Origin of the sequence: Vibrio sp. B1FLJ16 (assembly GCF_905175385.1) — a bacterium.
Classification (GTDB): Bacteria; Pseudomonadota; Gammaproteobacteria; order Enterobacterales; family Vibrionaceae; genus Vibrio.
This window is the reverse complement of sequence record NZ_HG992749.1, coordinates 519,045-634,387: the sequence shown is the minus strand read 5'-3', so window position 1 is coordinate 634,387 and position 115,343 is coordinate 519,045. Positions and strand designations below refer to the sequence as shown.

Genomic DNA, 115,343 nt, shown 5'->3' with positions numbered 1-115,343 from the left:
ACTTGGCGGCATCTTTGGTGCCTGCACGTTGTGCGTCATCAAAGTACGCTGGAACGGTAATTACAACACCTGCTAGGTCGCCGCCCAATGTTTCTTCAGCGCGTTTCCCAAGCACCTTCAGTATCTCTGCTGATACTTCAATTGGGTTTTTGTCGCCTTGAGCAGTTTGTAGAACCGGTAAGCCGTTATCGCTCTCTTTAAACTGGTAAGGTAATGATGGATAGCGAGACTGAATGTCTTTCAGTGAGCGGCCGATCAAACGTTTTACTGAGATTATCGTATTTTCTGGTTCGAACTCGGCTTTCGCTTTTGCGTCATCACCGACAATGATTGATTCTGCCGAATAGTTAACCACTGAAGGCAGAATGCTGCAGCCCTGCTCATCCAGTAATGTAGTTGCATCGCCACTGCGTACGGAAGCAACCAATGAGTTGGTCGTACCTAAGTCGATACCCGCTGCCAACTTATGCTCATGAGGTGCCGAGCTTTGACCCGGTTCTGCGATTTGAAGTAATGCCATGATTGGTCCTTGTAACGCTGACTAGCCGAGGAGCTTGTCTTCAGCCAGCTCAATTTCGTGCTTTAGCTTGGCAATAAATTTCAGCTTACGAACTCGGTCTGCGGCTTCTGCCCAAAGACCGTCATCAAGCTCTTGCTCGACGTTTGCCAAATGCTGCTTGTACATTTTGCTGACCTTAGAGTCGAAGTCAAAAAGCGCTGATTCAGGATCAGAGCTGCCAGCAATTTCTTCCAGTTCTTCACGTAGTTCCATCTGTTCCATCAGGAACATCGGATCTTGCATAGTTTGTTGTTCGCCACGAATTTCCGTTCCCTGCTCTGCCAAGATGTACTCCGCGCGAGAGATCGGATTTTTCAGAACCTGATAAGCATCGTTAATCTGCGCTGCTTTTTGTACTGCCATCAAGCGGTCGCGTTCAGACGCCGTCGCAAAGTTATCTGGGTGGAAACGTTTTTGTAGTTCTCGGAACTGAGAAGAAAGAAGGCTACCATCCAGCTGAAACTGACTTGGTAGCCCAAATAATTCAAAGTGATTCATTAAGTTCGGGTCCTAGTAAAGCCTTCCGGACTCGGTTGCCCAGAAGGACAATCAATTAGACGTTGAAGCTTTCACCACAACCACATTCACTTTTTGCGTTCGGGTTGTTGAACTCAAAACCTTCATTCAACCCTTCCTTCACGTAATCCAATTCGGTACCGTCTAAGTACACCAAGCTTTTTTTATCGATGATAATTTTTACCCCTGAAAGGTCAAAAACTTCATCTTCAGCTTCGTTTAGCTCGTCAACAAACTCAAGTACATACGCCATGCCGGAACAGCCAGTCGTCTTCACTCCAAGACGTAAACCGATACCTTTGCCTCGGTTATCCAGGAATGCTTTTACGCGACTTGCCGCTGTTTCTGTCATTGTGATGGCCATACTGCACCTTAGTCTGTCTAAATTACGATTGGAATGGGAGCGTTAACGGCTCCCATTATATTACGGAATAATTATTCTTGGTGTTTTTTCTTGTAGTCTGCAACCGCTGCTTTGATTGCATCTTCAGCAAGAATTGAACAGTGAACTTTCACAGGTGGAAGTTCTAGCTCTTCTGCAATTTCAGAGTTCTTAATTGCAGCCGCTTCATCAATTGATTTGCCTTTTACCCACTCAGTTACCAGTGAGCTTGATGCGATTGCACTACCACAACCATACGTTTTGAACTTCGCATCTTCGATGATACCTTCCGGTGTCACTTTAATTTGCAGTTTCATAACGTCGCCACAAGCTGGTGCGCCAACCATGCCGCTACCTACTGATGGATCTTCTTTGTCAAATGAACCTACGTTACGTGGGTTCTCGTAGTGATCAATTACTTTTTCGCTGTATGCCATGATAAATTACCTCGAATCCTCTATTCTATCCCTGAGATTAATGATGAGCCCATTCAACTGTGCTCAAATCAACCCCTTCCTTGTACATATCCCATAGAGGAGACATGTCGCGTAGCTTAGTCACTGCAACGCGGATTTGTTCAATTGCGTAATCAATTTCTTCTTCTGTCGTGAAACGACCGAATGAGAAACGAACTGAGCTGTGAGCCAATTCATCGTCCATGCCAAGGGCACGTAAAACGTAAGATGGCTCTAGACTCGCAGAAGTACATGCACTACCAGATGATACCGCCAGGTCTTTAAGCGACATCAGCAGTGATTCACCTTCTACGAAAGCAAAACTGATGTTTAGGTTTTGTGGTACACGCTGCTCCAGATCACCGTTTACCGTTACCGCTTCAAGGTCTTTCACACCGTTAAGTAGACGGTTACGAAGCGCTAGTGCGTGATCGTAATCTTTCTGCATCTCTTCTTTTGCGATGCGGAAAGCTTCACCCATACCAACGATTTGGTGAGTTGCCAGCGTACCAGAGCGGAAACCACGCTCATGGCCGCCACCGTGCATCTGTGCTTCAAGGCGGATACGAGGCTTACGACGTACGTAAAGTGCACCGATACCTTTAGGACCGTAAATCTTGTGGGCTGATAGAGAAATCAAATCAACTTTCATTTCCTGAACGTCGATTGGCAACTTACCAGCAGACTGAGCTGCATCTACGTGGAATACGATTTTACGCTCACGACATAGCTCACCAATTGTTGTGATGTCTTGAATAACGCCAATCTCGTTGTTCACGTGCATGATAGAAACAAGCACTGTGTCATCACGCATTGCAGCTTTAAGTTTCTCTAGATCGATTAAGCCATTTGACTCGGGCTCTAGGTAAGTAACTTCAAAACCTTCGCGCTCTAACTGACGGCATGGGTCAAGAACCGCTTTATGTTCTGTTTTACACGTGATGATGTGTTTACCCTTTTTAGAGTAAAAGTGAGCTGCACCTTTGATTGCAAGGTTGTCAGACTCTGTCGCACCTGATGTAAATACGATCTCGCGTGGATCTGCATTTAGAAGGTCAGCAATTTGCTCACGAGCAGTATCTACTGCTTCTTCTGCCTGCCAGCCGTAACGGTGCGAACGAGACGCTGGGTTGCCAAATGTGCCATCCATTGTCATGTACTGAACCATTTTCTCAGCAACACGTGGATCAACTGGACATGTAGCGGAATAATCAAGATAAATCGGCAGTTTCATTCTCTACTCCAATGTAAAAAGCTGACCGCTAAGAGCGGACGTTTACACCGATGGGCGCGGCGGTTGTATTTTTGTTGGTAAACCCATTAGTCACCGCCAGATCAATGTCCTGACGGTCAGAAATTTGTAGTACTTCATTGTCAGTCATCAGCTCACCAAGAGTGATGTTATTCAAGAAGTCACTGATGCGAGAGCTTAAGTCACGCCATAGTGTATGTGTTAGGCAACGAGTCCCGCCCTGACAATCTCCTTTGCCCTGACATTTAGTTGCATCAACTGACTCGTCTACAGCCGCAATCACTGTTCCAATTGCGATGCTGTGTGCGTCTGTGCCTAGTCGGTAACCACCGCCTGGACCACGAACGCTGGCAACAAGGCCTGCTTTACGCAATTTAGAAAAAAGTTGCTCTAAGTAAGAAAGCGAGATTCCCTGACGTTCTGAAATATCAGCAAGAGGTACAGGGTTTTGTTGCGAATGCAGTGCCACATCCAGCATGGCTGTTACCGCATATCTTCCTTTAGATGTAAGTTTCATACCACACCGTATCCACATGGTTTGTAATGGTTATGATTTTTCCATACCCGAGTATTTTAGTCAAGTATTTATCTGACTATTTTACTCAGGTATTCATCCTTACATTAAAGGTGGTTATTAATCATTCAGCGCTTCTTCTCTATCGAGGTTAATATGCCTCTGAGAATGTTTAGCTCCTGAGCCTCTGGTCGTGCTCGTGAGAACAAACGTCGAAGCTTATTCATCACCTGGCCTGGCTGTTCTTTACTTATAAACTGGGTTTCCACGATGACCTTTTCAAGGTGTTCAAAGAACATTTCCAGCTCTTTATGTCGTGGATATTCCTCTTGCTCAGTAGCTGAAAACTGGCTTTGTTCTAGGTTAAGGTGTGCGACACGAACTTCATAGCTCAGCGTCTGAACCGCCATAGCCAAGTTAAGAGAGCTGTATTCTGGATTCGCCGGAATACATACATGGTAATGACACTTTTGTAGCTCTTCGTTTGTTAAGCCAGTTCTTTCACGTCCAAATACCAGCGCTACTGGATGATTTCGCCCCTCGACTGCGAACTTTTCGCCACACTCACGTGGCTCCAGCATCGGCCATTCAAGAGTACGTGAGCGCGCACTGGAACCTACCACCAGACCACAGTCTGAAATCGCTTCTTCTAGTGTGCTGACAATTGTTGCGTTTTGAGCAATATCACTGGCACCAGCAGCTAACGCTATTGCTTGGTCATCTACTTCACACTGCGGATCGACCAATACAAGTTGGCTTAACCCCATGACTTTCATTGCTCGGGCTGCTGAGCCGATATTGCCAGAATGAGAGGTACCGACGAGTACGATTTTTACTTGATCCAACATCTGTGATTGCTACCTGATTAAAAACCGCAGGATATTAACATAATTTTTTAACACACCCTAGAGTGAAGCTGTGCACTATTCGCATTCTCGTCAATTGATGTCGTATACCAATAACTAAAGAGGCTGGAACCATTGCATTTAGAACAAAAAATAACCACTTCCTTTTTCTTTTAACTTTGGTATACTCGCCGCCGCTTTAATTCGTTCTTTAACATCCGTTGGGAAAATCGTATGCATCCTATGCTAAACATTGCTATTCGCGCTGCGCGAAAAGCAGGCAATCATATTGCTAAATCATTAGAAAACACTGATAAAGTAGAATCTACACTTAAAGGCACTAATGACTTTGTCACTAACGTAGACAAAGAAGCAGAGTACATCATCATCGATACTATCAAGCAGTCTTACCCAGAGCACTGCATCGTTGCTGAAGAACAAGGTCTTATCGAAGGTAAAGATAAAGACGTACAATGGATCATCGACCCACTGGATGGCACTACTAACTTTGTAAAAGGTTACCCACACTTCGCTGTTTCTATCGCAGTTCGTATCAAAGGCAAAACTGAAGTTGCTTGTGTATATGACCCAATGCAGAACGAGCTATTCACTGCACAACGTGGTGCTGGTGCACAGCTAAACAGCGCACGTATTCGTGTGACTCCGCTTAAAGACCTTCAAGGTACTGTCCTTGCTACAGGTTTCCCATTCAAGCAAAAACAACACTCAGAGTCTTACATTAAGATCGTAGGTTCTCTATTTACAGAGTGTGCAGACTTCCGTCGTACTGGTTCTGCTGCGCTTGACCTTTGTTACGTAGCTGCAGGCCGTGTTGATGGTTACTTCGAGCTAGGTCTGAAGCCTTGGGATATGGCTGCTGGTGAGCTTATTGCTCGTGAAGCGGGCGCAATCCTGACTGACTTCGCTGGCGGTACTGATTACATGAAGTCTGGCAACATTGTTGCTTCTAGCGCACGTGGCGTGAAATCTATCCTTAAGCACATTCGCGAAAACGGCAACAGCGCGATCCTTAAGTAACAGATTCTTGAGTCATACTAGCCCGTCACGCTGATGACTTTTGAATAGCCCTGCTCTTTGAGCGGGGCTTTTTTTATTTTGAACAATCAGCTTTCTTGTAAAATCGGTCATAGTCAGCAAGTTGGTGTACCTTTACCTGCTTTACTCTCCACATTTGCTCAATTGACTCGAATTGCAAAGAGACGGTAACCGGTTGATAAATATCTCCAAAGCCATTAACTGAAAGGCAGCCTACTGAGCCATCTTTATACGTACTTTCAAAGTGCGATAGTTCTGTAATTAAGCTTGATGTAATTGACGATAAAAAGGGGAACTTGTAACCAAACTTAACTGGATGGGATTTAATCTCTTCTATTTCGTTGATAGTCAGGCCTGGTTGGGCAACTACGTTGATGACTTCATCATATTGCATTTTGTACAAGTTGTGCCTTATATCTGTATATATTTTGTAAAACTCGTTAGCAACAGATGTATTAGGCAATACAGTTAGGCACAGGATAGGAAAAGTTTTTTTAATCATGCTCGTTACGCTCCCGCTTCACGAAGAGCTTGATCAATTTTACTCGGTTTAAATCTGTACTTACATAAGCCCCATTCACACTTTTCGACAAGCTCTCGGATGTTGACTTGCCCCGTCACACCAAACGTTACAACTCCAAACAATGACACACTACCACTGTAAGTCAGGTTTCCGTCACTATGACTTTGAAACGTTACGGACACAGACTTTAGCTTTATCCCTAACTCCTCGACCATTTCTTTTGATACTTCAAATTTAGTAAAACCAAGCTCTCCCGACAGAGTTACTTTACCTGAATCATCAACCGCTAACTTAAATCGCTTCCCCCCAGTGACTAACTTGGTCGTTACTCCTTTGTTATACTTGTACAAAATCTCAATAAATTTCAAGAGCTGTACCTTAACCTCTGCTTGTCTTGACATTTTTCTCTCCACAAAATACCAAACATAGCCTCTGTCACTTATCCAATCAAAACATAGAGTTCCCCTCTAGGAACACTTCAAAGTAAATTGAAATTTATAAGTTTGTCAGACACAAAAAAACCGCTGATTGCTCAGCGGTTTTTAGTGTGAATCTTTCAAGCTGCCTATGGCATCTCGTCGAACTCTGCACCTTCTTTTTCTATTTGCGGTGGCATCAGGTGCTCTTTCTGGATACCCAGTTTTAGCGCAAGTGCTGATGCAACATAGATAGAAGAGTAAGTACCTACCGTAATACCAAGTAGCAATGCAGTTGCAAAGCCATGGATCATAGCACCGCCCTGAGCAAACAGCGCGATAACTACGAACAACGTGGTTCCGGATGTAATCAATGTACGGCTCAATGTCTGAGTGATTGAAGCATCCATGATTTCAGCCGGTTCACCTTTACGCATTTTTCGGAAGTTCTCACGGATACGGTCGAATACCACTATCGTATCGTTGAGCGAGTAACCAACCACCGTTAGCAATGCAGCCACGATAGTTAAGTCAACTTCAATTTGCATGAACGAGAATACACCCAGCGTAATAATGATATCGTGCGCCAGTGCCAGTACCGCACCCGCTGCAAGACGCCATTCAAATCGCATTGATACGTAGATCAGGATACAGATTAGCGATACTAAAATCGCAAGGCCACCCGCCTCTGTCAGCTCATCTCCAACGTTCGGACCAACGAACTCGATACGGCGCATTTCTACGCTTTCACCAGTACCAGTTTTAATAGCACTGATGATTTGATTACCCAGCGTTTCACCAGATACATCATCACGGGGACGAAGACGAACCATTACATCACGGGCACTACCAAAGTTCTGTACCGTTGCGTCACCAAAACCTTTTGAGTCCAGAGCAGTACGAATTTCTTCAAGATTAGCCGGCTTTTCAAAACCAACTTCAATCAGAGTACCACCGGTAAAATCCAGCCCCCAGTTCAGCCATTTGGTTGACAATGTGAAGATAGAAGCAGCAATCATTATAATTGAGAAAACGAATGCCACTTTCGACCAACGCATAAAGCCGATCGTTTTATCTGCTTTTAGAATTTGAAACATATTAATTCCCAGCCTTAGATCGACAATTTATCAACGCGCTTGCCACCATAAAGCAGGTTCACGATACAACGTGTACCTATAATGGCGGTGAACATTGAAGTTAAGATACCGATAGATAGCGTTACTGCGAAACCTTTCACAGCACCAGTACCTACCGCAAACAGGATGATTGCAGTGATAAGTGTTGTGATGTTCGCATCTGCAATGGTACTGAACGCGTTCGCGTAACCCTGGTGAATCGCTTGCTGCGGGTTTCGACCATCACGAAGTTCTTCACGGATACGCTCAAAGATCAGTACGTTTGCATCAACGGCCATACCGACGGTTAATACGATACCTGCGATACCCGGCAGCGTCATCGTCGCACCCGGGATCATCGACATCACACCGATAATCAGTACAAGGTTAGCCATCAGTGCAATGTTGGCAATCAGACCAAAACCACGGTAGTAAAGCAGAGTAAACAGCATTACTGCCACCATACCCCAGATACATGCCTGAATACCCATATCGATGTTTTGCTGACCCATTGACGGGCCGATTGTACGCTCTTCTACAATAGAGATTGGCGCAATCAGAGCACCTGCACGCAATAGTAGCGCAAGGTTATGAGCTTCTGCCGCAGAGTCGATACCTGTGATACGGAAGTTACGGCCTAGTGCAGACTGAATCGTTGCCTGGTTAATCACTTCTTCGTGCTTCGTCAGGATGACTTTGCCTTCAGGAGTTTTGCGTCCGCTGTCTTTGTACTCAGCAAACACCGTAGCCATCAGCTTACCGATGTTCTTCTTCGAGAACGCAGACATCTTGTTACCACCTTCGCTGTCTAGCGAGATGTTAACCTGAGGACGACCATATTCATCCACACTTGAGCTTGCATCCGTAATACTCGAACCACCAAGAATCACACGCTTTTTCAGAACAACAGGACGACCATCGCGATCTTTTTTGATTTCACTGCCAGCTGGTGCACGACCATTCGCTGCAGCTGATAAATCAGCTTTATCATCAACTTCGCGGAACTCCAGTGTTGCCGTAGCACCCAGAATTTCTTTTGCTCGCGCCGTGTCCTGAACGCCCGGAAGCTCAACCACAATGCGGCTAGCGCCTTGACGCTGTACAAGCGGTTCAGCTACGCCAAGTTCGTTTACACGGTTACGCAAAATAGTAATGTTCTGCTCTACCGCGTAGTTACGAATCTCTTGTAAACGCTGATCAGTGAAAGTCGCAACAAGTGAAAAACGACCATTAGAATCAGAATCAACAAAGTTCATGTCAGGGTGATTCTTTTCTAATGTACGCTTCGCTTCAGCCAGTTGCTCTTCGTTACGAAGTAACACTTCTACCGCTTCTTTACCAGAAGGACGAATAGCACGGTAACGGATCTTAGCGTCGCGAAGTTCGCTACGGAACGCTTCTTCTTGCTGACCAACCAGTTTTTCCATGGCAGCATCCATATCCACTTCCATCAGGAAGTGAACACCACCACGCAGGTCAAGACCCAGTTTAAGTGGAGATGCGCCAATCGCTTCTAGCCAGTCTGGAGTAGAAGGAGCAAGGTTAAGTGCAACAATGTTGTCGTTGCCTAACGCTTCGCTGATGACATCACGAGCACTAATTTGCGTATCAGTGTCGGTAAATCGGACAAGAATTGATCCATTCTCGAGAGCAATGGATTTATGAGAAAGTTGCTCTTTATCAAGAGCAGTAGTGACAGCATCCAGCGTTGACATATCTACAGAGGCGCCACGCGCCCCTGTAACTTGAATAGCCGGATCTTCACCGTAGATATTTGGAAGTGCGTATAGTGCAGCTGCGATGATCGCAAAAAGCACCATTAAGTACTTCCATAATGGGTAACGGTTTAGCACAGCGAGGACCCTTTAGCTGTTTTATAGAGACTTAAGCGTACCTTTAGGTAGCACTGCAGTGATGAAGTCTTTTTTGATTACAACTTCATTGTTCGCATTAAGCTCAATTGAAATGAAATCATTATCTTCAGCAATCTTGGTAATTTTACCTACCAGACCACCGCTTGTTAGAACTTCGTCACCTTTGCTCATAGAAGCCATTAGGTTCTTGTGCTCTTTTACACGTTTGCTTTGTGGGCGGTAAATCATAAAGTAAAAGATCACTGCGAACATGCCAAGCATGATTAGCATTTCAAAACCGCCGCCTGCTGGTGCGCCTTCTGCTGCTGCGTGAGCTTGAGAAATAAACATTGAAACATCCTCATTATATTTTATTGATAATCCAACAAGTTGGGCTTTTACCGTTGAGATTCAAGTCTGAAAGTGACTAATAGAGATCACTCTCTCAAAAATAACGTGCTTTAGCCTACTTTATTGGCAAAAGCCTCTGGCGACATGCCAGAGGCTATAATTTTTTAAGCTTTGCTTAGTGGTGGAACTTCACGATCACGGCGAGCGTAAAACTCTTCAACAAACTCATCAAAACGATCTTCATCAATCGCCTTACGAATACTTTCCATCAGACGCTGGTAGTAACGCAGGTTATGGATGGTGTTAAGACGCGCACCCAGAATCTCATTACAACGCTCTAAATGGTGAAGGTACGACTTGCTGTAATTTTGACAAGTGTAACAGTCACAGTGCGGATCCAGCGGTGTTGTATCCGTTTTATGTTTCGCATTACGGATCTTGATCACACCACCAGTAACAAACAAGTGGCCGTTACGTGCGTTACGCGTAGGCATTACACAGTCAAACATATCGATACCACGACGAACACCTTCAACTAGGTCTTCCGGTTTACCAACACCCATCAGGTAGCGAGGCTTATCTTCCGGAAGCTGCGGACACGTATGCTCAAGGATACGGTGCATGTCTTCCTTAGGTTCACCTACAGCAAGACCACCAACCGCATAACCATCAAAACCGATCTCTGTTAAACCTTTTACCGATACGTCACGAAGGTCTTCGTAAACACCACCCTGTACAATACCAAACAGGTTATTAGGGTTTTCCAACTTATCGAAGTGATCGCGAGAGCGCTGTGCCCAGCGCATTGACATTTCCATCGATTTTTTCGCTTCGTCGTGAGTCGCTGGGTATGGCGTACACTCGTCGAAGATCATTACGATGTCAGAACCCAGGTCTTTCTGGATTTCCATCGACTTTTCAGCGTCCATGAAAATCTTGTCACCATTTACTGGGTTACGGAAGTGTACACCTTCTTCAGTGATGGTACGCATTTTACCCAGGCTGAATACCTGGAAGCCGCCTGAATCGGTAAGAATAGGACCATGCCAGTTCATAAAGTCATGCAGGTCGCCATGCATTTTCATTACTTCCTGACCAGGGCGTAACCACAAGTGGAAAGTGTTACCTAGCAAGATTTCAGCGCCGGTACCTTTTACTTCTTCCGGCGTCATGCCCTTAACCGTACCGTATGTACCAACTGGCATAAACGCAGGTGTTTGCACAGTGCCACGTTCGAAAGTCAATTGACCACGACGTGCCGTACCGTTTTTCTTCTTAAGATCGAATTTTAATTTCACGATGCCTCCGGGTGTCAGAGAAACAGTCTGACGATATTTTCGGGGTTATCCCCATGAAGGAGCGGTCGCCTTTCCTTGCGAGAGACAAAGCAGAAGTTCTGCTTTATTTCCTAGCTTAATGCTAGCACTCGTAAATTGCCTTTTTTATTACTGCAAAAGACTTCAACCCTCGTCATCGGTAAACGAGATGTTTGAAGCCCCTATTAAAAATTATGCCGTTTTCTTCTTGATAAACATGGAATCACCATATGAGAAGAAGCGGTATTGATTATCTACCGCATGCTTATATGCGTTCATGGTGTTTTCGTAGCCTGCGAAAGCGCTCACCAACATAATCAAGGTTGATTCTGGAAGGTGGAAATTCGTGATCAAACAGTCCACCAGCTGATATTGGTAACCCGGGTAGATAAAGATTTCAGTATCGCCGAAGAATGGTACCAACTCTGTTCCCTTTTTCAGTGCATCTTGCGCTGCACTTTCTAACGAGCGAACCGATGTCGTACCAACAGCGATAATACGTCCACCACGGGCTTTGGTTGCATTGATAGCGTCCACAACTTCTTGCGGTACTTCTACATACTCTGCATGCATGTGGTGATCGTTGATGTTATCTACTTTAACCGGCTGGAACGTACCAGCACCAACATGCAGGGTAACATACGCAAACTCAGCACCTTTTGCTTTGATCTTGTCCAGTAACACATCATCAAAGTGCAGACCTGCCGTTGGCGCTGCGACGGCACCCGGCTTTTGGTTATAAACGGTCTGGTAACGCTCTTTATCTGCGTCTTCATCTGGGCGGTCAATGTATGGAGGCAGCGGCATGTGGCCGATTTCTTCCAGAATCTCTAGTACCGTCTTATCAGAGTCAAACTTCAGCTCAAATAGCGCATCGTGACGAGCTACCATTTCAGCCGAGTATTGGTCATTCTCGCCGACAATGATGGTCGTGCCTGGTTTAGGCGATTTTGAACAGCGGACATGCGCTAAAATACTCTTTTCGTCCAACATACGCTCGACCAGAACTTCCAGCTTACCGCCAGATTCTTTACGGCCAAACATACGTGCAGGAATAACACGGGTATTATTGAAAACCACCAGGTCACCCGGCTGAACTTGATCCAGCACATCAGTGAATGTGCCATCAACAATCTCACCAGTATTGCCATCCATTTGCAGTAGTCGGCTGGCTGTACGCTCCGGCTGAGGGTAGCGAGCGATAAGTTCATCTGGAAGGTCGAAATGGAAATCTGATACTTGCATGTTACTTGTCTTTTAAATGGTTCAAATCACGCCCGCGAGAGCGATAAAATTGCGACGAGTTTTTCGCAGCAGACTAGTATATGTTTAGATGCTGCAATAGCAAGTGAATACCCAGAATATAGCTGTAAAGCAGCTGTAAAGAGTGTAAAAAACAGTGAAATTTAAAAGTTTGCAGGCAATAAAAAAGCAGCCAAGTTCGCTGCTTTTACTGTTTCTGTGACTATTAGCAATCCAGATTGATTAACAAGCCTCAGAAATTCTGTCTTCTGCGCCATGCTAGTAACCCTAGCAGGGATAAGAAGCCAAGATTAAGACTGCCGCCACCATCACTTGTATCTCTGAAATTACAGTTATTGGTCGCAATTCCGTCATGACAGTAATCGTCATTCCCTTCTTGGATTTCTGTAATGAAGTCAGGAGCTATGATGTAGCTGCTCGGAGGCGATTCCGCGGTAATATACGACTGCACCCAATCATAATACTGACTGACTTTGGTATAAAAACTTGGAATGGTCAACGAACCACAGGTTGGCAAAATCAATGGCGCGCCACTAACGATGCCAATTTGTTTCCCGGTCGCAATATCAAGGAGCGGGCCACCACTGTCACCTTTACAATCAGAGTTGCCAAACTGAGTACTGCTTCCCTCTTCAAGAATGCTGTTAACGGTTGGAAGAGAACAAATTTTTGTAACATTTTCTCGAGAGTTAATCGCCCCGGGAAAACTGCTGCCAATTTCCAGACGTTCATAACATTTATCAATAGGAAGAAAACCAAGCGAGGTTGTTTTTAGTGTCGGAGATGCTTCTGCTGCCATTGGCGTTGTCGTTCCCCAGCCAAACACTTGTATATTGGCTGTACGCTGATTGGTCTCGTAGTTATCATCCCAGTCAGCGGCAAGCCGGGCTTCAATATCAATCATCTCTTCTTTCGTCGCCAAATCCGCAATTGCGACGTTGCTTACCGGACGAGTGAGATACAACAGTGCGATATCACTATCAAGAGCAGTTTGGATAGGCGTTATTTCCCCATCAACATCCACTTCTGCTTTCGCTATTCGAGTGTACTTTGGGTGGACGACCACATGAGACACGGAGTAATAATTGTCGATAGTTGTGTTATTGAGATCATGCGTTCTCGCAGTAATGGCAAGCTCCCCGGGAGAGGTGACGTAGTAGCTCGCTTCGTTTGTTCCTTCTCCCATCACGACACAGTGCGCTGCTGTCATCACCCACTGGTCAGTCACCATCGTACCGCCACAGATGGGAAACTCAGCCATATTACTAGCGCGAATTGATACACGATCAGCCGGATTGGTTTCCTCTTGCCCCAGAACAATCGCGTGCGCCGATTGCACACTTAACGCCGTTGCGACAATCGCTAATAGTTTTTTGTACATAGTCGTCTTCAGTTTATTAAGCCTGTGTTTATTTTCTTCGACAGCCTAAACAGACGACATCAGGCAAATAAAAATGTGCGATTCAACTCATTGGATTACATTCTGACCACATACCTTATCAGTAAAAAGTGCAAACTGACTCGCACAGAAAATGACATCCCTTAAGTGATAAAAACATAGATAGCCAGTAATTTTCGAATAGAAAACCTGCGTCTTAACACCGCGCCATTTTGTTGATGAAAAACGGGGTATCTCTCAGATATAGAGTCAAATATTTCCTATATTTAACTAAAGGACAACGCTACTGGAGGTCTCTATGATTAAGGTCGAAGATATGATGACTCGCCACCCTCATACTCTAACTCAGGCGCACACTTTACGTGATGCAAAAGAGATGATGGAAGCGCTAGATATTCGCCATATTCCGGTTGTTGACGCCAATAATCATTTACAAGGTTTGGTGACTCAACGCGACATTCTTGCCGCTCAAGAATCTAGCTTACACCCGGATGGGGCTGAACAATCTGTTACCCTCGATACGCCTCTCGAAAAAACGATGCATACCAACATCATGACCGCAGAGCCGCGAGCAGGCTTAAAAGAAAGCGCAATCTACATGCAAAAGCATAAAGTCGGTTGTCTGCCTGTGGTCAACAAAGGGCATTTGGTAGGAATCATTACTGATAGTGATTTCGTGACCATCGCAATTAATCTGCTTGAATTGCAAGAAGAAGCTGAACCAGAAGAAATTGAGTCAGACGAAGAAACACAATAACTACTTTGCTATCTCTTATGCCCAAGTAACCTCAAGATGCTCGGTTCAGCGAGAATGACTTGGGTATAGCTGAGCATATTGTAATGACACTGTTTTCAAAATAAAAAAGAGCGGCATTAATGCCGCTCAATGTGCCTACTGGCGTTGTTGTGGGAAATCTTGCCTTGCCAATTTAGAACTGGTCTTCTTCTGTCGATCCCGTTAGTGCTGTTACAGATGAGTTACCACCCTGAATTGTATTGGTCATTCTGTCGAAGTAACCTGTACCTACTTCTTGTTGGTGCGCTACAAATGTGTAACCCTTATCTGCAGCCTGGAACTCTGGACGCTGAACTTTCTCAACGTAATGACGCATACCTTCACCCTGAGCATAAGCGTGAGCCAGTTCAAACATGTTGAACCACATGTTGTGAATACCCGCCAGAGTAATGAACTGGTACTTGTAGCCCATGTCAGAAAGCTCTTGCTGGAATTTAGCAATAGTTTCTGCATCCAGATTTTTCTCCCAGTTGAATGATGGAGAACAGTTGTATGCTAGCAGTTGCTCTGGGTACTCTGCGTGAATAGCTTCTGCAAATTTACGCGCTTCTTCCAGACATGGCGTGGCTGTTTCGCACCAGATTAAATCTGCGTATGGCGCATAAGCTAGGCCACGCGAGATTGCCTGGTCAATACCAGCGCGTACTCGGTAGAAACCTTCCTGAGTACGCTCGCCTTCGATAAAGTCTTTATCATAAGGGTCACAATCTGATGTTAGCAGGTCTGCCGCGTTCGCATCTGTACGAGCAATAACAAGTGTTGTTGTACCGGCTACGTCTGCAGCCAAACGAGCAGCTACCAGTTTTTGAACCGCTTCCTGAGTCGGAACCAGTACTTTACCGCCCATGTGACCACACTTCTTAACTGATGCCAACTGGTCTTCAAAGTGAACGCCAGCAGCACCCGCTTCTATCATAGACTTCATCAGTTCGTATGCGTTTAATACGCCACCAAAGCCTGCTTCTGCGTCCGCTACGATTGGCAGGAAGTAATCAATACCGCCTTCATCTGACGGAGACTTACCACCCGCCCACTGAATTTGGTCAGCGCGGCGGAAAGAGTTGTTAATACGCTTAACAACAGAAGGAACAGAGTCTACAGGGTATAGCGACTGGTCTGGGTACATGGTTGATGCGGTATTGTTATCCGCAGCAACTTGCCACCCTGAAAGGTAAATCGCTTCGATACCTGCTTTAGCCTGTTGAACAGCCTGACCACCAGTCAGTGCGCCAAGACAGTTAACGTAGCCTTTTTTCGCACTACCGTTGACCAGTGACCACAGTTTGTCAGCACCACGTTGTGCAATTGTGTTTGCAGGAACCATAGAACCACGCAGTTCAACGACTTCCTCAGCAGTGTAAGTACGTTTCACGTTTTTCCAGCGTGGATTAGTTGCCCAGTCTTTTTCTAAAGCTTCAATTTGTTGGCGGCGAGTTAATGTCATTGTTCTATCCCTCTTTATAATTTGCACTTTATGTGTGTGCGTTGAGTTCCCGTTCTCAGGCAGTACATCCTTCTCTGCCTTCAAAGTCCTTCACGTTATTGGTTTTGTGTTTGTTGTCTAAGTATTCGTGTTCTTAATCCAGATAGTCATAACCCGGAATGGTCAAGAAGTTCGTTAGCTCATCACTGGTTGTCAGCTTCGCCATCAGTTGCGCTGCTTCCTCAAAGCGACCAGCCTGATAACGCGCTTCCCCGATTTCCTGTTTCACAACTTCTACTTCTTCTTTCAAGTAGGATTCGAACAGCTCCTTGGTTACTTTCTGGCCGTTATCCAACGACTTACCATGCTGAATCCATTGCCAAATAGAAGCGCGTGAAATTTCTGCAGTAGCGGCATCTTCCATCAGCCCGTAGATTGGTACACAGCCATTGCCTGAGATCCACGCCTCGATGTATTGCAGAGCAACGCGAATATTGTGGCGCATACCGTCTTCAGTACGCTGACCTTCACATGGCTCAAGTAATTCCGCAGCCGAAATTGGCGCGTCTTCTGAGCGGCTGACATCCAGCTGATTCGAACGCTCTCCAAGGATGTTGCTGAACACTTCCATCGCAGTATCCGCCAGACCAGGGTGCGCAACCCAGGTACCATCGTGGCCATTATTTGCTTCCAGCGATTTATCGTTATGAATCTTATCCAGTACTTTCTGGTTCTCTTGCGGGTCTTTAGCCGGAATGAATGCTGCCATACCCCCCATGGCAAACGCGCCACGTTTATGACACGTACGTACCAGTAATCGTGAGTATGCATTCAGAAATGGCTTGTCCATCGTAACGACCTGGCGATCCGGTAATACTCGGTCTGGGTGGTTCTTAAGTGTTTTTATGTAGCTGAAGATGTAATCCCAACGGCCACAGTTAAGACCCACAATGTGTTCTTTTAGTGAGAACAAAATTTCATCCATCTCGAACACAGCGGGTAACGTTTCAATCAATACCGTCGCTTTAATCGTGCCGGTATCAAGACCAAAATATTCCTCTGTGAAATGGAACACTTCGCTCCACCACTTCGCTTCGTGATGGGACTGCAGTTTAGGGATGTAGAAATAAGGACCGCTGCCTTTCTGTAACAACTCTTTGTAGTTGTTGTAGAAGTAAAGCGCGAAATCAAACAGTGAGCCCGGAATGATCTGCTCATTCCACTTCACATGTTTTTCTTTTAAGTGCAGGCCACGTACACGACAGATCAACACCGCAGGGTCATCTGACAGCTCATAATGCTTTCCATTACCCGGATTGGTGTAGCTGATGGTACCGTTAACCGCGTCGCGCAGGTTTACCTGACCATCAAGAACAGCACTCCACGCAGGAGACATCGAATCCTCGAAGTCTGCCATGAATACCTTCACATTCGCATTCAGAGCATTGATAACCATTTTACGATCAGTAGGTCCGGTGATTTCAACTCGTCGATCTTGCAGATCTTGCGGAATCCCCAGGATCTTCCAGCTTCCCTCGCGAATGTCTTGTGTCTCAGGCAGAAAATCTGGTAGTTCACCGGAATCAATAAGTGCTTGTTTTTCTTCTCTTGCTTGCAGCAGTTGGTCTACACGTCCGGCAAAATTGTCACAAAGCAGAGATAAAAAGGTTTGCGCCTCCGTAGGAAAAATAGCTTGATGTTCCGGAGCAAGTACGCCAGTAACTTCAAGCTTGCCTTGGTTCTGCTTCGTTGGTTGTGTTTTTTGTTCTGTCTGAGCAAGCATAATCATTCATCCTTAAGGTGCTTCATCTATCTTAGGCAGTCAGCAAAAGCTACATTTGTAAGTTATAAACAACAAATAACATCCTGACATTTTGTGTTCATCTCTTGGGGCTTGGGTATAGATTGCGTAACATAGCGTGGTTTATCAATCTAGACATAAGTCTTACCGGCCTTTAAATAAGCTATATCAACAAAGGGTTTAGCGAAACCCCTAATACAGACAAAATTTGAAATTCGAAGTTTTATCTGGCACGAAAGAAACGGCTGCTTTTTGACGTCTTTTTGTAAGTTATTACGTAATTTAATTACAAGCATTTTTTGACATAATAGTCATTTCAAACATGCGTATGAATAGAATGAGAAACGAGGGAGCCTTGTATTCCCAAGGGTCACAGAGGGAGAATCAAACGGCGCTTAAACAGGTTGTATAGTGAAGTGTGTAAAATTAACATTGTGAAATTTCACTATTTTATGAAAACTTCAATCAAAGAAAAGCTGTAAATTTACAACTTAAAGATCACCAACAGAATAAAATACTAAAAAGCGCACCATTTATAGTGCGTTTTTAGACGAATATCAGTAATGCGAGGGCTAAGACTAATAGCTAAAGCAGTTCAGAAACAACATCTGCAAGCTGATTAAAAGTGTTTGTACGTGATGAACTGGGACGCCAGACGAGGCCAATTTCACGGTAAGCCTGTTTACCAGGTGGATCGATAACAACGAGGTTTTGGTTATGAAGCAGTCCGTGCTCAATCGCCATCTGAGGAATAAACGTTGTCCCCAGCCCATTAGCAACCATTTGCACTAAGGTATGTAAGCTCGTCGCGGTAAAAGGATTAATTTTTTCTTTATCGGTTAACTTACACGCCGATACTGCATGTTCGGTCAAACAGTGCTCTTTCTCCAGCAGAAAGACCGATTCATCAGGAAGATCGTCATAACGGATAGGTACAGGAACTGAATCTGCCTGATTGGCACTGATCACCATACGGAATGGGTCTTTCCCGACGATGCGGCTTTCCATTCCTTCTGTTTCTACAGGTAAAGCGAGGATAAGTACATCCAGCTCACCATGCCTTAGAGCTTGTAAGAGGTTGCTGGTCGTATCTTCTCTTAATAAAAGATTGAGTTGTGGAAAACGGTAATTGACTTCCTGAACTAAATCACAAAGTAAGAAAGGCGCGATGGTCGGAATACATCCGACTTTCAGCTGCCCTTTCATCTCGTCGCCCTGACACAATCGCCCAAGTTCAACCAAATCTTGCCCTTTCGCCAGTAATTCACGACCACGTTTAACAACCATCTCACCGGTTTGGGTGAAAACTAACGGGCTTTTCTTGTCTTTCTTTTCGTATAAAGGGCAGCCGATCAGATCTTCAAGGTTCTGAATCCCTTTGCTTAACGTAGACTGACTCACAAAACATCTCACCGCGGCATCGCTGAAATGTCGTGTTTCATGCAGTGTCACTAAGTAGTGCAACTGCTTTAAACTGGGCCACTTATTCATAATTGTATTAGTATCTACCACTGCTTTGGTGATCGAGTTAGGCGTTTCGTTGTTATCGTTTTTTTCGATTAACTCAATCTATTTATTTCGCTTTTTCCAATACTACATTCTGTACTATAGTTTGTCCCGATTTAATACGGACCGAGACGGCATAACTCTTTACGTCTTGGGACTAACCATAATTCTTTAGGAGCAAAAAATGGTACTAGTAGGTCGTCAAGCCCCTGATTTTACTGCAGCAGCTGTTCTAGGTAACGGTGAAATCGTTGATAACTTCAACTTCGCAGAATTCACTAAAGGTAAAAAAGCCGTAGTGTTCTTCTACCCACTAGATTTCACTTTCGTTTGCCCGTCTGAGCTAATCGCATTCGACAACCGTCTAGCTGACTTCCAAGCTAAAGGCGTTGAAGTAATCGGTGTTTCTATCGATTCTCAGTTCTCTCACAACGCATGGCGTAACACTGCTATCGAAGATGGCGGTATCGGTCAGGTTAAATACCCACTAGTTGCTGACGTTAAGCACGAAATCTGTAAAGCTTACGATGTTGAGCACCCAGAAGCAGGCGTTGCTTTCCGTGGTTCTTTCCTAATCGACGAAGACGGTCTTGTACGTCACCAAGTAGTTAACGACCTACCACTAGGCCGTAACATCGACGAAATGCTACGTATGGTTGACGCACTTAACTTCCACCAGAAGCACGGCGAAGTATGTCCTGCACAATGGGAAGAAGGTAAAGCAGGTATGGACGCATCTCCAAAAGGTGTTGCAGCGTTCCTATCTGAAAACGCAGCTGACCTAGCGTAATCAACTGGACCTCACCCAAGCTCAACGGGTGAATTGGTTGGATGTATATATAAAGCAAAAGCTATAGCGGAATAACCGCAAACGCCAATCAGTCTAAGTAAAGTCTTATCAAAGCCCGGAGTTAATACTCCGGGCTTTCTTTTTGAGAACTTTTTATTTAAGAGCTTTCTATTTAAGGGAATGCGCCCTCAAACGGGGTAACGCCCAGGGGATAACTTTACCTCTATTTCCTGTACCTTCCATACAGATCATCTCTCCTCCCCCTGCTAATATCTGGCGAAAAGTTACCATTAATAACCATCATTCGGGGCTACACCGTGATAACTCAGTTAGAAGTCTGTATCGACAACATCGAATCTCTTCACAACGCCGTTTCTGGCGGAGCTACTCGTATCGAACTTTGTTCGTCTCTGGCCTTAGGCGGACTGACGCCAAGCTACGGGTTCATGCAACAAGCAGCTAAACTTTCTACTGTTCCTGTTTACGCGATGATTCGTCCGCGTCAGGGGGATTTCCTCTACAGTGAAGAGGAAATTGAAATGATGCGCTTCGACATTGAAGCGGCACACAAAGCCGGTTTAAATGGTGTCGTTGTTGGCGTACTGACTCAGGATGGCGACATTCATATGCCATTTGCCACTGAACTGTGCGAATACGCTCTTTCATTGGGATTAGGTGTAACTTTCCACCGCGCTTTTGATCAATGCCGTAATCCAGAGCAAGCCTTAGAAGATGTCATACACTTAGGTTGTGAACGTATTCTGACATCGGGTCTCGCTCCTACCGCTCCTCAGGGCTGCAATGTGATTGGGTCTTTAGTAAAGCAAGCGGAAGGGCGTGTTAGTATTATGGCTGGTGCGGGGGTTAACGCCGAAAATGTACGTTCACTGGTGGAACAAACCCTTGTTCAAGAAGTGCATCTTTCAGGTAAAAGCGTTCGTCGGAGCTACATGAACTTTATCGCTGCTCAAAGCAAAATGGGGGCTGCTGATGTTGATGATTTCGCAATTCCGGTCACCAGCATACAAGCCATAGCCAGCGTGGCAGCCGCTCTCAAATAGAAAAACCGAAAGATCTCTTCTATGGCTGGGTACTGACATCGTCTTGGGAACAGAGGAGTTAAGTATGTCTAAGCTGAAAAAAAAGAAATATGAAAAAGAGTTAATAAAGCTGCAAGTAGAGTTGGTTAAGCTTCAGGAGTGGGTCAAACACAAAGGTCTAAAAGTACTCGTGTTATTCGAAGGCCGTGATGCTGCCGGGAAAGGTGGCGCAATTAAGCGTATTACAGAGAAACTTAACCATCGTGTCTGTCGCGTTGTCGCTCTGCCTACCCCCACTGAAAAAGAGAAGACCCAGTGGTATTTTCAGCGGTATGTTAACCACCTGCCGTCAGCGGGAGAAATCGTCTTGTTTGACCGCAGTTGGTATAACCGGGCCGGTGTAGAGAAGGTGATGGGCTTTTGCACACCAGATGAATACGAAGAGTTCCTCCGCTCATGTCCTCAATTTGAACGTATGCTTCAACGTTCAGGCATCATCTTGATCAAATACTGGTTTTCTGTCTCTGACGAAGTACAAGAGAAGCGCTTTTTAGAGCGCATCAACACGCCACTTAAACGCTGGAAGTTCAGCCCGATGGACTTGGAATCCCGCAACCGCTGGGCTGAATACTCAGAAGCAAAAGATAAGATGTTTACCTATACAGATACTAAAAGCAGTCCTTGGTGGGTCGTACCATCTGATGATAAAAAGAAGGCACGCTTAAACTGCATCAGCCATTTATTAAGTCAGATTGAATACAAAGCGCTTGAGTACCCTGATGTTGAGTTACCCGAGTTGAACAAAGAAGGCTATGTAAGAGTACCAATCGATGATCAGACCTTTGTGCCGGATAAATACTAGGCTCAATACCTTACCCAAAAACATAAAAACCAGCTTTAACGCTGGTCTTTATGTTTAATTCTGTTCTTCTTATTTGAGTACATCGTCAATGCTCTGATCGCCAAGGTGACGAACGTCCTTTCCTTTGACAAAGTAGATGATGTATTCACAGATGTTCTGACAGCGGTCTCCCACCCGCTCGATCGCTCGCGCCGACCACATCACTTGCAAAATGTGAGGGATATTTTTCGGGTCTTCCATCATGTACGTCATCAACTGACGTATCACCGCTTCATATTCCGCATCGAGTTTATCGTCCTGCTTGTGCACTTCTGCGGCCGCTTCCACGTCCATACGGGCAAAAGCATCGAGCACCTGATGCAGCATTTGAATAGCCTGACGACACAGTGGCTCTAAAGATACCTGGAACTGACGCTCTTTCGAAGATGGACTCTCGATAGCAACATAAGCAATACGTGTAGCCACATCACCAATTCGTTCTAAATCGGTAATGGTCTTGATGATCGCCATGATTAAGCGCAGATCTTTCGCCGTCGGCTGACGCTTGGCAATAATACGAGTACACGTATCATCGATAGAAACTTCCATCGCATTCACTTTGTGATCGTCACGCACAACTTTACGCGCCAGCTCGATATCTTCTTTGTGCAAGGCCTGAATAGCGTACGATAGCTGCTGTTCAACCAAGCCCCCCATGGTTAAAACATGGGTACGAATCGCTTCTAGTTCTACGTTAAATTGTTCTGATATATGACGTCCAAAGTGCATGATGTTCCTTTTTGTTCAGTACTTAAGCCCTAGGTTAACCGTAGCGGCCTGTTATGTAGTCTTCCGTCTGGGTCTTCATCGGCGAGGTAAAAATCGAGTCCGCATCGGAATATTCAATCAACTTACCCATGTGAATGAATGCCGTGTGATCACTGACCCGCGCCGCTTGCTGCATGTTGTGGGTAACAATAACCACAGTATATTGAGTTTTCAGCTCATTGATAAGCTCCTCAATAGTTAAAGTGGAGATTGGATCAAGTGCAGATGTCGGTTCATCGAGTAAAAGTACTTCTGGTTCAATCGCTACAGCACGTGCAATCACCAAACGCTGTTGCTGGCCTCCCGATAGCCCAAAGGCGTTTTCATGTAAGCGGTCTTTGACTTCATCCCACAGAGCAGCCGCTCGTAATGAACGCTCAACGGCATCATCTAACGCTCGGCTGTTCTTCAGGCCTTGCAGGCGCAGTCCATAGACCACATTTTCATAAATAGATTTAGGGAATGGATTAGGACGCTGGAATACCATTCCCACCCGACGTCTTAGTGTCGCCACATCCACATTGGGGTGATAAACGTTTTTGCCATGCAAGCGTACTTTACCGGTGACCTTACATCCCTCAACCAAATCGTTCATGCGGTTGATACAACGCAACAGGGTCGACTTACCACAACCCGACGGGCCGATAAATGCCGTAACCCGCCCTTTCGGAATTCGCATCGAAATATTGTGTAACGCCTGAGCCTGCCCGTAGAAAAGATTAAGGTTCTCTATTGAGATAGCCGTCTGTTCATCCGTCAGGTTATTCACATCTAATGGTGGTTCATAACCCAATGTATTATCGAAGTTAAACATTCTTAATCTTGTCCTAACGTTCTGTATTTTTCGCGCAAATTATTTCGGATACTTATTGCTGTTAAGTTTAGTCCCACTATCACGGTAATGAGCAGGAAAGAGGTAGCGTACACTAAGGGGCGTGCGGCTTCGATATTAGAAGTCTGAAAACCGACATCGTAAATGTGGAAGCCCAGATGCATGAACTTTCTGTCCAGATGCACATACGGGAACTGCCCGTCGACAGGTAGGCTTGAAGCCAGCTTAACAACTCCCACCAGCATCAACGGTGCTACTTCTCCGGCAGCACGGGCTATAGCAAGTATTAACCCAGTAATAATCGCCGGAGTCGCCATGGGTAAAACCACACGCCAAAGCGTTTCAAACTGGGTTGCTCCGAGCGCTAATGAACCGTGACGGACGGAGTTAGGAATACGGGTTAAACCTTCTTCGGTCGTCACTATCACCACGGGCAGGGTGAGCACGGCAAGTGTCAGTGCCGACCATAACAAACCCGGCGTACCAAAGGTCGGTGCAGGCAGTTTTTCACTATAAAACAGGCTATCGATTGAACCACCAATCGTATAAACAAAAAAGCCCAAACCAAACACACCGTAAACAATTGACGGTACACCAGCCAGGTTAATCACCGCAATCCGGATTACGCGGGTTAATGCGTTGTTCTTGGCATACTCATGAAGATAAATCGCGGCAATCACACCCAACGGCATCACAATGATCGACATGATAATAACCAAGAAAACGGTACCAAAGATTGCCGGGAAAACGCCGCCTTCTGAATTTGATTCGCGAGGATCGTCAGAAAGAAACTTCCAGACTTGTTTACACCAATGGCCGACTTTACCAAGCAATGACATCTGGTTCGGGTACCAGTAATCCAGAATATCTTCAAGTGGAATAGAAACCTGAGAGCCCGTCATATCTTCGACAATCACAGCATAACCTGACAGTTGCAAACGAAGGCCGTCGAGCTGAACATCCAACGTAGCCAACTGTTGCTCTACCTGCTCTTTGCGCTTCTGATAATCAGATAAAAAGTTTTCATCAAGCGTGTTATTCAGTTCATGTTTACGCTTATTTAACCTTAGTTGCTCTAACTTCCAGCCAAGATCCTGAAGCTGATTGACCACCAGCGAGTCGATTTCATGGCGTAACGTTTCCGCATCATCAAGCTTCTTATCTAATATCGTCAGAATGTCACTGTCGTAAAGCTTGTCCCCATCCTGGAAAGCAAGCATTTTGCCAAAAAAGTAGCCGCCACTGCTGCGCTCGATGACCGCTAGCTCTTCAGGAGTAGTAGGCTCATCTAACTGGATTTGGAGGACAGAGATAAAATCTGCGGGATACAGCTCTCGGTTTGCGATTTTAATGCTCAGACGGGTGGCAAAGTCCTCATCATCGTCCAGTTGCTTAACCGTACCCTCCGGCAAATAACTTTTGGGTACAAAGCTGCGCGCATAGACCTGACCGATGAGTTTACTACTCTCTTGTAATACTTCTCCCTGCACTGGCGTTAATGCTGTCACATTCCACTGATACAGAGGGGCTGGCCAGAAGAAGGTGAGCCCTTTCCAGCCGATCAGCAACAACAGGCCTAACACGGAGAGTAAGCTGATACTCACCGCTCCACCAGTCAGCCATATCCATGGTGCGCCAGAACGAATCCAATTTAACACGTAACTACCCGCTCTATGTCCAAACTACTCTTACAACGCACGGTATTTATCTCTCAGTCTTTGTCTGACTATCTCTGCAAGCGCATTGACTGCAAAGGTGAACACAAACAGAATGAATGCCGAAAGGAACAGTAACCGGAAGTGTGTACTGCCCACTTCAGATTCCGGCAGTTCCACAGCAATGGTTGCCGACAAGGTTCGCATACCCTCTAGTATGTTCCAATCCATCAGCGGCGTGTTCCCCGTTGCCATTAACACTATCATGGTTTCTCCCACAGCACGCCCCAACCCCATCATTACGGCTGAGAAAATACCGGGACTTGCTGTCAGCAGCACCACATAAATCAATGTCTGCCAGGGCGTTGCGCCTAAAGCTAATGAGCCATCGGATAAGTGCTTAGGCACAGAAAAAATAGCATCTTCTGCAATCGTGAAAATGGTGGGGATAACAGCAAAACCCATTGCCAGTCCCACTACGAGTGCATTGCGCTGATCGAAACCGATACCATGTTCTGTAAGGAACAACCGTATATCACCATCAAACAAGATCTGTTCAATAGCGGGAGAAACCCATATAGCCAGGCCGATTATCAGTAATATCACAGGCATCAGTACTACTGCATGCCAGCCATTTGGCAGCCGGTTACGCAATGACTGCGGAAGTACCGCCCAGACACCGCCCATTATCATGGTGCTAAGAGGTAGAACAAACAGCATCACCACAAGTGTGATTAAGTGATCCTCAACAATAGGCGCAAACCACAAACCAGCAAGAAAACCGATGATCACCGTTGGCAGAGCCTCCATCAACTCTATCGACGGTTTGACCACTCTGCGCATCCGGGGCGACATAAAGTATGCGGTATAAATTGCGCCCAGTACGGCCAGAGGTACCGAAAACAGCATTGCAAACATAGCCGCTTTGATGGTACCAAACGCAATCGGCACTAAACTGAATTTAGCTTCAAAATCATCACTGGCCGAAGTCGATTGCCAGACAAACTCTGGCTCTGGATACCCTTCATACCACACCTCTTGCCACAGAGAAGAAAGCGACACTTCTGGATAAGGGTTATCAACCACCGCCACATCAAGCTTGTCATCCTGCCAAGTAATTAAGTAACGCTCGTTGCTCGACATTGCCGCAACTTCAGGGGCTTGCTTATAAGCTCGCTTAAACAACACCAGCTTTTCACTGGTGGTGTAATGGCTTTGCACCGTGCCATTGGCGTAGAAGCTATAAAAACCTTTTCGATGAGAGTCGGGCAGCAAGTATTTGAGTTCCGACGCCAGTTTAAAGTTTCGGATGTGCGTCAGCGTTCTTTTGTCACCCTGCAAAGTATCAAACCATTGTGAAACGCTGCCATCGTTATGGGTGACCAGAAGAGAGTATGCACCGGATAGTAAATCTATGGTTCTCACCGAATGTTTGCTGTCCCCCAGCGTCAGGTCAACCACTTCGCGTACCACAAAGGTAGATTGCTCTTTCTTCAAGACGATCAGCTCTGAGCCATCTCGTAAATAGAGAGTCTCGCCGTCAGGAGTCAGTAGGATCTGTTCTGGAGAGTGGAAACCAGCGGAAAAAGAAAAATCCACCGTGTCTGGCTCATCGTCCAGCGGTGAAGAAACCAGCCAGCGAGCTTTAACCTGTCCGCTACGGGTCTGCCAGATTATGGTTGGTGACCGAGATGAAGCACTGAAAGCAAACTGGACGACAGGATCAGAGGCATCGGTTAATGCCAGGTTCATGCTGGTATTGAAAGTCACTATCTCTGGGAGACGTGTATTCTGACGTAACGAGGAATGAAACTCCGGTTTAAAGATATGCGCTTGTCCCTGTTTATCGACTAAGCCATACCAGCCTCTCCCCGGAGCGGATGGTGAGAATGACACCGGATTCGATGCAACTTGCTGAGTCACGATTGCGGACTGTTCTGGTTCATCCATAGACAGGAACTGAACCTGACCACTTTTGGTGATCACAAAGGCGAGCTGAGCATAGTCATCAACGGAAATCGCTAATGGCTCTCCCGCCTCCACACTTCGCGTCGAGTGATTGGTTTCAATTTTCGCGTCCGAAAACAGCGGGATGATCACCGAAGCCAGATAGACAAAGATCAATATAAGTGCGGCAAGTACGCCCAAACCACCAGAAGTCACTGCAAGTCGAACCAAACGATCTTTAATCAGTCGTTTCTTATCTTTTTCCTGCAATGAAAACTCGGCTTGTGCCATTTAAATCTCTACCTTTTTTACTTAATACTAGAATATGTCTTTAAGATGACAATTATATTACAGATCACATTAAATACCTGAAAAGAATACAACTCTAGGCAATACTTAACCTGAAATATATCTGTAACAAAAATCTCATAATGTTCTCACTCCTCTGTATTTATTTACCCATGATGATGAGCATGGAATTCTCACAATTTTTGGCTAGGTAAGGTTATGAGCACTGAAAAACTATATATAGAAAAAGAGCTTAGTTGGTTATCTTTCAACGAACGAGTATTACAAGAAGCTGCCGATAGATCCGTTCCTTTGATTGAACGCATTCGATTCTTAGGGATCTTTTCCAACAACCTGGATGAATTCTATAAAGTACGCTTCGCCGACGTTAAGCGTCGTATCCTGATCAATCAGGAGCGAGGCGGAAGTGACAGTTCCAAACGTTTGTTATCCAGGATGCAAGCCAAAGTACTTAAGCTTAACGAACAATTCGACGATCTATACAGCGAATTAATTCGGGATATGGCTCGCCGTCGCATTTTCTTAGTCAATGAACAACAATTGGACGAAGTGCAACAAAAATGGGTCACTAAGTACTTCCGTAACGAAGTCATGCCGCATATCACTCCGCTGATGATGAAAGATGAAATAGACGTACTGCAATTTCTGAAAGACGAGTACGCTTATATCGCCGCTGTTTTGCGTAAGGGGGCATACTCTCAATATGCGCTAATCGAAATACCAACCGACCACTTACCCCGCTTTGTCATGGTACCAGAGCAAAAAGGCAAACGCCGTAAAACCATCATTTTGCTCGACAATATTATTCGTTATTGTTTAGACGAGCTGTTTAAAGGCTTTTTCGACTACGATGAGTTAGCTGGCTATGCGATGAAAATGACGCGGGATGCGGAATACGATTTACGTAACGAAATTGAGTACAGCTTGCTGGAACAGATGTCCGAAGGCGTGAGCCAGCGTCTGACTGCAATGCCAGTCCGCTTTGTCTACGAACGAGAAATGCCTCAGGACATGCTCGATTTCTTATGCAGCAAACTCAAGATATCCAACTACGATAACCTGATTCCGGGAAACCGTTACCAGAACTTCAAAGACTTTATCTCTTTCCCTAACGTCGGACGCGACTACCTTGAAAACAAACCGATGCCGCCGATGAAGTGTGCCGATTTTGAAGGGTATCCCAATAGTTTCAATGCAATCAGGGATAAGGATATTCTGCTCTACTACCCTTACCATACTTTTGATCACATCAGCGAACTGGTTCGTCAGGCTTCTTTTGATCCGAAAGTCATCGGCATTAAGATCAATGTTTACAGGGTCGCCAAAGACTCCAGGCTGATGAACTCTCTGATTGATGCCGTTCACAACGGAAAGAGCGTCACTGTAGTAGTCGAACTGCAAGCCCGTTTTGATGAAGAAGCGAATATAGAATGGTCCAAAGTGTTAACAGAAGCCGGTGTACACGTTATTTTTGGCGCGCCGGGTCTAAAAATTCACTCTAAGTTACTGCTCATAAGCCGTCTTGAGGGTGAAGATATTATTCGTTACGCCCATATTGGTACGGGTAACTTCCATGAGAAAACGGCACGTATTTATACCGATTTCGCTTTGCTCACTGCCGATCAGGAGATTACCAATGAAGTCCGCAATGTCTTCGGCTATATTGAGAATCCTTACCGACCGGTGAAGTTCAATCACCTGATGGTATCACCACGTAATTCACGCTCACAAATTTACCGCCTTATCGATGCGGAGATTGCCAATGCAAAAGCAGGCAAACAAGCCAGCCTCACCATAAAAATAAACAACCTCGTCGATAAGGGTATTGTCACTAGGCTCTATGCTGCAAGTAGCGCTGGCGTGAAAATAAACATGATCATCCGGGGCATGTGTTCTTTGGTGCCGGGAATTGCAGGAGTGAGCGATAATATTCGCATCATCAGTATCGTGGATCGCTTTCTGGAGCATCCGAGGGTGATCATCACAAACAATGACGGCGACCCGCAGGTGTTTATCTCGTCCGCAGACTGGATGACCCGTAATATCGATCATCGTATTGAAGTCGCAACCCCGATCCGCGATCCGCGCCTGAAACAAAGAATCATTGATATAATCAACATCCACTTTACCGATACTGTAAAGGCACGTCTGATAGACAAAGAAATGAGCAACAGCTATGTACCGCGGGGGAACCGAAAAAAAGTTCGCTCACAAGTTGCTATTTACGACTATCTTAAAAATATAGAAAAGCAAACCAGAAGACAAAAACCTGATGTCTCAGATACTTGAACAAGATGAACGCTATATTGCAGCGATCGACCTCGGCTCAAACAGCTTCCATATGGTTGTGGCGAAAGTTGTCGGCACTGATCTGCAGCTGATCAGCCGTCATAAACAGAGAGTCCGTCTGGCCTCAGGCCTCGACAGTGAAATGAACTTAAGCCATGCCGCCATGGAGCGAGGGCTTGAATGTCTGGAGATGTTTGCAGAGCGCCTGCAGGGCTTCGACGAATCCAACGTTCGTATTGCGGCTACGCACACACTAAGACGAGCCAATAACGCACATTTGTTTATTAACCGTGCCAAAGAGGTCATGCCTTTCCCGATTGAAATCATCCCGGGAGAGGAAGAGGCTCGTCTGATTTATCTTGGCGTTGCACATACGCAGGTAGAGTCAAATTCAAAGCTGGTTGTTGATATCGGCGGCGGCAGTACCGAGATGATTATTGGTCAGGAATTCGAACCCGAGCTTCTGAACAGCAAGCAGATGGGTTGTGTGAGCTTTACTGATCAGTTTTTCAAAAACGGCAAACTGTCCAGGAAGAATTTCACCAAAGCGATGCTAGCGGCGGAACAGAAACTGGAGTCAATCGCCAGTAAATACCGTAAAAAAGGTTGGGATATAGCCCTTGGATCATCCGGCACGATCAAAGCCATTCAGGAAGTTTTGGTTGGGTTGGGATTTGAAGACGGTCTGATTACGGCCAAACGACTCGATAAACTGATTGAAGCCTTATGTGAGTTTGACTCCATCGACGATATTCAGCTCGATGGACTAACCGATGACCGAAAACCTGTGTTCGCTGCTGGTGTTGCAATACTGGCCGCCATTTTTGAAGACCTGCGAATTGATCAGATGTTTTTCTCCGATGGCGCATTGAGAGAAGGGCTGCTTTACGAGATGGAAGAGCGCTTTGCCCGCTCGGACATTCGCATGCGTACTACAGAAAACCTTGCGCAAAAGCACCGTGTCGATCTTGAACACGCCGCCCGGGTAAAAGATCAAGCGAGAGAAATGCTTGACCAAGTTCACGCAGAGCTGGGGATTAAGAAGAAAAGCGACCTGTTCGACTTGCTGGAATGGGGCGCACTGCTGCATGAAGTCGGGTTAAGTATTAACTTACGCAGCTTTCACCGACACTCATTCTACATACTTTTTCACTCAACGCTTCAGGGCTTCAACCGCGAGCAACAGTTAGTGCTGGCTACGTTGGCGCGCTTTCAGCGTAAAGGTATTAAACTCACTGAACTTCCAGAATTTAACCTTTATAAACAGGGTGATATATTAAGTCTGATTAAAATCCTGCGTCTTTCAATAGTGTTAAACGGACAGCGTAATGATGAGCCGCTGCCTGAAATCACCCTTTCCGTCAAAGATGATGAATGGAAACTGACCTGCACAGACAAAGAATGGTTAGAGAATAATAAGTTGCTGAATGCGGATTTACAGGAAGAGCAACTGCGCTGGCAAAACGCGAAGTGGATACTCACATTTTAAAGAAAAGACACCTTAACATCTCAACAAGAAGTCGGCTTATAAGCCGACTTTTTTTAATTCTTGCACTGCAAAGTCAGCACTGATTGACACATAACCGTCTTTCTCAACTAACGCTTGTCCCTCAGCAGAATAGATAAAACGAATAAACTCAGCTTCTATTGGCGATAAAGGAAAGTCCGGATGCTTATTCACATATACATATAGATAGCGCGATAGTGGGTACTTACCTGAAACTATATTATCTCGAGTTGGTTGTATGTAGTCAGTTCCAGATTTAGCAATCGGCAATAAACGAACCCCTGCCACGCGATAGCCGACACCGGAATAGCCTACACCGCTGATCGTTGAAGCAACAGACTGTACGACAGATGCTGAACCCGGCTGTTCGTTTACGCGAGTCTTAAAGTCCCCACCACACAGAGCGTTACTCTTGAAGTAGCCATAGGTACCAGATACTGAATTACGGCCGAACAGCTGTAAATTGCGCTTCGCCCATTCAGACTGAACACCCAACTGCTGCCAGTTGGTAATGAACTGACTTTCGCCGCAGCGCAAAGTGGCAGAGAATATCGCATCCAGTTGACTAAAATTCAGCCCCTCAATAGGGTTATCCTGATGAACAAAGATGCCGATAGCATCAATAGCGACACGCAATGCGGTTGGCTTGTAGCCATGTTCGCTTTCAAAGGCTTCAATTTCCTTCAGACGCATCGGCCGGCTCATAGGCCCGAACTGTGCTGTCTGTTCCGTTAAGGCTGGCGGCGCTGTTGATGAACCTGAAGCCTGAACTTGAGCATTAATATTAGGGTAAATAGATTTAAACTCTTCAACCCATAAAGTCGTCATGCCTGCCAGAGTGTCGGATCCTACCGAGAGCAGGTTACCGACTATGCCGGTTGTTTTCTGATAGTTTGGCGGGAGCTCATGATGCGCGAAGACTTTAGCGGAACAAGCCCAGGCTATAAATATCGCCATGCCCACCATTTTACTAATTCGTACGACCATTACTTTGCCACCAAACGGCTAGGGAGTACGAAAGAGAACTTACTCCCTACCCCTACCTCACTGTGAATGTCTAAATGGGAATCATGGTGACTCAATGCATGCTTCACGATGGCGAGTCCCAAACCGCTTCCTCCCGTGTCACGAGAGCGAGCCTTATCTACGCGGTAAAAACGTTCCGTCAGCCGATGTAAATGTTGCGGCTCAATGCCATCACCACTGTCTTCGACTTCAAGACAAGCCCCCTGAACGGTCTGAAACCAGCGTACATTAATATTCGCACCCGGAGGAGTATATTTAACCGCGTTATACACCAAGTTCGATATCGCACTACGCAGCTGATCATCATCACCAAACACTCGCAGGCTTTTATCAACGTCAAACTTCAGTTTGTGCTGGTCATCACCACTCAAGCTTAAAGCTTCTTTTTCCAGGACTTCAAGCATCGCAGGTACATTGACCACATCTTCCAGTTCATGCATTGGAGCGGCTTCAATCTTAGATAACGTCAGCAATTGATTCACTAAGCTGTTCATCCGGTTAAGCTGTTCGGTCATAACCCCGTGAGCCTTGGTCCACATCGGTCCTACTATCATGTCCGGATCTTCGGTCATTTCCAGATAACCCTGCAGCACCGTCATCGGAGTACGTAACTCATGGGAAACGTTAGCGAAGAAGTTACGGCGCATGCCTTCAAGCTGTTTTAATTGACTGACATCACGCACAACCATCAGGTGCTCACCTTCCGTGTAGGGCACAATACGTAGCTCTAGCATCCTCTCCACATTCAGCGGCGAGCGCATTTCTAACGGCTCTGAAAAGTCTTGTTTACTGAGGTATTTAATGAAATCTGGTGTGCGGATAAGGTTTGAAATCGGCTGACCTGAGTCTTCCGGCCAGCGGAAACCCAGAAGGTGTTGAGCTAGCTTGTTGCACCAGACGATGTTGCCTTCCGCACGAAATACAACGACCGCATCAGGCAGAGATTCCGCACCATTCCTGAACCGGCGGATTAAATTAGTCAGTTCCTTGCGCTTGCGACGCTGGCGTTGTTGCAACCGGTATAAGCCGTTAAACAGTGACTCCCAGTTGCCACTTCCTGAAGGAGGCGTGAGTCGCTTTTCATCCCATAGCCAGGACGACAATCTCACCTGATTATGTAAGTGCCACACAAGCTGCAATGCCGTGGCAGCTAGCAGCAACCACGGCATATAACCGAATATCCAACCTGTTATCACCCAAGGGGTGTAAAAAAAAGCCAGCTCCCAGGCCAGCTTTTTCCACGTTAATCTTTCAACCACTCATTACTCCGGAAATGGTACTGATAAGTTGCGTACGAATTTATGCCTTAGTTGAGAAGCGGTAACCTGCGCCACGAACAGTCTGGATCAGCTTGTCATGGCCAGCGGCTTCTAATGCTTTACGCAGGCGACGAATATGAACATCAACCGTACGGTCTTCAACATACACGTTTGTGCCCCAGACATTGTTTAACAGCTGTTCACGGCTGTAAACTCGCTCCTGGTGTGTCATAAAGAAATGCAGCATCTTGAATTCGGTTGGCCCCATATCAACGGCTTCATCATTCGTTGTAACACGATGCGAAACAGGATCAAGCTTCAACCCTTGCACATCAATAACGTCTTCTAAAGCTGTTGGGGTGACACGGCGAATAACCGCTTTAAGGCGAGCAACCAGCTCTTTAGGAGAAAAAGGTTTAGTGATGTAATCATCCGCACCGACTTCTAACCCGCGAACCTTGTCTTCTTCTTCACCACGAGCCGTCAGCATCACAACAGGAATGTTGCGTGTCAGCTCTTCGCGTTTCATGTGCTTGATGAAGTTAATACCACTACCGCCCGGTAGCATCCAATCCAGTAAAACTAAATCAGGGAAGGGTTCAGCCAGTTTGGTTACTGCAGTGTCGTAATCTTCCGCTTCCACTGCCTGATAACCTTTCTGTTCAAGTACGAAGCAGAGCATTTCACGAATCGGAGCTTCGTCTTCAACAACCAGAATCCTTCTAGACATAAACGAATAACCTTATGTAAGTTGAGCTAATGAATTTAAGAGACGACTCGCCCCTCGATGCATAAGCATTATCACTACCAATTATGACACTTTTGTGACCTTTGAAAACAAATTTTCACATAACTTTCTTTTGCAGTTCATCCGGATATTTTTCATTTCTATTAAGACATCAGCGCCAAAATTCCCTATGATTAGGACCTTGTCATCAAGCCTAGAGAAGATTTATGTGGTTTAAAAACTGTCTGGTATACCGTGTTAACCGTGAGGTTAGCTTCAACGCAGATCAACTAGAAACTCAGCTAGCGGAGTTTCGATTCACTCCTTGCGGCAGCCAGGACAAGCAAAAGTTTGGCTGGGTCAGTGCTATGGGTAAACATGGCGACATGATGACTCACGTATCAGAAAACCGCATTCTGATTTGTGCCAAGAAAGAAGAAAAAATGCTTCCTGCATCGGTAATCAAAGACTCTTTGAATGCAAAAGTTGAAGCGATGGAAGCGCAAGAAGGTCGCCCACTGAAAAAAACAGAGAAAGATAACCTGAAAGATGACATCGTGATGGACCTGCTACCTCGCGCGTTTAGCCGCAGCAGCCACACACACGTGTTAATCATGCCTCAAGAAGGCTTTATTCTTGTCGATGCAGCTAGCTACAAGAAAGCCGAAGATGTGCTTGCCTTACTACGTAAATCTATGGGTAGCTTACCAGTTGTTCCTGCAATTCCAGAAACAGCGATTGAAACCACGCTAACCGAGTGGGTCAAAACTGGTGATACACCACAAGGTATCACTATGATGGACGAAGCCGAACTGAAATCGGTATTGGAAGAAGGCGGCGTGATCCGTTGTAAGAAACAAGAGCTTACAACAGACGAAATCCGCAACCACATCGCTGCAGATAAAGTCGTAACAAAGCTTGCTCTTAACTGGCAAGACAGAATCGAGTTCATCATGGCTGAAGATTCTGGAATCAAACGCCTGAAGTTCTCTGATGAACTAAGAGATCAAAACGAAGATATTCCACGCGAAGACCAAGCTGCACGTTTTGATGCAGACTTTTCACTGATGTGTGGTGAGTTTAGTGCTTTCCTGCCAAATCTGTACGAGGCACTGGGCGGATTGCCAAACCCGAACGCTTAATATCTCACTATCACTTAATGAATACGCCCCTACTTTTTATGGGGCGTTTGTTTATATAAAGTACATTTTCCCTAGTCACAGTTCACATTTTGACGTAAAATTTGCGCCCCATTTCCACTAGGTGGAACTGGCCTGACTTGTGATCAGATATAAGAGAATTGAGCAATGACAACTGAGAAAGCATTCGTACCCGAGTTACTGTCTCCTGCAGGCAGCCTAAAGAACATGCGTTACGCATTCGCCTATGGCGCAGATGCAGTTTACGCTGGCCAGCCTCGCTACAGTCTTCGTGTACGTAACAACGAGTTTAACCACGAAAACCTGAAAATCGGTATCGATGAAGCGCACGCCTTAGGCAAAAAGCTTTACGTGGTATGTAACATTCAACCTCATAACTCGAAGTTAAAAACCTTCATTCGTGATCTTAAACCTGTCGTTGAAATGGGTCCTGACGCCCTGATCATGTCTGATCCTGGTTTAATCATGATGGTTCGTGAAGCTTTCCCGGAAATGCCGATTCACCTTTCAGTACAAGCTAACGCCGTTAACTGGGCAACCGTTAAGTTCTGGGCGGCAAACGGTGTGGAACGTGTGATCGTTTCTCGTGAGTTGTCTCTGGAAGAAATCGAAGAAATTCGCGAGCACTGTCCTGAAACAGAACTAGAAGTATTTGTTCACGGTGCACTTTGCATGGCGTACTCAGGTCGCTGCCTGCTTTCTGGTTACATCAATAAGCGTGACCCTAACCAAGGAACATGTACTAACGCATGTCGTTGGGAGTACAAGGTTGAGGAAGGCAAAGAAAACGACACTGGCGATATCGTTGAAAAGTTTGACCCGGCAGAAGCTCAGCCTGTCGAAGTTCAGGACGAACGTCCTGAAACCACAATCGGTCGTGGTAAACCTACTGATGAAGTAGTCCTGCTTTCAGAAGCTCACCGCCCAGAAGAAAAAATGGCGGCATTTGAAGATGAGCACGGTACTTACATCATGAACTCAAAAGACCTGCGTGCGGTGCAGCACGTTGAGCGTCTGACGAAGATGGGTGTTCACTCACTGAAAATCGAAGGTCGTACTAAATCTTTCTACTACTGTGCTCGTACCGCTCAGGTATACCGTAAAGCGATTGATGATGCTGTTGCGGGTAAACCATTCGATGAAAATCTTATGGGTACGTTAGAGAGCCTAGCTCACCGTGGTTACACTGAAGGCTTCTTACGTCGCCATACACATGATGCTTACCAAAACTACGACTACGGCTACTCAGTGTCTGACGCACAACAGTTTGTCGGCGAGTTCACTGGTAAACGACGTGGTGACATGGCTGAAGTAGAAGTGAAGAACAAGTTTATTGTAGGTGACAGCCTTGAGCTAATGACGCCAAAAGGTAACGTTATCTTCACTCTGGAAGCGATGGAAAACCGTAAGTCTGAAACTATTGAAGATGCAAAAGGTAACGGCCACTTTGTATTTATTCCCGTTCCAGAAGATATGGATTTAGAATATGGTCTGTTAATGCGCAACCTTAATGCAGGTCAGGATACCCGTAATCCAACTGGTAAGTAATCATGGCGTTACTCATTACCGATAAGTGCATCAACTGTGACATGTGTGATCCAGAGTGCCCAAACGGTGCGATCAGCATGGGGGAGAGTATTTTCGAAATCGACCCTGACTTATGTACAGAGTGCAAAGGTCATTATGACAAACCGACTTGTCAGTCGGTTTGTCCTATCACGAAATGCATTATCACTGACCCGAATCATGTTGAAACGGAAGAGCAATTGCTAGAAAAATTCGTGATAATTCAGGGATTAGCGTAAACAGTAAGGTTCAACTCTGCTCGCAAAGTTGAACCTTTTTCATCCTGACTTTTCAATAGGGTAGATGTTGCAGTACAGCTCTTTCTCAAAATGATATTCGAGCCTTTCCCGCCAATTTTGTGCTTGCGACACCGGCACCAAGTAAAAATTCTCCCGACTCGTATCAGTAACGAAAGCTATCTCTGACTGCATCAGTTCATAATGCACATCATTGATAAACCCGGGGTCTAGACGTTGACGCCCAGTTAGTTGATTAATATCTTCTCGGGTCAAGAAGACTCCTTTACTCTCACTGCTAAATCTGTGTCTTAACCACTCAGCAAATTCTTTTGCACAAATCATAGTCATGGCTCTATCCTTGATTACTTCCATTGGCAGGCAGTACAACTAACCCCGCTTATAATACAAATATCTGCGTTGCTATTTTAGTTTTACCAATCGACAGACATATTGAGTAGAAATAAGAGTATCGCGACAAAAGAACTTGAAACAACAAAGGTAAGACTACCGAGAACCTGTAACCCTTTAGTTATTTAGAGTTCCTATAACATGACACCCAAACTAATGTGGTTGATTTTTATATTCGTATTACTCACTGTAGACAAAACCATGATACTTATCCAGTTTCATAATGCAGATTAGAAAATCGACATGATACCTTCGACAACTATTTAGTTAACATGAATGAGTGTTTTGCATCCGGATGGAATTGCGTTCACGTTTTTGAACAATAAAGTGAAGAAAGAAAGGTAAAGATAGTCTGACATAAAACTGCTATCTCTCCATAATTTAAGCTTAGGCAACCGTAGGTATAGTCACAATCAAAGGGGACTGGAGATAAGGATGGGAAAATGCTAATTCAACAAAGCCGCATACAAAGAAGCTGAGGCACAGAGTCAATAAAGTATCAGGCTCAGCATCTTAAGCCACACCTTAGTAATACTCACCGTTATCGTAGTAAGCTTTCGGGGAAAGTACAGTGAATATTACTGCAACATCTATATCTTCACCCACAATTCCCCTAACTTGCTGAGTAATTGCTTCAGCTACCTTATCTTGAACTTGTTGACCACGATCAAACCAAAGAACTTCTACAAACGGGTATGCAGTGCTGACTTCACCTTCGCTAAAAAATGTCGTGTAGATGTATTCAAAAGTGAAATCTTCACGAGGACAGTCAATCAGTGGTTGCAGTTCATCCGTCAGAGGCTTTGATAGCGCCTGAACAGTTTGAGGCTCTACCGCACGGAATCGAAAATGTGGCATAAACTTGCTTTCCATAATTTAAATTGTGCAGTGATAATAGCAGCAAGTTCGTTGTATATCATCCGACATTCGTATAAACGAAAAAAGCTCTAGCCTTTCGACTAGAGCCTTAAATATGACAGGGAGGGACTGGGTCGGCACACCGAAGATTCGATGGGAGTTGCTACAAGCTCCCAACACGCACTGGTTTTGGCGTTTCGGGGAATCCGCGGCTCTGCCAATTGAAATATTTAACTCAAATAAACGAAAAAGGCTCTAGCCTTTCGACTAGAGCCTAAATATGGCAGGGGTGGAGAGATTCGAACTCCCAACACGCGGATTTGGAATCCGCTGCTCTGCCAATTGGAGCTACACCCCTTTAATTCGTATTTAACGAGACGACTCTCTAATAAGTGGCGGAGTGGACGGGACTCGAACCCGCGACCCCCGGCGTGACAGGCCGGTATTCTAACCAACTGAACTACCACTCCGCAGTGGTATCACCCGTTATTACAACGAATGTCCATAATTTAAAGCCTGGCGATGTCCTACTCTCACATGGGGAAACCCCACACTACCATCGGCGCTGTTTTGTTTCACTTCTGAGTTCGGAATGGAATCAGGTGGGTCCAAAACGCTATGGCCGCCAAGCAAATTCTTTAATCTGGAAAGCTGTTTTTTTAATTCTCGTTCTTACACATTCAATGTTCTTTTATTGAGTCCATCAAAACCCCTTGGGTGTTGTATGGTTAAGCCTCACGGGCAATTAGTACAGGTTAGCTCAACGCCTCACAACGCTTACACACCCTGCCTATCAACGTCGTAGTCTACGACAACCCTTTAGGATACTTAAAGTATCAGGGAGAACTCATCTCAAGGCTTGCTTCCCGCTTAGATGCTTTCAGCGGTTATCAATTCCGAACTTAGCTACCGGGCAATGCGTCTGGCGACACAACCCGAACACCAGAGGTTCGTCCACTCCGGTCCTCTCGTACTAGGAGCAGCCCCTTTCAATTCTCCAACGCCCACGGCAGATAGGGACCGAACTGTCTCACGACGTTCTAAACCCAGCTCGCGTACCACTTTAAATGGCGAACAGCCATACCCTTGGGACCGACTTCAGCCCCAGGATGTGATGAGCCGACATCGAGGTGCCAAACACCGCCGTCGATATGAACTCTTGGGCGGTATCAGCCTGTTATCCCCGGAGTACCTTTTATCCGTTGAGCGATGGCCCTTCCATTCAGAACCACCGGATCACTATGACCTGCTTTCGCACCTGCTCGAATTGTCATTCTCGCAGTCAAGCGGGCTTATGCCATTGCACTAACCTCACGATGTCCAACCGTGATTAGCCCACCTTCGTGCTCCTCCGTTACTCTTTGGGAGGAGACCGCCCCAGTCAAACTACCCACCAGGCACTGTCCGTAACCCCGATAAGGGGTCAACGTTAGAACATCAACACTACAAGGGTGGTATTTCAAGGACGGCTCCAACGATACTGGCGTACCGTCTTCAAAGCCTCCCACCTATCCTACACATGTAGGGTCAATGTTCAGTGCCAAGCTGTAGTAAAGGTTCACGGGGTCTTTCCGTCTAGCCGCGGGTACACTGCATCTTCACAGCGATTTCAATTTCACTGAGTCTCGGGTGGAGACAGCGTGGCCATCATTACGCCATTCGTGCAGGTCGGAACTTACCCGACAAGGAATTTCGCTACCTTAGGACCGTTATAGTTACGGCCGCCGTTTACCGGGGCTTCGATCAAGAGCTTCGACCGAAGTCTAACCCCATCAATTAACCTTCCGGCACCGGGCAGGCGTCACACCGTATACGTCATCTTACGATTTTGCACAGTGCTGTGTTTTTAATAAACAGTTGCAGCCACCTGGTATCTGCGACTCTCAATAGCTCCATCCGCGAGGGACTTCACCGTCGAGAGCGTACCTTCTCCCGAAGTTACGGTACCATTTTGCCTAGTTCCTTCACCCGAGTTCTCTCAAGCGCCTTGGTATTCTCTACCCGACCACCTGTGTCGGTTTGGGGTACGATTCCTTACAATCTGAAGCTTAGAGGCTTTTCCTGGAAGCATGGCATCAATGACTTCACTACCGTAGTAGCTCGACGTCGTGTCTCAGCCTTAAAAAGAGCCGGATTTACCTAACTCTTAAGCCTACGCACTTGAACCTGGACAACCGTCGCCAGGCCCACCTAGCCTTCTCCGTCCCCCCATCGCAATTGTAAGAAGTACGGGAATATTAACCCGTTTCCCATCGACTACGCCTTTCGGCCTCGCCTTAGGGGTCGACTTACCCTGCCCCGATTAACGTTGGACAGGAACCCTTGGTCTTCCGGCGAGGAGGTTTTTCACCCCCTTTATCGTTACTCATGTCAGCATTCGCACTTCTGATACGTCCAGCATGCGTTACCACACACCTTCAACCGCTTACAGAACGCTCCCCTACCCAATATACAAAAGTATATTGCCGCAGCTTCGGTTTACTACTTAGCCCCGTTACATCTTCCGCGCAGGCCGACTCGACCAGTGAGCTATTACGCTTTCTTTAAATGATGGCTGCTTCTAAGCCAACATCCTGGCTGTCTGAGCCTTCCCACATCGTTTCCCACTTAGTAGTAATTTGGGACCTTAGCTGGCGGTCTGGGTTGTTTCCCTCTCCACGACGGACGTTAGCACCCGCCGTGTGTCTCCCGGATAGTACTTACTGGTATTCGGAGTTTGCAAAGGGTTGGTAAGTCGGGATGACCCCCTAGCCTTAACAGTGCTCTACCCCCAGTAGTATTCGTCCGAGGCGCTACCTAAATAGCTTTCGGGGAGAACCAGCTATCTCCAGGTTTGATTGGCCTTTCACCCCTAGCCACAAGTCATCCGCTAATTTTTCAACATTAGTCGGTTCGGTCCTCCAGTTGATGTTACTCAACCTTCAACCTGCCCATGGCTAGATCACCTGGTTTCGGGTCTATATCCAGAGACTAAAACGCCCAGTTAAGACTCGGTTTCCCTACGGCTCCCCTAGATGGTTAACCTTGCCACTGAATATAAGTCGCTGACCCATTATACAAAAGGTACGCAGTCACAGGACAAAGCCTGCTCCTACTGCTTGTACGTACACGGTTTCAGGTTCTATTTCACTCCCCTCACAGGGGTTCTTTTCGCCTTTCCCTCACGGTACTGGTTCACTATCGGTCAGTCAGTAGTATTTAGCCTTGGAGGATGGTCCCCCCATATTCAGACAGGATATCACGTGTCCCGCCCTACTCGATTTCACTGAATGTGCGTTGTCAACTACGGGGCTATCACCCTGTATCGCCGGACTTTCCAGACCGTTCGTCTAACGCATATAAAGCTTAAGGGCTAGTCCAATTTCGCTCGCCGCTACTTTCGGAATCTCGGTTGATTTCTTTTCCTCGGGGTACTTAGATGTTTCAGTTCCCCCGGTTCGCCTCGCTGCGCTATGTATTCACGCAGCGATACTAGCTTATGCTAGTGGGTTTCCCCATTCGGAAATCCCAGACTCAAGTGGCTTTTACTGCCTAATCTGGGCTTATCGCAAGTTAATACGTCCTTCATCGCCTCTGACTGCCAAGGCATCCACCGTGTACGCTTAGTCACTTAACCATACAACCCGAAGAAGTTTCGAATTGACGTTAAACAACCAAAGTTGTCTCTCATTATTTGAATGAGCGAGAGACATTTCGATTTTTCCGTACTCAAATATGAATAACATCATTGATGTTATTCCCAAGAACACTTGAATGTGTTTTTAGTTGTATTCAAATACATGAATACTTTGAGAACTTTACAAGTAATCATAAAGATTACTTTGTCAGCTTTCCAAATTGTTAAAGAGCAAATCACTTCAATGAAGTAACCATTTTTAAAAGCACTCTGCTTTCTATTTCGAAGAAAGTGCGCTTAAAGATGGTATCCCGTAGGGGAGTCGAACCCCTGTTACCGCCGTGAAAGGGCGGTGTCCTAGGCCTCTAGACGAACGGGACACAAAAATCAGTGGTGGAGCTAATCGGGATCGAACCGATGACCTCTTCGCTGCCAGCGAAGCGCTCTCCCAGCTGAGCTATAGCCCCACATAAAATTGCTTTGCATTTTATGCAGAACCAATTTTTTGCTCTGAATCTAAACCATATCAATCTGTGTGGACACTCATCGTGAGTAATCATCGTATAAGGAGGTGATCCAGCGCCAGGTTCCCCTAGCGCTACCTTGTTACGACTTCACCCCAGTCATGAACCACAAAGTGGTAAGCGTCCCCCCGAAGGTTAAACTACCTACTTCTTTTGCAGCCCACTCCCATGGTGTGACGGGCGGTGTGTACAAGGCCCGGGAACGTATTCACCGTGGCATTCTGATCCACGATTACTAGCGATTCCGACTTCATGGAGTCGAGTTGCAGACTCCAATCCGGACTACGACGCACTTTTTGGGATTCGCTCACTTTCGCAAGTTGGCCGCCCTCTGTATGCGCCATTGTAGCACGTGTGTAGCCCTACTCGTAAGGGCCATGATGACTTGACGTCGTCCCCACCTTCCTCCGGTTTATCACCGGCAGTCTCCCTGGAGTTCCCGACATTACTCGCTGGCAAACAAGGATAAGGGTTGCGCTCGTTGCGGGACTTAACCCAACATTTCACAACACGAGCTGACGACAGCCATGCAGCACCTGTCTCAGAGTTCCCGAAGGCACCAATCCATCTCTGGAAAGTTCTCTGGATGTCAAGAGTAGGTAAGGTTCTTCGCGTTGCATCGAATTAAACCACATGCTCCACCGCTTGTGCGGGCCCCCGTCAATTCATTTGAGTTTTAATCTTGCGACCGTACTCCCCAGGCGGTCTACTTAACGCGTTAGCTCCGAAAGCCACGGCTCAAGGCCACAACCTCCAAGTAGACATCGTTTACGGCGTGGACTACCAGGGTATCTAATCCTGTTTGCTCCCCACGCTTTCGCATCTGAGTGTCAGTATCTGTCCAGGGGGCCGCCTTCGCCACCGGTATTCCTTCAGATCTCTACGCATTTCACCGCTACACCTGAAATTCTACCCCCCTCTACAGTACTCTAGTCTGCCAGTTTCAAATGCAATTCCGAGGTTGAGCCCCGGGCTTTCACATCTGACTTAACAAACCACCTGCATGCGCTTTACGCCCAGTAATTCCGATTAACGCTCGCACCCTCCGTATTACCGCGGCTGCTGGCACGGAGTTAGCCGGTGCTTCTTCTGTCGCTAACGTCAAATAATGCAGCTATTAACTACACTACCTTCCTCACGACTGAAAGTGCTTTACAACCCGAAGGCCTTCTTCACACACGCGGCATGGCTGCATCAGGCTTGCGCCCATTGTGCAATATTCCCCACTGCTGCCTCCCGTAGGAGTCTGGACCGTGTCTCAGTTCCAGTGTGGCTGATCATCCTCTCAGACCAGCTAGGGATCGTCGCCTTGGTGAGCCCTTACCTCACCAACTAGCTAATCCCACCTAGGCATATCCTGACGCGAGAGGCCCGAAGGTCCCCCTCTTTGGCCCGAAGGCATCATGCGGTATTAGCCATCGTTTCCAATGGTTATCCCCCACATCAGGGCAATTTCCTAGGCATTACTCACCCGTCCGCCGCTCGACGCCGTTATCGTTCCCCGAAGGTTCAGATAACTCGTTTCCGCTCGACTTGCATGTGTTAGGCCTGCCGCCAGCGTTCAATCTGAGCCATGATCAAACTCTTCAATTTAAAGTTTTGTTCGGCTCAATGAATACTGACTTCAAAACTACAAAAGTAATTTTAAAGCTATTATCGTTCCAACAGAACGATAATGAATTGACTGTGCCAAGTCCGAAGACTTGATTGGTCACTCAGTTCATTGAAACCTAATTTGAAACCCCTCTTTATTAAGAGAAATTTCTAATTGGATTATCATCAACGAGTGCCCACACAGATTGATAGGTCTATATTGTTAAAGAGCTTTTCGACTGAGGCTTGCTCAAATCGGACGGCCATTTTAGCGAGATAACTTTTGGTGTCAAACACTTTTTTCAGTTATTTCTCTGTGAGTTATTTTTTTAACTCAACCGCCTTGTTATATTGCTTCGCTTAGCGAGACAACGGAGGCGAATTATAGGGCGAAAAATTGACTTGGCAAGGGGAATTCAGTCTAAAAAAGACATTTTTAGACTGAACGTTTAAATAACCATCAACTTGAGGATTCTATAGACAAAGACTAGGCTTATGACTCTATTTTCGCCACACGTTGATTAAGTTCAGCGATCGATTTTCTTACTTCTTCGACTAAATAGCCGTACTGAGCGTCATGTTCTTGCTGGTAGACAATCCGTCCATTTACAAAGCTCACTTTAACAGATGCAGGTTCACCACACATGATTGGAGCCATTAGTGAAGAGTGACAGCCAGATAAACGTGGCTGATTCAAATCATAAAGAACGAGATCTGCTGCATAACCTTCTTTAATCTCCCCCACATCTGTAAGACCTAAAATATCAGCTCCGCCTTTACTGCCCCATTTAACGACTTCTTCCAATGTTGTAGCATCAGGCCCATTTTGCGCTCTGTGTATTAACCAAGTCAGATTTAGTTCTTGTAACATCGACCCTGACTCTGCAGATGCAGAGCCATCCACTCCCAGAGAAATTGGCATACCCGCTTTCGCCATATCAATGACAGGAGCAATCCCACTCCCTAAGCGACAGTTAGAAGTCGGACAATGAGCTATACCTGTTTTGGTTTCTGCTAATAGCTGGATATCTTTTTCACTTACCTGAACCAAATGAGCAAACCACACGTCCTCGCCCAGCCAGTCGCAGCTTTGAGCGAACTCAACCGCGCTCATGCCGTATTTAGCTAAAGCTTGCTCATTATCAAACTTCACCTCTAATAGATGAGAGTGCATTCTTAGTTTCTGACTTCTAGCATATTCAGCCGTCAACTTGAGATCAGATGGCGTCGCAGAGTGAGCAATCGTGGTCGGAGCAACCACCAATTTACGCATTGCGGCTCCCCCTTCCTGATGGTAACGGCTCCGAGTATGATCTAAGCGTGAAATCATCTGTTCTGCAGATTCGGGAATAACGCCCGCTTTTGCCAATCCTTTATGTGTTCCTTTTACGGTTGCCCCACCTCGGCATAATACTAAGCGAATCCCCATTTCATCAGCCGCCTGCCAAAGGACATCTTCTAGCTCCTGGCTGGAGTTCGCATGATAGAGGTAATGATGGTCAGCACAGGTTGTAGCTCCGGAGCGGAGTAACTCATAAAAACCTAACTTAGCAGCTGAATACATAATCTCAGGGGTAATTTGAGGCCAATAGCGATACGGGACGCTCGCCAGCCAGTCACCTAAACCATGATTAATGCCAGCCGGAATTCCCTTTAATATTGACTGAGCAATATGATGGTGAGTATTTACCAGCCCCGGATAGACAACACAATTTGTCGCATCAACCAGCTTCTCACTGTAGTTAGGAGCTAGATTCTGACCTAACTCAGTGATGACGCCGTTCTGAATCCGTATATCCTGCACATCCTGTTTAGAAGAAAACACGCTATTAGCATTTTTAATTAAGTAGTTCATGTAAATTTCCTTTTCAATGAACAATCGTTATCTCATCTTCATTAAGACAACCAAGGTCGATTGACCTTTGAGCAATGTCCCGGAGAATTAACTTCTGACCGCTTCTACTCAATTAATATATGAGGGAGTATATCCACCACTCCCATGTATCATTCTGTATACAATGCAATTACTACACCACCTTAAAAGTACCTCCTAACCAGCGCCTAGCTTGCGTAAAGTGCACCAAAATGTTGTTTTTAAGGTCAAGATGCACAGATTAAGTGCAATATACCTTAAGTAAAAACTCTGAATGTGCACTTTTTGTATACAACGCTTTATGCGTTAGCACCACCAGAGGCCAAGGTAAACCGTTTGTTAAACACAAGTTACATGAAATCATATTGGTTACTTTCCATCCATGGCACATTGTTTGCTAATTGTTAAATGAAAGCGTGAGTAGAAGCGGTTAGATACCAAGCTAAAAAGTATCGGGACATTGCTCATAGTTAACCTAAAGCTGCGTAATCAAAAATACGGTCACGCCTTTAGAGAAAGTGAAAAGGAAGACACGGAGTAACTATGAAAACTATTTCAAAATTAAACAAACTTGCCCTTTCATTATCTTTGCTATGCGCTTCAGGAAGTAGCCTTGCAGCAGATAAAGTAACTTTCCAGCTTGACTGGTTACCTGGAGGCGATAAAGCTCCGATATTCGTTGGGGTTCAACAAGGGTTCTTTGCAGACGAGGATCTGGATGTAACTATTCTGGGCGGTAAAGGCTCTACAGATGCAATAACTAAAGTCGCGACAGGCACAGCCGACATTGGTTCTGCAGACATCGTGGCTCTGATGGTCGCAAAAGCAAATGATAATGTGCCGGTAAAAGCCGTTTACTCAACCTTTAATAAGGCGCCTTATGCTTTCTACGCACTTGATAGTTCTGGTGTGAAGTCAGTTAAAGATGTCGCAGGTAAAACGATCGTCACTTCTCCGTTTACTTCTGCGAACGTTTTTCTGCCAATCATGCTTAAGAAAAATGGTATTGATGAGAACAGCGTAAAAGTTCTTAAAGCCGATCCCGGCGCACTTAATCCGATGCTGATAACCGGGCAGTCTGATGTGATGATTTCGTGGATGACAGATCGCGTTAAAAACTCACAGCAAGCGGAGCAAGCAGGCAAAAAGCTCACTGTACTGCCTTGGTATGATGCAGGTCTTGACTTCTACTCATCATCAATCATCGCCAGCGACAAATTCATGTCACAAAGCCCAGACGTAGTTAAGCGATTCGTTAAAGCTTATGCAAAAGCAGTCGAATACACGTGGAAAAATCCAGAGCAAAGCGGTGCTGCTGTAAATAAGATGGTGCCGGAGGTCGACGCTGCGCAAGCCACCGATACCATCAAGTCCATTCGTAGTTTGGTTATGAACGAAGTCTCCGAAAAAGACGGCGTGGGCGTATTTACTCCTGATCGTTTAAATGAAACCTGGAAATGGACAGCGGAAGCGCAAGGTCTTGACCTTAGTAAGCTAGACCCAGAAACCGCGGTTTCTCGTCAATTCTTCCAAGAGGTGAACTAATAATGCAACCATTTGTTTCGTTCAAGAACATAGGGCATACCTATCACTCTGACAAACAATCGGTTACGGTTCTCAACGATGTCAATTTTAATGTGAATAAACATGAATTTGTTGCCATCGTTGGTCCCTCAGGCTGCGGCAAGTCGACCTTGCTGCGTCTGTTGTCAGGTCTGATATTTCCAACCCAAGGTGAGATTTCTGTTTTCGGCCAACCGGTAACTGAGCCACGAGAAGACATAGGTATTGTATTTCAAAAACCGACATTATTACCTTGGAAGAATATTCTCGATAATGTTCTGTTCCCACTTAAGCACAAGTTTAACTACATCACGAAGAAAGAACAGCAACATGCCGAAGTGCTTTTGGACACCGTCGGACTAAAAGGTTTTGAATCTAGCATGCCGAATCAGTTGTCAGGTGGAATGCAGCAGCGTGTCGGCATCGCGAGAGCCTTATTACTCAATCCGGATATCTTGATCATGGATGAGCCATTTTCTGCACTTGATGCTTTAACGCGCGAAGAAATGGGGTTTGAACTGCAGAAGATCTGGATGGAGAAGCCGAAAACCGTTCTATTTATTACTCACTCTATCTCAGAAGCGGTACTGCTCGCAGACAAAGTTTTAGTGATGGGACCGCGCCCGAGCACAGTACTAGAGGAAATCGATATTGACTTACCTCGCCCAAGAGACATCCACACTCTTCAGAATCCGGTCTTTGGCTCATATACCAATAAGATCCGTGAGTATTTTTATCGTTCTGAAGAACCAAGTCATTCGGATAGCAAGAATAACGACAACGTGAAGCCACTACGTAAAACGGTCGCTTAATCGAACTCGTCTAAAGGAATAGATATGAAACGGTATATATCACAATGGTCGCAGAACTGGCTGCCACTTTTCGCGATATTGACGCTAATCCCAATTTGGGAAGTGATATGTCGCACCTTTTCGGTGCCTTCATTCATTTTGCCCGCACCATCAGATATTGCGCTGGCATTCAGCCAAGTTCCAATGGAGCGATGGTTAGATAACTTATGGGCGACATTACGTATTGCACTACTTGGCTTTGGGATCTCTTTTTTAATTAGTATTCCCCTGGCGATCATGATGGTGAACTCAAAGTTTCTTACTAAGGCTCTGTTTCCAATCTTGGTCGTGATCCAATCTACGCCTGTCGTAGCCATTGCGCCGCTATTGATTGTAATCCTGGGAACCGGTGATGCACCTCGTTTAACCATTACCTGTTTGATCACCTTTTTCCCACTTGTGGTCTCAGCGACAACGGGCATGCTGGCAACGCCACCAGAACTGATTGAACTATCGCGCTCGTTAAGTGTGAAAAACAGTAAAACGATTTGGCAAATTCGCCTGCCTTACGCCATTCCACATATTTTTAGTGGTGTAAAAGTGGCGATCACGTTAGCGGTAATTGGCTCAGTGATAGCAGAGTTCGTCGCTGCAGAGAAAGGCCTAGGCTATCTGGTTCAGTTCTCCACATCCTATTTCAAAATCCCTCAAGCGTTTGCTGCATTGGTGTTCTTATCACTTGTTAGCATGTTGCTATTTAAAGCCGTTAGTTGGGTACAACGCGCTTGCTTCTCTTGGAGCCTGACTGAAGAAGAAAAACAGAGGTAGAAATAACAATGCAAAATATACCCGCGATAAACCAAGACACTGATTTCAAATTTTTGCGCCACAGCTTTGCTCTAGCAGAAAAGGCAAAATCCAAAGGCATCCACCCATTTTCAGCAGTACTGGTTGACGAACACGGCAAGATTCTTTTGGAACAAATTAACGGCTACCTGCCCGATTTCGATATGACAGGTCACGCCGAACGTTTGATCATGACTAAAGCGAGCAAATTATATCGTCCAGATTTTCTAACCCGCTGTACTCTATATATTTCCGCAGAGCCATGCGCGATGTGTGCTGGTGCTATCTACTGGGCTGGTGTTGGCCGTATTGTTTATGGACTCAGTGAAGAGAAACTTAAACAGATCACCGGCAACCATCCGGAGAATCCGACTCTAGCGCTACCATGCAGAACCGTGTTTGATTCAGGACAACGTGAAGTGGAAGTAATAGGACCACTACTTGAAGATGAAGCAGAACAAATACAACATGGCGTTTGGTAGCTACATTATCTGACAACTAGATTGTTCGAGGTGGCTCCGTTCGAATGGATTCATCTCGATCGACCCCGGAGTAGAAGCGGTCTGTAATAGCAAAATATTGATGCTTTGCTATTACTGGACATTGCTCCATTAACAAGCACTTGCTTAATTGTTAATTGGAGAAAGCAATAATGACTCAATCATACCTTTTAGATGAACTTAACTTTGAAACAACCATTGGCGGCCAGGGATTGGAAGCTAACGATACCGCAATCCCTCTGATCAATTTACATGACTTTGAAAACCGTCGTGAAGAGATCACTGAACAGCTTTGGCAGGCCGCCACTCAAGTCGGTTTTTTCCAGCTTGTCGATCACGGCATCAGCTTAGCTGACATTGAAAAGTCATTTAAACTCAGTGAGCAGTTCTTCTCGCTCCCTGTTGAAGACAAAGCACAGTTTCCGCTTAAAGAAGGCTTGAATGCCGGTTGGGAGTTTAAACAACAAGTTCGCCCATCTACAGGGACAGCGGATCAAAAAGAGTCATATCAAATTACTCTGCCTCACATGGGTGACCTGTGGCCGAGTAATGATCTGGTCGAAGGTTTTGAATCGCACCTGCTGTCATTCGAGCATCAGGCCTGGCAGCTCGGTATGAAGATCCTGTCTTGCTTTGCCGATAAACTCGGCTTTGAACGTGACTTTTTCACTAAAGCGCACCAGAGAGATTCAGAAAACTACCTGAGTACTTTGCGTATGCTGCATTATCTGCCAATGAAAGAAGTACCACAAAACGGTACATTCTGGCGCGCGGGTGCGCATACCGATTTTGACTGTTTAACCATGGTATTCCAGCAGGAAAATCAAGGCGGATTACAAGCTGCGGCAGGGAAAGACGCCAAGGAAAACTTGGTTTGGAGTGCAGTAGAACCAAAAACGGGCGTGATCACTTGTAATATCGGTGACATGCTGATGCGCTGGAGTGATGACGTACTGAAATCGACTCTGCACCGCGTGCGTATGCCAACTGCGGAAGAGAACCAGGACTCTCGGTATAGCATGGCGTTTTTCTGCCAGGCAAACCGCGATCAGGTTATTCAGGGTCAGAAAAAGGTTTATGAACCAATCACAGCTGAAGACTATTTGAAGATGCGTATAAATGCCAACTTCTCTTAAACCCTAACCATTAAGGCCGCTTATCGAGCCATAGTGATCTTAGTTGGGATGATACCAATCTACATAAGTATTTGCTCATTCTTGCTGGTTAAAACCACTGATAGCTGCGTTATAGATTTTGCAATTAGAATAACTAGTTACTTCAATCTATGCCTTGCTCTAAGCGATTTTACCTGCGCAATAAGCTGACCACCTACTTATCCAGATTGGTATAAAAAGCCATGCAGATGCATGGCTTTGTTCGTTAATACTTTCTGATAATACTATTGGCTGGCGGTAATATTGCCGTCTTCGACGCCGAGTACAATCGGCTTTCCTGGTAAGAACTGCCCAGAAAGGATTGATTTCGCCAATGGGTTCTCAATATTTTGTTGAATGGCACGTTTCAACGGACGCGCACCATACACAGGGTCAAAACCGACTTGAGCAATCAGCTCCAACGCCTCGTCACCGACTTCCAGATCGTAATCTTTCTCAGCCAGACGTTTGTGCAGACGTTCCAACTGGATCGAAGCAATCGACTTAATGTGCTCTTTACCAAGTGGGTGGAAGACTACAGTTTCATCAACCCGGTTTAAGAACTCTGGACGGAAGTGCTTGCTGACCACATCCATCACTTCGTCTTTAATACCCTGATAATCCAGTACGGCGAAGTTTTCCTGAATTCGTGAAGAACCTAGGTTTGACGTCATGATCACCACAGTATTACGGAAATCAACCGTACGGCCCTGGCCATCAGTCAGACGCCCGTCATCCAATACCTGGAGCAGAATATTGAACACATCTGGATGCGCTTTCTCTACCTCATCCAGCAGAATGACTGAATAAGGTTTACGACGAACCGCTTCCGTCAGATAACCGCCCTCTTCATAACCAACATAACCCGGAGGCGCACCAACCAGTCTCGCTACGGAATGTTTCTCCATGAACTCCGACATATCAATACGCACCATAGCGTCTTCACTATCAAACATGAAGTTTGCCAGTGTCTTACACAGTTCTGTTTTACCCACACCAGTCGGACCTAAGAACAAGAAAGAGCCAATTGGTCGGTTTGGATCTGACAATCCTGCACGGCTACGGCGAATTGCATTCGATACCACCTCAACCGCCTCTACCTGACCGATAACACGCTGATGTAAAACATCTTCCATGCGTAGCAGTTTCTCTTTCTCCGCTTCCAGCATCTTAGACACCGGAATACCGGTCTGTTTGGAGAGTACTTCCGCAATTTCGTTGTCTGTCACTTTGTTGCGCAGCAGCGTCATCTCTTGCATTTCAGCTTGCGCCGCCAGATCCAACTGCTTCTCAAGCTCAGGAATACGGCCGTACTGCAGCTCAGACATACGGTTCAGGTCACCTGCACGGCGCGCGAAATCCATATCCATTCGCGCTTGTTCAAGCTCTGATTTGATGTGCTGCGTACCGGAAAGTGCCGCTTTTTCCGTATTCCACACTTCTTCGAGCTCAGCGTATTCACGCTCTTTCTCATTCAGCTCATCGTTTAAAGTCGTCAGACGTTTTTCACTCGCTTCATCGTGCTCGTTACTTAACGCTTGCTGTTCAATCTTCAATTGAATGATTTTACGCTCTAACTTATCCAGTGCTTCCGGTTTAGAGTCGATTTGCAGACGGATGCTGGATGCTGCCTCATCGATTAAATCGATCGCTTTATCAGGTAACTGACGGTCAGAAACGTATCGGTGTGACAGACTCGCTGCCGCAACAATAGCGGGGTCAGTAATTTCCACATGATGGTGCAGCTCGTAGCGCTCTTTAAGACCACGTAAGATCGCCACGGTATCTTCAACTGTTGGTTCATCCACCAGCACTTTCTGGAAACGACGCTCTAACGCTGCATCTTTTTCAATGTACTTACGGTATTCGTCCAAGGTGGTAGCGCCGACACAGTGAAGTTCACCGCGCGCCAATGCTGGTTTCAGCATGTTACCCGCATCCATTGAACCTTCACCTTTACCGGCACCCACCATAGTATGCAGCTCATCAATAAACAGAATGATGTTACCTTCTTCTTTGGATAACTCATTCAATACTGATTTCAAGCGCTCTTCGAATTCACCGCGGTATTTTGCACCCGCAACCAGTGCGCCCATATCTAAAGCAAGAACACGACGGCCACGTAGGCCTTCTGGCACTTCATTATTGATAATGCGCTGTGCCAGACCTTCAACAATCGCCGTTTTACCTACACCAGGTTCACCAATGATCACTGGGTTATTTTTGGTGCGGCGTTGTAATACTTGAATCGTACGGCGGATCTCATCATCACGACCAATCACTGGATCCAATTTGCCCTGCTCTGCACGTTCTGTAAGGTCTATGGTGAACTTTTCCAGTGCCTGACGTAGCTCTTCAGCATTTGGATCATCGACCTTTTGACCACCTCTGATCTTTTCGATAGCCTGGCTGACTTTTTGCTCAGTTAGACCAACTTCTTTGAGTAGCTGACCAAGCGGTCCTTTATCCTCAAGTGCGGCTAGCAGGAATACTTCTGACGAAATGTAAGAGTCCTGGCGCTTTTGGGCGACTTTGTCGCACAGATTGAACAACGTACCCATAGCACCAGAAAGCTGCACATCACCACCAATGCCACTTACTTTTGGTAATCGGTCAAGGATTTCGCCCAGCTTAGAGCGCAGGTGAGTGACATCCACGTCCAGCATAGTCAGCAACGGACGAATTGGACTGCCATTTTGATCAAGCAAAGCCACCATCAGGTGAACTGGCTCGATATACTGATGATCGCGCCCTAACGCCAGTGATTGGGCATCAGAGATAGCGATTTGAAATTTACTTGTGAATCTATCAAGACGCATATCTACCTTCCTAACCTCACTAAGAGAATACTGATAACAGTAGAAAGATGGATACTCGGAAAGGGAATTTCAAGGGAGGATGTAAATAAATATAAACAGTATTGCAAACTCAGACGTATGCATCACCATCCACAATAACAGGTTAAAGCCTAATCACCCAACCAGATAAAAGTTGCTTGGCGACCAGTCACGCCATCTCGACGATAGGAGTAAAAATCTTGCTGGTTTTGGTAGGTACATAAACCAGAATCAAAGACCAGAGTGACACCTGCTTTATTAAGGCGCTGAGAGGCAAGTTTTGACATATCAGCAAACCACTTACCTTTGATATCACGAGGAACAAAAGCTTGCTCTGCTTGAGGGTCGAAGTCCATAAAGGCTTGCAGAACGTCCTCTCCAACTTCAAACGCTTCGGAACCAATAGCAGGCCCCAGCCACGCCATGACCTCACCAGAAAACATCTCTAATGCATTTTCAACGATGCCATTTGCCAGACCACGCCAGCCAGCATGAACTGCGGCCACTTGCGTACCTTGGGTATTGGTTAAAAGCACTGGAAGACAATCCGCAGTCATTGCAGAGCAGATAACATTAGCAGAGCTGGTAAACACGCCATCTGCTTCGAGCACCTGAGATGTTGGCTCGCTAACTTGAGCAACAACGGTAGAGTGAGTTTGGTTTAACCAGACTGGTGCATTTGGCATGTTTGCTTGCTGCACCAACCAGTTACGGTTCTGCTCTATGACAGAACTATCATCCCCGACATGAGCACCAAGATTTAGCCCTTGATAAGAGCCCGTCGAAAAGCCTCCAACTCTTGTAGAGGCGAAAGCTTTGACATTTTTAGGTGCTGGCCAGTTGGGGATAATGGTCTTCATTTTAGAACTCGTCAGGTAAACCGTACTCTTCGGTATCTTTACGCAACGCTTCTGTCATAGCCACCATGTCGTCTGGCACAGGAGCGTGGAACTCCAGCTCTTCACCAGTGATAGGATGTTCAAAACGCAGCATCACAGCGTGCAGTGCCTGACGATCAAAGCCACGAATCATGTCTGTGAGCTCTTGCGAAGCTCCAGTCGGAATACGTGCACGGCCACCATAAGCAGTATCACCCAACAAAGGATGCTGCAGGTATGACATATGAACACGAATCTGGTGAGTACGACCCGTTTCCAGGCGCAAGCGAATACGCGTGTGCTCACGGAAGTGTTCCGCAACACGGTAGTGTGTAACAGCAGGTTTGCCCATTGGAGCGACAGCCATTAACGTACGTTTGGTCGAGTGACGACCTATCGGCTGATCCACTTTACCACCCGCAGTCATACGACCAATAGCAATCGCTTCGTATTCACGCGTGATATTACGTTTTTGCAGTGCACGAACTAAACGAGTTTGTGCTGGTACCGTTTTCGCAACCACCATCAGACCGGTGGTGTCTTTATCCAGACGATGCACAATACCCGCACGCGGCACTTCTGCGATATCAGGGTAATGATGCAGCAATGCATTTAGCACGGTACCATCTGGTGTGCCCGCACCAGGGTGCACGACAAAATCACGAGGCTTATTGATTACGATGATGTCATCATCTTCGTAGACGATATCTAACGGGATATCTTGCGCTTCCCAGCGCTCTTCATCTTCCAGCTCGGCTTGCAATGTAATTTCCTCGCCGCCCATGACTTTGGTGCGAGGTTTGGTGACAACTTCACCATTCACTTGAACTTTCCCCTCTAGAAGCCATTCTTTCAGGCGAGAGCGGGAGAAGTCAGCGAATAATTCTGCGATAGCTTGGTCTAAACGTTGACCTAACTGGCTATCTTTTACTGTATTTGTTAATACTATCTGCTGAGCCATATCGAACTTTTTTAAAAACTGTGAGACTAATGCTCACGACTGTGGAAAAATAGACTATTACGTCATTGTATCTGTTACTGGAAAGAAAGTAACGGCAGCTTAAAAAATATTTAGATTCAAGGAACAGACTCCTGATATGAAACGTCAGACTTTAACAGGCCTTTTAGCGGTATCCCTTCTGTTTGGATGTGCAAGCAAAGAAGAAATCGTTCCTGATGTGCCACCTTCGGAACTGTATGCAGACGCGCAAACTTCTCTTCAAACTGGTAACTGGCTAACGGCTATTGAAAAGCTAGAAGCATTGGATTCGCGTTACCCATTTGGTGCTTACTCAGAACAGGTACAACTTGACCTAATTTACGCGTACTACAAAAACGACGACCTGGCCCTCGGCCTGGCGACCATATCTCGTTTTATGCGCCTGAACCCGACTCATGAAAAAATGGACTGGGTACTGTACATGCGTGGTTTAACTCATATGGCGCAAGATCGTAACTTTATGCACGATCTGTTCAATGTAGACCGTAGTGACCGAGACCCTGAGCCAGTAAAACAAGCCTTTGATGACTTCAGCAAGCTGCTGAAACGTTACCCAAACAGTCACTATGCGGAAGACTCTCAAAAGCGCATGATCGCACTGAAAAATCGTTTAGCTAATTATGATCTGGCAACGGCTGATTTCTACTTACGCCGAGAAGCATGGATTGCATCGATTAATCGTTGCCAAGAGCTACAAAAGACGTTCCCAGACACAGAAGCGGCACGTAAGTCTCTTAAAATACAGCTCGAAGCCTATAAGCAGCTTGGGCTGGAAGACGCCATCGCAAGAACAGAAGAACTGATTAGATTAAATCCGCTCGACTAACCCCGCTCTAAGAACTATGAACCGCCACAGCCTAAAACTGTGGCGGTTTTGTTTCTAGCCTGTTCACCCTCACAAACACCAACTTGATGCTTTTTTGAGCGCCACATATGCTTAAAACTCTCTCTTCATATAGTTGGACGTGAACGTGGTAATTTCAAAGCTATGGGCAATACTACTGACTCTGTTGTCGGCGTCCGCTTACTCATTGCAAATTTCACCGCTAACGCAACCACCGTATACCGGTGACCTAGACGCAATAAAAGAGCAAAAGTTACTGCGTGTGCTTGTCTCTTCTGATTTAGGCTTTTACTACGTTGAAGGTGGAGCTCCGAAAGGGATCGGCGCAGAGCTTCTCGATCATTTCGAGAAAGACTTCCGAAAAATTGAACCAAATATAAGCGTGCAAATTATTCCTCTTGCCCGTGATCAGTTGATTCCGGCACTCAACAGAGGTTCTGGTGATTTAATTATTGCCAACCTCACCATCACCGATAGCCGCAAAGAAAAAGTCGATTTTAGCACCCCGATTCTCTCCGATATTCAGGAGTGGGTCCTCACAAATAAAAAGACTCCTGCAATGACAACAGCAGAGCAACTGAGTGGAAAAGAGATATGGGTCAGAGCAAGCTCAAGTTATTTTGAAAGCATTCAAGCTCTAAATAAAAGGCTGAGTAAGAAAGGCTTACCACCTATCATTGTCAACTTCGTTGAAGAAACCCTGCAAGACTACGAGCTGGTTGGCATGCTGAACAACGGCTATGTCAAAGCTATAGTATTAGACAGCCACAAAGCAAACCTGTGGCTGAAAGTGATGGATAATATTCAGGTGCACGAAGCAATCCCTTTGCGTAAAAACGGAAAAATCGGTTGGGCAATGCGCAAGTACAGTCCACAACTCAAAATGGCCGTAGATAACTTCATCAGAAAGTCACAGTCGGGCAACCTGCTTGGTAATGTCATCTACGGCAAGTACATTGACAATACCAACTGGCTCAACAAAGCCCTAGACCCGAAAAAGATAGCCCAGTTAGAAAAGCTAACTGCGCTGTTTTCACGCTACGCAAATCAATACGACTTTGACCATCTGTTGATCGCGGCAGTCGCTTATAAAGAGTCGAGTTTCAATAATAATGCCGTCAGCAACCGGGGCGCAGTAGGCATTATGCAGGTCCTCCCCAGCACCGCGCGTGACCCGAACATCAACATCAAAAATGTTCAGCAATTAGAAAATAACGTTCATGCGGGAGTAAAGTATCTGGCGTTTTTACGCCAGCAGTACTTTAGTAACGAAGCAATCAGCGCTGAAAACAAAATCTACTTTACTCTGGCTTCATACAACGCTGGACCGGGAAATGTAGAAAAGATGCGTAAGCTCGCCGCTAGCCAGGGCTATAACCCTAATGTCTGGTTCAATAATGTAGAAGTCGTGATGAGAAAGAACATAAGTACTACCGTCTACTATGTCAGTACCATTACTCGTTACTATGTCATTTACAAACAACTAGAGAGCCTGAACCATACAAAATCCTCAAAGAATGTTTTGCTGGCCCCCAGCGTTCCTGATTCTAAGACCCTATTAGGAAGAATTCGTCAAACACTAGAAACAAAAAAGCCGCTTATCCACTAAGCGGCTGTTCAGAATTTTCTTTGCTTGCATGCTATTGAGTGATAAACATCACGCGTTTTTACTAGTTAAATTTTAACCACTCTAAATTACAAGCTGTACAGCGTCCCTGAAAACAGAGATGTTTTCAGCTGAGTATTCTATTCAATCTAATGATTTGCTAACCGATAACAAGCTATTTAACGATAAATCTCGATACTTCTTGAGTGAGATCACATTCATTTTCCATCATAAAAAACGCGGACAAAATAATGATCCCGATCACGTTTTTTTATCCTTAAAGCAGTAATCTGAACTTAACCCATGAGGGATGCAACAGAGGAAAAACACTTATGACAATGAATATTACTGGCAAAAACATCGAAATCACCTCTGCAATCCGAGCTCATATTGAGAGCAAATTTAAAAAGCTGGAGAAATGGCAAGTAGACATCATCGGATGCCAAGCAACTTTCAGTGAGGAACCAAATAAACAGAAGAAATTCGAAGCGGTAATTAAAGTTCCTAAAGGCCAACTTGTCGCCTCAGCAACTCACGAAGATCTATACGCAGCTATCAATGAAGTGGAGCAAAAACTAGAACGACAACTGAATAAGCTGACCCACAAACCTGAGGCTCGCCGCGCAAACAAGCCAGAGCTTGTGACTGAAGAAGAGTAAAACGACCAGATTGAGGAAGTAGCGCCGAAAGGCGCTATTTTTTTGCTTGACGCTCTCCGTCAGCTTGCTTATTGTGTTTAAACATTCATAAATTGAACATTATCTATGCATTTAACCCCTCTGTTTATTTTTGACTTCTTTTTCCTTCCATAGTTGGAGGGGCTGATTCGTTTGTGAAAGAAAAGTCAAAAACAAACAGAAAGCCTCCCAAAACGGGAGGCTTTTTTATAAGGAAAGAATTGATGACTGACCAACCTATTTCTCTCGAAGCAATTCGTTTACGTTTAAACGAGCTTGATGACGAGCTGCTTAGCCTGTTATCTGAACGCCGTAAGCTCAGTATCGAAGTCGCTAAAAGCAAAGTTCAAACGTCAAAACCAGTTCGTGACGCCGCTCGTGAGCAACAGTTGTTGGTTAAGCTGATCTCTAATGGCCGCGAGAAATATGACCTGGATGCTCAGTACATCACTAAACTTTTCCATACCATTATTGAAGACTCTGTCTTACTACAACAAAGCTATCTGCAAAATCTGGTCAACCCGCTGCAAAGTAGAAAGCCACTCGCGCGCGTTGCTTTCCTTGGTGCGAAAGGCTCATACTCACATCTGGCCAGCCGTGAATACTTCAGCCGCAAAAATACGGAGCTGATTGAGTTAAACTGCGAACACTTCAGAGAAGTCACTCAGACTGTTGAATCAGGCCATGCTGACTATGGTGTCTTACCGATTGAAAACACCAGTTCAGGCTCTATCAACGAAGTTTATGACTTGCTGCAACATACGACCTTGTACATCGTCGGCGAGCTAACACAGCCAATTGAACATTGCCTGGTTGCCAAAAAAGACATTCGTCTCGAAGAGATCAAAACCCTTTATTCTCATCCTCAACCACATCAGCAGTGCAGTGAATTCCTCAGTCGCATGAAGGGTGTAAAACTGGAATCTTGTGCAAGTACTGCGGATGCCATGCAGAAAGTACAAGAGCTTGATCGTGAAGATGTCGCAGCGATTGGTAACGCCTCAAGTGGTAAGCTATATGGCCTGCAAGCGATACAAGGCAACATCGCGAACCAGACAGAAAACCACACTCGCTTTATCGTTGTAGCTCGCAAGCCTGTTGAAGTCTCAACGCAAATTCCAGCCAAAACCACTCTTATCATGTCGACCTCTCAAGAAGCCGGTTCTCTGGTTGAAACGCTGTTGGTACTGCAACGCTATGGGATCAATATGACCAAGCTGGAATCTCGTCCGATCATGGGCAACCCGTGGGAAGAAATGTTCTATGTTGACTTAGAGTCTCACCTTAATTCACAAGAGATGCAGCAAGTGTTACAAGAGCTGACAAAACTCACTAAGCACCTGAAAGTTCTAGGTTGTTACCCTAGCGAGAACATAAAACCTACTCAAGTTAAACTAAGTTAACAGACATCGGTGAGTAAAAAGATCATGGGAACCCAAAAAGTCATTATTGCCTCTTTAAACCCGGCAAAGATTAATGCTGTTCAGAGTGCATTTCAAAGCGCCTTCCCTAATCAGTTTTTTGAGTTTGAGGGGGTGAGTGTTCCAAGCGGCGTCGCCGATCAACCGATGAGCAACGAAGAAACTCGTGCAGGTGCGTTGAATAGGGTGACAAACGCCAAATTAGAGATCCATGATGGTGATTTCTACGTTGGTCTGGAAGCAGGAATCGAAGGCAGCGTCACTTTTGCATGGATGGTCATTGAATCCGATACCCATCGTGGAGAGTCTCGTTCCGCGAGTTTAATGTTACCTCCACAAGTGTTGGCTCAACTAGAGCATGCTAATGAGCTTGGGGACGTTATGGACAATGTATTCGGTACCGAGAACATCAAACAAAAAGGTGGGGCAATCAGTTTGTTAACCCAAAACCAACTGACACGCAGCTCGGTTTATCATCAGGCTCTGATTCTGGCTTTGATACCATTTACTAACGCTGAACATTTTCCGGCGAATTTATAGTGATGTTAGCAATACAAAAGAGGGCGGAAATTCCGCCCTTTCGTTTTTCAACTTTTTATTATTGAGAGCTCGACTCTAATAATTTTTTGAGCTGATCTTTGTCTTCATCCGTTTTGGATTTCAACTCATTTGAGCCACGCGTGATGGTTGCAATGCCCACTCCCAGCATCTGGCTGATCTGACGTTGAGATAATTCACCTTTAAGAAGTTCATTAAGAATATTCACTCTTGCAATTAATGAATCTCTCTCATCAGGCGTCATCAACATCGTCAACAGCATCTCGTGCTGTTGGCTATCGACGCTTGATCGGATTAGCTCGACAATCTGTTGCCAGTCTTTGTACTCTGGTTCGTGTGACATCAAGTTACCTCACTCAATACTTGGTATTGATCTCATGTTGATTCAGGAACGCGCCATCGATACCCAAAAGATCACGGTAATAGGTTTCAAACATTAAAATGTTCTGCACATAACCACGAGTCTCTCTAAATGGAATGGCCTCAATAAAGGCATAGGCATCCACTTTTCCCTGGGTTCTCTCTCGCCACGTTTTTACTCTATTAGGGCCTGCATTATAAGCCGCCAGGGCAAAAATACGATTATTATCGTAATCCTGCATCAAACCTTGCAGATAATGACTGCCAATTTCGATGTTTTTACCCACGTTATACAGATCCTGGCTACCTTCGTAACTTAACTTGTATTTGCGTACGGTGTATTTAGCCGTCGCAGGCATGATCTGCATGATACCGCGCGCGCCTACCGGCGATCGAGCTTCTGTATCCAGCGCACTTTCCTGTCTGGCTAATGACATCATGGTCACAGGATTAATATCATGCTTTTGGGCATAAAAGTCGAACCACCAGCGATGAGCAATCGGGAATCTCAACTCAATATTGCCCCACATTTTAGCTTGAATACTTGCCGTCACCGTCAGGTGGTGCCAGTGTTTTGAAGATGCATAAGCGGCCAGCATCGACTTCTCATTTTGATCAACTCGGCTAAGTAAATAGGCCCACTCACTTTTCGCCGCTGCAATCTTATCGGTCTCAATAAGCTCTTCAATACGAGCTAAAGTTTCGTGATACGGCTGAACCACTTTTTTATCTAGGGTTATTTTGCTTGTCGGGTACTTTATCGATTGTCCTATCTCATTCGCTGCCGCGACACTGTAAAAATCACGCTGACCAACCAAAGCTGCTAGACGTTTTTTACCTGCGACTTCATCACCTAAAGCTATTTCACTACGGCCAAGCCAATATTGCCAACGCAGTGTCTCTTGTTGTTTTTTATCGAGTACCGCAATCCACTGCTGAACGCCTTTCCAGTCCCCATTCTGAATAGCAAGGCGAATACGGGTTTCAATCAACGGTATATTTTGGCTGATTTTGGTCTTGTCATCACGCCACTTAGCCATACTTGATGACTCAGTGCGAGTTAAGCGAAATGCAATATAATCAGCCAATGAGCGCGCTTTATCCGCGGAAAACTTCTGGCCCTTAATCACCTGATCGTATGCCTGTTGTGCTTGTTCGGCATCCATACGAGCCAGCTTCTCTAGGGCATATTCGCTTTGAGCACGATAGAAATCATTAGCTGGCTTTTTCTTCGCAAACTCCGCAACTGTCGCTGGCTTATCAAACAACGCCTTCATCTCATTAGCTTGTCGTCGAGCCTTTTCTGATTTAGGCAGCTTGACCAAGTAGCGTATCAGGCTACTGTTACGCGCATCGAATGCTAATAACATGCGCTGCAATATCAAATCATCGGTTCTTTTGCCTGCTTTGTCCCATGCATCAAATACCGGATCGCACTCATTCGCAACACTGGTACCGTTCAACCACATGTCTTGTGCTCCTTTAAAGGCAGCAGCCTGCTTGTCTTGTTTCAGCTGAGCGTTGTAATAAATGCACTGATAGCGTTCACCACTTGGGATAACGGTTTGAAATTCGGTGATCGTCTTCCAGTTTTGTTGTTTGTAGAGACTGTCAAGATAAGGCGCTCTCACGCGACGTGAAAAAGGAAACGCATCATATTCAGCGATGAAAGCACTAACTTGCTTTGGTGACTTGTCGGGTAGCTGTCTGATAAAAGTGCGATAATCCACATAGGGTGTGAGCGGGTAATCCGCTATTTGGGGACGAATGGCCAGGTATCCGTCAATATCATTGTTATCTAACAGACTTTGCGCCTGTTCATAAATCTCACGCTGCTTTTCTAAGCTCAGCGCAGCATTTGCTGTCACGCTCACAGCAATCAGTGCGGTAGCGCAACAGGCACTTTTAGCCAATCTTGTAACGTTGAATCTCATTTATTTTATTTTCCCCGGACATTTGCAGCCTCACCGCCCAGTTTTTCTTTAGCGTTATAATTCAAATACACTTTAAACATATGCATACACTCACACAAGTTAATGCAGTCTGTGTAATGTGGATTGATGTATTAATATTTATACTCGTGACCATTTAAAGCTTTGAGGACAAGGCATTCATAACTCGTAAAGACGAGAAGTCCTTACGAAAAGCCAATAATAAAAAGTGTATACCTTAACCGTGTAAGTTTCCGGTCAGCAGAGAATCAGAAATCTCATATCGGAGTAAATTCTTGCAATGCAGTAACAAATCCCCCCTTATAAACCCGATGTGCGTGGCTCAACTCCCGGTTTTGGAATGGGTCACTTAGAGCATTTGGGTATATCAGGCAGTTGGTATAAAATAATGGCTTTGATTGACAGTTAATTTAGGAACGATCGGCAATGGCTGAATACGTATATACCATGTCTCGGGTGAGCAAAATTGTGCCACCTAAGCGTCAAATTCTTAAAGACATCTCCCTGAGCTTCTTCCCTGGTGCGAAAATCGGTGTTCTGGGTCTGAACGGTGCAGGTAAATCTACCCTGCTACGTATCATGGCCGGTATCGATACCGACATCGACGGTGAAGCACGTCCGCAACCTGGACTCAATGTTGGTTACCTACCTCAGGAGCCGGTACTTGATGAATCCAAAACCGTTCGTGAGATCGTAGAAGAAGCGGTATCAGACGTTGCAGGCGCGCTTCAACGCTTGGACGCGGTATATGCTGCATACGCAGAACCAGATGCAGATTTTGATGCGCTGGCAAAAGAACAAGGCGAACTTGAAGCTCTGATTCAGGCGAAAGACGGCCATAACCTTGATAATGCATTAGAGCGCGCTGCAGATGCGCTTCGTCTTCCTGAGTGGGATCAGAAGATTGCACACTTATCGGGTGGTGAGCGTCGTCGTGTCGCTATTTGTCGTCTTCTACTAGAAAAGCCAGACATGCTTCTTCTAGACGAACCAACCAACCACTTGGATGCTGAGTCTGTTGCCTGGCTAGAACGATTCCTGGTTGATTACACTGGTACCGTTGTAGCGATTACCCACGACCGTTACTTCCTGGATAACGCTGCAGGTTGGATTCTTGAGCTTGACCGTGGTGAAGGTATTCCATGGGAAGGTAACTACACCTCTTGGCTAGAGCAGAAAGATGCACGTCTACAACAAGAAGCATCACAAGAAAGCGCTCGTCAAAAAACCATCGAGAAAGAACTTGAGTGGGTACGTAAGAACCCTAAAGGTCGTCAGGCGAAATCGAAAGCGCGTATGGCTCGCTTTGAAGAACTGCAAAACACTGACCATCAGAAACGTAACGAAACCAACGAACTATTTATCCCGCCAGGTGAGCGCCTAGGTGATAAGGTTATCGAAGTAAATAACCTGACGAAATCGTTCGACGGCCGTGTACTGATTGATGACTTGTCATTCAGCATTCCTAAAGGTGCAATCGTCGGTATTATCGGTGCCAACGGTGCAGGTAAATCAACGCTATTTAAGATGCTAAGTGGTACAGAACAACCGGATTCGGGCACTATCGAACTGGGTGATACAGTGAAACTGGCATCGGTTGAGCAGTTCCGTGACTCAATGAACGACAAGAACACTGTGTTCCAAGAGATTTCTGAAGGTGCTGATATCATTAAGATCAACAACTTCGAAATCCCGGCTCGTGCATACTGTTCACGTTTCAACTTCAAAGGCTCTGACCAACAGAAAGTAATCGGTGAGCTATCTGGTGGTGAGCGTAACCGTGTGCACCTTGCGAAACTGCTTAAAGCCGGCGGCAACGTACTGCTACTCGATGAGCCAACCAACGACCTTGACGTTGAAACGCTGCGAGCTCTGGAAGAAGCACTGCTGGAGTTTCCGGGTTGTGCAATGGTTATCTCGCACGACCGTTGGTTCCTGGACCGTATCGCGACGCACATCATCGACTACCGTGACGAAGGTCAGGTGAACTTCTATGAAGGTAACTACACCGAGTACATGGACTGGCTGAAGAAGACTCTGGGGCCGGAAGCTGCAGAACCTCATCGCATCAAATACAAACGTATTGCGAAGTAATCTCACAATAGACTCAGGGAAATCAACAAACGCTCCCTACGGAGTCTGATTGTTCTCAATACCAAGGCCGCTATCATAGCGGCCTTTATTTTTACTGCCATAAAGTGAAATCGACCACTCTACAGCAGCTTTAACAGTTTTGATAATAACCGAATGTTTTATATTCAGTTTGGTATATTATTCTATCCGCTCAACTACTTGATAAATATAACATAACGGAGAGGCGACATTTTAACGTGCCGTCAATTAACTCCATCACAAGTAGAACGACGTGATTCGACTATGCTCTATAAGAGCCATGACCAATCAGCACTTTTTTCAGAATTGAATCTAGGCAATTACAAACTTCTGAGTCTGAAGTAAGAATGTTTCTTCTGCTTAGCGGCCAAAAATTAATGCCTATTGTAAGTAACAATAATTATGTCTAAAAAAATCACTATTCAGATCCCAACGAACGACGGCGATCAGGTGTTTCACTTTGGCCGGACAGCCGTCATAGCACTATTGGTTTCTGTCATAGCCATGCCTGCTGTTATTGCCGGTGCATGGTACATGAATCAGCAGCAGCGTTACGCACAGGATGTACTCGTTCAGGCCGTTGTGAAATTAGAAGGCGCGAAAAGTGAAATAACATCTCTTTACCGGGAACAACTTGATATCAACCATTCACTGTCTCAATCTCTGAACGACAAAAACAACCAAATACAACTGCTGGGTAAGCGAGTTTTCGATGTCGAGTCCGTTCTTGGTTTAGCAGATGAAGAACTTATGCTGGATGAACACCATCTGGCGCTAGAAGAAAGAATCGATGCTGCGGCCATAGATTCAGCGGTTCGCGCGACGATGTTCCGTCTGATCCCTAATGACAGCCCGATTACCTATCAGCGTATTTCGTCATCGTTCGGGCGCCGTATCAACCCAGTGACTGGCAAAAAGCATGTTCATACGGGAATTGACTTAACCTGCAAACGTGGTGAAGAGGTGCTGGCACCTGCGGATGGTGTGGTCGAAACGGTTCGTCCGAGTAACGATGGCTATGGCAACTACCTCACCTTACGTCACTCGTTTGGTTTTATGAGTTCTTATGCTCACCTGCAGCGCTTTAAAGTAAAAAGCGGTCAGTTCGTCACGAAAGGCGATGTTATCGCTCAATGCGGTAACTCCGGGCGTTCAACCGGTCCACACCTGCACTACGAAGTACGCTTTCTCGGCAGGGCATTGAATCCTCAATACTTAATGGACTGGACACCGGAAAACTTTAACTACGTTTTTGAGAAAGAGAACAAAGTAAAATGGGGACCACTAGTTCAGTTAATTGACAATGTTGTCCGCTTACAGATTAATTTAACCCGCTCACCTTATCGCGATGACAGTTTGAAAACCGTATCCAGTGAAGATGACATCGAAACTCCGGTGAACTAATTTCACAAACATAAAAAGAGCAGCCAAAGCTGCTCTTTTTATTGTCTGCTAATTACCCGCGATGAATATTGTCATTCGCCTGCTTAAGTAAGTTCTGGCTTTCATTCATAAACTGCTGAGAGTAATTCCCGAACCAGTCACTCACCTGTTCGAAGCTCGCAACAAACTGGGCTTTATCTGTACTATCAAGAAGCGAAACAGCTTCACCCAAACGCTGATGGAATCGCTTGATCATATCGATATTCTCCTGAGAGGAAAAAATAATATCACCGTACAGGTTAGGATCCTGACCAAACAATCGTCCTACCATCGCTAACTCAAGGCGGTAAATTGGTGAGCTCAGCTTCAGTAGTTGTTCAATGTTCGGGTTTTCTTTGCTTAAATGCATACCGTAAGCAAATGACGTAAAGTGACGCAGTGCCTGGATCAGTGTCATACCGTGGTCGTGTTCTTCGGCCTCTATCTGGCACAAACTCGCTCCCCATATACCAAACTGTTGCAGCAGCCATTGGTAATGCTCGCTACCGCGACCGTCACAGTAAACAATAACCTGCTTAGCAAGACTTGGAACATCCGGACCAAACATCGGGTGCAGACCGACCACAGGGCCGCAGTGTACGTTGAGCATTGCTTGCAGTGGCTTGGATTTTATGGATGTTAAATCACACAAAATGCAATCTTCAGGCAGGTTACCGAGTTTCTCGATAACCCCTTCCGTCAGATGAATTGGTACGGTAACAACCACTAAGCCAGCATTGTCCAGGATTTCATCCGCGAGATCCCAGTCTTTGCTGCCCAGCACTTTAACTTCGTAACCCGACAATTTGAACATGCGGCCAAACAGGCCGCCGAGCTGGCCGTTACCGCCGATAATCACGACTGAACGCAATTCCGGATTAAGACACTTAAAACCGGAATCTTTCTCACTGGCATAGGATTCACGCATAGTGCGACGAAGAATATCTTCAATCAACTGGGGAGGAACCCCCATTCTTTCAGCTTCTTCTCGACGGGAGGCTAGCATTGCTGCCTCTCTGTCAGGCGCATAAATTGGCAAACCGTGTTCGCTTTTAACCTCGCCCACTTTTTCTACCAGCGCTAAGCGCTGAGCTAACAGCTCCAGCATCTGCTTGTCGACTGCATCAATCTGATCGCGCAATGCGTTAAGTTCAACTGCCATTGATGTTCCTTAAATACGTTCCGTTTTAGCCTTTTAGACGATTCTCTAAGAAAGGCACCAGCTCTTCGTGTGCATGACGTAATAGTGCCTCAGTTGATTCCCAATTGATACACGCATCGGTGATAGAGACACCGTATTGCATCTCATCCAGTTTAAGGTCAGAAGACTGGTTACCTTCGTTGATATGACTTTCGATCATCAGACCAATAATAGACTTGTTACCTTCACGGATTTGGTGAATAACGTCTTCCGCAACCAGCGGTTGACGACGGTAGTCTTTACGTGAGTTCGCATGGCTACAATCCACCATCAATGAGGCTTCAAGACCAAACTTCGCCATCTCCTGCTCACACTCTGTCACGGATACTGAATCGTAGTTCGTTTGCTTACCGCCGCGCAGGATCACGTGGCCATTAGGATTTCCCTTGGTCGTCAGCAGTGCTACTTGTCCTTCACGGTTAATCCCCATAAAGCGGTGACTGGAAGAAGCTGCCTGCATCGCGTTAATTGCAGTCGCTAAGCTGCCATCGGTACCATTTTTAAAACCAATTGGCGTCGACAGGCCACTTGCCATTTCACGGTGAGTTTGCGATTCCGTTGTGCGTGCACCAATCGCTGCCCAGCTGAAGGTATCGGCGATGTACTGGGGACTAATCGGATCAAGAGCTTCAGTAGCAAGTGGAATTTCCATCTCTGCCAAATCAACCAGCAGTTCGCGTCCGACATGCAGACCATGCTCGATATCGAAACTGCCATCCAGATGCGGGTCATTAACCAGACCTTTCCAGCCAACCGTGGTACGAGGTTTTTCAAAGTAAACACGCATTACAATATACAGTTGATCGCTTAGTTGTTCAGAAAGCGCTTTAAGGCGTTTGGCGTAGTCCTTTGCTGCCTCAACGTCGTGGATAGAGCAAGGCCCGCACACGACAAGTAAACGGTGATCTTTCTTGTGAATAATGTCCGCAATAGTCTGACGAGACTCACGGATAAAACGACGTGCTTTATCACTCAGTGGAAGTTTCGCCTTTAACTCATCAGGAGTGATAAGAACCTGTTCTTCGCTGATGTTAATGTCACTCAAATCACTTTTATGCATAATCTTAACCTGTATATTTTATTTTACACCCAACCAAACCCTGGTGAGCCAACTAAGCCTTAACGACAAAATAACAGGCTATAAAAGAAAATCAAGTGTACACATTAAAAAACATTTGGTGTAAATTTAATTTTACACTGATAATAAAAAAGCCAAGCTGTAAGAGCGTTGGCTTTTCTAGGCTGTTTTTAACAGTTTACACACCTAAAAACAGAACACTTTACTGCACTAAAGGCTTCATCGCCTCACTGGCTTGCTTCCACTCCTGAGATGACCTCAGCTCAGACAATGAAAAGCCCTGTTTTTTCAGTAAAGCACTCGCTTGAGGCACACTCGAGACTGGCAGTCTATCCAGCGTTTCGACTTGGGCATCTCGCTTATTACACATCAACAACATATCGCAGCCGGCATTTAATGCCTGAATGGAACGCTCTGCAGGCCCTCCCATAATAACGGCGCCTTCCATCGTCAAATCATCGGAGAAGATCAAACCTTTAAAACCGAGCTGCTGACGCAAAACCGTCTTTAGCCAGTATTCAGAACCACTGGCCGGTTGCGAGTCGTAATTAGGGAAAATAACGTGAGCCGGCATCATGGCATCCAATATGCCTGCATCAATCTGAGCTTTAAATATCGCCATCTCTTGCTCGAAGATATCACTTCGCTCATCGTAGGGTGTTTCCAGATGAGAGTCCGCAATCACACCACCATGACCCGGAAAGTGCTTACCCGTTGCCGCCATGCCGATACTTTTCATGCCTTGCATGTACGCGGTGCTGTGGCGCAGGATGGTATCGGCATCTTCTCCAAAGGCCCGGTTACCTATCGCTTTACACTGATGACCTTTGTCCAGCACTGGCGCAAAACTCAAATCAATATCGTGAGCTATCAGCTCAGCCGCCATTAACCAGCCTCCCATCCGAGCAAGTTCTTCACTGTTCTGATGTTTAGCGTATTCATCAGCGGCAGGGATCAGGGAGAATCCCTCACGAAAACGCTGGACCCGCCCGCCTTCCTGATCAACACCAATAAGAAACGGGCGTTTCGCCGCTTTACGGATAGATTGGGTAAGCGCCTGAAGTTGCTCGCTATCGTGATAATTACGCGTGAAAAGAATCAAGCCCCCAACGGTTGGATGCTCTAAAATTTCTTTGTCTTCAGCAGTCAGTTCATAGCCTGCAACGTCAACCCATAACGGTCCCATGTTCTCTCCTCAAAAATCTGGTACTAATTGAGGTTATTCGCTTCAGATTTGCTTTACAATAAGCGAATGAAGAATTGACGAGATCGGCTGTGAATTTTAACGAACTTTATATTGGCGTGATGTCTGGGACCAGCATGGACGGTGTTGATACTGCGCTGGTTGAAATTGAAGATAACCGTGTCCGCCTAATCGCCCATGACGACTATCCGATTCCCGCCGAGTTAAAGCAGACCTTATTGTCTGTTTGCACCGGTCAATCCACCAACTTAAAAGCTCTCGGCGAACTCGATCATCAACTTGGTCACCTGTTTGCGGACGCAATTATGCAACTGCTAGACAAATCAGGCTATTCAGCGGAACAGATCCGCGCAATAGGTAACCATGGCCAAACCGTATTCCACCAGCCAACCGGCGAGTACCCTTTCACGATTCAATTAGGTGATGCCAATATCATTGCAGTGAAAACGGGTATAGATACCGTGGCCGATTTTCGTCGAAAAGACATGGCGCTTGGAGGACAAGGCGCACCTCTGGTTCCCGCTTTTCACAAACATATCTTCGCGATGCAAGACTCTGCAACCTTGGTATTAAACATTGGCGGTATTGCCAATGTTTCAGTTCTGCATCCGCAGCATCCGGTAAGTGGTTACGACACGGGACCTGGCAATATGCTGATGGACGCCTGGTGTGATAAACACACCGGGCAAGGATTCGATAAAGATGCCGAGTTCGCCTTGCAAGGCACCGTAAATCAGGCACTGCTAGAACAATTGATGCAGGAACCTTATCTCACTCTCTCAGCACCTAAAAGCACCGGACGAGAGCTGTTCAATATCGACTGGTTGCAATCCCACCTGGCTAACCACCAGCTAAGCTCTGAAGATGTACAGCGTACATTGTGTGAGTACTCAGCACTGACCATTGCAAATGAAGTGGAGAAATTTACCTACGGGGCATCACCGCAGCTTCTGGTTTGTGGAGGCGGAGCGCGAAACCCACTCTTGATGCAGCGCCTGACGTATTTACTGCCGGACTGGCACGTGACCACCACAAATGAAAAAGGTGTGGATGGTGACTACATGGAAGCGATGGCGTTTGCCTGGTTAGCTCAGCGTCATATTCATGGATTGCCGAGTAACTTACCGGAAGTCACCGGAGCAAGCCGGCTTGCTTCACTTGGTGTGCTCTACTCAAACAATTAATAACCAAGGCTTGATTATGACAAACGACGCACTTATCGCCGCGTTATCACAACTGGTTTCCGAAGGGCGTAACCCAGAAACGATGGATATTGACCTGCTGCCTTCTCTCGATATTGTTCAGCGAATCAATCAGCAGGATAAACTCGTTCCTCTTGCCGTAGAAAAAGTACTGCCCGAAATCGCACAGGCTGTCGATAAAATCACAGCGGCATTTAAAACCGGTGGCAGACTGGTTTATATGGGCGCAGGGACCAGTGGCCGCTTAGGGGTTCTGGATGCATCAGAGTGTCCGCCGACATTTGGTGTTTCGGACAAGATGGTTATTGGCCTGATAGCCGGTGGACCGGAGGCGATTTTAAAGGCCAAAGAAGGCGCGGAAGATTCTCCTTTGCTAGGCGAACAAGATCTCAGGGGTATCGACTTCAACAGCAACGACGTAGTGGTCGGCATCGCAGCGAGCGGAAGAACACCCTATGTTATCGGCGGATTAGAATATGCCAACGAGATTGGCGCAACGACTGTCGCACTATCTTGTAATCCCGACTCTCCGATTGCCGATATCGCCGAGATTGCGATCAGCCCGGTTGTGGGGCCTGAAGCTCTGACTGGCTCAACCCGCCTGAAATCAGGTACCGCGCAAAAGCTGGTGCTGAACATGCTGACTACAGCAAGCATGATCCGCATCGGCAAGAGTTACCAAAATCTGATGGTGGACGTCAAAGCAACCAATGAAAAGCTGGTCGCACGCGCAGCCCGTATCGTGATGCAGGCGACTGATTGCAGCAAAGAGCAGGCAACTCAAGTGCTAAAACAAACCGGTTATGAGGTGAAACTGGCGATCTTAATGATCCTGACCGATCTTGATATCGATACCGCACGCCAGCAGCTGGCCCATCAGGACGGGTTCCTGCGTAAAGCAGTAGAAAACCATCAGGCTGAATAAGCGATAAGAAAGAACAAAAAAGGTGACCTTAGTGTCACCTTTATTAACGCTTTAAGTTGTCAGTCAGATATCAGTTGTCATCATACAACCACTCGTCAAACTCCCGGTTCAACTCATCACTGGCTTTGCGCTTGATATGTTCTGGATCAGTAGCGTTTTTAACGTTTTCTACTTTATTGGTGTACTTGCTTGTCGCTTGTTTTGCTTCACGCTTAGCCTGATTCTTTACATAAGTGCCGCTAGTGATCTCTTCGATATCTCGCTTAGTGTTATCAAGCGTATTAGTAATATGACTTTTACTGTGTTCATATTTACGTTTCGCTTTAATCGTGTCTTTCACCACATTGCTTGCACTCACAGTTAGAGGCAATAAAACTAACGCAACTACAAAGTACTTTTTCATGGTTTGATATCACTTGTCATTCAATCTCATTGAATAAAATTAGACCAAATCTGAACGATCCATTTGTCATCAGATTGACAAGCCAGCGCTCGTCTTGATTTTGAAACGACATTAGGGTCTGTTGACCTAGTTACTGTACTCGTTCCAGCCGCGTTGCCATTCCATACGGAACTTTTGTGCCTGTTTGGTACCTTCACATACACCTTCGTAATACTGGCCTGAGAGTCCGATTTGGTATGCAACGTCAGGGTTACAGTATTCAGACAATCCGTCTAAATAGCCCTGATCGTAATCCCCTTGCTTACTGTCACCCAAACTTCTTAGCTCTTTTACACTGCGCGCGGTATGCCCTGTCACTCCGTCACGGTAGCCGAGCTGATACCAATCCCCAGATTGAGCAAGGTCTTCTGTGGTTGCACTACACCCAGCCAATACAACCAGAGCCAAACCTAACATTGCCTTTTTCATACTTGTCCTTAACTTGTTGTTTTAAAAATAAGCTTACCACTAACTCTGACAATCAACCATTCACGCCAGAATAAGAACCGCTTAACCTGAAGAAACACCACTCACCATCCCAGACAACCGCTAAGCAATCGTTAAAACCACTCAGGGGTCATATCGACCACTCGCCACCCTATTCGACCACTCATCTACTAAGCGAATGCAATTAACAAAAGTAGCGCATAACATGCATCCTGAAATTAAAACAATTACCCAATCCTACTAACTAAGGAAAATAGTTATGATGTGGTTTCTAACCTGTGTCGCAGCCCTGATCGGCGGCTACTTCATCTACGGCGCTTTCGTTGAGAAAGTTTTCGGCATTAACGAAAAACGCCAAACGCCTGCTCATACTAAAGCAGATGGTGTTGACTATGTTCCAATGTCAACGCCAAAAGTTTACTTGGTTCAGCTGTTAAACATCGCTGGTGTTGGTCCTATTTTTGGCCCAATCATGGGTGCACTATACGGTCCTGCGGCAATGCTATGGATCGTTATCGGTTGTATCTTTGCAGGTGCAGTACACGATTACTTCTCTGGCATGCTATCTGTACGCAACGGCGGTGCTTCTGTACCAACGATGACCGGTCGCTACCTAGGTAATGGCGCAAAACACTTTATGAACATTTTTGCCATTGTCCTGCTGCTTCTTGTTGGTGTGGTATTCGTATCAGCTCCAGCTGGCATGATCACTAACCTAATCAACGATCAAACAGACCTAACAGTAAGCATGACGACTATGGTTGTTATCATCTTCGCTTACTACATCATTGCGACTATCGTTCCTGTTGATAAGATCATCGGCCGCTTCTACCCACTATTTGGTGCGCTGCTTATCTTCATGTCTGTTGGCCTGATGACTGCTGTTGCGTTCTCTAGCGAGCACACAGTGATGGGTGATTTCCAGGTATCGGACATGTTCACTAACCTGAACCCGAATGATATGCCTCTATGGCCTGCACTGTTCATTACTATCGCATGTGGCGCTATCTCAGGCTTCCACGCAACTCAGTCTCCACTGATGGCTCGTTGTATGGAAAATGAGAAGAATGGTCGCTTCGTATTCTACGGCGCAATGATTGGTGAAGGTATTATCGCGCTAATCTGGTGTGCTATCGCTCTGTCTTTCTTCGGTTCTTTGGAATCTCTGTCAGAAGCAGTGAAGAACGGTGGTCCTGGTAACGTGGTATACAGCGCATCATTTGGTCTGCTAGGTGTATTTGGTGGCATCATCGCTTTCCTAGGTGTAGTTATCCTGCCTATCACTTCAGGTGACACAGCGTTCCGTTCAAGCCGTCTGATCCTTGCTGAGTACTTCAACATGGAGCAAAAAACGCTACGCAACCGTCTGTTGATGGCAATGCCACTGTTCGTTATCGGCGGTATCCTGACTCAGGTAGACTTCGGTATCATCTGGCGCTACTTCGGTTTCGCTAACCAAACAACAGCAACTATGATGCTTTGGACTGCATCGGCTTACCTGCTTCGTCACAACAAGCTGCACTGGATTACTACTATCCCTGCAATGTTCATGACAACGGTATGTACAAGCTTCATTCTGAACAACAGCACGCTAGGCTTTGGTCTGCCAATGCAAATCTCGACCATCGCAGGTATCATCTTCGCACTAGCAGTAACGGCTTACGTTATCAAAGTATCGAAAGGCAAAGGTGACACTGAACTGGCTGACGAAGTTCAACCACAAGCAGAATCTGAAACTGCTTAATCCCAGTTCACTGATTGACTGATTAAAATAGAGCCTGCCCACTGCAGGCTCTTTTTGTTTTTATACCCAAGTGACTTTAAGAAACGGGCTTTGTAGCAACGCACAGAGCTAAACATCTTGAGGTTATTTGGGTATACAATAACAGCAATAATTTTAGGTTAGGTTCATTATGGAACTGGTTATTTCGCTCTTACAGCAAATGTGTGTTTACTTGGTATTGGCTTACATGCTGAGTAAAACACCCATCATTTTACCTTTGCTGAGTATCTCCTCTCGTCTAAGCCACCGCTTAATTTGTTACGTACTCTTCTCCGGCTTTTGCATTCTCGGCACCTATTTTGGTCTCCACATCAACGATGCTATCGCTAACACCCGAGCGATCGGTGCGGTAATGGGAGGATTGTTTGGCGGCCCGGTGGTTGGTTTCGCCGTTGGCCTTACTGGTGGTATTCACCGCTATACTCTCGGTGGATTTACAGACTTAGCCTGTGCAATTTCAACAACAGCTGAAGGTGTGATTGGTGGCCTGCTGCATGTGTATCTGATCAAGCGAAACAAAGGTGCCCTACTGTTCAATCCGAGCGTTGTGTTCAGCGTCACTTTTGTCGCTGAAGTCGTGCAGATGCTGTTACTGCTTGCGGTCGCAAAACCGTTTGATCAGGCTTATGAGCTAGTTTCTGCCATTGCCGCTCCGATGATCATCGCCAACTCATTCGGTGCCGCACTTTTCATGAGTATCCTACAAGATAGAAAAACCATTTTTGAAAAATACTCGGCCACCTTCTCACGCAGGGCGCTAACCATTGCCGACCGCTCTGTGGGTATTCTGAGTAACGGTTTCAACACTGCAAATGCGGAGAAAATTGCTCGTATTATTTACGAGGAGACCAAAGTTGGCGCGGTTGCGATTACCGATCAGGAGAAAATTCTCGCCTTTGTTGGTATCGGCGATGATCACCATAAACCAGATACCCCGATTTCATCGCAAAGTACCCTGGACTCGATGGAAAAGAATGACATTATTTACCTTGATGGTTCAGAGCGACCTTATCAGTGTTCAATCGCGAAAGACTGTAAACTCGGCTCTGCTCTTATCATTCCTTTGCGAGCAGGTAAGGAAGTGATCGGTACCATTAAACTCTACGAGCCAAAGCGAAAACTGTTTTCAACCGTCAATATGTCGATGGCCGAAGGGATTGCTCAGCTGCTTTCCAGCCAGATCCTCTACGGTGATTACCAGCAGCAGCAAGCCTTGTTAGCTCAGGCAGAAATCAAATTACTTCACGCTCAGGTCAATCCGCATTTCTTGTTCAATGCACTCAATACTATCAGCGCCATAACACGCCGTGATCCGGATAAAGCGCGAGAACTGATCCAAAACTTATCGCATTTCTTCCGCAGTAATTTAAAACAGAATATTAATACGGTCACACTCAAAGAAGAGCTCGCTCATGTAAACTCTTATCTGAGCATTGAAAAGGCACGTTTCACTGACCGATTAGAAGTTGAAGTCGATATAGAGCCAGAGTTACTGGACATCAAATTACCAAGCTTTACACTCCAACCCCTGGTTGAAAACGCCATCAAACATGGCATTTCCAACATGCTGGAAGGTGGCAAAGTAAAAATATACAGCCAAGCGCACCCTCAGGGTCACCTGATTACGGTAGAAGATAATGCAGGCAGCTTTGAGCCACCGCAAGATAATCACTCAGGCTTAGGCCTGGAAATCGTCGATAAGCGTCTTACCAATCAATTTGGGCGTGATTCAGCGCTAAAAATTGCATGTGAGAAGCATCAATTTACTAAAATGAGTTTTATCATTCCCCCAAATTCTTAAACCAGTTGTCACAATAAAGGTAATAATGGATGTTAACCGCACTCGTCATTGATGATGAACAATTTGCTCGTGAAGAATTAGCCGAGCTATTGTCTGAAACCGGCCAGGTAGAAGTGGTCGGTGATGCCTCAAACGCCATTTTGGGGCTGAAGAAAATCAATGAGCTTAAACCTGATGTGGTGTTTTTAGATATCCAGATGCCCCAGGTGACAGGGATTGAGTTACTGGGCATGCTTGATCCAGAGACGATGCCATACGTCGTCTTTGTTACTGCATATGACCAGTATGCGATTCAGGCTTTCGAAGATAACGCTTTTGACTATCTGTTAAAGCCCGTAGATCCAAATCGCCTCAGTAAAACAGTTAAGCGCTTACATAAGACCATCAGCCAGTCGACACTGACTCAGCAGCTTTCAGCTATTACGCCAGACAAGTTAGATCAAATACCCTGTATTGGTCATAATCGCATCGTCATCATGGCAACCGATACGGTTGAATGCGCCTATAGCGATATCAGTGGCGTCCATGTCCGCTCGTTGAGCCAAACCGCCAGTACGCAATTAACACTTAAGACACTGGAAGAAAAAACACCACTGGTACGCTGCCACAGACAGTACCTGGTCAGCATCAAAGCCATTAGCGAAATTAAACTGCTGGAAAATGGCTTAGCGGAAATCATCACCAAAACCGGCTTTGAGATCCCGGTCAGTCGCCGCTACCTGAAAGTTCTCAAAGATCTGCTTGGTATCAGTCACTAAGATACTCCCCTCTCAACTCTGATAAAGCGCTCACCAAACCATTTATGGATACGAGAGCGCTAGCTGTACTCGGTCAGATTATTCCTATATCAACAAACAATAATCCTGAGCTAACTGCACTTACCTTTTTTTAGCAATCAGATACAATTCTTGGCCCTTTATCAGGCACACCTACCGAGCCAGACTGTGAACATAGACGTCGTATACCTTCTCGATCAAAACCCAATTCTTCTTCTCTTCGTCGTATTAGCTATAGGTCTCACTGTGGGTAAGCTCCGGCTTGGTAATATTCAGCTCGGCAACGCAATCGGGGTGCTCATTACTTCACTTGTTATGGGTCACCTGGGTTTTACCTTTGATGCAGAACACCTCACGATTGGCTTTATGTTGTTTATTTACTGTGTCGGTATTGAAGCAGGGCCAAACTTTTTCAGCATCTTTTTCAGAGATGGTAAGCACTACCTCATTCTAAGTCTAACCATACTGGGTACTTCAATATGGTTAACCTATTACCTTGGGTACTATTTTGGCATTGGACGCGGATTATCTGCGGGTATAATGGCAGGCGCCCTCACCTCTACACCTGTTCTTGCAGGGGTGCGTGATGCACTTCATTCTGATCTTGTCGAACTGTCAGCTCATACTGATCTCTCTACGGTTTTAGAGAACCTGTCTGTCGGGTATGCGATGGCTTATCTGGTAGGTTTAATCAGTATGATCATGTTTGCTAAGTTGCTGCCTAAGCTACAGAAAGAAAACCTGTATGACTCCGCTCAGAAAATCGCTCATGAGCGCGGCCTTAATGGTTCCTGTCAGAGAAAAGTATACCTGCCTATTATTCGTGCGTACCGCGTAGGATCGGAGCTGATTGACTGGACAGAAGGGAAGAACTTACGTGAGTTAGGCATTTACACCCGAACAGGTTGTCATATCGAACGCATTCGTCGCAATGGCATCATTGCTCATCCTGACGGCGACGCAATTCTGCAAGAAGGTGATGAGATTGCCTTCGTTGGTTTTCCCGACAGCCACGCACGATTAGATTCAAGCTTTCGCAACGGCAAAGAAGTCTTTGATCGTAACTTACTTGACCTGCGCATCGTTGAAGAAGAGATCGTGGTGAAAAATGATTTTGTAGCCGGGAAGCGCCTGTCCAATCTTAATTTGTCTGAGTACGGTTGTTTCTTAAACCGTGTCGTTCGAGCCCAGATCGAAATGCCAATGGACTCTGATCTTATCCTCGCTAAAGGTGACGTTCTTCAGGTCAGTGGTGAAAAGAGCCGGGTGCACAGCCTTGCATCAAAAATTGGTTTTATCTCGATTCACAGTCAAATGGCTGATCTGCTGGCTTTTTGTAGTTTCTTTATCTTAGGCGTGATGTTCGGCTTGGTGAGTATGACGTTCGGCAAACTCTCATTTAGCCTCGGTAATGCTGTAGGCTTATTACTGTCCGGAATCACTCTGGGCTTTTTAAGAGCAAACCACCCAACGTTCGGTTATGTACCGCAAGGTGCGTTAAACATGCTCAAGGACTTAGGTTTAATGTGCTTTATGGCGGGGATCGGATTAACTGCCGGCGGTAAAATGTTTGAGCAGTTAACGCAAGTTGGACCGCAAGTGATTGGTCTGGCACTTATCGTCAGCGTTGTTCCGGTCTTTTTTGCTTATCTCATCGGTGCTTACTTACTGAAAATGAACCGGGCAATGCTGTTTGGTGCGATCATCGGTGCCAGAACCTGCGGACCTGCGATGGATATTGTTAATGAGTATGCAAAATCCACCATTCCGGCTCTCGGCTATGCCGGTACCTATGCCATCGCCAATATCCTGATGACACTAGCGGGTACCTTCCTCATTATTATCAGTTAGCAAATGTCTCGCTGAACATAAAAATGCCTGATGGATCTCATCAGGCATTTTTGTTTCTAATTATAGTCGGAAGACTTAGTCAACTTGCTTTATCTGTAACTCTTTCGGCACTTCGAAGAACATGTTTTCTTCGCGGCCCAGCACTTCATCGACTTCACGGGCACCAACCAGCTCTTTAATACGCTCAAGAATTTGATTGACCAGTTCTTCTGGTGCAGAAGCGCCTGCTGTCACACCAACTCTGGTTTTGCCTTCGAACCACTCAGGCCTGATGTCTTCAGGGCAATCCGTGAGGTAACCCGGTGTACCAAGTTTCTCTGCCAGCTCTTTTAAACGGGTGGAATTAGATGAGTTCTTAGAACCAACAACGACCATCACATCCACGTCACTCGCCATTTCACGTACTGCGTCCTGACGGTTCTGAGTCGCGTAGCAGATATCGTCTTTACGTGGCCCCTGGATATCCGGGAATACACGACGTAACTCTTCAATCACATCCGCTGTTTCATCAACAGAAAGCGTAGTCTGGCTTACGTAATGCAGATCTGACGGATCTTTAACGATCGCTTTTAGCTTCTCAACATCCGCTGGTGTTTCAACTAAATACATACCGCCCGTTTCACTGGCGTACTGCCCCATGGTACCTTCCACTTCAGGGTGACCGGCGTGGCCAATTAAAACCACTTCCATATTGCGGCGGCTGGCACGAGCAACTTCCATATGGACTTTCGTAACCAGCGGACAGGTGGCATCAAACACCGTAAGATCACGTTGCTTGGCTTCTTTACGTACTGCTTGAGATACACCATGAGCAGAAAAAATCACAATGTTGTTATCAGGCACTTCATGCAACTCTTCTACGAAGATCGCGCCTCGCTGTTTTAGCCCTTCAACCACAAAACGGTTATGAACCACTTCATGACGAACATAGATCGGCGGCTGATACATCTCTAGCGCACGTTCTACGATGCTAATCGCACGGTCTACACCTGCACAAAAACCGCGTGGGTTAGCTAAAAGGATTTTCATTTCATTGCTCATGGAAATTATCTTAAATTGGGGTTGCTATTCTACTGACAAAATCTCGACTTCGAAAGTCACGTCTTGCCCTGCCAGAGGATGATTGAAGTCAACGGTTACTGAATCACCGGCGATTTCAGTAATAATGCCCGGGATTTCCATACCATCAGGGCCGCTGAATGCCATGATAGTTCCAACCTCAACTTCTGCATCGCCAACGAACTTGGTGCGATCCATATGGTGAATATGATCCGGGTTCGGCATACCAAAAGCATCTTGCGCTTTCAGTTCAATTGCTTTTTTCTCACCTACTGGTAATCCTAATAAGCACTGTTCAAAGTTTTCACTCAGACTACCATCACCCATTACAAATTTAGCTGGCTTACCCATATTATGAGTGCTGTCAGCTACAGAGCCATCTTTCATTTTGATGGTGAAATGCAGCGTTACTGCCGAATCTTGATTTATTGTTGTCACGTTACTGCTTCCTTGAATTCATTATAGTTTTTCTTAGTCTATACCCTAAATAGTTGGAGTTGCGGCTAGGCGACAAGGTAATTCATCCCTATGAGCATAGTGCGCTATGTGATTAGGGGGAATTATCGCAGTCAACAACGCTGCAGCTTCAAATATGACGGGTATACTAAAAAGCGTCGCCGGAATCAACCGACGACGCTTAAGGTTATTCAACTTTTCACAATATATGCTGCCACGATTTACGCTTTCAAAACGTCTTTCTTACGAAAGCCATCAAGAACGATCATCGCAGCACCTACACAGATAGCCATATCTGCAAGGTTGAATGCAGGCCAGTGATAGCTGCCCCAGAAAAAGTCTAAGTAGTCGACCACAAAACCATGTATGACGCGGTCAAATACGTTACCTACCGCACCACCGATAATCATGGCGTAAGCGATGTTATTCCACTTTTCTTTCGCTGGTAACTTGCTCATCCAGTAAGTCAAAAGACCAGTTACTACAAAAGCGATACCGGTAAACAGCCAACGTTGCCAGCCAGCCTGATCACTCAAAAAGCTAAACGCAGCACCGTAGTTATGGACATACAGAAGGTTAAAAAAAGGCAAGATTTCAATACGATTTGCCCAACCATAACCCATGTTGTTCATCACAACGTATTTGATGCCAATATCAGCTAAAAAAATTACTATCGCTAGCCACAGCCAACGTACACCAGATTGTTTTAACGTCAGTGCTTTTTCACTCATTACTTTACCTACAAACAGCCCCAGTAAGTACTGGGGCTGTTAATTTTCTAAAAGTTCTAGAAGAAGCTAATACTCTAAAGTATTTACGCGAATTTGCGCACTTCACCTTCACCATCAACGTTCGACACACAGCGACCACAGATCTTCTCGTGACCCGCAATTGTGCCTACGTCTGGAGTGTGGTGCCAACAACGGTCACACTTCTCAGCTTCTGTTGCTTTCACTTCAACAAACAGACCTTCAATGTCCGTAGCTTGTGCTGCGTCTGACTTCTCGCTTAGTGGCTTCACTGTTGCCGCAGAAGTCAGTAACACGAAGCGTAGCTCATCTTCCAGTTTGTTGATTTTCGCTGCTAGCGCATCGTCAGCAAATAGCGTCAGTTCAGCCTGAAGTGCACCACCGATAGTCTTCTCTGCACGTGCAGCTTCCAGCAGTTTGTTTACTGCACCACGAACTTTCTGGATTTCAGTCCAGAACTCGTTGTTCAGCTCTTCACCTTCCGCAAGATCAAACAGGCCTTCGAACCATTCGCCACAGAATACAAACTTCTCACGCTCACCCGGCATTTCGTTCCAGATTTCATCCGCAGTGAATGACATGATAGGTGCCATCCAGCGAACCAGAGCTTCAACGATGTAGTAAAGCGCAGTCTGACAGCTACGTTGCGCGTGTCCGCCAAGTTTTGCTGTGTACTGACGGTCCTTAATCACGTCTAGGTAGAAAGAGCCCATCTCGATTGAACAGAAGTGCATCAGACGCTGCATTACCGCATGGGTATTGTACTCGCCGTAAGCTTTCACGATCTCTTCTTGTGCTGCGAATGCACGACCCACAGCCCAGCGATCCAAAGCAACCATTTTTTCTGCAGGAACCATGTCAGTTTCAGGGTTGAAACCATTTAGGTTCGCTAGGAAGAAACGCGCTGTGTTACGGATACGACGGTATGCGTCTGCGCTGCGTTTCAGGATTTCATCAGAAACGGCAACTTCACCGGTGTAGTCAGTCGAAGCAACCCATAGACGCAGGATATCTGCACCTAGCTTGTTAGTTACATCTTTTGGCGCAACAACGTTACCGATAGATTTCGACATCTTACGGCCGTGGCCGTCAACAACAAAACCGTGCGTCAGTACTTGCTTGTAAGGCGCTTCGTCTTTCATCGCAATAGATGAGATCAGAGAAGACTGGAACCAGCCACGGTGTTGGTCAGAACCCTCTAGGTATAAGTCTGCGCTGTGGCCGTTGTACTCTTCACGAGCATCAACAACGGAGAAGTGCGTCACACCTGAGTCAAACCATACATCTAGTGTATCCAGTACTTTTTCGTACTGGTTCGCGTCGTCGCCTAGTAGCTCAGCAGCGTCTACGTCCCACCATGCCTGGATGCCTTTCTCTTCCACCAGCTTAGCTACTTTTTCAATTAGCTCTAGCGTGTTTGGATGAAGTTCTGCAGTCTCTTTATGCACGAACAGAGCAATAGGCACACCCCAAGTACGTTGACGCGAGATACACCACTCAGGGCGACCTTCAATCATGCCTTCGATACGGCTTTGACCCCACTCAGGCATCCACTGAACACCTTTGATGGACTCTAGTGCTTTTGCACGTAGACCAGCCTGGTCCATTGAGACAAACCACTGTGGTGTTGCACGGAAAATGATTGGAGTCTTATGACGCCAGCAGTGTGGGTAGCTGTGCTCGTAAGCGTGATGATGTAGTAGCGCGCCTTTTTCTTTTAGCGTTTCAACTACCGCATCGTTGGCTTTAAATACGTGCTGACCAGCGAATAGCTCAGTATCTGGCAGGTAAACGCCGTTTGAGCCTACTGGGTTTGCTACTTCTAGGTTGTATTTATTACCAACCGCAAAGTCTTCTTGACCGTGACCAGGAGCTGTGTGAACCACACCAGTACCTGAGTCAGTTGTAACGTGATCGCCCAGGATCGCCGGTACAGTGAAATCGTAGAATGGGTGTTGGAACTGAGAAAGCTCTAGATCCGCACCTTTGGCAAAACCAAGGTTGTGGAAGTGCTCAATGCCCGCGCGATCCATCACGTCTTTTGCAAGTTCTGCCGCAACGATAATACGCTCAGGTTGCTCACCTTCAACTTGGATAAGTACGTACTCAAGGTCATCACGCAGACACACTGCGCGGTTTGCAGGAAGTGTCCAAGGCGTTGTCGTCCAGATAACAATAGAGATGTCACCTTTACCTTCGTGACCTTCAGTCAGTTCAAATTTAGACAAAAGCTCAGCTTCGTCCGCTGTTTTAAAGCGTACGTCGATAGATGGAGATACTTTATCTTTGTATTCCACTTCTGCTTCAGCCAGCGCGGAACCACAGTCTGTACACCAGTGAACAGGCTTAAAGCCTTTTAGCAGGTGACCTTTGCTCGCGATTTTACCCAGCGCACGAATGATGTTCGCTTCAGTATCGAAATCCATCGTGCGGTATGGTTTATCCCACTCACCCAGGATACCAAGACGCTTGAAGCTCTCTTTCTGACCTTCAACCTGTCCAGCTGCGTATTCGCGACATTTCTCGCGGAATTCTGCTGCCGTTACTTTCTGGCCTGGTTTGCCTACTTTCTTTTCTACCATCAATTCGATTGGCAGACCGTGGCAGTCCCATCCAGGGATGTAAGGTGCGTCAAAACCTGAAAGTGTTTTGGATTTAATAATAATGTCTTTAAGAATCTTGTTCAGTGCGTGACCAATGTGAATGTCACCATTAGCGTAAGGAGGGCCATCGTGCAGTACGAATGACTTTTTGCCTTTTTTAGCTTTACGGATTTCACCGTAAAGATCTTCTTTGTACCAACGCTCAAGCATTTCTGGCTCACGATTAGCCAGGTTGCCGCGCATTGGAAACCCTGTTTCAGGTAAGTTCAGGGTATCTTTATACTCACTCATCGATTCTTAATTCCGTTATATTGGGCGAAAATTAGACATTATATTGAACGGTGGAATAAACCGCTCAACCCTTAAGCTGACGCAGCCACACCCTTGCTGCTTCAGCATCCAATTCGATTTGTTGTTTAAGTGCTTCAAACGACTCAAACTTTTGCTCATCTCGAAGTTTGTGCAAAAGTTCCACTTCTAGTTGCTTGCCATATAAATTGGCATGAAAGTCAAATAAGTGTACTTCTAACTGCTGGCGAACGCCATTTACCGTCGGTCTTTGACCAATGTTAGCCACGCCACCAATCGGCTTATCTTCTAAGCCAAGCACTTGAACAACATAGACTCCGGAAACCGGAGAAACACAGCGTTTCAGAGGAATATTCGCGGTAGGGAAACCAATGGTTCTACCGAGCTTTCTTCCGTGGGAAACACGTCCGCTGATACTGTAGTTTCTTCCCAGCATCTCATGTGCGGAATGCAAGTCATCACGAGCTAAGGCTTCGCGAATCGCGGTACTGCTGACTCGTAATTGTTGCAAACAAAAGCTTCGGGTACTGACGACTTCAAAGCCGTACTTTCTACCCGCTTCTTGTAACATGGCAAAGTTCCCGGTGCGGCCTTTGCCGAAACAGAAATCATCGCCAACGACAAGAAACTTAACACCCAAACGCTCGACCAACAAGTGACGGATAAACTCTTCCGCACTCAGGCTGGCAAAATGGCGATTGAAGTTAACGCACAGTAAACGATCAATGTCGAGTTTGCTTAACTGAACGAACTTGTCGCGCAGCCTTGTCAACCTTGCTGGTGCCTTGTCTTTAGCAAACAGCTCCATAGGCTGGGGCTCAAAGGTCATCACAACCGAAGGTAACGAAAGTTTCCCCGCTTGTTCAGATACTTGTTGCAATACCTGTTGGTGTCCTCTGTGTACACCATCAAAATTGCCAATCGTCAGAACACACCCATAATGACGCGATGTGATATTGTGAATGCCTCTGATCAGTTCCATTGGATACTGCTTTTTGCCTCTGTTTTTACTTTGCACTGTGTGAAACTGACGGATTATATACTAATCAGCCTTACTCTGTCCCAGCTTTTAGGTCTTTTAAGCGCACGCCTGTTAAAAATAGAACAACGAGATAAACCGCAGCCCCCATTGCAATCAGCATTCCCAGCATGCCACTGCGGTATGCAAAACTCCAATCCAGCCAAACGGACATATCTTCCAGTTTCCACAAAATAACAGCGACCATCGCCGCGCCGGCAATAGCCAAACGTGTAATAAAGAAGACAGTGCGTTTGCTAACTTGATAAACACCGGCTAAGTGCAGACCCCGGTAAAGCAATACCATATTAACGAATGCCGATAATGCGGTAGCGATAGCTAAACCTACATAACCATAGAAGTAAGCAAAAATGGCGTTAAAAACCATGTTGGTCGCCATCGCAATAATGCCGTATTTCACCGGCGTTTTAGTATCCTGGCGGGAGTAGTAACCCGGCGCAAGGACCTTTATCAGCATGAAGTTCAGTAAGCCGGATGCGTAAGCAAACAATGAAAGTGATGCCTGATGTACGTCCTGGGGAGAAAACTCACCGCGCATAAATAGCACCATCAGCATTGGCTTGGCTAAGACCATCAAACCCAACATGGCAGGAATACCGAGAAGCGTCACCATGCGCACCCCCCAGTCCATCGTATGGGCAAAGCCTTCACTGTGAGCATCAACGTGCTTACGGGAAAGCGCTGGCAGAATCACTGTCGCAATCGCAATGCCAAACAGCCCAAGCGGGAATTCCAGCAAACGGTCTGAATAATAGAGCCAGCTTATTGAGCCGGTTTGAAGAAAACTGGCAATGAAGGTATCAAACAACAGGTTGATCTGACTGACAGACACGCCAAATAGTGCCGGAATCATCAGGGTTCGGATCTTAACCACACCGGGGTCGCGCCAGCCCCATTTGGGTTTGACCATCACACCTGCTTTTATAAGGAAGGGAATCTGGAACAGGAACTGAACCAGCCCACCTAAGAACACACCTATCGCAAGACCTATCTCAGGCTGTGACATCTGCGGTGAAATAAGCCAGGCGGACAAGATGATCATTACGTTCAGAAAAACGGGCGTAAATGAGGAAACGGCGAACTTACCGAGCGTATTAAGGATTGCACCAGAAAGTGCGACGAAGGTAATAAACCATAAATATGGGAAAGTAATTTTGAGCATCATACTGGCAAGCTCAAATTTCTCGGCTGATGGACCACCATTCATCCAGTCCAGGAACCATCCGAAACCAAACAGTGCGGTCACAACGCCCGAGCCCAGCACCCCCAAAAGCGTCACCACCGAGACTATCACGCCAAGTGTGCCAGCCGCACGGGCGATCAGCTCGCGGGTTTTATCCATATCACCTTGTGCATGGCGCTCGGTCAGTACCGGTACAAATGCTTGTGAGAAAGCACCTTCAGCGAATAAGCGACGTAAAAAATTGGGAATTTTATTCGCAAAGAAGAAGACATCAGCACTTGCCCCTGCTCCCATTAGATTCGCCACGACAACATCACGAACTAAACCCAAAACGCGCGAAATAAGAGTCATCGCACTGACGATCATGCCTGACTTGAGTAGTCGTTTACTCACTGTAACCTCGTAATATCACTATAAGAAAGCCAACCCTATACAGTTAAGCTGGCAATGGCTCTAAATAGACGTCAAAAATATATCCACCTATTGTTAGTTCTGAGTGGATAATTATTAGCATTGGTATAAAAATGCTGTTAGAATCCCCGCCATCTTAACCGCGATGACCTCTCTTACCAAAGTTTGTTTTGGCTTAGAACGGTTTTTGCACAAATCATTTGACATTTAAGCGCAAATGAGGGATATTCCTCGCCCTTAAATTGTCACAGAACTAAGTTTTTGGGAGTTAGACCCTTGGCAAATAGTAAATCTGCTAAGAAGCGCGCTATCCAAGCTGAGAAACGTCGTCAGCACAATGCTAGCCGTCGCTCAATGATGCGTACTTACATGAAGAAAACTGTTGCTGCTATCGAAGCAGGCGACAAAGAAGCTGCAACTGCTGCATTCGCTGTAGTTACACCTATCCTAGACCGCATGGCAACTAAAGGCCTTATTCACAAGAATAAAGCAGCTCGCCATAAGTCTCGTTTCTCTGCACAAATCAAAGCTCTTTAATAGAGTCCTGATTTTACAGTGAAGAAAAAACCGACTTTATGTCGGTTTTTTTATATCTGAAATTCGTGAAAACATGAAAAACGAACACAAAAAAAGCCGGCACAACCAGCTTTTGTCTTTGTCTACTAACAGCACTAAACCATCTTTATAGCTTAGGGCAACACATCAGACTTTATCTCTCACGATAATCAGTTTGCGCAGTAAAGGCCATGAAGGGTTTTAATCAAGGTTTTTACTTCATCACTCTTCAGTGTGTAATACACCGTTTGCGCTTCTTTTCTTGTCACAACGAGTTCATCTCGACGCAACCAAGCAAGGTGCTGCGATAATGCCGACTGGCTAAGTTCAAGCTTTGCACACAACTCCCCGACCGAAAGTTCTTGGTTATGCAGCATACAAAGAATTTGTAAACGTCTCTCATTTGCCATCGCTTTGAGCAACACGACGGCTTTTTCGGAGTTTTTCTCCATGTCTTGTAAATTCATGTGTTGGACCTCTGGCTACAACTTACTTATTCCAACTTGGGCAGCTTGTTGTGTTATAAAACTCGCTGAGACACTCTGACAAATAATGAATGTCTCAATTTTGATAAGTTTAAATTGGGTTAACAGCTCATGCCTTGGATCAAAGTTATCAATTGATTGAACTCGTCAGTAATGACATTCCAGAAAGGTTCTACGACCATTTTCTCAAAGCTGTATAAGTCTCATTTATGTTTTACCCGATAGTAATCTATTTAATTGCGTAACGATATGGATTTATTCAAACATTTGGCTGAAGTCTGCATCACAAACGTTCTTTACCGCGGGATGTTGAATCATACGCTCAGCAAAAATAACATAATACTCTTCTTTCAAATCATTCACGTGACCAATGAGTTGTAACTTACGATCATCTTCAATTTCAGACATGTAAACCGTCGGAGCTAAAAAGATCACGTCATCATGGTAGCGCGCGAATGCCTTCATTAATGCCACATCGTCAAACTCACCTAAAATATCAGCTTGCAAACCTTGTCGATCAAACCACTGGAGTACTTTTCGCCCCATCGCTGTGCGACCAGCCGGGATCAACAATTTTTTCTGTTCGAGGATTTCGGGGAACTTCACTTCATCAATTTCAAAGGAGGCGAAAAAGCTCATGCTGCTTTCCCCAAGCTTCTTGCTGTAAAGACCAGGACTTTGCGTTGAGTCGACAGGACAATCAGATAAAATCATGTCCAGCTTGTGCTGAGATAGTCTTTCTAATAACAGCTCATGGGTCGATTCATAACAGCGTAGATGGATACTGTTATCTTCAGGAACGGTGGTCATCAGTACTTTGCTGACCAGACGCTTTGACAATGCATCCGCCACTCCAACCTCAAACAAGATATTGGAGTGCTGACTGTAGTTCACAATATCCAGCATCTCATAGCTAAGACCAAACATTCGGTCAGCGTACTTGAATACCAACTGTCCGAGTTCCGTGGGCTCTACAGTACGACCATTTCGCTTAGTCAGCTTGCCCTTCATCCGTTCTTCAAAAGCTTTTATCTGTCCCGTGACGGTTTGTGGCGTAAGAAATAATGCATCCGCAGCTTTGGTGACAGAGCCTTGTTTGCATACCATCCAGAAGTAGTACAGATGGTTATAATTTAGATGTGACATGCCATTTCCCCAAATGATGGTGATGTTTTTATACCAAATGTGACAGGGATAAACAATTAACTCGGTAAAACCTTAAAAAACCAATTGAAAACATCAGTTTTACCGAAGTAGTAAGATTCACACTGTCATAAAACTTGATATAAAACGCACTTTTAGCAAATTAACCTCAAAAACCACCATAAAAACAATGAAATTAAAAACCTTAAATTTCAATTAGTTAACTCAAAAAAAACATCCCCACCTCTTTAACTGTCAAAAAGAACAATAAAAAAACCTTACCGTCTCCGATCTGTAATATTACTGAAATATTTCTTCTCTAACATCGCCGGCAGTTTCAACTAAAGACCGAAAAAGAATTGAAAGGTCATGGAGAAAATTATGATGAACCAAGCTACTTCAACAGCGGCACCGATCTCGAGCACGACTCGCTGGTTACGCTGGGCTAACTTGGCATTCATGCTGTACCTGCTTCTTCTAGCAGTATCTATGGTTGGTAGTGGCTTCAAATGGGCAACTGGCGATCAGGCAAAAGTACTGTTTGAATTCGCATCCCACCCTATCGCAGGCCTTATGATCGGTCTGGTAGCTACAGCCCTAATCCAATCCTCTAGTACAGTAACTTCTATTATTGTGGGCTTAGTTGCAGGTGGTCTGCCTGTAGAAACCGCTATTCCAATGGTGATGGGTGCCAATATTGGTACAACAGTCACCAATACACTGGTTTCCCTTGGCCACGTACGTTGTAAAGAAGAATTCAAACGCGCTTTTGCCAGTGCAACCATTCACGATTTCTTTAATCTGCTTGCTGTAGCTATTTTCCTTCCATTGGAGTTGATGTTTGGCTTCCTGGAGAAGATATCTCACTGGCTTGTTTCACCGCTTTTGGCAACTGGTGACATGAGCATCAAAGGCTTTAACTTCATTAAACCAATGACTAAGCCAGTTGTAAGCGCAATTAAAGAGCCACTATCAACATTCGGTGATACTGTTGGCGGCATAATGCTTATCATCCTTGGTATTGCCACCATCTTCGTTGCTATCACTGTAATGGGCAAACTAATGAAGAGCCTGATGGTTGGTCGTGCACGAGACATCCTTAAGAATGCAATTGGTCGTGGCCCTATCCACGGTATCGTTTCAGGCTCAATTGTAACGGTACTTGTACAATCGTCTTCTACGACTACGAGCTTAATGGTTCCGCTAGTAGGTACAGGCGTGCTAAAAGTACGTGATATTTACCCGTTCACACTGGGTGCGAACATCGGTACCTGTATCACGGCTCTATTGGCTGCAACGGCTGTATCTGGTGAGTTCGCGGTATTCGCACTGCAAATTGCACTGGTTCACTTAGTATTCAACATCTCTGCGACACTGTTTATCTTTGGTATCCCGTTCCTGCGTGAACTGCCTCTGAAAGGTGCAGAAATGATTTCAGAAATGGCAATCAAGAACAAAGCTGTTGTTGGTGGCTACCTTATGTCTGTATTCGTTATTTTGCCAGGTGCAATACTGGCTCTGACAGCATAATAATAAAGCACCATCGCTTATTTTCAGGCTCCACTATGTGGAGCCTTTTTTTGTTTTGTCCCAGCTGTAATAACTGCTCAAATTTAAACTGTGCTGAACAATAAATATTTGTTGTTCAGAATACATGCTCGGTGATACTTTGAATCACATCAATAAGTGTTCTGTTTGGTATTACCTTTACATGGAGTTAAACAGTATGGCTCAGGCTAGCGAACCCATTTCCGAGCAACTACTGGCAATAGACGAAACCCTGACCCAGTTGGTTAGTGATATAGACATTCTCAGCAGTGTAAACCCTCTCAACTACGCTCATGAAAGAGAGAGGTTCATCAGCAACAAATACTCCCAGGAGCCGAATTTTGAATATCAAAAACCATCTTTTGATATTCATCAGTCTAAGCGTCGTCTGTATGAACTGCCTTTAGAAGAGATCCAGGATACACAGTTGCAAAAGCTCTATGCAGACGTGATTCAGTCTTATGTTGATAAGCTCGATCAAGTCGATACTATCGGAACACAGGACTTTCTGTATAACTCACTGCGTTATTACGGAGAGCCGAGCGCTAAAGATATTGCTAACGCCCTGTTCATTTTGCACCTGCCGACAGAAGAAGAAAGCAGACCAGAGCATGACAGCCATTCTATCGCTCGATATATGGAGCACTTCGCACAAAGCAACGGCTACGAATGTGAAATACAAGTACTTGATGGAATGTTAGCGAATGCTCTTGTTTCCGGTTCACGAGTAAAGATAAACAGTGCTGCTTACATCAGCAACGATGAACTGGCAGCATTAGCACACCATGAGTTAGGCGTGCATTTGCTGACAACCTTAAACGGGCGCAGACAGCCCCTGAATGTCCTTAGCTTAGGCTGCCCTGCCAACACTAACACCCAAGAAGGTTTGGCGATTTTGTGTGAATATCTGTCCGGACATTTCAGCATCAAGCGATTACGAACATTGGCGCTGCGTGTTCTTGCTGTGGAGTCGATGATTAAAGAACGGGATTTTCGCCATACATTCCGGTTACTGAAAGAGCATTATCATGCCTCTGACATCCAGGCTTTCACTATCACCTCACGCGTATACCGCGGTGGCGGCCTGACGAAAGATTACCTGTATCTGCGTGGTTTTCGAGAGGTGCTCAACGCTTATGATCAGTTAGGGGACGATTTCTTTTTGTTGTTATGCGGAAAAACAGAGCTCAAGTACTTTGATTTAATTCGCTCACTGGTTAATAAGGGGATCTTTACCAGACCCGAACTAATTAGCCCAGCACTGTCCAAACCGCAACAAACAAACCCGATACACCGTTATATTGTCAGTGCGCTGAAATAATTCCCAAAAGCAAAAAAAAAAGCTCCATATGGAGCTTTTTTCATATCATGACGACCAAGCCTGACTATACAGAGAATGGATAACGAATTGCGTCGTGGTACTCGTAACCTTCCACCCAGAAATCGTCCAACGTTACCCAAGTCTCCAGATCTTCCAGGGATTTGATCTCAGGGTTGATATGGAAAGTTGGCGCATTTAGCGGTTCACGTTTAAGTTGCACGTCACGCATCAGCTCAAGCTGGTCTTCATAGATGTGTGCATTGACAATCTTGTGGTACGCCTGCCCCGGTTTCTTACCCGTAATCTGAGCCATGATCGCCAAGAAAACATACACCTGAACCATATTGAAGTTCAGACCAAGAGGTACATCACAGGAACGCTGAGTGCTGTTGAGGTACAGGGTATCACCCAAGAGCGAGAAATGGTGGCTGTACATGCAAGGACGTAAACAGCCCATATGAAATTCACCCGGGTTGTAGAAGTTCAAGATCTCACCACGATCGTCGACACCACGGCTTAAGTCATCAACGATCTTGCGCAGCTGATCGATGTGGCCGCCATCCGGCTTAGCCCAGGCTCTCCCCTGAACCCCGTAGACACGCCCCATGTCGTCTTCCCCTTTGCGGTAAGGGTTATTCAGCCAGGCGTCATTCTGGTTGGCATTCGCATCCCAGGTTTTAGTACCCAACTTGCGAAAATCTTCCGCGTTATCGTAGCCACGAATGTACCCTAATAGCTCCGCGACGGCTGCTTTCCAGAAACTCTTACGTGTAGTAACAAGCGGGAATTGATTGTTCGCAACATCGTAAGTTAAATCAGCATTGATAACCGTCAGACAACGCTTACCTGTACGCTCATTTTCAATCCACTCACCCTGTTCAACGATTCGTCGACACAAATCTAAATACTGTTTCACACCAATTCCTTACTTCGTCTGTTGTGGTAATTCGTCTTTGTAGCGACCGCGCTTGTATGCCCAAACCATCATCAGAATACCGATAATAACCATAGGCAGTGACAAAATTTGCCCCATAGATATAAAGCCGCCAAATAAACCTAAATGCGCATCGGGCTCACGTACATACTCGACAAGGAAACGGAATGTACCATATCCGGCTAAAAATAGCCCTGACACCGAACCAAGCGGACGCGGCTTTTTAATGAACCAGTTTAAGATAAAGAACAATACGACACCTTCCAGTGCCATCTCATACAACTGAGAAGGGTGACGAGGTAAAGGGCCGCCATTCGGGAACACAATCGCCCAGGGTACGTCCGTCACTCGTCCCCAAAGCTCACTGTTCATGAAGTTACCCAAACGCCCCATGCCTAAGCCAAAAGGAACAAGTGGTGCAATAAAGTCCGCTACACCAAAGAAAGTACGGCCGTTTTTGCGTGCGTACCAGAACATGGCAGTGATTACGCCCAGTAAGCCACCGTGGAATGACATTCCACCTGTCCACACTTTAAAAAGATACAAAGGATCGGCTAAGAACAACTCAAAGTTGTAGAACAGCACATAACCAACTCGTCCTCCGATGACAACACCAAGGAAACCGGCAAACAATAGGTCTGACACTTGCTCCCGAGTCCAGCCACTACCCGGTTTGTCTGCACGTCGGTTTGCCAGCCATAAGGCAAATATAAAACCGACCAGGTACATCAGGCCGTACCAGCGAATAGAAACCGGGCCAATCGAAATCAAAACCGGATCGATATTGGGAAATTCAATGTATCCCTGAGACATAAATCATTCTCTTCTTAATTACAGATGGATGGAGATTACAGCAGCATTGTTGCAGCCACAAAAATCAAAAATGCTGAAAAGACTTTTTTAAGGACGGTTGTTGGCAGTTTGACCGCTAATCTAGCACCAAACTTGGTCGTCAGCATTGAAGTCATAGCAATCGCAAGCAGAGCAGGAAGATAAACGTACCCGACACTGTACGGTGGTAAATTTTCTGCCTGATAGCCATGTAAGATAAAACCGAGCATCCCTGAAACAGCGATCACACAGCCGCAAACCGAGGAGGAGCCTACTGCTTTTCGCATTTCAATGCCATGTCTATTAAGGAAAGGGACGGACAGCGAGCCACCACCAATACCGGCAAGACTGGATACCACACCAATTCCCGCACCACACATCATTGTCACCGGGCTGCTTGGCATCGGCTTGGTCTTTCGCGCTTTAATTGAACGGAACATCTGTACAGAGAGCAGGAGAACAATCACACCAAAGACTTTCGGCAGGTAATGCGTAGGAATCAGTTCAGCCAAACTGGCTCCCACAAAACCACCTACCACGACTCCCGGCATCAGCCATTTAAGCACAAACATATCGACATTACCCAGTCTGAGATGATGCATCGCAGAAGAACCCGAGGTAATGATGATGCTCGCCAATGAGGTAGCTAACGCCATGTGCATGCTGATTTCCGGTTCGATTCCGGCAAGAGGGAGAATATATAACAATGCGGGAACGACAATGAGTCCGCCACCGATACCGAGTAAGCCCGCCATCAGGCCAACAAATGCACCTAATGCAAGCAATAACAGAAATAAAAGGACTGTCACGACTACCTACTTCTTACCTGCCCGGATAAAGCCAGCAAATCCTTGTTGGATAAAGAAATCATGCATCATCTGATGGATTTCCTGTCCGTATGAAAGTGTCATCGCTTGTTCCGCTAATTTTTTTAGTTCTTGTTGCTGGCTGTGACGAATCAAATACTTCACCTTAGCCACGTTAGACGTGTTCATACTCAAACAGGTATATCCCAGGCCCAGTAATAATAGTGAACCAAACGGATCTCCGGCTAGTTCTCCACAAATACAGACAGGTACCTGATATTGTTTACACACATCATGAATTTGCTTCAGTGCCAGTAAGACAGCCGGATGCATTGACTCATAGACATCTGAAACACGAGAATTGTTCCGGTCTACCGCCAATAGATACTGGGTTAAGTCATTGGTACCAACCGAAACAAAGTCAACACGATGAGCAATGGTAGGCAGTAAATATACCATGGAAGGTACTTCGATCATGACCCCGACTTTCGGCACCTTAATGCGGTCATCGATTAATACCGCCTCGCTGTAAGCCTGATTGATCAGCGTCATCGCATCATCCAGCTCTTTCACACCGGAGATCATTGGCAGCAAAATACTTAAGTTACCACTCTCTGCACTCGCTCTTAACATTGCGCGCAGCTGGATTAAAAAGATATCTGGGTGATCCAGGGTAAAACGGATCCCTCGCCACCCCAAAAATGGATTATCTTCATCAATCGGCAGATACGGCAGCGGCTTGTCACCACCAATATCCAGTGTACGCATGACGACGCGTTGGTTTGAATAACTGTTCAGTATCGCTTGGTACTGATGATACTGCTCATCTTCGGAAGGAAAGTGATGCTGAAGTAAAAAAGCAATTTCAGTCCGGTACAAACCCACCCCATCAACACCAGTATTAATTGCGATATTGCTATCGGCACTCAGGCCAGCATTGAGCATGACTTCAACCTGATGGTTGTCCTGGGTGATAGCAGGAAGTGCGAGATCTTTGTTCACCATCGCAGCCAGTTCAGATTCTTCACTGACTAAACTGCGGTACTCACGCAACAGCTGACGGTTAGGCTCAAGGAAGATCTCCCCTGTATAGCCATCAACGATACCAGTCTTGCCATTGATAACTTCAGTATTGAGGTTTGCTCCCATAATTGCAGGCACACCCAGCGCTCTAGATAAAATCGCTGCATGGGAGTTTACCCCACCTTCTAGGGAGACCACCGCCAACAGAAACTTTTTAGGGATGGAAGCCAATAAGGTCGCGGTCAGCTCGTTCGCCACCATAATCACCGGACGATCTATCGCGGCGTTTTCTTGTTCACTGTTGTGTAAGAAATAGAGCAGCCTTTGTCCCAGCTCTCTGATATCCTGCGCACGCTCACGCATGTAGACATCTGACATTCGCGCAAACCGGTTTGAATACGATTCAACAACCTGACGCAGAGCCCAGTCCGCTCTGTCACCTTTCTCTATTTGTTTTTTCAGATCCCCGCGCAGCATAGGATCGTTCAGCAAGTGAGTGAAAAGATCAAAAATAGCTAACGCGTCTTTATTGATTTCACTATCCAGCTTTTTACGCATCCGGCGAAAATCATTTAATGCCCGCTCAATCGCCACCAGCAGGAGTTCATACTCGCGCTCAATGTCTAATGTCGAAGCAGGAAATACATCGGATAAACTAGGCTGTGTGTTATCGAACCAAAACTCGCCGATAGCCACACCAGTAGATGCAGGTAATCCTTTGAGAAGGGTTGGCTTTGACGCCAGTTGCCAGTGCCCAAGATTCTGCGCATGGGCAATCAACACCGCTAACTGTGCTGATAGAGTAACCAGAAATGACTCTTCCATTTCACTGAACAAGCGCGGTGTTTTTTGCTGAATAACCAACACGCCCAGGACTTGTTTGCGGTGAATAATCGGAGTAGCGAGAAAAGAGTGAAAAACTTGTTCGCCGAGTTGAGGAAAGAACTTGTATTCGGGATGTTTTGAGGCTTCAGCAAGATTAAGCGGCTCTGCACTGCGTTTAACCAAGCCCACTAAGCCTTCATTGAAGTTGATATGGATACTATCCCCTTCAAAAGTCAGACCTTGAGTCGCCATTAACTCAAGGCGCTGCATTTCTTCGTTAGCAAGATAGATCGTACAACACTCTGTTCTAAGGGCAGCACAAGTCTCTTTAACCAATATATCGAGCGCCAAATGGACATCGTCGACTCTGGAGACTTTTTCTACTATTTCCCTTAGCTGGCTGAGCATAACTATCCTCTACGTTGCTTTTTTCTTTTCCCTTTCGTTTTTCTTTCTCGAAAAGGCATGGCTAAAGAAGCAAACTCTTTCATCGCCCGACGGTAAACGTCGCGCTTGAAAGAAACCACTTGCCTAACTGGGTACCAGTAACTTACCCAACGCCAACCATCAAATTCAGGGGATTTCCCACGTTGCATATCGATGCGAGACTCATCGCATTCCAATCGCAACAGAAACCATTTCTGTTTTTGGCCGATACAAACAGGCTTGGAGTCCCAACGCACCAATCGCTTTGGTAGTTTATATCTTAACCAATGACGACTTGTTGCAATGATCTTAACGTCTTTTTTCGTTAAACCGACTTCTTCATATAACTCCCTGAACATCGCTTGTTCAGGTGTTTCACCTTCGTCAATTCCACCTTGTGGAAATTGCCATGAGTGTTGCCCGTATCGTTTAGCCCAGAAGACCTGACCATGGTTATTACAAATCACAATACCAACATTCAGTCGGTAACCATCGCCATCTATCACCGGCTAACCTCTATGAATAATTTTTTATTACCGTGATTTTTCCACATATCCCCATTACTAGCAAACTTACTGATGTGATATGAGCAAGATTTATTACTTTTCCAGTAACATTGGATAACTTTTAACCTAAAAATAGGTTATCAACATTAGAGTGAGACATTGACCACATTTATTCACCTTTTCTGTGAATAACTTTGTGAAGAATTCGATATCAACAGATATTTTCACTCAAAACGTTTTCAACTTTTTTGATCCCCAAACAATGACAAAAGAGTTAATATATTGATAAATAATAACATTTTCCTAAAATCGATAAAAAAACGATCTCAAATAAACTGATGATCTTTTCATCACAAACAGATCGGTCAAAGATCCATCAACACTTAAATTATCCACACCAAGGTCGGATACCTTCACGACATCACAATAAAATCAAGCTTAAATACAATCTAAAACCCCTGTTAATTCATCCAGCCCTGATTGAGATCCGAATTATTCCTTGGCTACCTGTGGATAAGTTGCTCATTGATCATTCTTAATCCGTGTTGAAGAGATCTTAAACAGTGAATTTTGTCGGAATTTGATAGACTAGGTGTTTTGAATTGTCAGTCGATCATTATGAAACCAGAACCACAGACAGAAGCTGAGCTTATGGAACGTGCTCACGATATTGCCGGTCTTAGCTTTGCCGAACTCGCAGAAGAAGCAGGCATGATCGTTCCTGAAAATTTGAAGAGAGATAAAGGCTGGGTGGGTCAACTATTAGAGTGGCACCTAGGTGCGCCTGCGGGGAGCAAACCTCAGCAGGACTTTTCTAAACTGGGGATCGAACTAAAAAGCATTCCAATTGGATATTCCGGCCGACCACTAGAGACGACGTTTGTCTGCGTGGCTCCTTTAACCGGTGTGCAGGGTCTGACATGGGAAACGAGTCATGTGCGCAATAAACTCTCCCGCGTTCTTTGGGTACCCGTTGAAGGTGAGCGGGAGATCCCCCTTGCAGAGCGCCGCGTCGGCAGCCCGCTTATCTGGTCGCCGAATGCAGAAGAAGAGCGTACTTTGCGTAATGACTGGGAAGAGTTAATGGAGATGATCGTACTCGGTAAGTTTGATCAAATATCAGCCAGACACGGAGAAGCACTCCATCTTCGACCAAAAGCGGCCAACGCAAAAGCTCAGACTGAAGCTTACAGCTCAATGGTAAGCCAATCAAAACCCTGCCCAGAGGCTTCTACCTCAGAACACAGTTTACTGAACAGATCTTATTAAACCACTACATTAATGCACGATCTGAATAGTGCTCTTTATCAAAGAGTTACATCTATATGAATAAGTAGTTGGCCAAATTATTTCGCCGACTCAAAGTAAGTCATAGACCGTTGCAACTGATTACTCTAGTTGCAAGTTCTATAAGTAAACTTTCAGCACCTTTAATCAGCAAGAATGGTCAACTACTTATTCAGCTTGGTATTAATGTGTAATCAGTGACAGCTCAATATCACAGTACGAGGCTCTACCATTATTACCAAATTCGTCATAGGCGTTGTGTAACCGCAAGTACGCTTTGTCAAACCCTAACCTGAGCAGCTCTTCTTTCACCAAATCTAATGATCCAAAATGAATAGGATCTTCGCCGTCTTTGATCGGTTCTAAATGGTGTTTATATTCCACTGCTAACAAATAGTCAGAGACATCAGAACAACCTATCACAAAGACTTTAGGCATTTTATAACTGTCTTTATGCGGGCCATGTAGCCACATGTCTAATTGATGCTTCTGCATGTTTCACCTCCTTTACCACTTGAACTAAGTGTAGTTACGGTATCTCATACTTTCGAGTTCAGTAGGTACTTAAACGCAAATCATTTGCGAGAAAGACTAAAAATCCCCTATATTGGGATGACTTATTAAGCCTCAAGGAAGTGAAATGCAATACACCAAACTACCGCACTCCTCTCTCGAGATCAGTAAAATCTGTCTCGGTACCATGACATTTGGTGAACAAAATACAGAAAAGGAAGCATTTGAACAGCTCGATTTTGCCCTTGACCATGGGGTGAATTTTATTGATACCGCTGAAATGTACCCAGTACCGCCAAATGCTGATAGCCAAGGCCTGACCGAGCAATACATCGGAAACTGGTTAGCAAAATCAGGCAAGCGGGAAAAAGTGGTTCTGGCAACAAAAGTAGCAGGGCCGCGTACCTTACCTTATATTCGTGAAAACATGAGTCTAAATCGTCGTAACATTCACGATGCGATTGATTCAAGCCTTGAAAGGCTCCAAACGGATTATGTAGATCTCTACCAGCTTCATTGGCCACAGCGTCAGACCAACTGCTTTGGTCAGCTCAATTATCCATACCCGGACAAACAAGAAGAAGTCACTTTAATCGAAACGCTGGAAGCGCTGACTGAACTGGTCAATGCAGGTAAAATTCGCTACATCGGTGTATCCAATGAAACGCCGTGGGGTGTGATGTCCCTGCTCCGCTTAGCAGAAAAGCATGACTTGCCTCGTATCGTCTCGATACAAAATCCATATAACCTGCTTAACCGTAGCTTTGAAGTTGGTCTGTCCGAAATCAGCCACTATGAAGGTGTTCAACTATTGGCCTACTCGCCTCTCGCATTCGGCTGTTTAAGTGGTAAGTATCTCAACGGAGCAAAACCAGAAGGCGCTCGATGCACTAGGTGGGAACGCTTTGCTCGTTACTTCACGCCGCAAGGGGTAAAAGCCACCGAAGCTTATGTGAACCTCGCCAGAGAACATGGCTTAGACCCAGCTCAAATGGCACTCGCCTTTGTCAATCAGCGTCCATTCGTTGCTTCTAATATCATCGGTGCAACGAACTTAGAGCAGTTAAAAGCGAACATCGACAGTATTGATATCCAGCTCAGTGATGAACTACTGACACAGATTCAGGCGATCGGTACAACCTACTCTAATCCATGCCCGTAAAATCAAACAGGCTGACCTGGAAGGTCAGCCTGTTTAAGCAATTTTATACAAATCTTTTTAAGCATCTTTACAGCGTGCTGAATCAAAATAGTACTTGCCAATGGCACGTATTTCAGTCCAGCACGCTATAAATTACGTCGGTATTCGCGCAGTTAAAACACGACGAAGATGACGGACCCGACGCTCAACTTTTACAGTATCAGGAACACTTACACGCGTTGAACGACCATCCTGATCCAATCCGATATCTTTCAATAAATGCACATTAGTCCACGGAATATCATGAGCAGAGCGGCGTACCTTTCTTTGCCATTCGTTTTCTTCACGTTTCAGATCAGCTTTTAAAAGTAGAGTTGCAAGTTTCAAGTAAATAGAGTGACGCATAACTTTCTCCAATTATCGATAAAGTTCGACTGGGAAAATTGCGCGCAGAAAAACAGACTGGTCTGTGATACTAAGCCGCTATTTTCCGCAGCCTAGTAAAAATAAGATAGGTTACGGGTTAATTTTTATCTTGTGAGCCAGTGGTATTCTTATCCGCCGAGTCAATGTTTATCGGTGTGAAAAAAATACGATCAGCGCAAGTCAGGGTGTTAACAACGTAATGTTTCATCTTGCGCCTCCTAGCTAAAAATTAATCCGTTTATGAAGTGATATAACTCTTTGAGTTACGGTTAAATTGTAAGCTCTGATGTATATTTATCAAACATTTTTTGTCCTGACGATTAAATACAAACCAACAATCTGCAACTTGGTTTCATATGCTTACTGGTTTAAAACATTCACCCAACAAATGGATGCATTACAAAATTTTATAAAATGCCGCCAACGGAAACTAAAAAAGGAGCGGCTATCGCTCGCTCCTTATGTTCTATTTTTATGTATATCCAAGTGACTTCAAGATGCAGGATTCCGAGCATTTTCGCTGAACCGAGCATATTGAGGTTACATGGGTATATCAGATGACTTGATCCGAAATTAGATTATGCTTATTGAGCAAACGGTACATTGTCGCCCTTGAAACACCCAGCTCTTTGGCGGCATTAGACACCTGACCGGAATGAGATTCCAGTACCACCAGCAATGCATCTCGCTCGCTCTTTTCTCGAATCGATTTCAGACTGCGTTTCGTTTCGCTTCGGTGGGGTAAGTCTAGGTGATGTTCCTCGATCATAACGCTATCTGACATCAATACCGCACGTTTAACCTGATTCATTAGCTCACGAACATTACCCGGCCAGAAATAACGTGTCAGGGCCTTTAATGCCTCTTCAGAGAAGCTTTTCGCTTGTGAATTGTACTCTTTAGAGAACTCTTGCAAGTAATAGCGGGCCAGAAGTGCAATATCGCTGGCACGCTCTTTCAGACTAGGAACATTAATACGTAATACATTGATATAGTGGTAAAGCTCCTCGTTGAAGTCACCACTAATCAACGCTTTTTCAACGTCTGATGAGTTCGCCGCTAAGATACGTACATTGACATTTTTTACACCATCTTTAGTTTCTACCGTGCCTTCTTGTAAAAACCTGAGTAAGTTCAGTTGCTGCTCTTTAGATATAGTTAAAATATCATTGAACAGAACGGTACCGCCGTCAGCCTGTTCCAATAGGCTTGGCTCCACATCACCACTGGCAGCACCACCAAACACCTCAGTCTGGAATCTCTGCTCATTCAAAGCGCGGCAATTAATGGACATAAACGGTTTGTGCGAACGGGATGATACTTTGTGGATCGCCCTCGCTACCGCTTCTTTACCAGTACCGCTCTCACCAGAAATAAGAATGCTGACATCAGTTGGACCAATCCTTTTAACCTGATCACGCAAACGCTTCATAGGGATAGACTCGCCAATTAAACCCATATCTAAACTACTGCCAAAGCTTGGCCAGACTTTCTTCTCTAGCTTGAGCATGCCAAGCTGGTGCCCGATCGTACTTAGTAACTGTGCATCAGGGATCGGTGCGGTGAAAAAATCGATACAGAAGTTCACGATAAACTGGCAAATCGTATCTTTACTTAACTGAGACTCACGAATAAACGCTATCCAGCGTACATGTTTGTGAGAACTCACCAAATTAGCCAAACCGTTTAAACTGAACTCATCTTGGCTGAGATCGACGATACCAATACATGGGCCAATATCTTCTAACAAGGCATTAGCTTTACGTAAGTCACCCACCTGGTGACACTTCCAGCCAACTTGCTCTAACACTGACAACCAAGGCTCATACATACCGCCTACGACGACAAGCGATCCCGGGATGGAATCCATCTTAAACTGCCCAGCCATTCTCTAACCCTTTTTATTTATTGTTGATAAAACTTGCGTCACAAACCCAACTCTGCGAACAGGTAACATTATCGAGACTCAAACCGTCTTAGTCTGTCTCAATATTAAGACTATGCAATAGATTGAGCTTTGGCGAATGTAAATCCACCCAAACCATTGGCCAAGAAATGCAACCATATGATTTATCTTTAATAAAAAGCAAAAAAAAAACCACCCGTAGGTGGTTTTTCTCGACTCATAAAGCAATTACGCTTGTGGACGCATTGCCGGGAACAGAATAACATCACGTATAGTGTGAGTATTAGTAAACAACATAGCCAGACGATCGATACCGATACCTTGGCCAGCTGTTGGCGGAAGACCATGCTCCAACGCTGTGATGTAATCGGCGTCATAGTACATTGCTTCATCATCGCCTGCGTCTTTTGCATCAACCTGAGCTTTAAAGCGCGCATCCTGATCTTCAGCATCGTTAAGCTCAGAGAAACCGTTCGCTACTTCACGACCACCGATAAAGAACTCGAAACGGTCAGTGAAGAACGGGTTGTCATCGCTACGACGTGCAAGTGGAGAAATATCTGCCGGGTAACCTGTGATGAACGTCGGCTGAATCAGCTGAGGTTCAGCCGTTTCACCGAAGATTTCTTCAAGTAGCTGACCACATGTCCAGAATGATTCCACATCAACATGTACTGATTTCGCAATCGCAACCATCTTCTCACGGTCTTGCAGATCCGCTTCTGTCAGTGCCTGAATCTCAGCGTGTTCAGGGTTGTAATGTTTGATCGCCTCAAACATGCTCATACGAGCATAAGTACCACCAAACTCAACGGTTTCTTCACCGTAAGGCATTGATGTTGAACCCAGAACGTCCATTGCCACTGTGCTTAGCATCTCTTCTGTCAGATCCATCAGATCTTTGTAGTCAGCGTAAGCCTGGTAGAATTCCATCATCGTGAATTCTGGGTTGTGACGAGGAGAAAGACCTTCGTTACGGAAGTTACGGTTGATTTCAAATACGCGATCAAAACCACCAACAACCAAACGCTTCAGGTAAAGCTCTGGAGCAACACGTAGGTACATATCGATGTCTAGCGCGTTATGATGAGTGATGAATGGACGTGCAGTCGCACCACCAGGGATCACGTGCATCATTGGCGTTTCAACTTCTAGGTAGCCTTTTGAGCTCATGAAGTTACGAATCGCAGATACCAGCTTAGAACGAACGATGAACGCTTTACGTGAGTCTTCATTCACGATTAGGTCAACGTAACGCTGACGGTAACGCATTTCCTGGTCCGTCAGACCATGGAATTTTTCTGGTAGTGGACGTAGCGCTTTAGTTAGCAGCTCGTACTCTTCCATGTTCACATACAGGTCGCCTTTACCAGACTTATGCAGCGCACCTTTCACACCGATGATGTCACCGATATCCAGCCCCTGGTACTTCTCTTTAAGCTCTTTCTGTACGTCTTTTGCTGCGTACGCCTGAATGCGGCCTGAAGTCTCTTGGATTACTAGGAAAGGACCACGCTTAGCCATGATACGGCCAGCGATTGCAACAACGTGGTTAAGCTCTTCCAGCTCTTCCTTCGTCTTCTCACCGAACTCTTTTTGAAGGTCGCCCGCTAGTGCGTCACGACGGAAGTCGTTTGGGTGGCCGTTTGCTTTGCAGCTCTTACGGATCTCGTCCAGTTTCGCGCGGCGTTCAGCAATTAGCTTATTCTCTTCTTGTGCAGAGGCTTCTTGTTCGTTGTCGTTTTGAACAGCATCAGTCATTTTTCGATGTATCCTGTTTCGCTTTGAGTGTCGGTGAAAAGCTTATAGACCTGATTTCAGGCTAGCTTCAATAAATTTGTCTAGGTCGCCGTCAAGAACCGCTTGAGTGTTACGGTTTTCAACGCCGGTACGTAAATCTTTGATTCGTGAGTCATCCAGAACGTAAGAACGGATCTGGCTGCCCCAGCCGATATCAGATTTCGCGTCTTCATTTGCCTGCTTCTCGGCGTTCTGTTTCTGAAGCTCAAGTTCAAACAGTTTCGCACGAAGCTGCTTCATTGCCTGATCTTTATTCTTATGCTGAGAACGGTCATTCTGACACTGAACCACAGTATTGGTTGGAACGTGGGTAATACGTACCGCAGATTCCGTGGTGTTCACGTGCTGACCACCCGCACCAGAAGCGCGGTAAACGTCGATTCGCAGATCAGACGGATTAATGTCGATGTCGATGTTTTCATCAATCTCAGGGTAGATAAACGCAGAAGCAAATGACGTATGACGACGACCACCTGAATCAAACGGCGATTTACGAACCAGACGGTGTACACCAGTTTCTGTGCGTAGCCAGCCGTAAGCGTACTCTCCAGAGATACGAACGGTTGCTGATTTCAGACCCGCTACTTCGCCTTCTGATACCTCGATCACTTCCACTTTGAAGCCTTTAGCTTCAGCCCAGCGCAAGTACATACGCAGCAGCATGTTAGTCCAGTCCTGAGCTTCTGTACCGCCCGAGCCTGCCTGCAAGTCGATGTAGCAATCAGAGCTGTCATGGTCGCCAGAGAACATACGGCGGAATTCAAGTTTCTCCAACTTGTCTTCCAGTTCGGCAAGTTCTGGTTCGATTTCGTCAAACGTTTCCTGATCTTCTTCTTCTACTGCAAGCTCAAGAAGACCTTCAACATCTTCTACGCCCTGATCAAGCAGATCAATAGTTTCAACAATCGCTTCCAGTGATGCACGCTCTTTACCCAGTGCCTGTGCACGTTCAGGTTCGTTCCATACATCTGGTTGTTCTAGTTCTGCGTTTACTTCTTCTAGACGCTCTTTCTTAGCGTCATAGTCAAAGATACCCCCTCAGGACATTTGTGCGCTCAGACACGTCCTGCAGACGGTTTTTAATTGGATTGATTTCAAACATGTTTACTCAACATTTTAGAATAGAATTTAACCGAGGAATTCTACTGAAAAATGTGACGGAGATACAGGAAAATTTCTGATGAGAGGTGAGATTGCGACGAGATGATGTACGGCCGCTACAATAGAGCACGCCGTACCCGATCGCTAAGATAAACTTAGGTCTTATTTAGCTTCAATATGATCAATCATCAGTTGCAGAGATTGGTTACCGCGGAATTCATTCACATCCAACTTGTACGCTAAACGTACGGTTTTCACGGACGCATCCGGCCAGCGGCGTAAATCAACATTGAACGCAATACCGTCAATCATCACATTGGTTGGATGACCTTTAAAAAGCGGCTCAAGCATCAGTTTCAGATGCTTTTCTCCCACCAGTTTTTGGTGCAAGACCTTAAACTCGCCATCAAAGACCGGCTCAGGGAATGCCTGACCAAACGGCCCTCCCGCACGCAGTTGTTCCGCCACATGCATGGAAAACTCTTCCGGTTTCAGCTCACCGTCCGAAAGGATCACGCCTTTTAAAGCTGCGTCATCAAGCTCTTTCTTCACCACTTGATCAAACAAACGGCTGAAACGCTCAAAGTCCTGCTCTTTGATAGTTAAGCCTGCTGCCATTGCATGGCCGCCAAACTTGATGATAAGACCTGGGTTTTGAGTATCAATAAAATCCAGAGCATCACGCATATGCAAGCCAGGAATCGAACGACAAGAACCTTTAATTGTCCCCTCACCACCATCAGCAAACGCAATCACAGGGCGATGAAACTTCTCTTTGATTCGTGAAGCCAGAATACCAATCACACCCTGATGCCAGTCACGCTGAAACAAAGCTAAGCCGAACGGTAACTCACTGTTCTCACCAAACTGCAGACGTTCACAAAAGGCCATCGCCTCCTGCTTCATCCCTTCTTCAATCTCTTTTCGGGTTTGGTTTAGACCATCAAGCTCACTGGCCATACGGCGTGCCGCGTGAATATTGTTAGCCATTAGAAGCTCAACACCAAACGACATATCATCCAGACGGCCTGCCGCGTTAATGCGCGGACCAAGAGCAAATCCAAAGTCAGATGCCACAAGTCGGCGTGCATCACGCTTGGCGACTTCTATCAGCGCTTGAATCCCCGGACGCGCTTTGCCGGCGCGGATACGTTGTAAGCCTTGATGAACCAAAATGCGGTTGTTTTCATCCAGTGGCACAACGTCGGCTACGGTGCCGAGCGCAACCAGATCGATAAGCTCCATCAGCTTTGGTTCTTGCATACCTTGCTCAGCAAACCAGTTCAGTTTGCGCATGTGTACGCAAAGCGCCATCATCAAATAGAAAGCAACCCCAACACCTGCCAAAGCTTTCGATGGGAAAGCGCAAGTATCAAGGTTTGGATTGACCATGGCATCGACATCAGGAAGTACTTGTCCCGGCAAGTGGTGATCGGTCACTAGCACCGTGATGCCATTTTCTTTGGCATAGCGAACACCTTCAATCGACGATACGCCGTTATCCACAGTCATGATCATTTCTGCGCCAAGCTCTAATGCCTGATCAACCACTTCCGGACTCAAGCCGTAACCATCTTCAAAACGGTTTGGTACTAAGTAATCCACATTGGAACTGCCCAGCATTCTCAGTGCTAATACTGACAGCGCTGAACTTGTCGCGCCATCCGCATCAAAGTCTCCGACGACAATAATGCGTTTCTGCTGCTGAATCGCCTGAAATAACAGTTCGACTGCTTTATCAATACCACCAAGTTTTTGGTAGGAATGCAGGCCACGTGCAGAGGTTTCTAATTGAGCTAAATCGGTAATGCCACGATTGATGTAGATGCGCTTTAAAATAGCAGGGATCGAATCGGGTAAAAGGGAAAGGTCGGGTTCGGGACGTCGTTGAATTTCTATCATGCTTGAAAAGAGCCGACTGTATTGCCGGCTCTGCTCCTCAAAGGATTATTGCTCTAAACGGTTAAGTAAATCTGCAGGTGGAAGGTAACCTCCAACAAGCTCGCCGCCAGGCAGGAAGATTGCCGGTGTACCCGAGATACCCAGTTCACGGCCTAAGTTGTAGTGTGCCTGAACCGTCTGTTTGCACTGTTTCAGATCATTCGCCGGATTATCAAAGGTACGTTTTATTTTCGCATTGTCGAGCGCGACTTTTGGATCTTCCGCACACCAAATCGTCGCCATTTGATCCGCAACAGGACCGGTTGCACCCTGGCGAGGGTAAGCCGCATAGCGCACAGTAATACCTAAATCATTGTAGCCCTGCATCTGATTATGCAGACGCACACAGTAACCACAAGTGATATCGGTAAACACCGTCACTGCATACTTTTCGTTGTCTGCTTTGTACTCAATCACGCTGTCTGAATATTCTGCAATTTTAGCCGCATTTAATGGCGCCTGACGTTCAGCAATCACATCTTTGTAGCCGCCGTTAGCGTCAACCGCATACAGGGTACCTGCGATAAAATGATTACCGTCATTAGAAGCAAAAAGTACACCACCGTTGGTTTGAATTTCGACCAAGCCAGCCACATCTGATGGTTGGATATCAATAATCGATAACCCAAGCTTTGAGAATTTTTCCTTCAATGCGGCTTCATCAAAATCTTGCTGTGCCGCAGATGCAACTTGTTGTGCAGGAGTTTCTGTTTTCACCTGACTTTCTTCCGCTCCACAAGCGGTCACAAAAAAGGGTAAAGTCAGCAGAGTTAGTCGGCGTAATACGCTCATTAAAATCACCTTAAAATAATATATTTTTGTCCAACGAGACTAGGGATTATGTAGCCCGATGAAACAGCAAACCTTGATTATGCTCTTGGGTGGTGCTGACTGTGGATCTGCTTCAATCGCTCAGTCGCAACATGAGTATAAATTTGCGTGGTCGATAAGTCACTATGCCCCAACAGCATCTGTACGACCCTGAGATCGGCACCATAGTTCAGTAAATGTGTTGCAAACGCGTGGCGCAGCACGTGCGGCGACAGCTGATCAGTATCGATCCCCGCTATCACAGCATAGTATTTAATCCTATGCCAAAACGTCTGGCGAGTCATTTGCCTCGCGCGCTTACTCGGAAAAACAACGTCCGAAGAAGTCTCACCCAGCAGCGCTGGCCTGCCCTGCTGAATAAACGTTTCTATCCAGTCTACCGCGTTCTCGCCCATTGGTACCAGACGCTCTTTACCACCTTTACCGGTAACGCGAACCACACCTTGTCGCAGGCTAACGTTTTCCATCGTTAAGCTGACCAGTTCGGTAACTCGCAGCCCTGTTGCGTACAGTAACTCAAGCATCGCTTTATCACGCAGCTCGACCGGATCATTAGGGTCCGGGGCATCTAAAAGTGCATCGACCTGCTCTTCACTGATATCTTTCGGTAAACGCTGCGGGAGCTTAGGGCTAACTAATAAAGCGCTCGGATCATCAGCGCGCACTTTCTCGCGATGCAGATACTGGAACAGGCGGCGAATCGCAGACAGCATACGAGCCCGGGAAGTCTGCTTATAATCGGAATCAGCTAAGTAACTTTGATACTCCTGCAATCCTGACAAGCTGATGAAATCCAGACGATAACGTTCTTGCTCCATCCAGGTTAGTAGCTTGATCAGATCATTTCGGTACGAAGCTAGTGTGTTCTCAGACAGCCCACGCTCCATCCACATCGCGTCTAAGAATTGCTCAACAAGGGCAAAATCTTGTTGATTGACAGGCTGTTGTGCCGTCATTCACGCTTCCTTCTCTTTTTATCAGTAACCCCTGAGGGTAAGACAGCACCAGCCTGAATGCCATAAAAAATTGGCCGAGCCCGGTAATCTCGCGATATTCGCTGCATTCACACGCTGTTTAAGGTTAAAATCCTCTGCAACAGCAACACAAAAAACGACGAATATAATGAAAATCGGACTCTTTTACGGCTCTACCACCTGCTATACCGAAATGGCAGCAGAGAAAATTCGCGCCATCATTGGAGAAGATCTTGTCGACATTCACAATGTGAAAGAGACTCCACTCTCTTTGATGGCGGATTACGATTTATTACTCATTGGTATCTCTACATGGGATTTTGGTGAAATTCAGGAAGACTGGAATGCGATTTGGCAGGATATCGCGGCAACACCATTGAAAGATAAAGTGGTTGCGCTGTTTGGTCTTGGCGATCAAGAAGGTTATGGTGAATGGTACCTCGACGCCATGGGACTGCTGCATGATGAGCTGAAAGCAACTGGAGCACAGTTTATCGGCTACTGGCCCAACGAAGGCTATGACTTTGACGCTTCCAAAGCACTGACTGAAGATGGCAGCCACTTTGTAGGTCTGGCTCTTGATGAAGATTCTCAGTACGAACTGAGTGATGAGCGGATTGAAAAATGGTGTGAGCAAGTATTGGTGGAGTTCCACGACACGCTCTAAACAGACACTAATAAGCTCCAAAACGAACAAAGCCCAGTGAATCACTTCACCGGGCTTTTTTGTTATCTGGACTGAAGTCAGTTTATGCGGTTTCTTCTACTAGTTCAGCCTGAGGCTTAGCGATAAAGAACATGCCTATGATCGCTGCCAGTGTCGGCAGAACCCAACCCATACCGTATTCAACTAACGGCAGGAAGTTGAAAGCTGATACGTCAAAGCCTGCTACTTTTGCCGCATCAACCAATGCAAACAACAGAGACACGAGCAATACTGAACGGTAAGCAACGCGTGGGTTTGGCAGTTTGTTACGAACAAACGTCAATACCACTAGTGCAATCGCGACCGGGTAAAGTGCAAACAGAACTGGTACTGAAAGAGCAATCAACTGAGCAAGACCTACGTTTGCAATCAGCGCACAAGCCGCGCCGTTAATCAGCACCCACTGCTTGTATGACAGTGGTGTTTTCGAACTGAAGAAATCAGAACATGCAGAGATAAGACCGATAGCTGTGGTTAAACACGCCAGAAGCACGATAGCTGACAGAACGATTTGACCATAAGGACCAAACAGCGCCTGAACGTATTGGCTCAGAACCAGACCACCATTGTCCGCGCCAGCTGCAACCGTCGCACTCGTAGCACCCAAGTAAAACAGTGAGATGTAAACAAACGCCAGACCTGCTGCAGCAATACAGCCGGCAAAAATCAGGTATTTTGTCGTTGCCGAACGCTCAGTGATGCCTTTACCACGTAATGCATCTACCATCAGCATACCGAACATCAGAGACGCGAAGGTATCCATCGTGTTGTAACCTTCTAGGAAACCTTTAGTCAGTGGCTGAGTTAAGTACTCACCTTGTGCGCTAATCATTTCTCCCTGAGGATCAATAAACACGGCCAGTGCAAGAATGATAAGGCCAACAAACAATGCCGGTGTCAGTACCTTACCAATTACGTCAATCAGGCGTCCCTGGAACCAGGAAAACAGCATCGCAACCACGAAGAACAATACAGAGAACGCCGTTAGATGCACTTGAGACGCTTCAAGAATAAACGGCTTAATTGCCATTTCATAAGCAACAAGACCAGTACGAGGTGCGGCAAATGCAGGACCAATAATAATGAAGATTAGAGCAGCCATCAGCACAGCTGCTTTTTTCGGAAGATCTTGAGTAAGGTGATCCCAGGTTCCGCCTGCGACAGCAATAGCAACGATAGTAATAAGAGGTAGACCTACCGCTGTGATCAAGAAACCGAACATTGCTGGCATCAGGTTCTCACCAGCCAATTGACCAGCTAGAGGTGGAAAAATGATGTTGCCAGCACCCAAAAAGAACGCAAACAGCATAAAGCCTACTGCGATAATATCTGTTAGTTTTAATGTCTGCTTCACAGATAACCCTTGTTTGTAAATGTGTGAATATTGTGTATGCATCGACCACTTTAGGAATACGTAGTATTCGTGGTTCAATCTAATAAGAGCGCCGGATAATGACGAAAGAATCATCATTTGGCAACCTTAAAGCCAAAAACACCATATTAATTTACAATACGAACCAAGAACCAGTTGATCGAACCATATAGAAATAAAAAAGCAGTTATTTACACCATTGAATTTTAGACACACATTCCCAACAAACAAAACAACAAACCAAACATTTTATAAAGAATAGATATTTTCACTAAAATACAGATCAAACGTAATACAATCATGAAGAACGATAAATTCAGAACTAAAGGCTTTAAATTTAAGCAGTTTTCTATCGAGGGTGGTGAAAGCGGTATGCCTGTCAGTACGGATGGTGTGATGTTGGGGGCGTGGATTGAGAGTCCTGTCGATGCAACGATACTTGACATAGGCACAGGCACTGGCTTGCTGGCATTAATGTGTGCTCAGCGATTTAGCCTGGCTCAGATGACCGCTGTGGATATTGAAGTCACCGCAATTGATGCTGCCAAACAAAACTTTGCTCACTCTCCATGGCCGGCGAGATTATCCGCGCTTCACACCGATGTATTGGCCTTCACCCCATCTCAGCAATTTCAGCGGATCATTTGCAATCCCCCTTATTTCAATAGTGGAGAACAATCCAGACAGAGTCAGCGAGCAACGGCAAGACATACCGACTCGCTGCGGCATGACGCATTGCTTAAACGCTGCTATCAATTACTGGAAGAAGACGGCAAAGCCAGTTTTGTGCTGCCGATTACGGAAGGTGAACAGTTTATTGATTTGGCTCTGCATCAAGGCTGGCATTTATCCCGGCTATGCCGCGTACAGCCGTCGGAGAGAAAACCGGTACATCGATTGTTGTTTGAGTTGGCTAAGCAACCTTGTGCGACGCATGAATCACTCTTAATTATTCATTCTGTAGACGGCTACAGCGATGATTTTATCCAGCTAACTCACGAGTTTTATCTTAAGATGTGAAATAACATGTGATCCTTATCACCAATCACTTTATAATGTGCGACCTTTTTGTATTCTATGCTGTTGTGGCGAACTATTAACCAAGCCTTGCTTGTGGAGAACTCATTGTGATCAGAACTTTTGCTGAACTTGATCTAGACCCAAATCTACTTGATGCCATTGAAGAAATGGGCTTCGAGCGCCCAACGAAAGTCCAGGCAGAAGCAATCCCACAAGCACTGGATGGCCGTGACATACTGGCGTCTGCACCAACAGGTACTGGTAAAACCGCAGCATTTGTACTGCCAGCACTGCAATACCTGCTTGATTTCCCGCGCCGTAAACCTGGGCCAGCACGTATTCTGATCCTGACACCAACCCGTGAGCTAGCAATGCAGGTTGCGGATCAAGCTCGTGCACTGGCAAAAAATACCAATCTAAACATCTTTACGATTACGGGCGGTGTTCAGTACCAGGAACACGCAGATATTCTGGCCACCACTCAGGACATCGTTGTTGCGACACCTGGTCGTCTACGTGAGTACATTGAAGCGGAACGTTTTGATTGCCGTGCGATTGAATGGTTAATCCTCGACGAAGCTGACCGCATGCTAGACATGGGTTTTGCTCCTACGGTTGATCGACTTTCAGCAGAATGTCGCTGGCGTAAACAAACCCTTCTGTTCTCAGCAACACTAGAAGGCAGAGGTGTAGAAGGTTTCACCGCAGACCTACTGAACGAGCCTGCTGAGATCGATGCGAAATCACCACTGCGTGAGCGTAAGAAGATTGCTCAGTGGTATCACCGTGCGGATAACGCCGAGCACAAACTGGAACTGCTTAAACACATCATCACCGAACAGGCAGAGCGCACTATCGTGTTCCTAAAGACTCGTGAGCGTCTGGCAGAACTGCGTGCCCAGTTAGAAAGTGCTCAAATTCATTGTTCGTGGATCCAGGGTGAAATGCCACAAGATCGCCGTAACAATGCGATCTCGCGCTTCCGTGATGGTACGGTTAACGTGCTACTTGCAACCGATGTTGCGGCTCGTGGTATCGACCTGCCTGATGTTTCTCATGTGATCAACTACGACCTGCCACGTACGGCAGATGTATACCTGCACCGAATTGGCCGTACAGCCCGTGCCGGTAAGAAAGGTAATGCGATCTCAATCGTAGAAGCGCACGATCAACCGATGATGGATCGCGTGGCACGTTACGTGAAAGAAGACATCAAAGAGCGCTTCATTAAAGAGATGCGTCCAAAACACAAAAAGCCTGTGTTTAAGAAGAAAAAGAAAAAAGACGACAAGAAGAAAACAGCGAAAAAGAAAGCCACTAAGAAGAAGTAACATTACTCGTCACAACGAAGCAAATAACAAAAGGGTTGGCAGTGCCAACCCTTTTTTATGTCTGAGAGTCGAAGTGACCGAACCTGTTAGTTTTGCTCTTCGCGTTTAAAAACCAGTTCTGTTGGTGTCGACTCTGCTTCAACAAAGTAGTAGCCCGCAGTATCAAACTTAGTCAAATCAGCCACACTCTGAATACGATTTTCGATGATGTAACGCGCCATCATGCCGCGCGCCTTTTTCGCATAGAAACTGATCACCTTGTACTGACCGTTTTTACAGTCTTTAAAAACCGGCGTAATCACTTGCGCATCCAGGTTCTTTGGCTTCACGGCCTTGAAGTACTCATTTGAAGCAAGGTTGATAAGTACGTTATCGCCTTGTGCGCTAATCGCTTCGTTCAGCTTGTCTGTTATGACATTACCCCAGAACTGGTACAAGTTCGCGCCTTTATCATTCGCAAGCTTGGTTCCCATTTCAAGGCGGTATGGCTGCATAAGATCTAATGGTTTTAGTAAGCCGTAAAGACCAGACAACATACGCAAATGCTCTTGGGCATAATCAAAATCAGCTTCTGATAATGTTTCAGCCTCAAGCCCGGTGTACACATCACCTTTAAATGCAAGAATCGCCTGACGCGAGTTTTCCGTCGTAAAGGTCTCGCTCCACTCCTGGAAACGACCCACGTTCAGATCGGCAATCTTGTCACTTACCTTCATCAGTGACGCCACATCTGCAGGCGTCAGTTTACGGCAAACCTCGATCAGCTGTTTTGAGTATTCAGTTAACTCAGGTTGAGTAAATTTTTCTGTCGCGAGCGGAGACTCATAATCCAGTGTCTTGGCAGGAGAAACTACGATAAGCATGACTTTAACTCTATCCTTTTAATTTTATATACCATTAAGGGTACAAAAAAAGCCATGCAATGTCTGCATGGCTTTTTGAATCGTACTGATAGCTTTGAACTATAAATGACCAGTTATGTTAATGGTAACTCAGTCTTTCTTGTCATTGTACCAGATGCCCTCTTCCAGCTGAGACTTAAGCTCTGGGAAGTCATTCGCATCAAAGGTCGGTACTTTGCCCGCATCCAGCTGGCGGTTGTAGTCTTTAGCCAGCTTGATGACAATGCCAGACAGAAGAATGATTGCTACCAGGTTCACTATCGCCATCAGTCCCATTGAAACATCGGCCAGCGACCATACCACCGGCAAAGAAGCCATTGCACCAAACATAACCATTCCCAGTACAATCACTCGGAAAATGTTAATGCCCGCTTTGTGGTTATGCTCCAGGAAGACTAGGTTAGTCTCGGCGTAGGAGTAG

The 115,343-nt window shown here is 45.8% G+C and carries 97 protein-coding genes, 4 tRNA genes, 3 rRNA genes, 1 pseudogene and 1 other annotated feature (2 of these 106 cut by a window edge); of the genes and pseudogenes, 36 read left to right on the top strand and 69 right to left on the bottom strand.

The genetic code is table 11. From position 1 onward, the window contains the following. The 7 genes from hscA to trmJ form a co-directional block, all read right to left on the bottom strand. Nucleotides 1-520: the beginning of a Fe-S protein assembly chaperone HscA gene (hscA, locus tag KHN79_RS02895; RefSeq protein WP_182010352.1), read on the bottom strand. 1,334 nt of this gene lie to the left of the window's left edge; only the first 520 of its 1,854 coding nucleotides appear in the window; the start codon lies at nt 518-520; its stop codon lies beyond the left edge, outside the window. Nucleotides 521-541: 21 nt separating this feature from the next. Further along, nucleotides 542-1,057, bottom strand: a complete 516-nt coding sequence (gene hscB, locus KHN79_RS02890) for a co-chaperone HscB (RefSeq protein WP_182010351.1) — start codon at nt 1,055-1,057, stop codon at nt 542-544. Between the two features lie 55 nt (nt 1,058-1,112). After that, nucleotides 1,113-1,439: an iron-sulfur cluster assembly protein IscA gene (gene iscA / locus KHN79_RS02885; RefSeq protein WP_140254838.1), complete on the bottom strand. Its 327-nt coding sequence runs from the start codon at nt 1,437-1,439 to the stop codon at nt 1,113-1,115. A 71-nt stretch (nt 1,440-1,510) separates the two neighbouring features. Then, nucleotides 1,511-1,894, bottom strand: a complete 384-nt coding sequence (gene iscU, locus KHN79_RS02880) for a Fe-S cluster assembly scaffold IscU (protein WP_005483070.1) — start codon at nt 1,892-1,894, stop codon at nt 1,511-1,513. A gap of 37 nt (nt 1,895-1,931) precedes the next feature. Continuing rightward, entirely contained in the window at nt 1,932-3,146 is a 1,215-nt protein-coding gene (locus KHN79_RS02875) for an IscS subfamily cysteine desulfurase (RefSeq protein ID WP_182010350.1), read from the bottom strand. A 28-nt stretch (nt 3,147-3,174) separates the two neighbouring features. Further along, nucleotides 3,175-3,681: a Fe-S cluster assembly transcriptional regulator IscR gene (gene iscR / locus KHN79_RS02870; protein WP_182010349.1), complete on the bottom strand. Its 507-nt coding sequence runs from the start codon at nt 3,679-3,681 to the stop codon at nt 3,175-3,177. A gap of 125 nt (nt 3,682-3,806) precedes the next feature. Next, complete coding sequence (gene trmJ / locus KHN79_RS02865; RefSeq protein WP_182010348.1) at nt 3,807-4,526, bottom strand: tRNA (cytosine(32)/uridine(32)-2'-O)-methyltransferase TrmJ; 720 nt, start codon at nt 4,524-4,526, stop codon at nt 3,807-3,809. 231 nt (nt 4,527-4,757) lie between these two features. On the opposite strand from trmJ, the gene suhB reads away from it, so the two are divergent. Beyond that, a complete protein-coding gene (gene suhB / locus KHN79_RS02860; protein WP_182010347.1) occupies nt 4,758-5,561 on the top strand; it encodes an inositol-1-monophosphatase in 804 nt (267 codons plus the stop codon). Between the two features lie 73 nt (nt 5,562-5,634). On the opposite strand, the gene KHN79_RS02855 is transcribed toward suhB, so the two are convergent. The 8 genes from KHN79_RS02855 to KHN79_RS02820 all read right to left on the bottom strand — a co-directional run bounded on the left by KHN79_RS02855 (nt 5,635) and on the right by KHN79_RS02820 (nt 13,797). After that, nucleotides 5,635-6,081, bottom strand: coding sequence for a hypothetical protein (locus KHN79_RS02855; RefSeq protein WP_244812594.1), 447 nt, complete (start codon nt 6,079-6,081; stop codon nt 5,635-5,637). A gap of 5 nt (nt 6,082-6,086) precedes the next feature. Beyond that, entirely contained in the window at nt 6,087-6,503 is a 417-nt protein-coding gene (locus KHN79_RS02850; protein ID WP_182010346.1) for a hypothetical protein, read from the bottom strand. Nucleotides 6,504-6,667: 164 nt separating this feature from the next. Further along, the gene (secF, locus tag KHN79_RS02845; protein WP_182010345.1) at nt 6,668-7,615 is read right to left on the bottom strand and encodes a protein translocase subunit SecF; all 948 of its coding nucleotides are present in this window, start codon (nt 7,613-7,615) and stop codon (nt 6,668-6,670) included. 14 nt (nt 7,616-7,629) lie between these two features. Continuing rightward, nucleotides 7,630-9,486 carry a protein translocase subunit SecD gene (gene secD, locus KHN79_RS02840; RefSeq protein ID WP_182010344.1) on the bottom strand — a complete coding sequence of 619 codons (1,857 nt, stop codon included), beginning with the start codon at nt 9,484-9,486 and terminating at the stop codon, nt 7,630-7,632. A gap of 21 nt (nt 9,487-9,507) precedes the next feature. Continuing rightward, the gene (yajC, locus tag KHN79_RS02835) at nt 9,508-9,837 is read right to left on the bottom strand and encodes a preprotein translocase subunit YajC (RefSeq protein ID WP_182010343.1); all 330 of its coding nucleotides are present in this window, start codon (nt 9,835-9,837) and stop codon (nt 9,508-9,510) included. Between the two features lie 164 nt (nt 9,838-10,001). Then, complete coding sequence (tgt, locus tag KHN79_RS02830) at nt 10,002-11,135, bottom strand: tRNA guanosine(34) transglycosylase Tgt (protein WP_182010342.1); 1,134 nt, start codon at nt 11,133-11,135, stop codon at nt 10,002-10,004. A gap of 210 nt (nt 11,136-11,345) precedes the next feature. Next, nucleotides 11,346-12,398, bottom strand: a complete 1,053-nt coding sequence (gene queA, locus KHN79_RS02825) for a tRNA preQ1(34) S-adenosylmethionine ribosyltransferase-isomerase QueA (protein WP_182010341.1) — start codon at nt 12,396-12,398, stop codon at nt 11,346-11,348. Nucleotides 12,399-12,648: 250 nt separating this feature from the next. After that, a complete protein-coding gene (locus KHN79_RS02820) occupies nt 12,649-13,797 on the bottom strand; it encodes a serine protease (protein WP_182010340.1) in 1,149 nt (382 codons plus the stop codon). Nucleotides 13,798-14,113: 316 nt separating this feature from the next. Between KHN79_RS02820 and KHN79_RS02815 the strand changes: the two genes are divergently transcribed. After that, entirely contained in the window at nt 14,114-14,572 is a 459-nt protein-coding gene (locus KHN79_RS02815) for a CBS domain-containing protein (protein ID WP_182010339.1), read from the top strand. Between the two features lie 172 nt (nt 14,573-14,744). Here the strand turns inward: KHN79_RS02815 and aceA are convergent, their stop codons facing one another. From aceA to KHN79_RS02800, 3 genes are all read right to left on the bottom strand, one after another. Further along, on the bottom strand, nt 14,745-16,055 hold the full coding sequence (gene aceA / locus KHN79_RS02810; RefSeq protein ID WP_182010338.1) for an isocitrate lyase: 1,311 nt from the start codon (nt 16,053-16,055) through the stop codon (nt 14,745-14,747). Nucleotides 16,056-16,188: 133 nt separating this feature from the next. After that, nucleotides 16,189-17,817 carry a malate synthase A gene (gene aceB, locus KHN79_RS02805; RefSeq protein ID WP_182010337.1) on the bottom strand — a complete coding sequence of 543 codons (1,629 nt, stop codon included), beginning with the start codon at nt 17,815-17,817 and terminating at the stop codon, nt 16,189-16,191. 603 nt (nt 17,818-18,420) lie between these two features. Then, on the bottom strand, nt 18,421-19,326 hold the full coding sequence (locus KHN79_RS02800; protein WP_182010336.1) for a hydrogen peroxide-inducible genes activator: 906 nt from the start codon (nt 19,324-19,326) through the stop codon (nt 18,421-18,423). 199 nt (nt 19,327-19,525) lie between these two features. Here KHN79_RS02800 and KHN79_RS02795 point away from each other — a divergent pair, with 199 nt between their 5' ends. From KHN79_RS02795 to ppk2, 3 genes are all read left to right on the top strand, one after another. After that, nucleotides 19,526-20,131, top strand: a complete 606-nt coding sequence (locus tag KHN79_RS02795; RefSeq protein ID WP_182010335.1) for a peroxiredoxin C — start codon at nt 19,526-19,528, stop codon at nt 20,129-20,131. 317 nt (nt 20,132-20,448) lie between these two features. Beyond that, nucleotides 20,449-21,192 (top strand): copper homeostasis protein CutC, encoded by a 744-nt coding sequence (locus KHN79_RS02790; RefSeq protein WP_182010334.1) that lies wholly within the window; start codon nt 20,449-20,451, stop codon nt 21,190-21,192. A gap of 64 nt (nt 21,193-21,256) precedes the next feature. Continuing rightward, on the top strand, nt 21,257-22,033 hold the full coding sequence (gene ppk2, locus KHN79_RS02785) for a polyphosphate kinase 2 (RefSeq protein ID WP_182010333.1): 777 nt from the start codon (nt 21,257-21,259) through the stop codon (nt 22,031-22,033). Nucleotides 22,034-22,102: 69 nt separating this feature from the next. Here ppk2 and phoU read toward each other — a convergent pair whose 3' ends face one another. Genes phoU through KHN79_RS02765 form a run of 4 tightly spaced genes read right to left on the bottom strand, consistent with a single transcriptional unit; the run spans nt 22,103 to nt 27,565 of the window. After that, nucleotides 22,103-22,801, bottom strand: a complete 699-nt coding sequence (gene phoU, locus KHN79_RS02780; RefSeq protein WP_182010332.1) for a phosphate signaling complex protein PhoU — start codon at nt 22,799-22,801, stop codon at nt 22,103-22,105. 34 nt (nt 22,802-22,835) lie between these two features. Next, nucleotides 22,836-23,654: a phosphate ABC transporter ATP-binding protein PstB gene (gene pstB, locus KHN79_RS02775; protein ID WP_182010331.1), complete on the bottom strand. Its 819-nt coding sequence runs from the start codon at nt 23,652-23,654 to the stop codon at nt 22,836-22,838. Nucleotides 23,655-23,656: 2 nt separating this feature from the next. Continuing rightward, a complete protein-coding gene (gene pstA, locus KHN79_RS02770) occupies nt 23,657-25,330 on the bottom strand; it encodes a phosphate ABC transporter permease PstA (RefSeq protein WP_182010330.1) in 1,674 nt (557 codons plus the stop codon). A gap of 30 nt (nt 25,331-25,360) precedes the next feature. Beyond that, the gene (locus KHN79_RS02765; protein WP_182010329.1) at nt 25,361-27,565 is read right to left on the bottom strand and encodes an ABC transporter permease subunit; all 2,205 of its coding nucleotides are present in this window, start codon (nt 27,563-27,565) and stop codon (nt 25,361-25,363) included. 216 nt (nt 27,566-27,781) lie between these two features. On the opposite strand from KHN79_RS02765, the gene ppk1 reads away from it, so the two are divergent. Together ppk1 and ppx are read left to right on the top strand one after the other, a co-directional pair. Next, a complete protein-coding gene (ppk1, locus tag KHN79_RS02760) occupies nt 27,782-29,872 on the top strand; it encodes a polyphosphate kinase 1 (protein WP_182010328.1) in 2,091 nt (696 codons plus the stop codon). Then, nucleotides 29,856-31,361 (top strand): exopolyphosphatase, encoded by a 1,506-nt coding sequence (gene ppx / locus KHN79_RS02755; RefSeq protein WP_182010327.1) that lies wholly within the window; start codon nt 29,856-29,858, stop codon nt 31,359-31,361. The genes ppk1 and ppx overlap by 17 nt, the downstream gene beginning before the upstream one ends. A 36-nt stretch (nt 31,362-31,397) precedes the next feature. Here ppx and KHN79_RS02750 read toward each other — a convergent pair whose 3' ends face one another. Genes KHN79_RS02750 through phoB form a run of 3 tightly spaced genes read right to left on the bottom strand, consistent with a single transcriptional unit; the run spans nt 31,398 to nt 34,394 of the window. Next, a complete protein-coding gene (locus tag KHN79_RS02750) occupies nt 31,398-32,366 on the bottom strand; it encodes a phosphate ABC transporter substrate-binding protein (RefSeq protein ID WP_182010326.1) in 969 nt (322 codons plus the stop codon). Beyond that, nucleotides 32,366-33,664: a phosphate regulon sensor histidine kinase PhoR gene (gene phoR / locus KHN79_RS02745; RefSeq protein ID WP_182010325.1), complete on the bottom strand. Its 1,299-nt coding sequence runs from the start codon at nt 33,662-33,664 to the stop codon at nt 32,366-32,368. Before phoR ends, KHN79_RS02750 begins: the two co-directional genes overlap by 1 nt. Nucleotides 33,665-33,704: 40 nt before the next feature. After that, on the bottom strand, nt 33,705-34,394 hold the full coding sequence (gene phoB / locus KHN79_RS02740; RefSeq protein ID WP_182010324.1) for a phosphate regulon transcriptional regulator PhoB: 690 nt from the start codon (nt 34,392-34,394) through the stop codon (nt 33,705-33,707). A gap of 224 nt (nt 34,395-34,618) precedes the next feature. Between phoB and rdgC the strand changes: the two genes are divergently transcribed. The 3 genes from rdgC (at nt 34,619) to KHN79_RS02725 (ending at nt 37,356) form a co-directional block, all read left to right on the top strand. Beyond that, entirely contained in the window at nt 34,619-35,533 is a 915-nt protein-coding gene (gene rdgC, locus KHN79_RS02735) for a recombination-associated protein RdgC (protein ID WP_182010323.1), read from the top strand. Nucleotides 35,534-35,698: 165 nt separating this feature from the next. Next, nucleotides 35,699-37,099 (top strand): tRNA 5-hydroxyuridine modification protein YegQ, encoded by a 1,401-nt coding sequence (yegQ, locus tag KHN79_RS02730; RefSeq protein ID WP_182010322.1) that lies wholly within the window; start codon nt 35,699-35,701, stop codon nt 37,097-37,099. A 2-nt stretch (nt 37,100-37,101) separates the two neighbouring features. Then, entirely contained in the window at nt 37,102-37,356 is a 255-nt protein-coding gene (locus KHN79_RS02725) for a YfhL family 4Fe-4S dicluster ferredoxin (RefSeq protein ID WP_182010321.1), read from the top strand. Nucleotides 37,357-37,395: 39 nt separating this feature from the next. Here KHN79_RS02725 and KHN79_RS02720 read toward each other — a convergent pair whose 3' ends face one another. The 10 genes from KHN79_RS02720 to KHN79_RS02675 form a co-directional block, all read right to left on the bottom strand. Further along, nucleotides 37,396-37,704 (bottom strand): hypothetical protein, encoded by a 309-nt coding sequence (locus tag KHN79_RS02720; RefSeq protein ID WP_182010320.1) that lies wholly within the window; start codon nt 37,702-37,704, stop codon nt 37,396-37,398. 585 nt (nt 37,705-38,289) lie between these two features. Next, nucleotides 38,290-38,622 (bottom strand): DUF1904 domain-containing protein, encoded by a 333-nt coding sequence (locus KHN79_RS02715; RefSeq protein ID WP_182010319.1) that lies wholly within the window; start codon nt 38,620-38,622, stop codon nt 38,290-38,292. Between the two features lie 281 nt (nt 38,623-38,903). Continuing rightward, nucleotides 38,904-38,980 (bottom strand) — tRNA-Trp (locus KHN79_RS02710). A 35-nt stretch (nt 38,981-39,015) separates the two neighbouring features. Continuing rightward, a tRNA-Asp gene (locus KHN79_RS02705) sits at nt 39,016-39,092 on the bottom strand. Between the two features lie 44 nt (nt 39,093-39,136). Then, nucleotides 39,137-39,252, bottom strand: a 5S ribosomal RNA gene (gene rrf / locus KHN79_RS02700). Between the two features lie 94 nt (nt 39,253-39,346). Next, nucleotides 39,347-42,238, bottom strand: a 23S ribosomal RNA gene (locus KHN79_RS02695). A gap of 304 nt (nt 42,239-42,542) precedes the next feature. Further along, nucleotides 42,543-42,618, bottom strand: a tRNA-Glu gene (locus KHN79_RS02690). 11 nt (nt 42,619-42,629) lie between these two features. After that, nucleotides 42,630-42,705 (bottom strand) — tRNA-Ala (locus KHN79_RS02685). A 97-nt stretch (nt 42,706-42,802) separates the two neighbouring features. Then, a 16S ribosomal RNA gene (locus tag KHN79_RS02680) occupies nt 42,803-44,355 on the bottom strand. Together the 16S, 23S and 5S rRNA genes with 4 tRNA genes alongside form the textbook arrangement of a ribosomal RNA operon. Before the next feature lie 493 nt (nt 44,356-44,848). Then, on the bottom strand, nt 44,849-46,210 hold the full coding sequence (locus tag KHN79_RS02675) for an amidohydrolase family protein (RefSeq protein WP_182009417.1): 1,362 nt from the start codon (nt 46,208-46,210) through the stop codon (nt 44,849-44,851). A 561-nt stretch (nt 46,211-46,771) separates the two neighbouring features. Between KHN79_RS02675 and KHN79_RS02670 the strand changes: the two genes are divergently transcribed. The 5 genes from KHN79_RS02670 (at nt 46,772) to KHN79_RS02650 (ending at nt 51,064) form a co-directional block, all read left to right on the top strand. Continuing rightward, entirely contained in the window at nt 46,772-47,773 is a 1,002-nt protein-coding gene (locus KHN79_RS02670) for an ABC transporter substrate-binding protein (protein ID WP_182009419.1), read from the top strand. A 2-nt stretch (nt 47,774-47,775) separates the two neighbouring features. After that, complete coding sequence (locus KHN79_RS02665) at nt 47,776-48,603, top strand: ABC transporter ATP-binding protein (protein WP_182009421.1); 828 nt, start codon at nt 47,776-47,778, stop codon at nt 48,601-48,603. A 24-nt stretch (nt 48,604-48,627) separates the two neighbouring features. After that, the gene (locus KHN79_RS02660; protein WP_182009422.1) at nt 48,628-49,410 is read left to right on the top strand and encodes an ABC transporter permease; all 783 of its coding nucleotides are present in this window, start codon (nt 48,628-48,630) and stop codon (nt 49,408-49,410) included. Nucleotides 49,411-49,418: 8 nt separating this feature from the next. Further along, nucleotides 49,419-49,910, top strand: a complete 492-nt coding sequence (locus KHN79_RS02655; protein WP_182009423.1) for a nucleoside deaminase — start codon at nt 49,419-49,421, stop codon at nt 49,908-49,910. Nucleotides 49,911-50,080: 170 nt separating this feature from the next. Next, nucleotides 50,081-51,064 (top strand): isopenicillin N synthase family oxygenase, encoded by a 984-nt coding sequence (locus tag KHN79_RS02650; protein WP_182009424.1) that lies wholly within the window; start codon nt 50,081-50,083, stop codon nt 51,062-51,064. A 263-nt stretch (nt 51,065-51,327) separates the two neighbouring features. Here KHN79_RS02650 and clpB read toward each other — a convergent pair whose 3' ends face one another. The 3 genes from clpB to rluD form a co-directional block, all read right to left on the bottom strand. Next, the gene (gene clpB, locus KHN79_RS02645; RefSeq protein WP_182009426.1) at nt 51,328-53,901 is read right to left on the bottom strand and encodes an ATP-dependent chaperone ClpB; all 2,574 of its coding nucleotides are present in this window, start codon (nt 53,899-53,901) and stop codon (nt 51,328-51,330) included. A 149-nt stretch (nt 53,902-54,050) separates the two neighbouring features. Further along, on the bottom strand, nt 54,051-54,779 hold the full coding sequence (gene pgeF / locus KHN79_RS02640) for a peptidoglycan editing factor PgeF (RefSeq protein ID WP_182009427.1): 729 nt from the start codon (nt 54,777-54,779) through the stop codon (nt 54,051-54,053). A gap of 1 nt (nt 54,780) precedes the next feature. Next, nucleotides 54,781-55,758 (bottom strand): 23S rRNA pseudouridine(1911/1915/1917) synthase RluD, encoded by a 978-nt coding sequence (gene rluD / locus KHN79_RS02635; protein WP_182009428.1) that lies wholly within the window; start codon nt 55,756-55,758, stop codon nt 54,781-54,783. 136 nt (nt 55,759-55,894) lie between these two features. Between rluD and bamD the strand changes: the two genes are divergently transcribed. The 5 genes from bamD to yjjX all read left to right on the top strand — a co-directional run bounded on the left by bamD (nt 55,895) and on the right by yjjX (nt 60,885). Next, nucleotides 55,895-56,623, top strand: coding sequence for an outer membrane protein assembly factor BamD (bamD, locus tag KHN79_RS02630; protein WP_182009429.1), 729 nt, complete (start codon nt 55,895-55,897; stop codon nt 56,621-56,623). A 145-nt stretch (nt 56,624-56,768) separates the two neighbouring features. Then, a complete protein-coding gene (locus KHN79_RS02625; protein WP_182009430.1) occupies nt 56,769-58,250 on the top strand; it encodes a lytic transglycosylase F in 1,482 nt (493 codons plus the stop codon). 329 nt (nt 58,251-58,579) lie between these two features. Next, nucleotides 58,580-58,906 carry a ribosome-associated translation inhibitor RaiA gene (gene raiA, locus KHN79_RS02620; protein WP_182009431.1) on the top strand — a complete coding sequence of 109 codons (327 nt, stop codon included), beginning with the start codon at nt 58,580-58,582 and terminating at the stop codon, nt 58,904-58,906. Between the two features lie 108 nt (nt 58,907-59,014). After that, nucleotides 59,015-59,136, top strand: a sequence feature (Phe leader region). Between the two features lie 12 nt (nt 59,137-59,148). Beyond that, nucleotides 59,149-60,327 carry a prephenate dehydratase gene (gene pheA / locus KHN79_RS02615; RefSeq protein ID WP_182009432.1) on the top strand — a complete coding sequence of 393 codons (1,179 nt, stop codon included), beginning with the start codon at nt 59,149-59,151 and terminating at the stop codon, nt 60,325-60,327. A gap of 24 nt (nt 60,328-60,351) precedes the next feature. Next, complete coding sequence (yjjX, locus tag KHN79_RS02610) at nt 60,352-60,885, top strand: inosine/xanthosine triphosphatase (RefSeq protein ID WP_182009433.1); 534 nt, start codon at nt 60,352-60,354, stop codon at nt 60,883-60,885. A 58-nt stretch (nt 60,886-60,943) separates the two neighbouring features. Here yjjX and trpR read toward each other — a convergent pair whose 3' ends face one another. Then, the gene (trpR, locus tag KHN79_RS02605) at nt 60,944-61,246 is read right to left on the bottom strand and encodes a trp operon repressor (protein WP_182009435.1); all 303 of its coding nucleotides are present in this window, start codon (nt 61,244-61,246) and stop codon (nt 60,944-60,946) included. Between the two features lie 13 nt (nt 61,247-61,259). Further along, nucleotides 61,260-63,197 carry a murein transglycosylase gene (gene sltY / locus KHN79_RS02600; protein WP_182009436.1) on the bottom strand — a complete coding sequence of 646 codons (1,938 nt, stop codon included), beginning with the start codon at nt 63,195-63,197 and terminating at the stop codon, nt 61,260-61,262. 444 nt (nt 63,198-63,641) lie between these two features. Here sltY and ettA point away from each other — a divergent pair, with 444 nt between their 5' ends. Both ettA and KHN79_RS02590 read left to right on the top strand, forming a co-directional pair. Next, nucleotides 63,642-65,309: an energy-dependent translational throttle protein EttA gene (gene ettA / locus KHN79_RS02595; protein WP_020335937.1), complete on the top strand. Its 1,668-nt coding sequence runs from the start codon at nt 63,642-63,644 to the stop codon at nt 65,307-65,309. 420 nt (nt 65,310-65,729) lie between these two features. Beyond that, nucleotides 65,730-66,731, top strand: coding sequence for a M23 family metallopeptidase (locus tag KHN79_RS02590; protein ID WP_182009438.1), 1,002 nt, complete (start codon nt 65,730-65,732; stop codon nt 66,729-66,731). Between the two features lie 52 nt (nt 66,732-66,783). On the opposite strand, the gene tyrA is transcribed toward KHN79_RS02590, so the two are convergent. The 3 genes from tyrA to nagZ form a co-directional block, all read right to left on the bottom strand. Further along, nucleotides 66,784-67,911 carry a bifunctional chorismate mutase/prephenate dehydrogenase gene (tyrA, locus tag KHN79_RS02585; RefSeq protein WP_182009440.1) on the bottom strand — a complete coding sequence of 376 codons (1,128 nt, stop codon included), beginning with the start codon at nt 67,909-67,911 and terminating at the stop codon, nt 66,784-66,786. A 25-nt stretch (nt 67,912-67,936) separates the two neighbouring features. Further along, nucleotides 67,937-69,010, bottom strand: a complete 1,074-nt coding sequence (locus KHN79_RS02580; RefSeq protein ID WP_182009442.1) for a 3-deoxy-7-phosphoheptulonate synthase — start codon at nt 69,008-69,010, stop codon at nt 67,937-67,939. Between the two features lie 220 nt (nt 69,011-69,230). After that, nucleotides 69,231-70,214, bottom strand: coding sequence for a beta-N-acetylhexosaminidase (gene nagZ / locus KHN79_RS02575; protein ID WP_182009443.1), 984 nt, complete (start codon nt 70,212-70,214; stop codon nt 69,231-69,233). An 89-nt stretch (nt 70,215-70,303) separates the two neighbouring features. On the opposite strand from nagZ, the gene KHN79_RS02570 reads away from it, so the two are divergent. Both KHN79_RS02570 and murQ read left to right on the top strand, forming a co-directional pair. After that, on the top strand, nt 70,304-71,416 hold the full coding sequence (locus KHN79_RS02570) for an anhydro-N-acetylmuramic acid kinase (protein WP_182009445.1): 1,113 nt from the start codon (nt 70,304-70,306) through the stop codon (nt 71,414-71,416). A gap of 16 nt (nt 71,417-71,432) precedes the next feature. Next, nucleotides 71,433-72,359, top strand: coding sequence for an N-acetylmuramic acid 6-phosphate etherase (murQ, locus tag KHN79_RS02565; protein WP_182009447.1), 927 nt, complete (start codon nt 71,433-71,435; stop codon nt 72,357-72,359). Between the two features lie 70 nt (nt 72,360-72,429). On the opposite strand, the gene KHN79_RS02560 is transcribed toward murQ, so the two are convergent. Together KHN79_RS02560 and KHN79_RS02555 are read right to left on the bottom strand one after the other, a co-directional pair. After that, nucleotides 72,430-72,762 carry a hypothetical protein gene (locus KHN79_RS02560; RefSeq protein ID WP_182009449.1) on the bottom strand — a complete coding sequence of 111 codons (333 nt, stop codon included), beginning with the start codon at nt 72,760-72,762 and terminating at the stop codon, nt 72,430-72,432. A 126-nt stretch (nt 72,763-72,888) separates the two neighbouring features. Beyond that, a complete protein-coding gene (locus tag KHN79_RS02555; protein WP_182009451.1) occupies nt 72,889-73,230 on the bottom strand; it encodes a DUF2799 domain-containing protein in 342 nt (113 codons plus the stop codon). 277 nt (nt 73,231-73,507) lie between these two features. On the opposite strand from KHN79_RS02555, the gene KHN79_RS02550 reads away from it, so the two are divergent. From KHN79_RS02550 to KHN79_RS02535, 4 genes are all read left to right on the top strand, one after another. Next, entirely contained in the window at nt 73,508-74,992 is a 1,485-nt protein-coding gene (locus KHN79_RS02550; RefSeq protein WP_182009453.1) for a carbon starvation protein A, read from the top strand. 169 nt (nt 74,993-75,161) lie between these two features. After that, nucleotides 75,162-76,832: a sensor histidine kinase gene (locus KHN79_RS02545; protein ID WP_182009455.1), complete on the top strand. Its 1,671-nt coding sequence runs from the start codon at nt 75,162-75,164 to the stop codon at nt 76,830-76,832. Between the two features lie 29 nt (nt 76,833-76,861). Then, nucleotides 76,862-77,590, top strand: a complete 729-nt coding sequence (gene btsR / locus KHN79_RS02540; RefSeq protein ID WP_182009456.1) for a two-component system response regulator BtsR — start codon at nt 76,862-76,864, stop codon at nt 77,588-77,590. A gap of 186 nt (nt 77,591-77,776) precedes the next feature. Next, entirely contained in the window at nt 77,777-79,459 is a 1,683-nt protein-coding gene (locus KHN79_RS02535; protein ID WP_182009457.1) for an aspartate:alanine antiporter, read from the top strand. Nucleotides 79,460-79,534: 75 nt separating this feature from the next. Here KHN79_RS02535 and ispH read toward each other — a convergent pair whose 3' ends face one another. The 6 genes from ispH to murJ all read right to left on the bottom strand — a co-directional run bounded on the left by ispH (nt 79,535) and on the right by murJ (nt 87,250). Beyond that, entirely contained in the window at nt 79,535-80,500 is a 966-nt protein-coding gene (ispH, locus tag KHN79_RS02530) for a 4-hydroxy-3-methylbut-2-enyl diphosphate reductase (protein ID WP_182009458.1), read from the bottom strand. A 24-nt stretch (nt 80,501-80,524) separates the two neighbouring features. Next, complete coding sequence (gene fkpB, locus KHN79_RS02525; protein ID WP_182009459.1) at nt 80,525-80,956, bottom strand: FKBP-type peptidyl-prolyl cis-trans isomerase; 432 nt, start codon at nt 80,954-80,956, stop codon at nt 80,525-80,527. 239 nt (nt 80,957-81,195) lie between these two features. Next, on the bottom strand, nt 81,196-81,705 hold the full coding sequence (gene lspA / locus KHN79_RS02520; protein ID WP_182009460.1) for a signal peptidase II: 510 nt from the start codon (nt 81,703-81,705) through the stop codon (nt 81,196-81,198). Nucleotides 81,706-81,788: 83 nt separating this feature from the next. Beyond that, nucleotides 81,789-84,617 (bottom strand): isoleucine--tRNA ligase, encoded by a 2,829-nt coding sequence (gene ileS / locus KHN79_RS02515; RefSeq protein WP_182009461.1) that lies wholly within the window; start codon nt 84,615-84,617, stop codon nt 81,789-81,791. A gap of 64 nt (nt 84,618-84,681) precedes the next feature. Continuing rightward, a complete protein-coding gene (gene ribF / locus KHN79_RS02510; RefSeq protein WP_182009463.1) occupies nt 84,682-85,617 on the bottom strand; it encodes a bifunctional riboflavin kinase/FAD synthetase in 936 nt (311 codons plus the stop codon). A gap of 70 nt (nt 85,618-85,687) precedes the next feature. Then, on the bottom strand, nt 85,688-87,250 hold the full coding sequence (gene murJ, locus KHN79_RS02505; protein WP_182009465.1) for a murein biosynthesis integral membrane protein MurJ: 1,563 nt from the start codon (nt 87,248-87,250) through the stop codon (nt 85,688-85,690). A 294-nt stretch (nt 87,251-87,544) separates the two neighbouring features. Here murJ and rpsT point away from each other — a divergent pair, with 294 nt between their 5' ends. Further along, entirely contained in the window at nt 87,545-87,805 is a 261-nt protein-coding gene (rpsT, locus tag KHN79_RS02500; protein ID WP_041156978.1) for a 30S ribosomal protein S20, read from the top strand. A gap of 188 nt (nt 87,806-87,993) precedes the next feature. Here the strand turns inward: rpsT and KHN79_RS02495 are convergent, their stop codons facing one another. Together KHN79_RS02495 and nhaR are read right to left on the bottom strand one after the other, a co-directional pair. Beyond that, nucleotides 87,994-88,290, bottom strand: coding sequence for a metalloregulator ArsR/SmtB family transcription factor (locus tag KHN79_RS02495; protein WP_182009467.1), 297 nt, complete (start codon nt 88,288-88,290; stop codon nt 87,994-87,996). A 273-nt stretch (nt 88,291-88,563) separates the two neighbouring features. Continuing rightward, nucleotides 88,564-89,454: a transcriptional activator NhaR gene (gene nhaR / locus KHN79_RS02490; RefSeq protein ID WP_182009469.1), complete on the bottom strand. Its 891-nt coding sequence runs from the start codon at nt 89,452-89,454 to the stop codon at nt 88,564-88,566. Nucleotides 89,455-89,832: 378 nt separating this feature from the next. Between nhaR and KHN79_RS02485 the strand changes: the two genes are divergently transcribed. Both KHN79_RS02485 and KHN79_RS02480 read left to right on the top strand, forming a co-directional pair. After that, nucleotides 89,833-90,981, top strand: a complete 1,149-nt coding sequence (locus KHN79_RS02485) for a Na/Pi symporter (protein WP_310648665.1) — start codon at nt 89,833-89,835, stop codon at nt 90,979-90,981. Between the two features lie 181 nt (nt 90,982-91,162). Next, nucleotides 91,163-92,320 (top strand): flavohemoglobin expression-modulating QEGLA motif protein, encoded by a 1,158-nt coding sequence (locus tag KHN79_RS02480; RefSeq protein WP_182009471.1) that lies wholly within the window; start codon nt 91,163-91,165, stop codon nt 92,318-92,320. A 64-nt stretch (nt 92,321-92,384) separates the two neighbouring features. Here the strand turns inward: KHN79_RS02480 and KHN79_RS02475 are convergent, their stop codons facing one another. The 5 genes from KHN79_RS02475 to rppH are packed head-to-tail and all read right to left on the bottom strand — an operon-like array spanning nt 92,385 to nt 97,671. After that, nucleotides 92,385-93,236, bottom strand: coding sequence for a thymidylate synthase (locus KHN79_RS02475; RefSeq protein ID WP_182009473.1), 852 nt, complete (start codon nt 93,234-93,236; stop codon nt 92,385-92,387). Between the two features lie 9 nt (nt 93,237-93,245). Next, nucleotides 93,246-94,067 carry a prolipoprotein diacylglyceryl transferase gene (lgt, locus tag KHN79_RS02470; RefSeq protein WP_182009475.1) on the bottom strand — a complete coding sequence of 274 codons (822 nt, stop codon included), beginning with the start codon at nt 94,065-94,067 and terminating at the stop codon, nt 93,246-93,248. A gap of 35 nt (nt 94,068-94,102) precedes the next feature. After that, the gene (locus KHN79_RS02465) at nt 94,103-94,894 is read right to left on the bottom strand and encodes a sulfite exporter TauE/SafE family protein (protein WP_182009476.1); all 792 of its coding nucleotides are present in this window, start codon (nt 94,892-94,894) and stop codon (nt 94,103-94,105) included. Nucleotides 94,895-94,900: 6 nt separating this feature from the next. Next, nucleotides 94,901-97,147 carry a phosphoenolpyruvate--protein phosphotransferase gene (ptsP, locus tag KHN79_RS02460; RefSeq protein ID WP_182009478.1) on the bottom strand — a complete coding sequence of 749 codons (2,247 nt, stop codon included), beginning with the start codon at nt 97,145-97,147 and terminating at the stop codon, nt 94,901-94,903. A 2-nt stretch (nt 97,148-97,149) separates the two neighbouring features. Next, nucleotides 97,150-97,671, bottom strand: coding sequence for an RNA pyrophosphohydrolase (gene rppH, locus KHN79_RS02455; protein ID WP_182009480.1), 522 nt, complete (start codon nt 97,669-97,671; stop codon nt 97,150-97,152). Nucleotides 97,672-98,289: 618 nt separating this feature from the next. Between rppH and mutH the strand changes: the two are divergent. Beyond that, nucleotides 98,290-98,969 (top strand): annotated as a pseudogene (gene mutH / locus KHN79_RS02450) (DNA mismatch repair endonuclease MutH). Nucleotides 98,970-99,141: 172 nt separating this feature from the next. Here the strand turns inward: mutH and KHN79_RS02445 are convergent. Further along, the gene (locus tag KHN79_RS02445; protein ID WP_182009483.1) at nt 99,142-99,453 is read right to left on the bottom strand and encodes a DUF6482 family protein; all 312 of its coding nucleotides are present in this window, start codon (nt 99,451-99,453) and stop codon (nt 99,142-99,144) included. A 145-nt stretch (nt 99,454-99,598) separates the two neighbouring features. Between KHN79_RS02445 and KHN79_RS02440 the strand changes: the two genes are divergently transcribed. Further along, entirely contained in the window at nt 99,599-100,633 is a 1,035-nt protein-coding gene (locus KHN79_RS02440) for an NADP(H)-dependent aldo-keto reductase (RefSeq protein WP_182009484.1), read from the top strand. Nucleotides 100,634-100,765: 132 nt separating this feature from the next. Here the strand turns inward: KHN79_RS02440 and KHN79_RS02435 are convergent, their stop codons facing one another. From KHN79_RS02435 to xerD, 7 genes are all read right to left on the bottom strand, one after another. Beyond that, complete coding sequence (locus KHN79_RS02435; protein WP_182009486.1) at nt 100,766-101,017, bottom strand: DUF1127 domain-containing protein; 252 nt, start codon at nt 101,015-101,017, stop codon at nt 100,766-100,768. A gap of 574 nt (nt 101,018-101,591) precedes the next feature. Next, nucleotides 101,592-102,926, bottom strand: a complete 1,335-nt coding sequence (vpsR, locus tag KHN79_RS02430; protein ID WP_182009487.1) for a cyclic-di-GMP-binding transcriptional regulator VpsR — start codon at nt 102,924-102,926, stop codon at nt 101,592-101,594. A 246-nt stretch (nt 102,927-103,172) separates the two neighbouring features. Beyond that, nucleotides 103,173-104,705, bottom strand: coding sequence for a lysine--tRNA ligase (gene lysS, locus KHN79_RS02425; protein ID WP_182009489.1), 1,533 nt, complete (start codon nt 104,703-104,705; stop codon nt 103,173-103,175). 42 nt (nt 104,706-104,747) lie between these two features. After that, nucleotides 104,748-105,846, bottom strand: a protein-coding gene (prfB, locus tag KHN79_RS02420) for a peptide chain release factor 2 (protein ID WP_182009491.1) whose coding sequence is annotated in 2 segments (ribosomal slippage) — nt 104,748-105,770 and nt 105,772-105,846 — 1,098 coding nt in all. Because the reading frame shifts where the segments join, the coding sequence is not laid out codon by codon here. 161 nt (nt 105,847-106,007) lie between these two features. After that, on the bottom strand, nt 106,008-107,747 hold the full coding sequence (gene recJ / locus KHN79_RS02415) for a single-stranded-DNA-specific exonuclease RecJ (protein WP_182009493.1): 1,740 nt from the start codon (nt 107,745-107,747) through the stop codon (nt 106,008-106,010). Nucleotides 107,748-107,792: 45 nt separating this feature from the next. After that, nucleotides 107,793-108,578 carry a bifunctional protein-disulfide isomerase/oxidoreductase DsbC gene (dsbC, locus tag KHN79_RS02410; RefSeq protein WP_182009494.1) on the bottom strand — a complete coding sequence of 262 codons (786 nt, stop codon included), beginning with the start codon at nt 108,576-108,578 and terminating at the stop codon, nt 107,793-107,795. Nucleotides 108,579-108,655: 77 nt separating this feature from the next. Then, on the bottom strand, nt 108,656-109,573 hold the full coding sequence (gene xerD, locus KHN79_RS02405) for a site-specific tyrosine recombinase XerD (RefSeq protein ID WP_182009496.1): 918 nt from the start codon (nt 109,571-109,573) through the stop codon (nt 108,656-108,658). Between the two features lie 166 nt (nt 109,574-109,739). On the opposite strand from xerD, the gene fldB reads away from it, so the two are divergent. Next, on the top strand, nt 109,740-110,258 hold the full coding sequence (gene fldB / locus KHN79_RS02400; protein WP_182009498.1) for a flavodoxin FldB: 519 nt from the start codon (nt 109,740-109,742) through the stop codon (nt 110,256-110,258). An 82-nt stretch (nt 110,259-110,340) separates the two neighbouring features. Here the strand turns inward: fldB and brnQ are convergent, their stop codons facing one another. Next, nucleotides 110,341-111,651 carry a branched-chain amino acid transport system II carrier protein gene (gene brnQ / locus KHN79_RS02395; RefSeq protein WP_182009499.1) on the bottom strand — a complete coding sequence of 437 codons (1,311 nt, stop codon included), beginning with the start codon at nt 111,649-111,651 and terminating at the stop codon, nt 110,341-110,343. 318 nt (nt 111,652-111,969) lie between these two features. Between brnQ and KHN79_RS02390 the strand changes: the two genes are divergently transcribed. Beyond that, a complete protein-coding gene (locus KHN79_RS02390; protein ID WP_182009501.1) occupies nt 111,970-112,689 on the top strand; it encodes a methyltransferase in 720 nt (239 codons plus the stop codon). 107 nt (nt 112,690-112,796) lie between these two features. Further along, nucleotides 112,797-114,020: an ATP-dependent RNA helicase SrmB gene (srmB, locus tag KHN79_RS02385; RefSeq protein WP_182009503.1), complete on the top strand. Its 1,224-nt coding sequence runs from the start codon at nt 112,797-112,799 to the stop codon at nt 114,018-114,020. An 86-nt stretch (nt 114,021-114,106) separates the two neighbouring features. On the opposite strand, the gene yaaA is transcribed toward srmB, so the two are convergent. Both yaaA and KHN79_RS02375 read right to left on the bottom strand, forming a co-directional pair. Continuing rightward, nucleotides 114,107-114,883 (bottom strand): peroxide stress protein YaaA, encoded by a 777-nt coding sequence (yaaA, locus tag KHN79_RS02380; RefSeq protein ID WP_182009505.1) that lies wholly within the window; start codon nt 114,881-114,883, stop codon nt 114,107-114,109. Nucleotides 114,884-115,012: 129 nt separating this feature from the next. Then, a protein-coding gene (locus KHN79_RS02375; RefSeq protein ID WP_182009507.1) for a sodium:alanine symporter family protein crosses the window boundary here: on the bottom strand, nt 115,013-115,343 show its final stretch. 1,103 nt of this gene lie beyond the right edge of the window; the window shows 331 of its 1,434 coding nt (coding positions 1,104-1,434); its start codon lies off the right edge, out of view; it ends in the stop codon at nt 115,013-115,015.

Coding starts and splice junctions, on each gene's coding strand:
- hscB (WP_182010351.1), bottom strand. CDS start 1,057: ATGAATCACTTTGAATTATTTGGGCTACCAAGTCAGTTTCAGCTGGAT.
- iscA (WP_140254838.1), bottom strand. CDS start 1,439: ATGGCCATCACAATGACAGAAACAGCGGCAAGTCGCGTAAAAGCATTC.
- iscU (WP_005483070.1), bottom strand. CDS start 1,894: ATGGCATACAGCGAAAAAGTAATTGATCACTACGAGAACCCACGTAAC.
- KHN79_RS02875 (WP_182010350.1), bottom strand. CDS start 3,146: ATGAAACTGCCGATTTATCTTGATTATTCCGCTACATGTCCAGTTGAT.
- iscR (WP_182010349.1), bottom strand. CDS start 3,681: ATGAAACTTACATCTAAAGGAAGATATGCGGTAACAGCCATGCTGGAT.
- trmJ (WP_182010348.1), bottom strand. CDS start 4,526: ATGTTGGATCAAGTAAAAATCGTACTCGTCGGTACCTCTCATTCTGGC.
- suhB (WP_182010347.1), top strand. CDS start 4,758: ATGCATCCTATGCTAAACATTGCTATTCGCGCTGCGCGAAAAGCAGGC.
- KHN79_RS02855 (WP_244812594.1), bottom strand. CDS start 6,081: ATGATTAAAAAAACTTTTCCTATCCTGTGCCTAACTGTATTGCCTAAT.
- KHN79_RS02850 (WP_182010346.1), bottom strand. CDS start 6,503: ATGTCAAGACAAGCAGAGGTTAAGGTACAGCTCTTGAAATTTATTGAG.
- secF (WP_182010345.1), bottom strand. CDS start 7,615: ATGTTTCAAATTCTAAAAGCAGATAAAACGATCGGCTTTATGCGTTGG.
- yajC (WP_182010343.1), bottom strand. CDS start 9,837: ATGTTTATTTCTCAAGCTCACGCAGCAGCAGAAGGCGCACCAGCAGGC.
- queA (WP_182010341.1), bottom strand. CDS start 12,398: ATGCAAGTATCAGATTTCCATTTCGACCTTCCAGATGAACTTATCGCT.
- KHN79_RS02820 (WP_182010340.1), bottom strand. CDS start 13,797: ATGTACAAAAAACTATTAGCGATTGTCGCAACGGCGTTAAGTGTGCAA.
- KHN79_RS02815 (WP_182010339.1), top strand. CDS start 14,114: ATGATTAAGGTCGAAGATATGATGACTCGCCACCCTCATACTCTAACT.
- aceA (WP_182010338.1), bottom strand. CDS start 16,055: ATGACATTAACTCGCCGCCAACAAATTGAAGCTTTAGAAAAAGACTGG.
- aceB (WP_182010337.1), bottom strand. CDS start 17,817: ATGCTTGCTCAGACAGAACAAAAAACACAACCAACGAAGCAGAACCAA.
- KHN79_RS02800 (WP_182010336.1), bottom strand. CDS start 19,326: ATGAATAAGTGGCCCAGTTTAAAGCAGTTGCACTACTTAGTGACACTG.
- KHN79_RS02795 (WP_182010335.1), top strand. CDS start 19,526: ATGGTACTAGTAGGTCGTCAAGCCCCTGATTTTACTGCAGCAGCTGTT.
- ppk2 (WP_182010333.1), top strand. CDS start 21,257: ATGTCTAAGCTGAAAAAAAAGAAATATGAAAAAGAGTTAATAAAGCTG.
- phoU (WP_182010332.1), bottom strand. CDS start 22,801: ATGCACTTTGGACGTCATATATCAGAACAATTTAACGTAGAACTAGAA.
- pstB (WP_182010331.1), bottom strand. CDS start 23,654: ATGTTTAACTTCGATAATACATTGGGTTATGAACCACCATTAGATGTG.
- KHN79_RS02765 (WP_182010329.1), bottom strand. CDS start 27,565: ATGGCACAAGCCGAGTTTTCATTGCAGGAAAAAGATAAGAAACGACTG.
- ppk1 (WP_182010328.1), top strand. CDS start 27,782: ATGAGCACTGAAAAACTATATATAGAAAAAGAGCTTAGTTGGTTATCT.
- ppx (WP_182010327.1), top strand. CDS start 29,856: ATGTCTCAGATACTTGAACAAGATGAACGCTATATTGCAGCGATCGAC.
- KHN79_RS02750 (WP_182010326.1), bottom strand. CDS start 32,366: ATGGTCGTACGAATTAGTAAAATGGTGGGCATGGCGATATTTATAGCC.
- phoB (WP_182010324.1), bottom strand. CDS start 34,394: ATGTCTAGAAGGATTCTGGTTGTTGAAGACGAAGCTCCGATTCGTGAA.
- rdgC (WP_182010323.1), top strand. CDS start 34,619: ATGTGGTTTAAAAACTGTCTGGTATACCGTGTTAACCGTGAGGTTAGC.
- yegQ (WP_182010322.1), top strand. CDS start 35,699: ATGACAACTGAGAAAGCATTCGTACCCGAGTTACTGTCTCCTGCAGGC.
- KHN79_RS02725 (WP_182010321.1), top strand. CDS start 37,102: ATGGCGTTACTCATTACCGATAAGTGCATCAACTGTGACATGTGTGAT.
- KHN79_RS02720 (WP_182010320.1), bottom strand. CDS start 37,704: ATGACTATGATTTGTGCAAAAGAATTTGCTGAGTGGTTAAGACACAGA.
- KHN79_RS02715 (WP_182010319.1), bottom strand. CDS start 38,622: ATGCCACATTTTCGATTCCGTGCGGTAGAGCCTCAAACTGTTCAGGCG.
- KHN79_RS02675 (WP_182009417.1), bottom strand. CDS start 46,210: ATGAACTACTTAATTAAAAATGCTAATAGCGTGTTTTCTTCTAAACAG.
- KHN79_RS02670 (WP_182009419.1), top strand. CDS start 46,772: ATGAAAACTATTTCAAAATTAAACAAACTTGCCCTTTCATTATCTTTG.
- KHN79_RS02665 (WP_182009421.1), top strand. CDS start 47,776: ATGCAACCATTTGTTTCGTTCAAGAACATAGGGCATACCTATCACTCT.
- KHN79_RS02660 (WP_182009422.1), top strand. CDS start 48,628: ATGAAACGGTATATATCACAATGGTCGCAGAACTGGCTGCCACTTTTC.
- KHN79_RS02655 (WP_182009423.1), top strand. CDS start 49,419: ATGCAAAATATACCCGCGATAAACCAAGACACTGATTTCAAATTTTTG.
- KHN79_RS02650 (WP_182009424.1), top strand. CDS start 50,081: ATGACTCAATCATACCTTTTAGATGAACTTAACTTTGAAACAACCATT.
- clpB (WP_182009426.1), bottom strand. CDS start 53,901: ATGCGTCTTGATAGATTCACAAGTAAATTTCAAATCGCTATCTCTGAT.
- pgeF (WP_182009427.1), bottom strand. CDS start 54,779: ATGAAGACCATTATCCCCAACTGGCCAGCACCTAAAAATGTCAAAGCT.
- rluD (WP_182009428.1), bottom strand. CDS start 55,758: ATGGCTCAGCAGATAGTATTAACAAATACAGTAAAAGATAGCCAGTTA.
- bamD (WP_182009429.1), top strand. CDS start 55,895: ATGAAACGTCAGACTTTAACAGGCCTTTTAGCGGTATCCCTTCTGTTT.
- raiA (WP_182009431.1), top strand. CDS start 58,580: ATGACAATGAATATTACTGGCAAAAACATCGAAATCACCTCTGCAATC.
- pheA (WP_182009432.1), top strand. CDS start 59,149: ATGACTGACCAACCTATTTCTCTCGAAGCAATTCGTTTACGTTTAAAC.
- yjjX (WP_182009433.1), top strand. CDS start 60,352: ATGGGAACCCAAAAAGTCATTATTGCCTCTTTAAACCCGGCAAAGATT.
- trpR (WP_182009435.1), bottom strand. CDS start 61,246: ATGTCACACGAACCAGAGTACAAAGACTGGCAACAGATTGTCGAGCTA.
- sltY (WP_182009436.1), bottom strand. CDS start 63,197: ATGAGATTCAACGTTACAAGATTGGCTAAAAGTGCCTGTTGCGCTACC.
- ettA (WP_020335937.1), top strand. CDS start 63,642: ATGGCTGAATACGTATATACCATGTCTCGGGTGAGCAAAATTGTGCCA.
- KHN79_RS02590 (WP_182009438.1), top strand. CDS start 65,730: ATGTCTAAAAAAATCACTATTCAGATCCCAACGAACGACGGCGATCAG.
- tyrA (WP_182009440.1), bottom strand. CDS start 67,911: ATGGCAGTTGAACTTAACGCATTGCGCGATCAGATTGATGCAGTCGAC.
- KHN79_RS02580 (WP_182009442.1), bottom strand. CDS start 69,010: ATGCATAAAAGTGATTTGAGTGACATTAACATCAGCGAAGAACAGGTT.
- nagZ (WP_182009443.1), bottom strand. CDS start 70,214: ATGGGACCGTTATGGGTTGACGTTGCAGGCTATGAACTGACTGCTGAA.
- murQ (WP_182009447.1), top strand. CDS start 71,433: ATGACAAACGACGCACTTATCGCCGCGTTATCACAACTGGTTTCCGAA.
- KHN79_RS02560 (WP_182009449.1), bottom strand. CDS start 72,762: ATGAAAAAGTACTTTGTAGTTGCGTTAGTTTTATTGCCTCTAACTGTG.
- KHN79_RS02555 (WP_182009451.1), bottom strand. CDS start 73,230: ATGAAAAAGGCAATGTTAGGTTTGGCTCTGGTTGTATTGGCTGGGTGT.
- KHN79_RS02550 (WP_182009453.1), top strand. CDS start 73,508: ATGATGTGGTTTCTAACCTGTGTCGCAGCCCTGATCGGCGGCTACTTC.
- KHN79_RS02545 (WP_182009455.1), top strand. CDS start 75,162: ATGGAACTGGTTATTTCGCTCTTACAGCAAATGTGTGTTTACTTGGTA.
- btsR (WP_182009456.1), top strand. CDS start 76,862: ATGTTAACCGCACTCGTCATTGATGATGAACAATTTGCTCGTGAAGAA.
- ispH (WP_182009458.1), bottom strand. CDS start 80,500: ATGAGCAATGAAATGAAAATCCTTTTAGCTAACCCACGCGGTTTTTGT.
- lspA (WP_182009460.1), bottom strand. CDS start 81,705: ATGAGTGAAAAAGCACTGACGTTAAAACAATCTGGTGTACGTTGGCTG.
- ileS (WP_182009461.1), bottom strand. CDS start 84,617: ATGAGTGAGTATAAAGATACCCTGAACTTACCTGAAACAGGGTTTCCA.
- ribF (WP_182009463.1), bottom strand. CDS start 85,617: ATGGAACTGATCAGAGGCATTCACAATATCACATCGCGTCATTATGGG.
- KHN79_RS02495 (WP_182009467.1), bottom strand. CDS start 88,290: ATGAATTTACAAGACATGGAGAAAAACTCCGAAAAAGCCGTCGTGTTG.
- nhaR (WP_182009469.1), bottom strand. CDS start 89,454: ATGTCACATCTAAATTATAACCATCTGTACTACTTCTGGATGGTATGC.
- KHN79_RS02485 (WP_310648665.1), top strand. CDS start 89,833: ATGATGAACCAAGCTACTTCAACAGCGGCACCGATCTCGAGCACGACT.
- KHN79_RS02480 (WP_182009471.1), top strand. CDS start 91,163: ATGGAGTTAAACAGTATGGCTCAGGCTAGCGAACCCATTTCCGAGCAA.
- lgt (WP_182009475.1), bottom strand. CDS start 94,067: ATGTCTCAGGGATACATTGAATTTCCCAATATCGATCCGGTTTTGATT.
- ptsP (WP_182009478.1), bottom strand. CDS start 97,147: ATGCTCAGCCAGCTAAGGGAAATAGTAGAAAAAGTCTCCAGAGTCGAC.
- KHN79_RS02445 (WP_182009483.1), bottom strand. CDS start 99,453: ATGCAGAAGCATCAATTAGACATGTGGCTACATGGCCCGCATAAAGAC.
- KHN79_RS02440 (WP_182009484.1), top strand. CDS start 99,599: ATGCAATACACCAAACTACCGCACTCCTCTCTCGAGATCAGTAAAATC.
- KHN79_RS02435 (WP_182009486.1), bottom strand. CDS start 101,017: ATGCGTCACTCTATTTACTTGAAACTTGCAACTCTACTTTTAAAAGCT.
- vpsR (WP_182009487.1), bottom strand. CDS start 102,926: ATGGCTGGGCAGTTTAAGATGGATTCCATCCCGGGATCGCTTGTCGTC.
- lysS (WP_182009489.1), bottom strand. CDS start 104,705: ATGACTGATGCTGTTCAAAACGACAACGAACAAGAAGCCTCTGCACAA.
- recJ (WP_182009493.1), bottom strand. CDS start 107,747: ATGATAGAAATTCAACGACGTCCCGAACCCGACCTTTCCCTTTTACCC.
- dsbC (WP_182009494.1), bottom strand. CDS start 108,578: ATGAGCGTATTACGCCGACTAACTCTGCTGACTTTACCCTTTTTTGTG.
- xerD (WP_182009496.1), bottom strand. CDS start 109,573: ATGACGGCACAACAGCCTGTCAATCAACAAGATTTTGCCCTTGTTGAG.
- fldB (WP_182009498.1), top strand. CDS start 109,740: ATGAAAATCGGACTCTTTTACGGCTCTACCACCTGCTATACCGAAATG.
- KHN79_RS02390 (WP_182009501.1), top strand. CDS start 111,970: ATGAAGAACGATAAATTCAGAACTAAAGGCTTTAAATTTAAGCAGTTT.
- yaaA (WP_182009505.1), bottom strand. CDS start 114,883: ATGCTTATCGTAGTTTCTCCTGCCAAGACACTGGATTATGAGTCTCCG.